Genomic DNA, 88,586 nt, shown 5'->3' with positions numbered 1-88,586 from the left:
TTGAGTTCTCAAGGAACGGACGCTTCCTTCGAGCCGCCTTCCAGCGGGCCCTCCGGGCGCTTCGTTCTTTCGTGTTTCCAGCTTACCAGATGTTTGCCGTGCCGTTTCCGGCGCTTTTCGCATCTGAAATCTGCTGTTAACCGCCGACTTGCGGCGACTCGACCAACCATAGCGGGTCGTCCGCCGGAGCGCGAATCGGGGCGCGCCGGGTGTCACCCGGTCGGAGGCATGATTTGTTGCTCTCGCGAGCATATACAGCAATGGTCCCGATTCGCCAAGATGCCTGTAGAGTGCGGCGCATCGACCAAGAGGACTAGACCACTAGCAGGTCGGTGTGCTGCCGGCCGGCAGAGCGGGCGGGGCGTGAGTCTCCGCCCGGGAATGTCAGCGGATGTCCGAAGTTGACATGATTTAGGCTTCAGTTGATCGTCGCGCCGCTGCCCGCGGCCCTTCGCTGTACTGCGCACTTGGGAGGCACAAACCATGACCACTGTGACGTCGCCGCTGACCGGCCGGGTCGTCGGGCTCGCCAACGTCCCCGACCCGGTGTTCTCCGGTGCGATGGTCGGTCCCGGTACCGCGGTGGACCCGGTGCGCGAGCCGACCGAGGCGGTCGCTCCGGTGGATGGTGTCGTCGTCTCCATGCACCCGCACGCGTTCGTCGTCGTGGACGCGGACGGACACGGTGTGCTGACGCACCTCGGGATCGACACCGTGCAGCTGAACGGCGAGGGCTTCGAACTGCTCGTCAACAAGGGCGACACGGTGACCCGCGGTCAGGCCGTCATCAAGTGGAACCCGGCCGACGTCGAGGCCGCGGGCAAGTCGCCGATCTCGCCGATCGTGGCGCTGGAGGCCGCCCCCGACTCGCTGGGCAACGTGCGCGAGGACGGCGAGACCCAGGCCGGCGACGAGCTGTTCAGCTGGAGCTGACCTCTCCTCTCTATCTTTCCCCACACCCGCCCCGGACGAGATGACGGGGCGGCCCCCACACAGCGGTTCCCGGCGGGGCCGCTCATCTCAGCGGAGACAGGTGACATGACGAAGACGCTGCGCGGCGTGGGTGTGAGCCACGGGGTCGCGATCGGCCAGGTGCGGCACATGGGGACGGCGGTGCTGGAGCCGCAGACCACGCAGATCCCGACCGAGGACGCCCCCCGTGAGCAGGCTCGCGCCCAGGCGGCCGTCGAGGCGGTGGCCGCGGACCTGAACGCCCGCGGCAACCTGGCCGGCGGCGAGGCCCAGGCGGTGCTGGAGGCCCAGGCGCTGATGGCGCAGGACCCGGAGCTGATGGCGGACGTGGCGCGGCGGATCGCCGTGGGCAGCAGCGCCGAGCGCGGCGTCTACGACGCCTTCGCCGCCTACCGCGCGCTGCTCGCGTCGGCCGGGGAGTACCTGGCCGGGCGCGTCGCCGACCTGGACGACGTGCGCAACCGCATCGTCGCCCGGCTGATGGGCGTGCCGATGCCGGGCGTGCCGGACAGCGACGAGCCGTACGTGCTGTTCGCGCGGGACCTGGCTCCGGCCGACACCGCGCTGCTGGACCCGACCCTGGTGCTCGGCTTCGTGACCGAGGAGGGCGGGCCGACCAGCCACAGCGCCATCCTCGCGCGGGCGATGGGCGTGCCGGCCGTGGTCGCGCTGCCGGGGGCGACCGACGTCGCCGAGGGCACCGTGGTGGCCGTGGACGGCAGTTCGGGCGACGTGCTGCTGGAGCCGACGCAGGAGAAGCAGGACGAGCTGCGGGCCGCCGCCGCCGAGCGCAAGGCCGCGCTGGCCGCGTCCACCGGTCCGGGCCGGACCTCGGACGGGCACCGGGTGCCGCTGCTGGCCAACGTCGGCGGTCCGGCGGACGTGCCGGCCGCGCTGGAGAACGGCGCCGAGGGCGTCGGTCTGTTCCGCACCGAGTTCCTGTTCCTCGACGACTCGGCGCAGGCCCCGAGCGAGGAGAAGCAGGTCGAGGCGTACCGCAAGGTGCTGGAGGCGTTCCCGGAGGGCCGGGTCGTCGTCCGGGCGCTGGACGCGGGCGCGGACAAGCCGCTGGACTTCCTCACCCCGGCCGACGAGCCGAACCCGGCGCTCGGCGTGCGCGGTCTGCGCACCCTGCTGGAGCACCCCGAGGTCATGCGGACGCAGCTGCGCGCGCTGGCCAAGGCCGCCGACGGGCTGCCGGTCCACCTTGAGGTCATGGCCCCGATGGTGGCCGACCGCAAGGACGCCAAGGACTTCGCCGACGCCTGCCGCGAGGCCGGTCTGAACGCCAAGTTCGGCGCGATGGTGGAGATCCCGTCGGCCGCTCTGCGGGCGCGGGCGATCCTCCAGGAGGTCGAGTTCCTGTCGCTCGGCACCAACGACCTCGCGCAGTACACCTTCGCCGCCGACCGTCAGGTGGGCGCGCTGGCCCGGCTGCAGGACCCGTGGCAGCCGGCGCTGCTCGACCTGATCGCCTCGGCCGCCGACGCGGCGCAGGCGGAGGGCAAGAGCTGCGGCGTGTGCGGCGAGGCCGCCGCCGACCCGCTGCTGGCCGTCGTGCTGACCGGCCTGGGCGTCACCAGCCTGTCCATGGGCGCGGCGTCGATCCCGTACGTGCGGTCGACGCTGGCCAAGTACACGCTGGCGCAGTGCCGCCGGGCCGCCGAGGCGGCGCGGGCCACGGACAGCGCCGACGAGGCGCGCGCCGCGGCGCAGCAGGTGCTCTCCGGCGAGTAAGTGGGACGAGCGGTACGAGAGAAGGGGCGCTCCCGGTCGGGGGCGCCCCTTCGGCGTTCGTCAGGACTGGCGGTCGCGGCGCAGCTGCTCGAAGAAGCGCAGGTGGTCGATGTTGTCGACGGAGCCCGGGTTGACGGCCTGCTCCAGCGGGGTGCCGGAGAGGATGCGCTTCACCGGGACCTCGATGCGCTTGCCGGTGAGGGTGTGCGGCAGGCCCCGGACGGTGATGACCTCGTCGGGGACGTGGCGCGGGGAGAGTTCGGTGCGCAGCGAGGTGCGGATGCGGCCGATGAGGTCGTCGTCGAGTTCGGCGCCGGGGGCGAGGACGACGAACAGCGGCATCCAGTAGCCGCCGTCGGGCTCCTCCAGGCCGATGACGAGGGACTCGGCGATCTCGGGGAGGCGCTCGACGACCTCGTAGATGTCGGAGGAGCCCATCCGGACGCCCTGGCGGTTGAGGGTGGAGTCGGAGCGGCCGTGGATGACGACGGTGCCGCGGGAGGTGACGGTGATCCAGTCGCCGTGGCGCCAGGTGCCGGGGTACACGTCGAAGTAGCTGTCGTGGTACCGGGTGCCCTCGGGGTCGTTCCAGAAGCCGGTGGGCATGGACGGGAGGGGCTTGGTGACGACGAGTTCGCCGACGGCGTCGGTGAGCGGGTGACCCTGGACGTCCCAGGACTCGACGGCGGCGCCGAGGCAGGGGGCCTGGATCTCGCCGAGGTACACGGGCAGGGTGGGGACGCCGCCGACGAAGCAGGAGCAGACGTCGGTGCCGCCGCTGACGGAGGCGAGCCAGACGTCCTCCTTGACCTCGTCGTAGATCCAGCGGAAGCCGTCGGGCGGGAGCGGGGAGCCGGTGGTGCCGATGCAGCGGACGGCGGAGAGGTCGAGGTCGCGGCCGGGGTGCAGGCCGGCCTTGCGGCTGGCGATGACGTAGGCGGCGGAGGTGCCGAGGACGGTGGCGCCGGTGCGGGCGGCCACCGACCACAGGGCGCCGGTGTCGGGGTGGCCCGGGCTGCCGTCGTAGGTGACGATCGTGGCGCCGACGAGGAGGCCGCCGAGCAGGAAGTTCCACATCATCCAGCCGGTGGAGGTGTACCAGAGGAAGCGGTCCTGCGGGGTGAGGTCGAGGTGGAGGCCGACCTGCTTGAGGTGTTCGAGCAGGATGCCGCCCTGGCTCTGGACGATGGCCTTGGGCAGGCCGGTGGTGCCGGAGGAGTAGAGCACCCAGAGCGGGTGGTCGAAGGGGACCGGCTCGAAGACCGGGGCGGTGTCGTCGGCGATCAGGTCCTCCCACTGGAGGGCGCCCTCGGGGGCGGGGGCGCCGAGCAGGGGGACGTGCACGACGGTGTGCAGGCTGGGGAGTTCCCGGCGCAGCTCCGCGACGACGTCGGTGCGGTCGTGGTCCTTGCCGCCGTAGTGGTAGCCGTCGACGGCGAACAGGACGGTGGGCTCGATCTGCTGGAGCCGGTCGAGGACGCTGCGGGCGCCGAAGTCGGGGGCGCAGCTGGTCCAGATCGCGCCGACGGCGGCGGTGGCGAGGAGGGCGACGGCGGCCTGCGGGACGTTGGGCAGGTAGGCGCTGACGCGGTCGCCGGGGCGGACGCCGCGGGCGCGCAGGGCGGCGGCGAGGGAGCCGACCTGGCGGCGCAGTTCGGACCAGGTGAGGACGGCCGGCTGCTCGGTGGTCTCGTCGAGGTGGAGGATCGCGGGGCGGTCGGCGTTCGCCGGGTCGTCGGCGGCGCGCAGGGCCTGCTCGGCGTAGTTGAGGCGGGCGCCGGGGAACCAGCGGGCGCCGGGCATGGCCGGGTCGGCGAGGACGGTCTCGGGGGCCTCGGTGAAGCGGACGTCGAACCACTGCGTCACCGCGGTCCAGAACCGGCCGAGGTCCTCGGTGGACCAGGCGTGCAGGGCGGCGTAGCGCTCGGCGGCCTGCTGGTCGTCGTCGGCCGGGGCGAGCGGGGCGGCCGGGGCGCCGTGGTGTTCGGCGGCCCAGGCCTGGAACGCCACGAGGCTGGTCGCGGCGGCGCGAGCGGGGTTGGGGCGCCAGAGCGGCTGGTCCTGGAGGGGGGTGCTCACGGTGGTGGTCTCCCGGCCGGTGGTGGGGACGGGAGTGCTCGTGGCGGGCCCGTCCGGTTGGGCTGTCGGTGCAGACCATGCCATGTGAGCGGCCGCTGCGCCAGGGTCTGCCGCGGGAGTGGCGGGCTGGTCAGCGGCGGTCGAGTTCGCCGTTGAACCAGGCGCGGGAGACGTTGGTGTGGAAGTCCCAGACGAGCCGGGTGTCGGGGTGGGCGAGCAGCCAGCCGTCGGTCTCGTCGGTGGGGCGCGAGGGCGGGAGGTCGGCGAGGGGGCGGGCCGGGAGCAGGCCGCAGAGGAAGACGAAGCGGCCGTGGGGGTCGGAGGAGGTGGAGACGAGGGTGACGTCGGCGGCGTCGGCGTGGATGCCGGTCTCCTCGCGCAGTTCGCGCACGCAGGCCTGCTGCCAGGTCTCGCCGAAGTCGATGTAGCCGCCGGGGAAGGCGAGTTCGCCGTACCCGGGCTCGATGGTGCGGCGGATGACGACGAGGGCGGGGTCGGCGTCGGGCCGGGTGACGGGCAGGACGGCGACGGCGACGGGCAGCGGGTTGCGGTAGCTGATCTCGGCGCAGCCGGGGCAGGTGCGGGGCCAGTCGCGGGTGCCGGGCGGGTAGGGCGTTCCGCAGAAGTGGCAGTGGGAGAAGGGGCGGTTGACCGTGCTCGTCACGTCGTCGGTGGTCATGTGCGGATGGTAGTCCGACGCCCGCCGCGGGCGGTCAGCGGATCTCGTCCTCGCGGGCGGGGCGCAGCAGGGCGGGGTGGAGGAGGCGGGCGTCGCCGGCGCGGTAGGTGCGGGCGCGGGGGCCGCCGCGGGCTCCGCCGCGTTCGGTGGTGGTGCCGGTGCTCTCGACGAAGCCGGGGACGGAGAGGACCTTGCGGTGGAAGTTGCCGGGGTGGAGCTTCTCGTCCCAGACGGCCTCGTAGACGGCGCGCAGCTCGGGGATGGTGAAGTCGGGGGGCAGGAAGGCGGTGGCGAGCGGGCTGTACTCGATCTTGGCGCGGGCGCGGTCGAGTCCGTCGGCGAGGATGCGGGCGTGGTCGAAGGCGAGCGCGGTGGGGCCGCTGGGCCCGCCGACGCCACCCCCGTGGGTGTCGGCGGGCTCAGCGGCGGTCTCCGGGGGGCCGGCGGGCCCGTGGGCGAGGCCGGCGACCGGGTACCAGGCGGCGGCAGCGGCGTCGGTGCCGGCCTGGGGGTCGGGGAGGTCGGGGGCGAAGGCGAGGTAGGCGACGGAGACGACGTGCATGCGCGGGTCGCGGTGGGGGGCGCCGTAGGTGCCGAGCTGTTCGAGGTGGATGCGGCTGAGCGCGGACTCCAGGTCGGAGCTGCCCACCAGGCCCGTCTCCTCGGCGAGTTCGCGGGCGGCCGCTTCGTCGAGGCCCTCCTCGCCGGCGCGCAGGAAGCCGCCGGGCAGCGCCCAGGAGCCCTGGTAGGGCGGGGCGGCGCGCTCGACGAGCAGGACGTGGAGGCGGCCTTCGCGCAGGGTGAGGGCGACGACGTCGACCGTGACGGCCACCGGGGTGTAGGCGCGCGGGTCGTAGGCGGCGAGCCATTCGCGCTCGGCCTCCGAGCCGGTGTGGTGCGGGCCGGTGTGGTGCGGGCGGGGCTCGTCGGCGGCCATCGTCGGCGTCTCCGTGCTGTCGTCTCGTGCCGGGTGTGCTGTCGTGCCCCGACCTGGCGCCCGCGCTTCGTACCGCGCCAGGGCGTCTTGGGTGCGGCCGCGCTGGGCCGCACGGTCGTTCTGTCGTTCTGTCGTTCTCGGGATGAGCACAACGTAGCGAGTCCGTTCCGGCCCGGCAAACGGTTTTCCGCGCGGGCGAGGGCGCCCGGCTCCTAGGCTGTGACCAGCCATGACCGTTCCCGAGGAGGCCCCCATGCCCGCCACTCCCCCGTCGGACTTCGCCGCCGCGCTGGCGGCCGGCCCCTTGGTCCTGGACGGCGGGATGTCGAACCAGCTGGTGGCGCAGGGACACGACCTGTCGGACGAGCTGTGGTCGGCTCGGCTGCTGGCGGACGCGCCGGAGGCCGTGGTCGAGGCGCACCGGGCGTACTTCGCGGCCGGGGCGGAGGTCGCCATCACCGCGAGCTACCAGGCGAGTTTCGACGGTTTCGGGCGGCACGGGCTCGGCCGGTCGGAGTCGGCGCGGCTGATGGCGCGCAGCGTGGACCTGGCCCGGGAGGCGGCGCGCAGCGAGCCGGGCGGGCGGCGGCGGCGCTGGGTGGCGGCCTCGGTGGGGCCGTACGGCGCGGTGCTCGCGGACGGTTCGGAGTACCGCGGGCGGTACGGGCTGAGCGTCGCGGAGCTGGTGGCGTTCCACCGGCCGCGGCTGGAGGTGCTCGCGACGGCGGGCCCGGACGTGCTGGCGCTGGAGACGGTGCCGGACGCGGACGAGGCGGAGGCGATGCTGGAGGTCGTCCGGGGGCTCGGGGTGCCGGCCTGGCTGTCGTACAGCATCGCGGGCGACCGGACGCGGGCCGGGCAGCCGCTGGCCGAGGCGTTCGCGCTCGCGCGGGACGTCGACGAGGTGGTGGCGGTGGGCGTGAACTGCTGCACGCCGCGGGACGCCGACCTGGCGGTGGCCCTGGCGGCGGAGGTGACGGGGAAGCCGGTGGTGGTGTACCCGAACAGCGGGGAGCACTGGGACCCTGAGATACGGGGCTGGCGCGGGGAGCCGACGTTCCGCTCGGCGCGCGTGCGCGGCTGGCTCGCGGACGGGGCCCGGCTGGTCGGCGGGTGCTGCCGGGTGGGGCCGGACGGGATCGCGGCGCTGGCCGCGGAGGTGGCCGTCCGGCGGGACTGAGGCCGGGACGGGAACGGACCGGGACGGAACCCGGGGCCGGACCCGGAACGGACCCGGGGCCGCGGAGGTTAACAGGCGGCCGAGCGCGGGTTACCGAGGGGGAAGGTGCACGGAGCACCGAACGCCTGGCAAACTCGTCCCGTTATCACTGCGGTCGACAATGTCGACCGCCTGTCAGCGCGGAGGTACCCATGCCCGGCCCGATCCAGTCGCTTTCCCGGGCCGCCGCGATCATGCGCCTGTTGGCCGGCGGCGAGCGCCGCCTGGGCCTGTCCGAGGTCGCGACGGCGCTCGACCTCGCCAAGGGCACCGCGCACGGCATCCTGCGCACGCTGCAGCAGGAGGGGTTCGTCGAACAGGACCCGGAGAGCGGCAAGTATCAGCTGGGCGCCGAACTGCTGCGCCTCGGCCAGAGCTACCTGGACGTGCACGAGCTGCGCGCGCGGGCGCTGGTGTGGGCCGACGACCTGGCCCGGGCGGCCGGCGAGACCGTCTACCTCGGGGTGCTGCACCAGCAGGGCGTGCTGATCGTGCACCACGTGTTCCGGCCGGACGACACCAGGCAGGTGCTGGAGGTCGGGTCGATGCAGCCGCTGCACAGCACCGCGCTCGGCAAGGTGCTGGTGGCCTACGACCCGGTCGCGCGCGGGGAGTTGGGCGACGGACCGTACGAGTCGTACACGCTGCGGACGCTGACCGAGGCGAGCGATCTGGACGCGGAGTGCGCGCTGATCCGCGAGCGCGGCTGGGCGGACTCGATCGAGGAGACCTGGGAGGGCGTGGCCTCGATCGGCGCGCTGATCCAGGACCGGCGGCGCAATCCGGTGGGCGCGGTGTGCATCAGCGGGCCGGTGGAGCGGGTGTGCGAGGACGGCTTCGTGCGGCCCTCGCTGGTGGCCTCGGTGCGCAGCGCGGCGCGGGCGATCTCGCGCGATCTGGGCGCCGGCCGGTTCTGAGCACGGGAGTCGAATCGTCACGCTGAGGCGCGGACGGGCGGTGAGCCTGTCCGCGCCTTGGCGTTTTGCCCTGATTCGGGGCACTCCGCTGGGTAACTTCGGGGGACGGGCCGAGGCGAGGGTCACAGCTGCGTAACCCCGCCTTGACGCGGGGCCGACCTGGGGAGGAAGCTTCCGCATGACGGTCGACATTGTCGAACGATGGCCGGGAAGATCACTCCCACGGCGCGCTCACCCGCACAGCGATCACCCGGCCGCCCGCCCCCACCCGCACCTCCGGGCCTCATGGACAAGGGAGTCTTTGTGTCCGCGTTCTCCAACGGCGACGTCTTCGTCGGCGAAACCCTCGGCACCGCCGCCCTGATACTTCTCGGTGGCGGCGTCTGCGCCGCCGTGACCCTCAAGAAGTCGAAGGCCCTCAACGCCGGCTGGCTGGCGATCACCTTCGGCTGGGGCTTTGCGGTCCTCATCGCCGCCTACATGACCGGCCCCAAGTCCGGCGCGCACCTCAACCCGGCCGTCACCATCGCGCTCGCGGTCAAGAGCGGCGACTGGAGCCAGGTGCCGCTCTACCTCGGCTCCCAGCTGCTCGGCGCGATGATCGGCGCCACGCTCGTCTGGCTCACCTACCTCGGCCAGTTCCAGGCCAACGAGGAGCCCACCCTCGGCATCTTCTCGACCGGTCCCGAGATCCGGAACCCCGTCCAGAACCTGATGACCGAGATCATCGGCACCTTCGTGCTCTGCATGGCGATCCTCACCCTCGGCGCCAACGACCTCAAGGGCATGGGCACCCTCATCGTCGCCCTGACCGTCGTCGGCATCGGCCTCTCCCTCGGCGGCCCGACCGGCTACGCGATCAACCCCGCCCGCGACCTCGGCCCGCGCATCATGCACTCCATCCTGCCGATCCCGAACAAGGGCGGCTCGGACTGGTCGTACGCCTGGATCCCGGTCGTCGGCCCGCTCGCCGGCGGCGCGCTGGCCGGCGTGCTCTACAACGCCCTGTTCTAAGCGACGGGTTCGAACCCGCCGAGCACGGGGACTGACCGGACGACCGACCGCGTCAGGCCCACCCACCCCGTCACCCCCCGACCCGAGCCGAGGACCCTCCCCATGACCTCCACTGGCAACTACATCGCCGCGATCGACCAGGGCACCACCTCCAGCCGCTGCATCATCTTCGGCGCCGACGGCCGCATCGTCTCCGTCGACCAGCAGGAGCACCGCCAGATCTTCCCCCAGCCCGGCTACGTCGAGCACGACGCCGCCGAGATCTGGACCCGGGTGCAGTCCGTCGTGCGCGGCGCGCTGGAGAAGGCCGGCCTCACCAAGGACGACATCCGCGCGATCGGCATCACCAACCAGCGCGAGACCACCGTCCTGTGGGACAAGAACACCGGCGAGCCCGTGCACAACGCGCTGGTGTGGCAGGACACCCGCACCGAGGCGCTCTGCCGCGAGCTCGGCCGCAACGTCGGCCAGGACCGCTTCCGCCGCGAGACCGGCCTCCCGCTGGCCAGCTACTTCGCCGGCCCGAAGATCCGCTGGCTGCTGGACAACGTCGAGGGCCTGCGCGAGCGCGCCGAGGCCGGCGACATCCTGTTCGGGACCATGGACACCTGGGTGATCTGGAACCTCACCGGTGGTGTCGACGGCGGCAAGCACGTCACCGACGTCACCAACGCCAGCCGCACCATGCTGATGAACCTCAAGACCCTCGCCTGGGACGAGGCCATCGCCGAGTCCATGGGCGTGCCGATGGCCGTCCTGCCGGAGATCCGCTCCTCCGCCGAGGTCTACGGCGAGGCCGTCGGCGACCTGGCCGGCGTCCCGGTCGCGGCCGCGCTCGGCGACCAGCAGGCCGCGCTGTTCGGCCAGACCTGCTTCAACGAGGGCGAGGCCAAGTCCACCTACGGCACCGGCACCTTCCTGCTGCTCAACACCGGCGAGAAGATCGTCAACTCGTACCACGGCCTGCTGACCACCGTCGGCTACCGGATCGGCGACCAGGCCCCGGTGTACGCCCTGGAAGGCTCGATCGCCGTCACCGGCTCGCTCGTCCAGTGGCTGCGCGACCAGCTCGGCATCATCTCCACCGCCGCCGAGATCGAGACCCTCGCCAACACGGTCGAGGACAACGGCGGCGCCTACTTCGTCCCGGCCTTCTCCGGCCTGTTCGCCCCGTACTGGCGCTCCGACGCCCGCGGTGTGATCGCCGGCCTGACCCGGTACGTCACCAAGGGCCACCTGGCCCGGGCCGTCCTGGAGGCCACCGCCTGGCAGACCCGCGAGGTCGTCGACGCCATGCAGAAGGACTCCGGGGTCGAGCTCACCGCCCTCAAGGTCGACGGCGGCATGACCAGCAACAACCTGCTCATGCAGAACATCGCCGACGTCCTGGACGCCCCGGTCGAGCGCCCGTACGTGGCCGAGACCACCGCCCTCGGCGCGGCCTACGCGGCCGGACTCGCCGTCGGCTTCTGGAACGACCTCGACACCCTGCGGGCCAACTGGCACCGCGCCGCCGAGTGGACCCCGCGCATGGACGAGGCCACCCGGGAGCGCGAGTACAAGAAGTGGCTCAAGGCCGTGGAGCGCACCATGGGCTGGGTGGAGGAGGAAGAGGACAACTGACAGACCCGCCGGTCGGGGCCCCGTGCCCCGGCCGGCCGCCCGCTGTTCACGGCAACGGGCGCACCCGTGTTTCACCGGCCCGCCGCACCGGGCCGACCGGCCTCTCCAGCAGGGGCCGCACCGCACCCGAGAGGAGTAACGGCGCAGCCCGACCAGCGCGCCGTACACAACCACCATGGCAACCATCCCGACCCTGGGCGCCGAGCGCACCGCCGGCCGCACCGCCTCCCGCGCCGAGACCCGCGAGCTGCTCGGCAAGGCCACCTACGACCTGCTGGTGATCGGGGGCGGCATCCTCGGCACCGCCGTCGCCTGGACCGCGTCCCAGGCCGGCCTGAAGGTCGCCATGGTCGACGCCGGCGACTTCGCCGGCGCCACCTCCAGTGCCTCCTCCAAGCTCGTCCACGGCGGTCTGCGCTACCTGCAGACCGGCGCGGTCAAGCTGGTCGCGGAGAACCACAAGGAGCGCCGCGCGCTCTCCACCGACGTGGCCCCGCACCTCGTCAACCCGCTGACCTTCTTCGTCCCGGTCTACAAGGGCGGCCCGCACGGCGCGGCCAAGCTCGGCGCCGGCGTGTTCCTGTACTCGGCGCTGTCCGCCTTCCGCGACGGCATGGGCCGCGTCTCCACCGCCGCCCACGCCGCCCAGCAGGTGCCGGCGCTGCGCACCGAGGGCCTGCGCTCGGTGGCCGTCTACGGCGACCACCAGATGAACGACTCGCGCGTCGCCGTGATGACCGTCCGCGCCGCGGTGGACGCCGGCGCCGTCGTGCTCAACCACGCCGAGGTCACCGGCCTGCGCTTCACCGCCGGCCGGGTCACCGGCGCCGAGCTGCGCGACCGCCTCGACGGCAGCGAGTTCGGCGTCAACGCCCGCCTGGTGCTCAACGCCACCGGCCCGTGGGTCGACCACCTGCGCACCATGGAGGACGCCGGCGCCGCGCCGTCGATCCGCCTCTCCAAGGGCGCGCACGTCGTCGTCAAGCGCCGCTCGCCGTGGCGCGCCGCGCTGACCATCCCGATCGACAAGTACCGCGTCTCCTTCGCCATCCCGTGGGAGGACCACGTCCTGCTCGGGACCACCGACGAGGAGTACACGGGCGACCCGAAGGACGTCCGCGCCACCCAGGCCGACATCGACCAGATCATGGGCGAGGCCGCGCACGCCATCCGCGACGAGCACCTCGACCGCGACCTGATCACCTACTCCTTCGCGGGCCTGCGCGTCCTGCCCGGCGGCCCCGGCGACACCGCCGCCGCCAAGCGCGAGACCGTCGTCACCGAGGGCCGCGGCGGCATGCTGTCGGTCTCCGGCGGCAAGTGGACCACCTACCGGCACATCGGCCGCGCCGTGCTGGAGAAGCTGGCCCACGTGCCCGGCACCGGCCTCGCCGAGGACATGTCCCCGATCGCCCCGACCGTCCCGCTGCCGGGCGTCGGCGCGCCGAACGCCGTCGCGCACCGCCTGCTGATCGACCGCGAGCCCGGCTCCCGCATGGAGCCGCTGGTGGCCAAGCACCTCGCCAGCCACTACGGCACCCTGTCCTTCGAGATCGCCCGCATGATCGACGAGAACCCGGAGCTCGGCCGGCCGATCCACGAGGACGGCCCGGACGTGTGGGCCCAGGTCGCCTACGCCGCCGAGAACGAGTGGGCTTACACGGCGGACGACGTGCTGCGCCGCCGCACGACCATGACGGTGCGCGGGCTGGACACGCCGGAGATCCGCGACGAGGTCGAGGCCTTCCTGGCGAAGCGTGGGAGCAAGTAAGCACGGCCTGGCGAAGCGCGCGGGCAAGTAACTGCCCGCTGTCGGCTGGCAGTTCACCGCAGTAGCGATTCCGTCCGAGGGGCGGGCACCCGGATCACCCGGTGTGTCCGCCCCTCGGGCGTTCGGGTCACGACTGGACGGCAACGGCGGCGCGGACGACTGGCGCGTACTGATGCGCGGCCGACGTGCTGGCGCGGGCGCTTCCCGAACTCGTGCCCCCGGGCGCCAGGGCCGGGCAGGCCGCGACGGTGATGCTCGCCGCGCGGGAGGGACTGCCGGCACGGACGGCGGCGGGCGGCGCCGTCGCGGAGGACCTGCTCGACGCGACGGCGGCGGTGCTGTCGGGGGTGCTGGGCTGGACAAAGCCCTGGAACGCGCACAGGGGCGGCACCCGTTCGATACGGGTGCCGCCCCTGCGGGGAATCGCGGGTGGCCGCTAGACGATGAGGCTCAGCGGCATGATCAGGGCGATCGCGACGACCGAGATCACCGTCTCCATCACCGACCAGGACTTCAGCGTCTGGCCGACGCTCATCCCGAAGTACTCCTTCACCAGCCAGAAGCCGGCGTCGTTGACGTGCGAGAGGAACAGCGAGCCGGCGCCGATCGCGAGGACCAGCAGCGCCGCGTGGGTCGAGGACATGTTCGCCGCGAGCGGGGAGACGATGCCGGCCGCGGTGATGGTGGCGACCGTCGCCGAGCCGGTGGCCAGACGGATCAGCACGGCGATCAGCCAGCCCAGCAGCAGCGCCGAGACGTGCCACTTACCGGACCACTCGCTGACCGCGTTGCCGACGCCGACGTCGATCAGGGTCTGCTTGAAGCCGCCGCCGGCACCGACGATGAACACGATGCCGGCGATCGGGCCCAGCGACTTCCCGACGGTGTCGGAGATCCGGGCCCGGTCGAAGCCCGCCGCCCGGCCGAGGGTCAGCATCCCGAGCAGGGTCGCGGCCAGCAGCGCGATCAGCGGCGAGCCGACGAAGTCGAACACCCGCTGGCCGAGCGCCTTCGGGTCGTCGATCACGACGTCCGCGAGCGCCTTGCCGAGCATCAGCGCGACCGGCAGCAGGATGGTCGCCAGGACCGCGCCGAACGACGGCGTGCGCTCGGGCTTCGCGGTCTCCTCCGGGGCGGTGGCGGCCGGGATCTCCAGCGGGCCCACCCAGCGCTCCGCCACCCGGGCGAACAGCGGGCCGGCGATGATCAGGGTCGGGATCGCGATCACCAGGCCGAGCGCCAGGGTGATGCCGAGGTCCGCCTTCAGCGCGTCGACGGCCACCAGGGGACCCGGGTGCGGGGGCACCAGACCGTGCAGCACCGACAGGCCGGCGAGGGCGGGGATGCCGATCCGCATCAGCGGCACGTTGCCGCGGCGCGCCACCAGCAGCACGATCGGGATCAGCAGCACGACGCCGACCTCGAAGAACAGCGGCAGCCCGAGCACCGCCGCGATCAGCGCCATCGCCCAGGGCAGCGCCTTGCGGCCGGACCTGGCCAGCACGGTGTCCGCGATGATGTTGGCGCCGCCCGAGTCGGCGAGCAGCTTGCCGAGCATCGCGCCGAGGCCGATCAGCAGGCCGACGCTCGCCACGGTCGAGCCGAAGCCCGTCGAGAAGCTGGTCAGCAGCTTGTCGAACGGCACCCCAGCGACCGCGGCCAGCAGGCCGGACCCGAGCGTGAGGGCGAGGAACGGGTGCAGCTTGAGCTTGGTGATCAGCAGGACGATCGCACCGATGCTCAGCAGCACCGCGACCAGCAGCTGGGAGTCGCTGCCGGTGTGCGGCAGGGCCGGTGGGGCGGCCGCCGCCAGCAGAGTGGGGGACATACTCACGCGAGGTCTCCATTGACGGGCCGCAGCAGCGCCACGGCCATCTCGACGAGTTCTTCGGGGGACGGGCCGACGTCCAGGACGGCGCCGCGCTCGTCCGCGCCCAGGGGTTCGAGCGCGGCGTACTGGGAGTCGAGCAGCGACGGCGGCATGAAGTGGCCGGTGCGGTGGGCGAGCCGGTCCTCGACCAGCTCGTGACCGCCGCTCAGGTGCAGGAAGAAGGCGCCCGGGCAGGCCGCGCGCAGGGTGTCGCGGTAGCGCCGCTTCAGCGCCGAACAGGTGACCACACCGCCGTCGCCGGACTCGGCGCGCTCCCCGAGCCAGCCGCCGAGGGCCCGCAGCCAAGGGGCGCGGTCCTCGTCGTCCAGCGGGATGCCCGCCGACATCTTGGCGATGTTGGCCGCCGGGTGGAAGTCGTCCGCCTCGGCGAAGGGGAGGCCGAGGCGGTCGGCCAGGAGGCGGGCCAGGGTGGTCTTGCCGACTCCGGAGACGCCCATCACCACGATCGTGGGAGGGGTCTGCGGGAGGTCGTGGTTCTCGACGCTGAGAGCCATGGGTGGTGCTCCTTCGTTGCCTGGCCGCCACTATCGCTCCAAAGATATGACGTATTCAAGTGGCGGAAACCAAATCGTCATACTTTTGGCGTGTGGGGTGGGTCGCAAGGGGCGGGGGGTGCTCGACGGGGGCTGGTGGGGCGTGGCGAAGGGAGAAGCTGGGAGCGGGGGCGGGTCGTAGGGGACAGCCCCGAGGCGTGGGGTCGCAGGAGGTGGGGCGGGGTCGACGTCTAGGCTGGGCGGATGGAGATCCAGGGGCTGCCAGGGCGGCTGCTTGACGAGCTCGGTCCGGCGATCGCCGGGGGAGAGATCCCCGTGGGCGCGGTGCTGCGCAGCGAGGAGCTGGAGGAGCGGTTCGGGGTGTCCCGGACGGTCGTGCGGGAGGCGGTGCGGATCCTGGAGGGGATGCGCATGGTGGCCTCGCGGCGGCGGGTCGGGATCACGGTCCAGCCGAAGTCCGGCTGGGACGTCTTCGACCCGCTGGTGATCCGCTGGCGGCTGGCCGGCGCCGACCGTCCGGCGCAGCTGCGCTCGCTCGGCTCGCTGCGGGTGGCCGTCGAACCGGCCGCCGCCGCGCTCGCCGCCGTCCACGCGAGCGACGACCACCGCCGTGAACTCAGCTCCCTGGCGGTCGAGTTGACGATGTCGGCGCGGGCCGCCGACCTCACCACCTTCCTCCGCCACGACATCGCCTTCCACGCCACCGTCCTGAAAGCCTCCGGCAACGAGATGTTCGCCCACCTCGGGGACACCGTGGGTGCGGTGCTCACCGGGCGGACCGAGTACCATCTGATGCCCCATCAGCCGGAGCCGTACGCGATCCGGCTGCACCGCGAGGTGGCGGAGGCGATCTGCGCGGGGGACGGCGAGCACGCCGAGCGGGCGATGCGGACGATCGTGACGGGCGCCCTGGAGGAGCTCAACCAGCAGCTGGGCTGAGGTCCGCCACGGGGCCGGCCGCGGACGAATCGGGCCGGATCACACGATTTGACGGCAGTTCGGTGGATTCGGACGCATAGTCCGGCTTGCGCGGGGCAGAGTTCGTACCGGGGGCGCTCGACGCGAGCGCCCGTTCCGTGCCCGCCGCCGAATTCGCGCCTGGGGTCGCCCGATGTCCGTGCCACGCCGCCGTCGCCGCCTGCCCGACGAGGTGCGCGCCGCCGCCGTCCGCGCGGTGCTCTCGTTCTCCTTCACGCTGGTGGGCGTGGTCGTCGCGACGCTCGCCTCGTACGCGGGCAGCTGGCTGATGACGCCCGCGCTGATGGCGATGGGGCTCGGGGTGTTCGGCACGATGTGGTGCCTGCTGGAGATCCTGGTCTCACGCCAGGTCGCCGCCCAGCGGATGCGCGCACCCAACTCGGCGACGCCGATGGCCGGGAGCCGGGCCGCGGTCCGGGAACCGCTCGCGGCCCGGCCCTTCCCGCGGCCGGGCCAGTCACGGGGGCCGTCGCAGGGGCCGTCGCACGGCCCACCGCACGGCCCACCGCACGGCCCGCCACAGGGACCGTCGCGGGGTCAGTTCTCGGGCACCACGCGGTAGTGCGTGGTGAGCCGACGGTCGCCGTCCAGGACGTGGAAGGCGAGCATCGGCGGGTGGGTGAAGGAGACGCCCTCGCCGCCCTCGCAGGGCAGGGTGACGGTGGAGACCACACCGGGGGCGACGAGCAGCGGCAGTCCGGCGAAGGTCGTCGCGGCGGGCGTGTGGGAGTGGCCGCAGAGCAGGCCGACGACGCGGGGGTGGCGGCCCAGGACGCGGGCGAGGCCGGCCTCGCCGAACTGGCGGATGCCGTCGACGGTCGGTACGGCCAGCTCGACGGGCGGGTGGTGGAAGGCCACCAGGGCGGGCAACTCGGTGCGCCCGGCGCCGAGTTCGGCGTCCAGCCAGGTGAGCGTCTCCTCGTCCAGCAGGCCGTCCGGCCGACCCGGGATGGACGAGTCGAGCATCAGCACGTCCGCGCCCGGGAGTTGGTGCAGTCGGTTGATCGGACCGTCCGCCTGCTCGTCCTGCGCCACCCCGCCGAGCAGCACCTCGCGGTACGGCGCGCGGCTGTCGTGGTTGCCCGGGCAGATGAGGACGCGGTGGCGGGACTTGAGCACCTCGACGACCTGCTCGTACTCGGCGGCCAGGCCGTGGTCGGCGAGGTCCCCCGTCACCAGCACCGCGTCCAGCGGGCCGGGCAGGGCGTCGAGGTGGGCCATCACCCGCTCGGCCCGCCGCCGGGCCCGCTCGCCGCGGTCCCGGCGGTGGTCCTGGCCGAGGTGGATGTCACTGAGGTGCGCGATCGTCAGCATGCCGATCACGCTAACCAGTTCAGGGCCGGTCGGGAACCTCCGCGGGCCGCTTGAACATCCGGGTGGCGGTGATCTCGCCGTGGATGGCCGGGCCGTCCGGGTCCTGCGGGGCGGGCAGGCCGGGACGCAGGTGCTCCTCCACCGAGATGTACTTGAGGCCGGCCCGCAGGTCGGCGTCGTTGCGCAGCCGGATCACCAGCGGGAACTCGGCGAGCGCCGTGGTGTCGAACAGGCCGGTGGTGTAGATGAGCTGGACGCCGAGCGCGTCGGCCACGGCGCGCTGGAGCTCCAGCAGGTAGGTGGCGTTGGCGCGGCCGATCGGGTTGTCGAGGAACAGCGTGCCGGCGTGCCGCAGCTGGGACTGGCCGCGGTCGTTGGCGCGCAGCGCGGCCATCGTGCAGTAGAGCGCGATGGCGGCGGTGAGCAGCTGGCCGCCCGAGAAGACGTCGGACATCTGGCCGACGCCGACCCGCTCGGCGCGCAGCACCGCGTCCGGCTTGAGGATCTCGACGCTGACGCCCTTCGGGCCGATCGCTGCGGCGACCCCGCGCAGCAGCAGCGACATGCCGTCGCGGCGCAGGTCGCTGTTCTTCCGGACGGCGGCGCGGGTGGCCTCGTCGATGACCTCGCCGAGGCGCTCGACGAGGGTCGCGTGGTCCGGGTCCTCGAAGCGGATCCGCAGGAACTCCTGGCCCGACCACTCCCCCAGGCCCTCGGGCAGCCGGGACAGCCGCTGGGCGGCGCGCAGCGTGGTGAGCGAGGACTCGACCAGGCCGCGCAGGCGGTCGACGATCGAGCCGCGGTTGCGCTCCAGCTGGGTGAGTTCGTCGGTGAGCACGCGCAGCCGGGGGGCGAACGCGGCGGCCCACGCGGCGGCGTGCTCGGGCAGCGCGGAGGCGGGCAGTTCGCGGATCTGCTGGCGGGCGGGGGTGCGCACGGCCTCGTAGCGGGCGGCGTTGGCGTGCCGGACGAGCGCGTCCGAGGCGTCGCGGACGGCGAGTTCGGCGGAGGACAGCTCGCCGACGGCGGTGCGCAGGGCCCGGCGGGCCTCGGCGACGGCGGTGCGCGCCTCGGGGAGGGCGCCGAGGTACGGCTCGGCCGGGTGGTCCGCGTCGTCCTGGTTGTCGCGCAGGCCGTCGCGGAGCTGGCCGGCGAGCTCGTCGAACGCGCTGGCCGCCGACTGGGCGGCGTCGAAGGTCCGCTGGAGGTCGGCGTGCGCGGTGCGGGCGGCGTCCAGGGCCTCGCGGCGCTCGGCCAGCCGGTTGGTGGCGGTGCGCAGGAGGGTCTGGGCGTGCTCGGGGTCGGTGGGGACGAGGTCCTCGGGCAGCTCGGTGTGCGCCTCGCCGTCCACGGGGGCGGAGCGCTCGGCGTCGCCGCGCAGGCGGCCGAGCTGCTCGCTCGCGGCGGCGGAGCGGGCCTCGATGGTGGCGACCAGCTCCTCGGCGCGCGCGGCGGCGGCCTGGCGGGCGGGGCCGTCCGCGCCGTCGGGGCTGCCGAGCAGCTCCTCGGCGCGGGTGCGGACCTTGTTGGTGAGGCGGTCGAGCTCGACCGCGGCGGCGGCCTCGTCGCCCTCGGCGCGGGCCTGCTCGGCGCGCAGGTCGGCGCCGACGCCGACCTTCTCGTACAGCTGGGAGGCGGCGCGGTAGGCCTCGCGCAGGGCGGGCAGCGCGGCGGGCGCGGTGTCGGCGGGCTCGTCGGCCTGCTCGGCGGCGGGGATCTCGGCGCGCTCGGCGCGCAGGGCGCGGGCCGTGCGGCGAGCGTCGTCGGCGGCGCGCTGGGCGGCGCGGCGGTCCTCGTCGCAGGTGCGGGCGCGCTCGGCGCACTGGGTCTGGCGGCGGTCGCACTCGGCGGCGTCGTCGGCGAGTTCGCGCTGGCGGCGGGACCAGTTGGCGCGCTCGCGCAGGCGGAAGGCGAGGCCGGAGAGGGCGTCGGCGCGGCGGCGGGCGCGCTGGGCGGCCTCGCGGTGCTCCTCGTGGGCGGATGCGGCGGCCGCGTGGTCGGCCTCGGCCTCGTCGTGGTCGGCGCGCAGGGTGGCGAGCGCGGCGGCGGACTGCTCGGCGTGCTCGCGGGCGGCCTCGGCGGCGGCGGCGAGCTCGGCGAGCGTGCCGGGCGGGCAGCTCGCGTGCCAGGAGGCGAGGCGGGCGGCGAGGGCGCGGTCGGCGCCGAGGCGGGCGGCGAGTTCGCGGATGTGCTCCTCGCGGGCGCTCGCGCGGGCGCGCAGCTCGCGGCGCTCGCCGTCGGCGGCGGACTCGTCGTGCATGGCCGGGTTCGGCGGCACGAGGAAGAACGCCGGCTCGTCGGTGATCGGGGCGATCAGCGAGGCGGCGGCGCCCACGGCGACCGTCGAACGGGGCAGCAGTGCGGCGGACTGCAGGGCCTCGCGGGCCCGGTCCAGCGAGTTGGGGTCGGTGACGACCACGCCGTCGACGAGCTCGGGGCGGGCGGCCAGGATCGCCTCGTGGTCGGCCGGGTCGACGGACTGGGCCAGGTAGCGCCAGCCGGGCAGGGCCGGGATGCCGTGCTCGGCGAGGTACTCGACGGTGGCGAGCACGTCCGGGCCGGGCGGCAGCAGGCCGCCGTCGCCGAGGGCGGCGAGGATGCGGGAGTCGTCGGCGGCGGCCGTGCGCAGGTCGAACAGGGTGCGCTCGGCGGTGGCGATGGCCTCGTCGAGGAGCTCGCGCAGGTACTCGGCGTTGCGGTCGAGGACGGCGGGGGTGAGGTAGCCGGCCTCCTCGTCGGCACCCTCCTGATAGGCGGTGAGGGACAGCAGGTCGGCCAGGCGCGGCTCGGTGGCGAGCAGGGCCGCCGTGCGCTGCTCGGCGGCCAGCGAGCGGGCGGCGTCCTTGCGGGCGTCGCCGGCGCGCTCGGCGGCGAGCTCGGCCCGGCCGGTGGCGGCGGCGGCCTCGCGCAGGCGGGCGGCGGCGGCCTCGGCGACCGTCCGCGCCTGGCCCAGCGCGGCGCTCGCGGCCTTCTCGACGTCGGCGGCGTGCAGCGCGGCCCGGGCCGGGTCGACGTCGCCGTCCGCGTCGATGAATCCGGCCTCGACCGCGGCGGCCGTCTCCTGCTCGACCTCGACCAGGCGCTGGCGCAGGTGCTCGACCTCGCTGCGGGCCTTCTGGGCCGCGGTGGCGGCCTCGGTGGCGTCGGACTGCGCCTTGGCACCGTCCTCCTGGAGCTCGCTCGCGCGCTGCTCCTCGGTGTCCGCGCGGGACTCGGCCGCCGCGGCGGCGGTCTCCAGGGCGCGGGCGAGCGCGGTGGCGGCGCGCGCACGGGCGGCGAGCGCCGGGGCGGCGTCCAGCTCGGCCTCGCGGATCGCGGCGGCGACCCGGGCCACCCGGTCGGCGGCGGCGCGCTGGCGCAGCACCGCCTCGGCAGCCTGCCACGCGGAGTGCAGGGTGCGGGCGTCGATCAGCTCGCGGCGCAGCGCGGCGGCCTCGGCGGTGGCCGCGGCGAGGCTCAGCGTGGCGTGCCGGTAGGTGAGCTCCTCGGCGATCAGGTTGTGCCGGGTGCGGTCGGCCTCGGCGGCGGTGACGGCGCTCGCGGCCGCGGCGACCTCGATGGCGAGGTCCTGGGCGCGGTCGCGCTCGGCGGTGGCGCGGGAGGCGAGCGCGTGGGCGAGGCGCCGGGTGCGGCGCTCGGCGGTGCGGTGGGCCTCGCGGACGGCCTCGCGCGCGGTGGTGGACTCGGCGATGCGCTCCAGCAGGTCGAGCGACCCGGCGGTGAAGTCGCGCTCGGCGGTGAGCTCGGAGCGCAGGCCGAGCTTGGCGGCGAAGCCGTGGACGAGGTCGGCCAGGCCGTCGGTGTCGCGGGTGTCGGTGACGGCGCGCAGCAGGAGGTCGGTGAAGTCGCTGTCGTGCTTGACCGCGAAGAGGCCGGCCGCCTCGCCCTCGTCGGCGTTCATCTCGCGCTGGTAGCGGAAGAGTTCGGGGTCGAGGCCGAGCTCGCCGAGGTGTTCGGTCCAGCGGTCGTGACCGTCCTCGAAGACCAGGTCGAGGTGCGGGTGGGCCTTGCCGGCCTCGGTGAGGGCGTCGCGGAAGCCCTTCATGGTGCGGCGCCGGCCACGGGCCCTCTGGTCGCCGGCCAGGCTGACCCGCTCGGCCACGGGCAGCGAGTCCAGCGTCAGGCCGGGGCCGGGGCGGAAGGAGTACCAGGTCTCGGCGAACTTGCGCGGGTCGGAGGAGACCTGGCGGCCGCGCCACTCGCTGACTTTGCCGACGACGATCAGCTCACCGGTCACGGTGTGCTGCCACTCCAGCGCCACGTGGCCGCAGTCGTCGGCGAGCAGGAACTTGCGCAGCACGCCGGAGCTGGCGCCGCCCAGGGTGTTGCGGTGGCCCGGGAGCATCACCGAGAAGATCAGCTTCAGCAGGACGGACTTGCCGCCGCCGTTCTCCAGGAACAGCACGCCGGCCGGGGCCGGGCGGCGCACCGGGCCGTCGCCGTCCTCGCCGAACAGGCCGATCTGCTGCGGGGCCGGGTCGGCGACCGGCTCGCCGACGCCGCGCAGGTCGAGCACCGTGTCGGCGTAGCGGGCGCCGGCCGGTCCGATCGAATAGAGGCGGACCCGGTTGAGCTCGTACATGTGCGGCGGTTCTCCGTGGCTTACGTGGCTTGAGGGTGGGCGGGGCTCGGAGGGACGGGGTTCGGGGCGGGGGCTCGTGCTGCTCGGCTGATGCCGTCAGGGCTCGTGTTGCCGGGCTCGTGCTGCCGGGCTCGTGCTGCCGGGCTCGTGTTCAGAGGGAGTGGAACGGGAGGCCGGCGTCCGCCACCAGTTCGTCGGCGGTGTCCGGCGGCAGCAGGCTCGCGGTACCGTCCGAGACCGGGACGACGCCGAGGTCGAGCAGCTCGGCCATCGCGGCCGTGCCCGCCAGGTCCCGGACCTGCAGCTGGTAGCGGGCGGTGGTGCGGTAGGTGCCGCCGGCGTCGTCCGAGACCTTCTGCAGGAAGCCCGAGTCGACCAGGAACACCACGGCCTTGGCGACGATGCCGATGGTGGAGCCGGAGAGCCGGCGGGCGTCCTTGGTGGCGCCGGTGGCGGTGCGCCGGGCCCACACCCGCCAGGCGGCCTCCAGGCCCGGGGCGTCGCTCTGCGGGTCGGTGTTCGCGCCCTCGGCGTCGGCCTGCTCCTCCAGGCGGCGGCAGGCCTGGCGCACGAAGGAGTCGACGCCGTTGACGGTGATCCGGCCGAGGTAGCCGTCGTCGGCGAGGTCCTCGGGGCGGGGGAAGGCCATCGCGGCGACGGCCAGGTGCGCGAGGCCGTGCAGGAAGCGGTCCGTCGACTCGGACGCGGCGCGGCGCGAGTAGTCGCCCATGCGGACGGCGAAGACCGAGTCCTCGGCGGCGGCCACGGCCATGCCCGCGCGCGGCGAGACCTCCAGCACCACCAGGCCCATGCCGGTGGCGATCGCGTCGGCGAGGCGCGCGAACGGCGGGTCCTCGCGGTGGCGGCGCACGAGCTCGGCGTACTCGGCGTCGCGGGCGGGGAGCAGCTTGGCCTGGAGGCCGAAGGAGACCAGCCGGGCGGCGTCGGCCACGTCGGCCGGGGTGATCGGCGCGGGGGCCGCGGGCTCGGTCTCGGGCGCCCAGGACGTGTCGTGGTGGGTCGTCACGGGCGGTACTCCTCGGGGCTGTTGCTGCTGGCGGTTCGGGTGGTCGGGCGGGCGATCGGGCGGGTGGTGCGGTGCGGGGTCCGGCGGTGCATCGGCGGGCCGGTCAGCCGGCGTCCTTGCGGTCGGCGGCCATGCCGACCGCGTCCAGGAGGGCGCTGCCGACGATCAGGTCGGCGCCGCCGAACTCCCGGTCCCGCAGCGGGGTGCCGTCGTCCACCGCGAACAACAGCCGCTCCTCGCCCTGCCGGTAGGCCGTACCGACCGGCGGGCTCGCCGCGTGCACCGCGAGCAGGGCCACCAGGTACGGGAGTTCGGGATCCTGCTCGCGCGCCTCGGCGAGCAGGCCGGAGAGCCGGCGGGGCGCGTCGGCCGGCAGGTCCAGCAGCTCCAGCGCCGCCTCCAGCTGCGCCTCGGAGAAGCGGCTGTCGTCCGGGGTGGCGACGAGGTCCGGGTCGGGCAGCTCGGCGCCGAGGTGCTCGCGCTCGACCGGCGGGGTGAGCAGCAGGTCGACCAGGTCGGCGACGCGCACGGAGCTCGGGACGCGCAGCCCGGCGCCCCGGGCGAAGAACGCGCCGGTGGGGCGGACGGCCTGCTCCACCGGCAGCCGCAGCACGGGGGCGAGCAGTTGCCCGTACAGGTCGATGCCGCTGCGGACGCCGGGGGTGGCGAAGGCCTGCCGGTCCTGCTCGGCGCGGAACAGCGGGCCGGCCTCCAGCAGGCGGGTCTGCAGCTGGGTGTGGCGGCGGATGCAGTCCTTGACGATGTCGACGAGCTCGGCGGCGCGGCGCTTGTGCTCGGGCTCCTCGGCCTCGTCGCGGGCCTTGCGGATGTTGGTGAGAATCGCGTTCTCGTGCCGGTAGCGGTCGGCGATGTGGTCCAGCGCCTCGTCGATGAGGTCGGGGATGGTGCGCATCCAGTCGACGGCGCGGACGTTGCGCCGGGTCGCCTCCAGGGCGCGGCGCAGCGTCTCGGCGTACTGGACGGTGCGGTAGCGGGCCTGCTCGGCGGCGAGCTGGGCGTCGGCCAGGCGGCCGCGGCGGATCAGCACCTCCAGCTTGACCTCGGCGGCGATCTGGGCCGAGGTGACGTCCGTGTCCAGCGCGCCGACCAGGACGTTGACCGCCTCGTCGGTGGTGCGCAGGTAGACGCCGCCGTCGGGGCCCGGGACCTCCTCGATCAGCTTGAAGTCGTAGTCGCGGCGGACGTACTCGCCGTCCGCGCCGAAGGTGCCGTAGACGGCGCGGAAGCCGCGGTCGACGCTGCCGACGTTGATCAGCGACTCCAGCACCCAGCGGGCGACCCGCTCGTGCTCGGCGCCGGGACGGCCGGCGGCCTGCGCGGCGACCCGGGGCAGCAGCCGGGCGAGCACTATGTCGCGGTCGGCGCCGGTGTCGAAGTCCATGTGGAGGGTGACCAGGTCGATCGCCGCCAGGCCGACCTCGGCCATCGCGTAGCCGCCGTACTCGCCGGCCAGGTTGACCTTGCGGTTGTCCAGGTCGTGCAGCGGGGCGGTGCAGGCCAGCGCCTTGAGCCGGCGGGCGAGGCCCTCGTCGGCGGCGGGGCCGGGCGCGGGGCGCGGCGCGGGCACGCCGGTGCCGGCGGCGGGCCGGAGGCCGGGCTCGGTGGGCGGGTCTGCGATGGCGGTCACGGTGGACAAGATTAGAGGTTCGCACCGACATCGACCGAAACGGGCCTTGCGGGCGGGCTGCGGCACGGCTGCGCGACCGGTGCGCAACGGGTGCGGGTGCGTGTCGGGGGTGAATTCAGAACTCGGTTTCGACGGGATCACGCCAATTCCGAACAGGAATTCGGAAAAGCCGTGAAGGCAGTGCGCCGCTTCCGTGATGATCGGCACATGATCACTCGACTGGCCAAAGCGGGCCTCGCCGCCGCGCTGTCCGTGACCACCCTCGCAGCCGCCGCCACCGGCGCCGCGGCCTCCACCGCCTCGCCCGCCGACGCCCCCGCCGTCCAGGGTCCGCACGTGACCGTGTCCGCGTACGGCACCCTGCCGAGCACGAACCCGCCCGGGCCGGGCGCGTTCTCGGTCAGCTGGGTCTCCGCCGGCACGGAGGCCGTCACCGGCCCCACCCACCTCACCCTCGACCTGCCTCCGGGGCTCGCCACCCCCGACATCGCGATGATGTACTCCACGCCGTACGACTACACCTTCACCGAGACCCTCTCGCCCGACGGCCGGCACCTGGAGGCCGTCTTCACCGGCAACCGGCAGCCCGGACGGTCCGACTTCATGAAGCTGAAGATCTACCGCACCGGCACCGAGCAGCCGACCGGCCCGATCGTCGCGACGGTCTCCAACCCCAACGACACCGATCCGACCGGCCACGTCTCGGTCGTGACGCTGGACGGGAGCACCCCGGCGCCGATCGTCCAGCCGGCCCCCGCCGTCACCGGCCTGGACACCACCACCGGCCCCGGCGCCGGCGGCACGGCCATCACGGTCAGCGGCAGCAACCTGGCCCACGGAATGGTGCTGATCGGCGGCACCCCCGCGGCCGGCACCTGCACCGACACCGCCTGCACGGTGACCACCCCTGGCGGCTCGGGCAGCGCGCCCGTGTCCGTGGTCACGCCGGGCGGGACGACGACGGCCGCCGGCACGTTCGACTTCACCGGCGACCCGCCGCCGGCCCCGCCCGCGCCCGTCGTGTCCCTGGTGACGACCACCAGCGGGCCGGTGGCGGGCGGTACGAGCACGTACATCGTCGGCGAGAACCTGACGTACGGGACGGTGGCCTTCGGCGGGGTGCCCGGGACACACGCCTCGTGCGGGCCGAAGTTCTGTTCGGTGACCACCCCGCCGGCCGCCGGGCCGGGCCCGGTGGACGTCACGGTGACCACGGCGGGCGGCACCAGTGCGGCGGTGGCGTTCACGTACACCGCGTAGGTCTCCGCGCCGATGCCCCGGGCGCCGCCGTCGCGGCACCCGGGGCACCGGCGCGTTCCAGCCGCCGGCCCCGCCGCCCCGGTGTCCGACCACTTCCCCGCCGCCATGGCCTGGCTCGAACGCGTCCGCGACGGTGTCGCCGAGACCAACGACCGCTTCCCCTTCCTCGCCTACGGCACCGACTGGCTCGCCTTCGCCCACCTGGTGATCGCCGCCGCGTTCTGGGGCCCGCTCAAGGACCCGGTCCGCAACATCTGGGTCATCCGCTGGGCCGTGCTCGCCTGCGGGGCCGTGATCCCCCTCGCGCTCATCTGCGGCCCGCTGCGCGGGATCCCCGTCGCGTGGCGATTCGTCGACATGTCGTTCGGAATCTTCGGGGTCGTTCCGCTGCTGATCGTGTTGCGGGCCCTGCGTCCGCTGGAACGTTCCTTCAGCGCGCCGGCTGCCGCGAACTGAACACACTGCCCGGGGTCGTGCGCCCCAGGGCGCGAATCCACGGGGCGAGCGCCGGTGCCGGCGCTCGCCGCCCGGGTCACGGTCCGCGGCCTTCACGCGCAGGCCCTACCATCTCGCTCAACAGCTGCTGGGAGGCGGACGGGCGTGGCCGATGCGGTGATCGATCTCAATGCGGACCTCGGCGAGGGGTTCGGGCGCTGGACGCTGACCGACGACGAGGCCCTGCTGTCCGTGGTGACCAGTGCCAACGTCGCCTGCGGCTTCCACGCCGGGGATCCGTCGACGATGCGCCGGGTCTGCTCGCTGGCCGCCGAGCGCGGCGTCCGGATCGGCGCCCAGGTCTCCTACCGCGACCTCGCCGGCTTCGGCCGCCGCGCGATGGACGTCCCGCCGGAGGAACTGGCCGACGAGATCGCCTACCAGATCGGCGCGCTCCAGGTGTTCGCCCGCGCCGCGGGCTCCCGCGTCTCGTACGTCAAGCCGCACGGCGCCCTCTACAACCGGGTGGTCTCCGACTCCGAGCAGGCCGAGGCCGTCGTCGCCGGCGTCCTGCGCGCCGGGGCGGTCTGCGACGGGCCGCTGCCCGTCCTCGGTCTGCCCGGTTCGCGGCTGCTCGCCGTCGCCGAGGGGGTCGGACTGCCCGTCGTCGCCGAGGCCTTCGCGGACCGCGCGTACACGCGGTCCGGCACGCTCGTGCCCCGCCGCGAGCCCGACGCGGTCGTGCACGACCCCGAGTCGGTGATCACCCGGGCCGTCGGCATCGCCCGGGACGGCACGGTGGAGGCCGTCGGCGGCGAGCACATCGGCGTCGAGGCCCGTTCCCTGTGCGTGCACGGCGACACCCCCGGCGCGGCCCAGCTCGCCTGGCGGGTGCGGGGCGCGCTCGCCTCGGCCGGGGTCCGGGTGGAGGCCTTCGCGTGACGGCCGCCGCCGTCCGGCCGGTCGGCGGGGACGCGCTGCTCGTGGAGGTGGCCGGACCGGCCGAGGTGACCGCGCTGTACGGGTGGCTGCGCGAGCGGCAGGCCGAGGGCGCGCTCGGCGCCGTCGAGGAGATCGTGCCCGCGGCCCGGACCGTCCTGCTGGACGGCGTCGCCGACGTCGACGCGCTCACCGCGCTGCTCGCCACCGCGCGTCCGGCGGCCGCGGACACGGCGCACGGCCCGCTCCTCGAAGTACCGACCGTGTACGACGGCGCCGACCTGGGCGAGGTCGCCGCGCTGTGGGGCGTCTCCGAGGAGGCCGCCGTCCGGATCCACACCGGGCCCGAGTACGTCGTCGCCTTCTGCGGGTTCTCCCCCGGCTTCGGCTACCTGACCGGGCTGCCCGCCGAGTACGGGGTGCCGCGCCGGGCCACTCCGCGCAGCGCCGTCCCGGCCGGTTCGGTCGCCCTCGCGGGCCCGTACACCGGCGTCTACCCGAGCCCGTCCCCGGGCGGCTGGCAGCTCCTGGGCCGAACGGCGCTCGCACTGTGGGACGCGGAACGCGAACCGGCGGCCCTGCTCGCGCCGGGCGTCCGGGTGAAGTTCACGGCCGTACGGGGGCAGTGAGACTCCAGCGGCCCTTCACCGCCCCAACAGCTCCTCCGCGATGGCCCGTTGGGCCCGGTCGAGCGCCACCTCCCCTTCCTCCGCCGCCCATACGGCGTTCTGCAGCACCCTTGCGAGCGTCCACCCCGCCGCCTCCGCCCGATCCAACTCCAGGACGTCCACGAGGAGATCGAACCTCCGGCGCACCGCCCGCCGCACGTCTCCGGTGGCCACGACGTCGTCCCAGCGGTTGCGCAGCGCGGGGAGCAGCTCGAAGCCGGGGTGTCCGGCGAGCGGCTTCGGGTCGATGGCGAGCCACGGGCCGCGCCGCGCGCGGTCGAGCGGGGCGAGGACGTTGCCGAAGTGCAGGTCCCAGTGCAGGAGTTGCCCGCCGGGATCGGCCCTGACCTCGCGCAGTGCCGCCGCGCAGTCGGCGAGCAGCCGCTGTTCGTCCGGGTCGGCGAGGACGGCCGCGGCCCCGGCCGCCTCCGCGAGCATGGTGTCCGCGAGATCGGCCAAGCCGCGCATTCCCGGCACGGCCTGATGTGACGTCAGCGACCGCAGCAGCTCGGCCAGCACGAGCAGAGCCACCCGGTCGTCCTCGACGGTGAGCAACGAGCGCCCCGCGTCGAGCCGTTCGAGCAGCATCGAGCCCGAGGCCGGATCGTGGTCGAGCAGCCGCACCGCGCCGCGTCCGCCCCAGGCCCGCAGGGCCGCGGGCTCGCCCGCCGTCTCCTCGTCCACCGGCTGGAGCTTGAGGACGCAGGCCTCACCGTCCGCACGCCGCACGGGCAGCACCAGTGCGACGGCCCCGTGCGCGGGCGGACCGTCCAGGCGCAGCCCCCATCGCCGCAGCAACTCCCCTGCCAGTGCGGGCAGTCCGGCGACCCAGGTGCTCCCCTCCGGGCCGAAGAACTCGTCGAGCGACGCGGCCAGCGCGTCCGGAACCTCCACGGACGCTTGTCTTTCGAGCACGCCTCCACCCTAGGCCCTGCCGTCTGACCCCCGTCTACCCTGCGAGCGCCTCCGCCGCGGCCGCCGCGAAGCCGTCCGGGTTGTCGAGCATCACGTTGTGCCCGCACTCCGGCACCGCCACCACCCGGACCCCGGCCGCCCGCAGCCCCGGCGCCCCGTGGGGTTCGCCGTCGGGTGCCGGGTACAGGAAGGTGCGCGGCACGTCCAGGCCCAGCAGCATCTCCCGCATGGTCGGCACCGTCGCGCGGGCGAGGTGGACGGCACTGCGGTGGAGCGCCTCCGGGCCCGCCAGCCGCATCGTCGCCCACCAGGACGGGCCGACCCGCTCGGCGACTTCGTCCCGTCCCCCGGCCAGGAAGTCCTCCTCGGTGTAGCCGGCGAGCCCGCTGCTGCCGGGCCGCTGCGCCGCCGGGGCGATGGGGTCGAGGTTGGCGTCGACGAGGAGGAGCTTCGCGACGAGCTCGGGGTGCCGGTGGGCCAGCACGATCGCGACCGCACCGCCCATGCTGTGCCCGACGACCTCCGCTCCCGCGACGCCGGCGGCGCGCAGCGCGGCCGCGACGGCGTCGGCGTGGTCCTCCAGCGCGTACCGGAAGTCCGCGGGCCGGTCGCTGATGCCGAAGCCGAGGAGGTCGAGCAGCAGACTGCGGCGCCCGGCGAGCAGCGGGTGCACGGCGGCCGCGGCGAAGTAGACGGGCGAGCTGGCACCGAGGCCGTGCAGGTAGACGCGGGCCGGCTCGGCGCCGGGCAGCTCGACCCAGCGGATCCGGTGACCGTCGGGCGTGACGGGGGCGTGGCGCATCGAAGGCTCCTATTGCGGCGGGCGACGAGGTGGCGAGGGTCGGACGTGCGGCGAACAGATGACAGCAGACAGATAACAGATAACAGATGTTGAAATCTGTCATCTGTTCGCCGTCACCTGCCCGCCGATCGACATGGACCATACCTCGGCGCCGAGGTATCGCGCCATCGATATACCAACGCCCCGAGGGACCCTTCTGGCAGAGTGGCCCCATGCTGAAGCTCGCCATCCTCGGGTTCCTGTACGACCGCCCCCTGCACGGCTACGAGCTGCGCCGCCACCTCGCCGCGCTCACCGGCCACGTCCGCCCCATCAGCGACGGCACCCTCTACCCGGCGATCAAGCGCCTGGAGTCCGACGGCCTGCTCGTCCGCGAGACCGAGCCCGGCACCGCCGCCGCACCCCGCCACACCCTCCACCTCACCGCCGCCGGCCGCACCGCCCTGCTCGACCGGTTGCGCGAGCCCGAGCGGCTCGACATCAGCGACGAGAATCGCTGGTTCACCCTCCTCGCGTTCCTCCGCCACCTCGACCGCCCCGCCGACCAGGCCGCCGTGCTCCGCCGCCGCCTCGCCTTCCTCGCCGAACCGGCGAGCTTCTTCTACGAGGGCGAGCGCCCGGTCGGAGCCGAGGAGTTCGCCGACCCCTTCCGCCGCGGCCTGCTGCTGATCGCCCGCGCCACCACGGAGGCCGAACTCGCCTGGCTGAACGCCACGTTGGCCAACCTGACGGGCGCGGATCCGCAGCACCCGGCGGCGAATTGACCGAAACCCGTACGGGCTCCCGGGAACTCCTTCCCTCCTGCCGCACCCGTGTTCCGATGATCGGCATGAGCGACGAACTCCCCACCCCACAGGGCCCCACCGTGCGCCGCGAGGGCTACGACGGCACCGGTCCGGGCGCGATCACCCCGGACGGCTGCGCTGTCGAGCTCTGGTCCCGCCTCCCGGTGGGCGACATCCCGGACCTGATCGAGGGCGCCGTGCCGGCCGGCGTCCGCATCCTCGAACTGGGCTGCGGCGTGGGCCGGATGACCCACCCGCTGACCGACCGCGGGTTCACCGTGACGGCCGTCGACGAGTCCGCCGAGATGCTGGCCCGGGTCCGCGAGGACGTCCGGACCGTTCGCAGCCCGATCGAACACCTGCACCTCGGCGAGCGTTTCGACGTCGTCATGCTCGCTTCCTTCCTCGTGCACGCGGGCAACGTGGCCGTCCGTCAAGGGCTCCTGGAAACCTGCCGCCGCCACGTCACCGACGACGGCTGCGTACTGATGCAGCGCGAGGGCGAGGACTGGCACCGCAACGTGCCCCGCGAGAGCAGGCTGGCGGGCACGGACGGAGTCGCCCGGATGGTCTCGTCGACGCCGAACGGGGACGGCTCGAACACCGTCCTCGCCGAGTACGAGTTCCCGGACGGCCGCTGGACCCACACCTTCCGCTCCCGGCCGCTGAGCACCGAGGAGTTCGAAGGAGCCCTGGCGGAGGCCGGTCTGGCGGTGGAGCGCTACCTGACGGAGGACCGCACCTGGGTCCGGGCCCGACCCGCCGGCTGACCACGAAAGGACCCGGTGCGCAAAGCCCGATTAAAGGGTGAACAAAGAATCGTCACTTTCACCCCGTACCATCGGCCGCGCGCCGGGCCGCGCACGGCCCGAGGGCCGGGCGGGTCGCGGCGGCACGCATGCCCGCACGCCCGTTCCGACCCGCGAGGACACCCACATGCAGCAGGACCGACGGATACCCGGGGCGGGTGTCCGGTGACGATCGACTGGCTCCACGGCGCCGTGCTCGGCCTGATCCAGGGCCTCACCGAGTTCCTGCCGATCTCCTCCAGCGCCCACCTGCGGGTCTTCTCCGCCCTGCTCGGCTGGGACGACCCGGGCACGGCCTTCACCGCCGTCACCCAGCTCGGCACCGAGGCGGCGGTGCTGATCTACTTCCGCCGCGACATCGCCTCGATCATCCGGACCTGGGCGCTGTCCCTCGTCCGCCCGGCACTGCGCTCGCACCACGACGCCCGGATGGGCTGGTTCGTGATCATCGGCACCCTGCCGATCGGCATCCTGGGCAAGCTCTTCCAGGACACCATCGAGACCCACCTGCGCGACCTGCGGATCATCGGCACCACGCTGATCGTCTTCGGCCTGGTCCTGGCCTTCGCCGACCGCACCCGGGCGATCCGCCACGCCCGTCCGATCACCGACCTGACCCTCCCGCACGCCGGCGCGTACGGCCTCGCCCAGGCGCTGGCGCTGATCCCGGGCGTCTCGCGCTCCGGCGGCACGATCAGCGCGGGCCTGCTGCTCGGCTACAGCCGGGAGGCGGCGGCCCGGTACTCGTTCCTGCTGGCGATCCCGGCGGTGCTCGCCTCGGGGACGCTGGAGCTGTTCAAGATCGGCGAGGGCCCGGCCCCGGCCTGGGGGCCGACGGTCCTGGCGACCGTCATCGCCTTCGCGGTCGGCTACGCGGCGATCGCCTGGTTCCTCAAGTACATCTCGCACCACAGCTTCCTGCCGTTCGTGGTCTACCGGGTGCTGCTCGGCATCCTGATCATCGGACTGGTCGCGGGTGGCGTCCTCGCCCCGGACGCGGGCGTCGTGAAGTAGAACGGGCTTTCAACTCCGGGCCCTGAACGCCCACTCGGAAGGCAGCGGGAAGCAGCGGGGAGCAGCAAGAAGCAGAGGGAAACAGGGGAAAGCTGGGGAAAGCAGTCGGGCCGGGACACCCCGACAGGGTGCCCCGGCCCGACGCGGCCGAAAAGGTATCTAGCGCCCGAACTCCCGGGCGGCGGTCAGCCGGCCGCGGACGGCGGCGTGGACCTCGGCCTCCTCGGCCGGGTCGGCGGCGAGTCGCCGCAATCGCTCCAGCACACGCGCGTCGCCGGTGGTGGCGACGTGCCGCGCGGCGAGCTCACGGGTGGTCTCCTCGCAGTCCCACAGGCACTCGACGGCCGGGCCCTCGGGGAAGTGCACGTCGGTCGTGGCGAGCGCCCGGGCGGCGCGTCCGCGCAGTTCGGAGGAGGCGGCCTCGCCGTAGATGTGGCGCAGGACCGGGACGGCGTCGGCGGCGGCCAGCCGCCCCGCACCGTCGACCAGCGACCCGAGCCCGGCGCCGGCGACCCCGCGCACGGAGACCCAGCGGCGCAGTCCGGCGACCACGAGGGGTGCGTCGTCCGGCCCCCCGGCGTCGGCGAGCAGCTGGACGGCGGCTTCGCCGAGGGCGCTGTCGGCGCCGCCGGTGGCCGGGTCGGCCCAGCGGCGGGCGTGCGCGAGGGCCTCGGGGCCGCGCATCCGGCCGAGCAGTTCCAGGGCGGAGCGCACCATCCGGTCGTCGACGTCGGCCGCGGCGGCCTCGATCAGCTCGGCGGCGGCGGGATCCCGCTGGTCGACGAGGTAGCGCAGGGCCGCTCTGCGGGCGCCGGGCAGGCCGTCGCGGGCGGCCTCGATGAGCGCGGGCCGGTCCTCGGGACGGACGACGGCGGTCAGGCAGCGGGCGGCCGCGGCGGCGCGGCGGTCGACGGCGTCGGGCCCGGCGGTGTCACCGCGCCCCACCTGGGCGGACGGCTCCGGACGGCCGAGGAAGGCGCCGGCGCCGAGGCCGCCGAGCTCCCCCTGGTCGGCCCAGGCGAGCACGTCGGCGGTGGACCAGCCGGGGGTGACGCCGCTGCGGTTGAGCTGGCGCTGCCACACGTCGAAGGGCGACTGCTCGCTGGCCGCCGCGACCCTCGGGTGGTAGGCGGCCCACAGCCGCCAGGGCCGGGGCTCGTAGGCGTTGCGGATGAACTCGCGCAGCTCGGCGTCGCCCTCGGGGCCCGGCGGGAAGCGGTCCAGCACGGCGGTGCCGAGGAGGAGCAGGCCGCGGTCGTCGTCGCGCAGCGCGAGCTCGTCCAGGGCCCAGGCCCAGTTGGCGCCGGTGGCGGCGTACTCGCGCAGCATCAGCAGCGCGTCGCGCCGGCCGTACGCGGCGAGGTGGCCGAGGACGGACAGGGCGAGGCCCGTGCGGTTCTCGTCGTCGCTGACCAGGTCCTCCGCGGAGTGGAGGTGGTCCTCGATGCCGTCGAGGGGGGCTTCCAGCTCCATGTAGAGGCGCGCGTAGTACAGCGAGCGGCTCTCGACCTGCCAGTCGGCTCGTGGGTCCCTGGTGACACACTCCTCCAGCGCGGCGATGGCCTCGGTACGGTCGGCGGCCAGCGCGTGGAGCTGCCCGTCACCGCGGCCCCGCTGCAGGAGGCCGAGGAGGCTGGCACTAGGTGCTATCACTGGCTCGAACATGAGGTCAGCATCCGTTGCGGCGGTCGTAGTGGCAACGGGATTTCCGTCGCCGGGGTCTCTGGTGGGTACTGCGGTGGGCGCCCGGGCGCCGGAATCACCGAAGGTTACCGCCTCGGGCCCCGGTCCGCACACAGGGCGACGAACGCTTCGGCCACAGTGGCATATGCCAGAGGAATTTTGCCCACGTTCTGTCCAAAACCCCACGGAGAGGACGCGGCTGTGCGACAGTCGTTTCACCAACCGCCACGGCCCGCTCACACCGAGCGAGCGCCCCAGATCGATGGACCGGTCATGAACATGTCCTCGGCCCCGGCGCGCCCGCCGGGCACCGCCCTCGCGGACGGCACCCCGACGGGCGGCACGGGCGCGGGCGCGGCCACCACCACGGCCGCCCCGAGCGCCGGACCGGCCCCGGGCGCGGCGGAAGCGGGCACGCCGGAGTCCGGCGCGTCCGACGGCGGAACGGACGGCGGCAGAGTGGACGGCACGGCGCAGGAGCCGTCCGGCCCCACGGTCTGCTCCGCCGAATGGGACCTCCTCACCGACGGGGTCCGCTGGGACGCCGGGACCTTCCGGCTCCTCGGCTGCGACCCCGGACACGGCCCGCTCAGCCTCGACCGGCTGCCCGACCGCCTTCCGGAGGCCGACCGGCCGTTGCTGCGGCGGATGATGACCGACACCCTCGTGCACGGGCGCACCACGTGCGGCACCCTGCGAGTCCGCCGGTTCGACGGCACGCACGACAGCGTCGAGTGCGCGGGCGAGCCCGTACTCGGCCCGGACGGCACCGTCACCGCGCTGCGCATGCTTCTGCGGCCGGCCGCACGCGCCGGAGCCGGCGAGCACCGCTGACCGCGCCGCGGCGGACACACCCGCCGGTCCGGCCCCGCGTCCGCCCCACCCGCGCTTCGATCCGAACGGACGTCCCGTTCCCGGACGTCCGTCCCCTCAGGTCGCCCGCGGCCGGTTCTTCGCGTCCGCCACCCGCAGCTCCTGCCCCAGCTGGACCCGGAGCTCGTCGACCGCCGGCAGCCCGCGGTACTGCGCCGTCAGCCGGTACATCTCCCGCAGCCGGTCCCACGTGCGGTGCGAGGAGTTCTGCCCGATCAGGTTCATCACCATCTTGGCCTGGAGCTCCGCCGCGTCCGGCTCCCCGGTGATCCAGTGCACCGAGGCCAGCGTGATCCGGTCGAACAGCGCCGAGCGCAGCTGCCCGGTGCCCTCCCGCAGGGCGATCACCCGCTCCGCGTGCCGCCGCGCCTGCGGCGCCGCCGACAGGTCGTGCTCCGCGAGCGTGCGCAGCACCAGCGCCTGCATGCCGCGCAGTTCGGCCTCGTCGAACACCTGCATCCAGGACGGCGGCGGCTCCGGCGCGCCCTGGGCGAACAGGTCCTCGGCCTCGCCGAGCAGCCGGTAGGTGTCCTGCGTGTGCCCGATCGAGGCGTGCGCCCACGCCTCGACGGTGTTCAGCATCGCCTGCGTCCTCGGCAGCAGCCGGCCGCCCGCCGCCTTCGCCGCCGCCATCAGGTCGATCGCGTCGTCCGCCCGGCCCAGGTGCACCATCTGCCGGGCCGCGCGCGAGATCGCCTCGCCCGCCCGCGGCCGGTCGCCCGCCTCCTTGGCCGCCTCCGCGGCGATCATGAAGTACCGCTGGGCGGTGGGCTCCAGGCCCACGTCGTGCGACATCCAGCCGGCCAGCACCGCGAGGTTCGCCGCGACCAGCCACAGCCGCCGCTCCACGGAGGGCGGGTGCCGGTGCGTCAGCAGCCCGCCCACCTCGTTCAGCTGACCGACCACCGCCTTGCGCTGCAGCCCGCCGCCGCGCGCCGCGTCCCACGCCCGGAACACCTGCACCGAGCGCTCCAGCGCCTCCACCTCGTCGAGCCCGACCGGGCCCGCGTCGTACACGTCCACCACCGGGCGCGCGCCCGCCCCGGTGATCACCTGGCGCGGCCCGGGCGCCGAGGCCGCGTACGCGACCGCGTCCCCGCCCAGCCAGCCCTTCAGGGAGTCGGCGATGACCGCCCCGGCCGTGAGCGCGGCGCCCGCGCCCACCAATCCACGTCGGTTCAGCATGAGGTCCATTCCCGTGAACTCGGTGAGGACCGCGGCCGTTCGATCCGGCGACCATGGCTCCGCTGCGGACTGCGCCGCCCCGCTCCTGGTGGGCCGGTGTCGTTCCAGACCGAGGTCCTCAGTGGTGACGACACGTCCGAGCCGCTCCGTGAACACGGTCGCCAGCACCCGCGGCACCGGATCGCGGGGAATCTCCCCCTGCTCGATCCAGCGCCGTACCCTCGAGGTGTCGGTGGACAGCTGCTGCTGACCCAGCGCGGCGCCCCTACGGTTGACCAGCCGCGCCAGCTCGCCCTTCGACCATCCGGTCAGGACGAACAGATCGGCGAGTCGGGTGTTGGGTCCCCTGCTCACGTGAAGCCCCCAGGTTCCTCGGCTGGTTCGAGGCTAGAGGCTCCGGCAAGTGCCAGGCGAGCATTCGCCACCGTTCGCCAGGGCCCGCCAGACTACTAAGCCAGTGCGGCGCGGGTGTGTTGTAGGGGTGCGCCACCTCGCCCCCGGGGCGGGAGGCGCTCCGGACCGGCGTCGGGGCATCCCCCGACCGTGGCGAGGGGCGCGCCCGGTCCTCACCCGAGGGGGTGGCGCGGCCGGGTGGCGCGGGAGCGCCGGGCACGGCCACGGCGGCTCCGGCCGACCGCATTCCCCAGGGTGCGGACGGCCGGGACACCGCCGGACCAGGGGACCCCTCCCCGCGTCCGCGTCCGTGCCCGGCGCCCGCGCACCACCCGGCCGTCGGACACCACCCGAACACCCCTCGCAGCACCCCCCGCACCACCGCAGCACCACCCCCCGAAGCAGGGCCCCCGGCACACCAGGAAGCACGGGGCACCGGCCCTCCCCCGCCCCCGCGGGGCGCACCCGCCGACGGACAGGAAGGGACCACCCTCACCCCATGTACTCCTCAGCGACGACCCCCACGCCGAGCCCGACCCGCACCGCGCTGCGCCCCCCCACCGCGGCCGCGGGCCGTCCCGGCCCCAAGCAGGCGCCCCCGCCGAGCCGCCCGGCGGCCCCGCGCGGCGCCGAGGGCCGGTCCGCGGACGCCCGGGTTCCGGCCGGCCGCAGCGCGCTGGGTCTGCGCGGCCCCGAGGCCGCCCCCCCGGCCGGCGGCCGGGTCCCCCTCGCCCGCCAGGTCGACGGCCGCCTGCTGCGCGGCCCGCACCGGCCGGGCACCCCGATCGGCCCCGAGCGGATCGACCCCTCGGCGCTCCAGACCCCGGCGGTACGGGCCGCCCTGGCGAGCGTCGCGCGGATATGTCCCGCGTTCACCCCGCGCCAGGTGCTGCGCGAGGGCAGCCGCCACATCCTGGTGGCGGGCACCATCGGGCGGGCCCCGGTGGTCGCCAAGTGCCTCGCGCCGCAGGCCGTGCGGAGTGAGTACTTCGAGCAGCTGGTGGCCGACTTCCACCACGAGGTCGCGGTCTACCGGGCGTTCGTGCGCCACCGTCCGCCGGTGCGCCTGCCCCGGCTGGTCGCCGCCGACCACGACCGGTGCGTGCTCGTCCTGGAGCGCGTTCCCGGGCGGCCGGCCGCCCGGGAACGCCACCCCGTCAACGCGCCCACCCCGGGCGAGGTCCGGGCCCTGCTCACCGCCGTCCGGACGCTCAACCTGTGGCGCCCGCCGGGCGACGTGTTCCAGCCCCGGCTGGACTACCAGATGGAGATCGCCCGCTACCACTCGGTCGGCCAGCTGACCGACCGGGACGCCGGCGACCTGCGCGGCCTGCTGCACGGCCTCGGCCACACCCCGCTCCAGCTCTGCCACGGCGACGCCCTGCTCAGCAACATGCTGCTGGCGCCGTCCGGTCCGGTGCTGGTGGACTGGGAGCAGGCCGGCTGGTACCTGCCCGGCTACGACCTCGCGGTCCTGTGGAGCGTCCTGTCCGGCGACACCGCGGCGCGCCGTCAGATCAGCCAACTCGCCCAGAGCGGCGGCACGATGGCCAGGGACGCGTTCCTGATCAACCTGGTGCTCGTGCTGATGCGCGAGATCCGGCTCTACGACGTCCCGGGCGCGGGCGAGGAGCAGCGGATCATGATCCGCCGCCTCTACGACGACGCCGCCCTGGCCCGCCGGGCCGTCCGGGCCGCCGTGGGCACCCGCTGACCGACCGGTCCCGGGCCGCCCTGGAGCGCGGCACCCGTGCCGCTGCGGCCCCGTGACCAGGCCGGACGGCAGCCGCCCTACGGCCGGGCGCCGCGCTCCAGGGCGGCCCGGCCGGCGGACTCCAGGACGGCCTCCTCGGGTGCCAGGTGCACCCGGCTGCTGAGCACGTCCCGCAGGTAGCGCTCCAGCGGGTGACGCCGGCTCAGTCCCGGGTTGCCGGTCAGCGCGACGGCCTGCTGGACGGCGGCGGTCGCGGCCCTGGTCGCCAGCAGGTGGGCCGGTCCGGTCCGCACGACGGCCGCCCGCTCGCCCCGGTCCACCCGCGCGGCCAGCCCCTCGACCAGTTCCTCGGCGCCGATCAGCTGGGCCTCGATCTCGCCGAGCGCGCAGCGGTAGCGCGGCAGGACGCCGAGCGGCTCGGTCAGATTGGCCGGAGTCCGCTGGTTCAGGAACCGGACGAGCCAGGCCTGGGCCGCCCTCGCCACCCCGACCGCGACCGCGGAGAGGGCCAGATCGTGCCAGGCGCGGGCGAGTTCGGCCTCCGCGACGCGGTCCCCCGCCGTCCGCTCCGGCGCGTCCTGCCCGCCCTCGGCGCGGCGCGCGACCGTGAGCCCGAGCGCGAGCTCGGCGGGCACCCGGACCGCGTCCAGCACCACGTCGTGGCTGGCACTGGCCCGCAGGCCCAGCTGGTCCCAGGTGGGATCGATCTCCACGCCCTCGCTCTCGCCGCGGACCAGGAACGTACCGACCCGCGGCTCCGGTTCGTCCGTCCGCGCCGTCACCGCCATCCAGGCCAGCGCCTCGGCCCCGGTGCAGTACGTCTTGCGCCCGGTGAGCCGCCAGCCGTCCCCGTCCCGCCGGGCCACCGTCCCCGGCAGCGCCCCCGGCCGGCCGCCGGGCTCCGCGCGCAGCGTGTTGACCAGGGCGGGCCCGCGCCGGGACTCCGTCAGCAGCCTCCGGTAGCCCGCCGCCGGCCACGGCGCCCGGCGGGCCTGCTCGGCGTGCTGGAGCAGCGTGAACGCGGTCACGACGGCCACCGAGGCGTCCCCGCGGCCGAGTTGGGACAGCACCCGGACGGTGTCGGCGAGCGTGCCGCCCGGGCCGCCGTACCGCTGCGCCACGGTGAGGGTGAGCAGCCCGGCCTCGTGCACCGCCTCGATGCCCTGGTAGGGGAAGGTCGCGTCCCGGTCGTGCTCCTCGGCGCGGGCGGCGAGCAGGTCGACCACCCGGGGCAGCCCCGCGAGGGCGGCGGCGACGGGCGACGGGTCGGCGGCGGTCGTGGTCATGGTGCGGGTGCCTCCGGACGGCAGCAGGGGCTCGGCAACTGCGGGCGGCCCGCCGGGCGGGCTCGCACCGTCGGTCGGCGGCGCGCAGGTCCGGACCCGGTTCGGCACGGGGTCCGACCCCGGATCGGTTCCGGCCGCTCGGCCGGACGCGCTTCCGCCGTTCAGTGGCCCGGACACGCCGCGCTGGCGGTGCGCCGCAGGTCCAGATAGCTGCGGCGGGTCAGCAGCGGGAGACGGCACGACATGTCCGCGACTGTACGAACCGGTGATCGAAACCGTCAAGCAGCGGCCCGGGGACCGGACGGCGGACGGCCGCCGGACGAGCACCGGGTGGACGGCGGACGAACGAGGGGCGGACGGCGGTTTTCAGCCCTGCTGGAACATGTCCGCGGGGAGCGGCTTCAGGAGCTGATACAGGTCGTCCGAAATCGGTCGGTCCCAGGACGCGATCGTGACCTGGACGCCGTCGCTGCGGCCGAACTGGGCGCAGAACACGCGCTCCTCGCTGACCTTGACCTTCTTCACGATCAGCAGGTCGTCCCCGAGCATGACCGGGAAGTCCTCGGCCGAGACGAAGTCGACCGGCTCGTCGTTCTCCAGGGCCGCGAGCAGCTGGCGCACCTCGAAGGGGACGTCGTCACCGGTCTCCCGGGCCGGCGAGCCCTCGGGGAGGTTGCCGATGAACATCGCCGGGCCTCTGCCGCCGAACAGGTCGTAGCGCAGGAAAATCCCCTGGCAGGAGCCGTCCGGGCCGGTCATCATGGCCGCACCGAAGTCGCCGGGCCAGTCGCCCGGGTCCATCGCGAGCACGTCGAAGTCCGGGCCGGCGGGCTGTCCGGAGCGACGGCGGAGAAAAGACATGGGAACATCGTACGTGTCCGGCACACCACGCTCGCGGGGTGGGTGGGGCACCGGCGGGAGATCCACGCTCAGAGACCAATGTTGACTCTGAGCAACCGTCCGGGCTACGTTCGGTTCAGCACGACAGCCGTTCTGGGTTTCACCCTCCGGGGGGACGGCATGTCGCATACGCGGCCCTACACGCGTATCCCTCACTGTGCACATCGTCGTGCCGATCCGCCGAGCACCCAGCTTCGTCGTCGCACACAGCACAGCCACAAGCCAACAGTTCCGTGCAGTTCCTGCAGTTCCGTGCAGTTCACGCAACAAGAGACCAGATCCGCGGGGCCCCGGCCCGTCGCTCCCGTGGATCTGCTCGGGACGCCGCCGCGTGGGGGCGTGCGGGTCCCGAGCACATGGTGCCGCGGTCCGAGTCGCTCTCGGATTCGGCGCCGACCTCCCGGCGACTGCCGGCCCCTCGTGGGCCGGGACCGGCCGACGCACCCCGGTGCGCAGGGGACTACTGGGAGGATGGCCCGGCAACGCTGCCGGGCCGCACAGCAGGCGCCGTGTCTGGCCGCGTGGGGGCGGTGGGCACGGCGTCTGCCTGTGCTCATACTCTGAGCTGCGTTTGTCTAACAGTCAACAGAAATTCTGACGAGGCACGCTCAATAGATCATCTGTTGTGATGATCGTTACCCGAAACCGGCCGTGAGCCGACTGCGAGTCGGCCCTGCGGCGACCCTCCGACGACCCGTCAGCGGCCTTTCCGTGCCGTCAGCGGCCCTTCCGTATCGGATCCGCGGCGGCCCGTGGCGAACCCCCGTGCCGCTCCTCGGAGGGACTCCTGGAACGCCCGTGGGGCGAACCCCGTCCCCGGGGCCGCCCCACGACCGCACTCCTCGCCCTCCCGGGCCCGTGCGACGACTCAGGTGAGGTCGAACTCGCCGTCCCGCGCGCCGAGCACGAAGGCCCGCCACTCGCCCGGCGTGAACACCAGCACCGGCCCGTCCTCCTGACGGCCGTCCCGCATCCCGATATACCCGTCCACGAACGCGATCTGGACGTCCCCGACCCCCTGGCTGCTGCACAGCCACGTCGCGCCGGTGAAGTCCACCCTGGGCTTCCCGCTGGGCGCGAGCTCGGGCCCCGCCCCGGCTCCCCGGGCGCCGGCCGTCTCCACGTCAGTCCCGCTGTTCGATGCCACTGCTCGGTCTCCTCCCGACGGCTTTCCCGGCCAGCCTAGCCACACCCGCCCGCCCCGGTCAGCGGGTTGACGAGGTCTCCACCCGGCCGGGCACCGGCGGCGCCCGGCGGGCGGCGGGCGGGCGGCGGGCGGGCGGCGGGCGTGTCCGCCCGGCGGGGCCGCGGGCAGCTGCCAGAGTGAGGAGGACCTCGACCCGACGTCCGGTCCGCGGCCCGGCGCCCCGCCCGGCACACCGCCCGGACCGGTCCCGACCCGAGACCCCCGCAGGGAGCAGCCGATGAACCGCCGGGACGGCGCCCGCGCCGATGTCATCCCCATCTCGGACGCCCCCTCGGCCCACCCCCCGGCGCCCCGCACGCCGCCCTCCGGCGCCCCGCTGCCCCGGCCGACCCGCGGCCGGCCGCCCGCGCACGGCCGGGTCGGCATCGTCCTGGTGTCCCACAGCCAGGAACTGGCCACCGCCGTCCGCACCCTGGCGCTCGCGCTGACCGGATCCGACTCCCCCGCCCCGGTCGCCGCCACCGGTGGCGACCCGGCCGCCGGACCCGGCATCAGCGCCGTCCTGGTGGCCGCCGCCACCCGCCGGGTCGACCAGGGCCACGGCGTCGTCGTGCTGGCCGACCTGGGCAGCGCGGTCACGACCGTACGGGCCCTGCTCACCGAGGCCGACGAGCACGGCCTGCCGTTCCCGGTCCGCTTCGCCGACGCCCCCTTCGTCGAGGGCACGGTCGCCGCCGTCGCCACCGCGACCGCGGGCGGCGACCTCGCCGCGGTCCTGGACGCGGCCGAGGAGGCCTACCGCCAGCACAAGGGCTGAGGTTTTGGCGCAAACCGATCGGTGGGCGAACCGGCCGGCCGGTCACCCGGGACTCGTCGGGTGATCATCGCCCGGGTGACCGGTCCGGCGCCCGGCACCGTCAGGGGCGCTCCTTGCCCTCCCACGAGAACACCGCCGGCCCCTCGCACTCCAGCGCGTGCCGCAGCCGCTCGTGTTCGAGGTCGATCATCGGCGGCAGCGCGTCCAGCGCGAACCAGCCGACCTCCAGCGACTCGTCGTCGTTCACCCGCGCCTCGCCGCCGATCGCCCGGCAGCGGAAGGTCAGCACCAGGTACTGCGTCACGTCGCCGTTCGGGTACGTCACCGGCTCCGTGACGGAGACCGAGGCGAGCAGCTCGGGCACCGCCACCACGCCCGTCTCCTCCAGCACCTCGCGCACCACGCCGTCGGCCGGCTGCTCCCCGGGGTCGAGGATGCCGCCCACCACCGCCCACCGCCCGTCGTCGGACCGCCTGGCGAGCAGCACCCGGTCGCGGTCGTCCAGCACGACGCCCGCGACGGCGCTCAGCCAGAGCGGGCGGTTGCCCACCACGGAACGGAGCTCGGCGAGAAACTGAGGAATGGCCATGAACCGCAGCCTACCCAGGCCGACCGGTTCGGCGGCCGGGCCGTACGCGGTCGCCCACCGCGCCGTCGTCCGGGCACAGCAACGCCTTGACCGTCAGACCGAGGATCCGCAGGTCGAGCCCGAACGAGCGGTGCTCGACGTACCAGAGGTCCAGCTCCGCCCACTGCGGGCGGCTCAGCCCGGCGGACGGCCCACGGGCCTGGAGCTGCGCCCAGCCGGTGAGGCCGGGCCGCACGGCCAGCCGGGCGCGCTCGCGGCGGTCGTAGTGGACCACCTGCGCCGGGTGATCGGGCCGGGGCCCGATCACCCCCATCTCGCCGCGGGCGACGTTCCACAGCCGGGGCAGTTCGTCCAGGCCCGTGCGGCGCAGCAGTTCCCCGATCCGTCCGCGCCGGTCGGTCCGGAAGCGCAGGACGTGGAACACGCGGCCGTGCCGGCCCGCCCTGGGCAGGCGCAGGAGCACCGGCCCGTCGGCCGCCCAGCGCAGCAGCACGGCGATCGCCAGCGCCAGCGGCACCGCGACGATCCCGGCCAGGGCCGCGACCGCGAGGTCGCCGCCGCGCTTCATGATCCCGGCGCATGTCTGGCGGGTTCCGACCCACCGGTCCCGGCGCTGCCGCTCATCGCAACCCCTCCAAGAGAACGCATTCACGGTAAGGGGAGGTTTGAAGGCGTCGCCCGGGAATGGTGGAAGAAGTGGGGAACGCTTTACCGAACCAGCCGAAATCCGGCCGCTTCGGCTGCTTTTGTCGAGTTCGCCGAGTTCGCCGACTTCACCGTGCGTACGCACTTCCGCGAGTTCGGTGCGTCTCGCGGTGTTCGGTTCCGGTGTTCACCCACCGTGTTCGGGGGCGGCGCTCAGACCGGTATCAGCACGGTATCGGGCCGCCGTCCGGCCGCTATCGGGACCGGTATTCAGAGTGCGGCGCCGCGGCGGTCGCGCAGCAGGCCGAACGCGATCCGCCCGAGCAGCAGGACCCCGGCCGCCAGGCAGCCGGCCACGGCCATCGCCCACGCGGGCCCGCCGCTGTCCGGCACGATCACCGCGACGACGATCCCCAGCGCCAGGCAGGCCAGACCCACCACGGCCAGCGGAATCTGGTGGGTCACCAGGGCACCGCCGCTCCATGCGCGCGCCATCCGGGTCGCGCCGTGCAGGTGGAAGGGATCACGGTCCGCATCTGCCATGAGCCCAAGGTACCCCGGCCGGACGCCGGAAGCAGCCCGCGGGCGGTGATGCCCCCGGCACTCAGCGCAACCCTTCACACCTGCCGTGAGCATGCAATTCACCTCCACATTCGGTCCACGAAAAATCCTCGTCCACCCAGCACAACCATCCGCCGGGGGTGGGGGTCTCCCACTACATTGAGCGATCCAGGAGCCGTCCGCGGTGCGGGTGTTCGTCCCCCCGCCGAGGACCGGAATACCCAGGGGGCGGAGCCGCCGCCCACTGGAGTCGGAGGCCGGGCTCCGTCTTCCGACGGTACCGCCACGCCGCTCGGCGACCGAGGGGGAACCGTGCCGCATTCCCAGCCCACCACGTCGATGTCCGCCATGCCGATGTCCGTCGTGCCGATGTCCGTATCACCGTTGTCCGTTTCATCCGTGTCGTCCGCCTCGTCCATGTCGTCCGTGTCGTCCGTGTCGTCCGCCTCGTCCATCTCGTCGGTCTCGTCGGTCTCGTCGAGGTCCGCTTCGCCGCTTTCCTTCTCGTCCGGGTCCGTCTCGCCCAGGTCCGTCTCGACCGGGTCCGTCTCGACCGGGTCCGTGCCGGTGAGGTCCGGGCCGTCCAGGTCCGGGTCGTCCAGGTCCGGGTCGTCGATGTCCACCGCGGCGTTCACCACCGCCCCCGGCGTGCGCGCGCTGGCGCCGTTCGCCGGCTGCCTGGGCGAGCCGCACGGGGGGTGGACGGCGGGCGCGACCGCCGGGACCCGGCGCCGCAACGAGCCCGTCGACTGGCTGCGGTTCGCCCCCGTCCAGCCGGTCTTCCGGGCCCGCGCCGCCCAGCGGCTCGCCGTCCTCGCCTACCACGGCGTCACCGACCCCGGCTCGTTCGGCGCCCAGCTCGACCGGCTGCGAAGACTCGCCACCCCCGTCTCCCTCGCCGCCGTCCTGCAGGCCGTCACCGAGCAGCGGCCGCTGCCGCCGCGCAGCGTGCTGGTGACCTTCGACGACGCCGACCGCAGCGTGCTCACCCACGCGCTGCCGGCCCTCGATGCCCGCGGCATCCCGGCCGCCGCGTTCGTCATCTCCGAGCTCATCGGCACCGAGCGGCCGTTCTGGTGGCACGAGGCCGACTTCCTCGCCCGGCACGGCGGCCGGGCCCGCTCACTCGATTCCGGCCACCCCGCGCAGCTGCTCCCCCGGCTCAAGGCCATGCCGGACCCCGACCGCCGGCGCAGCCTGCACGAACTGCGGGTCAGCGCCGACCGCCGACCGCCGAGCCAGGAGCAGCTCACCCCCGCCGACCTGCGGGACCTGCGGGACGGCGGCATCGCGATCGGCAACCACACCCAGGGGCACCCGTGCTTCGGGCGCTGCGACGACGACACCGTCCGCGCCGAGATCGCGGGCGCCCACGATGCCCTCACGCAGTGGCTCGGCGAGCCCCCCATCGCCTTCGCCTACCCCGACGGCGGCCACGACCCCCGCGCCGAGACCGTCCTGCAGGAACTCGGCTACCGCCTGGGCTTCCTCTCCGACCACCGCCTCGGGCCGCGGATCCCCTCCCACCCGCTCCAGATCAGCCGGCTCCAGGTCGACTCCACGACCAGCACCCGCCGGTTCGACACGATCCTGTCCGGCCTGGAGCCCGCCTACCGCCGCTGGCGCCGCCGGCCGGTCGGATAGGGGGCGGACTCCTCTTCCTCGCGTACGGGGCCGGGAAAAGACCGGGACGCCGATGGGCGCCGCGTGGAAAGTCGACCCGATCGACTTCCCGCGCGGCGCCCATCGGCGTCCCGGGCCCTGGCGGGCCCGCGTGCGGAGCTACACCGCGAGGGTCGGGGCCACCAGCGCGCGCGACTCGGCGTAGAGGGCGGCGGTCGGCGGGAGGACGGTGGGGACGCCCGCGTGGAGGACCGTCGTCGTGCCCGTCCCGATGCGGCTCGGGTCCGCGACACGGCGCAGCGCCTGGGCCGCGACCGCGTCGGCGGAGCCGTAGAAGGTGAAGCCCGGGGCCACCGTGGCGGCGACGGCCGCGCGGATGCGGTCCTCGACCAGCTCGTAGTGGGTGCAGCCGAGGACGATCGCCGACGTGCCGGCGGGCGTCCGGGCGGCGGCGTCCGCGATCGCCGCGGTGATCGCGTCGTCGTCGCCGTGCTCGACCGCGTCCGCCAGCCCCGGGCAGGCGACCTCCGTCACGTCCGCCGTGCCCCCGAAGTCGCGGATCAGGCCGCGCTGGTAGGCGCTGCCCGTGGTGGCCGGAGTCGCCCAGATGGCGACCGGCCCGCCGAGCGCCGCCGCGGGCTTGATGGCCGGGACGGTGCCGATGACGGGCAGCTCCGGTTCGAGCTCGGCCCGCAGGGTGGCGAGCGCGTGGACGGAGGCGGTGTTGCAGGCGATCACGAGCGCGTCCGGCCCGAGCGCAGCCGCGGCCCGGGCGCAGCCGAGCGCGAGCTCGGTGATCTCTTCGGGCGTGTGCGGGCCCCACGGCATCGACGCGGGGTTCGACGACAGCACGAGGTCGACGTCCGGGCGCAGCTTCCGCAACGCGGCGGCGGCGGCCAGCAGGCCGATTCCGGAGTCCATCAGTGCGATCTTCACGGGACGAGACTTTAGTCGATCCCCCCTTCCGGGCCCGTTCTGCGGCAGACTGCCGGAGTGACCGTCCTGCTGTGGATCGCCGCGTCCTCCCTGCTGGTCTGGCTCTGGCTGGCGTGCTGCCACGGGTCCTTCTGGCGCACCGACGTGCGGCTCCCGCCGCGCCGGCCCCCGGCGCGCTGGCCGCAGGCGGCCGTCGTGGTGCCGGCCCGGGACGAGGCGCGGGTGCTGCCGGTCAGCCTGCCGACGCTGCTGGCGCAGAAGTACCCGGGGCGCGCGCGGGTGATCCTGGTGGACGACCACAGCTCCGACGGCACCGGCGCCCTCGCCGCGGAGCTGCGGACGATGGACGGCCTGGAACTGACCGTCACCACCCCTCCCCCGCTGCCGCCCGGCTGGACGGGCAAGCTGTGGGCGCTGCGGCACGGCGTCGAACTGGCCGGCCCGGACGTGGAGTACCTCCTCCTGACGGACGCGGACATCGCGCACGGCCCGGACTCGCTCGCCGAGCTGGTGGCCGCGGCCGAGAGCAACGGGCTGGACCTCGTGTCCCAGATGGCCCGGCTGCGGGTCCAGACCGGCTGGGAACGGCTCATCGTGCCCGCGTTCGTGTACTTCTTCGCACAGCTGTACCCGTTCCGCCGGAGCAACCGCCCCGGCGGACGGACGGCGGCCGCGGCGGGCGGCTGCTCGCTGGTGCGGCGGGAGGCACTGGAACGGGCGGGCGGCGTGGCCGCGATCCGGGGCGCGGTGATCGACGACGTGTCGCTGGCCCGCGCGGTGAAGGCGACGGGCGGGCGGACCTGGCTCGGCCTCGCCGGGGAGGTCGACAGCGTCCGGCCGTACCCACGACTGGAGCAGCTGTGGCGGATGGTCTCGCGCAGCGCGTACGCCCAGCTGCGGCACTCGCCGCTGCTCCTGCTCGGGACGGTGCTCGGGCTGGCGCTGGTGTACCTGGTCCCGCCGGTGGCGACGGTGACCGGCCTGCTCGCGGGGGCTCCGGCGGTCGCCGTGGCGGGCGGGGCGGCGTGGGCGCTGATGGCCGGCACGTACCTGCCGATGGTCCGGTACTACGGGCAGCCGGCTCCGGCCGTGCTGCTGCTCCCGTTCACGGCGGCGATGTACCTGCTGATGACGGTGGACTCGGCCGTCCAGCACTGGCGCGGGCGGGGAGCGGCCTGGAAGGGCCGGACATACTCGCAGCAGGTCTGACACCCGGGCTCCGGGTTGGCGGGTGTCCGGGTGTCCGGGTGGCGGGTTGGCGGGTGTCCGGGTTGGCGGGTGTCCGGCTCTGGGACCGGCGCGGGCTGACGTGGTTCGGCGCGGGAGCCGGGGCAGGAATCCGGGGTGGGGATCCGGGGTGGGGATCCGGGGCGGGATTCCGAGGCGGGGATCCGGCTGGGATTCCGCGCGTGATTCCGCGCGCGACCGACTGTCGCGGATCCATACTGCTCGAATGGACCGTCAACGGCTCTCCCGTCTCGCCCATGCCCGCCACCCGGTCGCCGCGCCGCTCGCGGACGAGTCGGTGGCCCGACTGCTGGAGCGCGCCACCGGGCACGCCGAGGCCGGCCGGATGCTGGACCTCGGCTGCGGGGAGGGCGCCTGGCTGGTCCGAGCGCTGGCCGCGCGCCCGCGGTGGCGGGCGGTCGGGGTCGACCTCGACGCGGACGCGCTGACCCGGGCCCGGGAGACGGCGACCGCGCTGGGCGTGGTGCGACGGATCGGCCTCCACCACGTCGACGCACGGGAGTTCGACTCGGCGGAACCGTTCGACCTGGTCCTGAACGTCGGTGCGACGCACGCTTTCGGCGGGCTGCTGCCGACGTTGGCCGCTGTCCGCGATCAACTCGCGCCGGGCGGGCGGGTACTGGTCGGCGAGGCGTTCTGGGAGCGCGAGCCGTCCCGGGCCGCGCTGGAAGGGCTGGGCGCGGACCGGGACGACTACGCGGACCTGGCGACCACCACCGACCGCCTGATCGCCGAGGGCTGGACACCGGTGGACGGGCACGTCAGCAGCCAACAGGAGTGGGACGCCTACGAGTTCTCGTGGACGGGCACGCTCGCCGAGTGGGCGCTCGACCACCCGGACGACCCCGGCGCGGCCTCCGCCCGCGAGGCCGCCGACCGGCACCGCGCCGCATGGCTGCACGGCTACCGGGGCGTGCTCGGGTTCGTCACCTACCTGCTGCGGCGTGACTGAACCCTCCTACCACGCAGGTCACTTCTGGGTGCGCGCGAGGAAGTCGTCGATCAGCGGGGCGATTTCGGGCAGCTTCTCCTCCAGCGCGAAGTGCCCGGTGTCGAGGACGTGCAGCTCGGCGCCGGGGAGATCGCGCAGGTAGGCGCGGGCGCCGGCCTCCGTGAAGAACAGGTCGTTGCGGCCCCAGACGATCAGCGCCGGCGGCTGGTCGGCGCGCAGCCACTCCTGCCAGACCGGGTAGAGCTCGACGTTGGAGTGGTAGTCCAGGGCGAGTTCGACCTGGATGTCCTTGCGGCCGGGCCGGTCGAGGAAGTGCTGGTCGAGCGTCCAACCGTCGGGGGCGACGAGGGTCGGGTCGCCGGTGCCGCCCTCGTACTGGCCGCGGGTGATCTCCAGGGTGAGGATCGCGCGGGCCCGTTCGCCGGCACCCTCGACGCCGTGCCGGTTGGCGATGAACTCCCGCGCCTGGTCGGAGAGTCCCTCCTCGTAGGCGTTGCCGTTCTGGACCACCAGACCGGTGATCCACTCGGGCCGGCGGGTGGCCAGGCGGAACCCGACGGGGGCGCCGAAGTCGAAGACGTACAGCGCGAAGCGGTCGAGGCCGAGCGCGAGGCAGAACCGCTCGACGACGTCGGCGAGGGTGTCGAAGCGGTAGTGGAAGGCGTCCGGCGCGGGGCTGTCACTGTGGCCGAAGCCGGGGTAGTCGGGGGCTATCAGGCGGTAGCGGGTGCCGAGCGCGTCGAACAGACGGGCGTACTGGTGCGACGCGGACGGGAAGCCGTGCAGCAGGAGGAGAACGGGGGCGTCGGCCGGGCCGGTCTCGCGGTAGAAGACGCGCAGGCCGTCGAGATCGACGTGGCGGTGGTGGACGTGCGGGATCGTCAGCTCGCTCATGCTAACCATTAAACAGCATTGAGATGGTTAGTTGGCAAGGATGAGCTCACTGATTCCATGTCACTGACTCCACGTCACCGGCCCGACCGGGCCCGGGCATCAGTGCTTGCGCTGCTGCTCCTGCTGGACCAGGTAGTCCAGCACCTCGGGCATCGCGTCGACGCTGCCGGCCTTGCTCGGCGAGGTGCGGTACTCGCCCTGGACGACCACCGTGGGCAGCTCGTTGACGCCGTAGCGGACGAACTGCGCGGCCGCGTCGTCGACCGACCGCGCCACCTCGGCGGACCGGTAGGCCTCGCGGAACCGCTGCGGGTCGACGCCGTGGCGCGCGGCCCAGTCGGTGGCAGCGACCTCCGTGGTGAGGTCGGCCTTGTCGTTGTGCACCGAGCGGAACGCGCTCACCTGCAGTCTCTCGACCAGGCCGAGGCGCTCCAGCGTGTAGTACAGGCGCGCGTGGCCGCGCTGCACGGCCTCCTCCGGGCCGCCCTGCCAGATCGCGGGGATCCGCCGCAGGGCGACGTCCGAGCGGTGCTTGTCCGACCAGGCCTGGAGCGGCTGTTCGAGCTCCTGCGAGTGGCCGCAGTCGTACCAGAAGAACTCGACCGCCTCGGTGCGGGCGGACTCGCGCACCGGCTGCGGGTGGTCGAGCTTCACGTACTGGACGCCCTCGGCGGGCTGGCGGTGGACGGCCGCGCCGGCCTGGACGGGCGACGCGGCGATCCCGGCGGCGACCGCGAGCAGGACGGTGGACCTCAGCAGCGCCTTCGACTTCGCGGGCTTCGCGGGCTTCACGGGCTTGAGGGGCTTCGCCGGCGCCTCGGGCTTCTCGGACTTCGCAGGATTCACATCGGGCAGTCTGGCCGTGACGGTTCGTTACCGGCGAGTCGTCGCAGGGCGGGCAGGGCCCGATTCGCCCGATCGGCGTACCGGGGCGTACGGGCGGTGACGTGCGGCAGTGGACCGGCGACAGTGGACCGGCGATGGGTGACGGGCGGCGGTGGACCGGCGACGGGCGACGGGCGACGGGCGACGGCGGACAACTAACAGATGACAGATAACAGATGTTGAAATCTGTCATCTGTTATCTGTTCGCCGTCACCCGTCTCGCCCGCCCCCGGCTCTCCGCCCACACCTCGGCGACCAGCCGCTGCCAGGCGTCCACGACCGCGCCGAGCTCGAAGTGCGCGAGCGCGTGCTCCCGGGCCGCCGCGCCGAGGCCCGCTCGGTTGCAGGCCAGCACCTTGGCCAGCGCCTCCGCGAGGGCGAGCGGATCCCCCGGGGCGACCAGCGCGCCGGTCGCCCCGTCCCGGACCACCTCCCGCACCCAGCCCACGTCCGTCGCCACCGCCGGCACCCCGGCCAGCGCCGCCTCGATGAGCGCGCCGGGCACGCCCTCGCTGTCACTCGTCAGCAGCACCGCGTCGGCGGCCCGGTAGAGCGGAACGGGGTCGGGCAGCGCACCGAGGAAGTGGGCCCGGGCCGCGGCCGGGTGCCGGGCCAGGACCTCCCGCAGCGGGCCGTCCCCGGCGACGGCGAGGCGGACGTCCGGCAGCCGGTCGAGCACGTCGAGCGCGAGGTCCAGCCGCTTCTCGGGCGCGATCGCGCCGATCCACGCCACCAGCAGGACGTCCACGGGCAGCCCGAGCGCGTGCCGGGCGGCCCGCCGCTCGTCCTTCCCCTCCGCGGGCGGATAACTCTCGGCTGCACGGGAGTTGGGGATCACCCGCACCTTTCCGTCGGGCAGCCGGAAGTGCTCCTCCAGGACGGTCCTGGCCTCGTCGGTGAGCGTGGTGACGGCCGCCGCCCGGTGCAGGAGGGTGCTGCCGCGGACCCGGCGCAGCGCCGTCCCCGTCCAGTAGCGGGGGTGGCCGACGGACACGTAGACGAACGGCGTGCGGGTCCCGGCCAGGGCGAGGGCGCAGGCGGCGAGGGTGTCGGAGCCGTGGGCGAGGACGACGTCGGCGGCGCGGGCGGCGGAGCGCAGGGCCAGCAGCGTGGAGGGACGCAGCCGGCCGGGGCCGAGGACGGTCGCGGTGCGCGCGCCGGGGGCGTCAGGCGCGAAGGGCGAGTGCTGCGGGTACTGCCGGTACTGCGAGGGGAGCGACACGGGCGAGGACGTGGACGAGGACGTGGACGTGGACGTTGCGCCCGGTTGGTCCGGCGCCAGGGGCTCGTGGGCCGCCGGCGACGTCTGCGGACGCGCCCCGGGCGGTATCGCCCGCGCCGCGGGGCCGTGGTCCGGCCCGCCGTCGGGCTGCTGCTCGATACGCTGCCCCGACCGCGAGCCCGAGGAGGAGCGTGAGCCGGGGTTCGGCGCGAGAGCCATCAGGGCGGAGGACTGGCCCCGCCGGCGCATCTCGTGGTGGAGGTCCCGGGCGAAGTTCTGGGCGCCGCTGCGGCGCGAATCGCTGATCAGGTGCAGGATGCGGGGACGGGTTTCGGCCGGGTCGGCCGACGTATCGCACGTGTCGTCGGGCATGGCAACGACCTTGGCACAGCGTCACGCGCGCGACAGCCCCTTCGCACCACCCGGTGGTGGTCCGTGCGCCCGCGCTGATACCCCCGGCGTGCGCTGGCAGCCCGCCGTCGTGCGCCGGATGCGACCGCTGTGCGCCCCGGTTCGCCCCACCGTTCGGCCCTGTTCCACCCCGGTCCGGCCCGTTCCCCGCCACACGGCGCCGGTCGGCACCGTGTGGCGTTCCCCTCGCGCGTAATCCCTGGCGGGCCGCGCGGGCCACCTGCGATGCTGATCGGCAGTCAGGGCGCGTCCGGCACGGGAGAACGGACGCACCCGGTGAAGGGCGGGGGTGGCCTGTGCACGTGCTTCAGGTGATCGACGACGTCAGCCGGCTCGGTGCGGCCGGGCGGGCCCTGCTCGCGATGACGCCCCAACTGGTGCGCGCGGGCGTCGGTTTGGACGTCGCTTACCTCCACGACGTGCCCGGCGGCTGTCAGGCCGAGCTCACCGAGGCGGGCGCCGCCGTGTTCGCCGTCGGCCGCCCGGGCCGGGCCGCCACCGCGGCCGCGCTGCACCGGCTGATCCGCGAGCGCCGCCCCGACCTCGTCCACACCACCCGCCACGCCGGGGCCCGGCGCTCCGACCTGCTCGCCCGCGCCGCCGCGCTGGCCGCCCGGACGCCGGTGGTCACCAGCCTGGCCGATCCGCCGTCCGGCGCGGCGGGGGCGGCCGGGCTCGGCCCGTCCCAGGCGCTGGACGCCGCGACCGCCCGGGGCACCCGCCGCTTCCACGCCCTCACCCGGTACGTCGCCGCAGCGACGGCGCAACGCCTCCGGGTGCCCCGCCGGCGGATAGACGTCGTCCCGCGCGGACGGGACCCGGAGTTGCTCGGCACCGCGACCCCTGAGCGCCGGGCCGCCGTGCGCGGGGCGCTGGCCCTGCCCGGGGACGTGCCCGTCGTACTCGTCGCCGCCGGCCAGTACCACCGCAAGGGCCTGGACGTGCTGCTCGACGCCTGGCCGGTGATCCGGTGCGCGGAGCCGACGGCCGTCCTGTTGCTCGCGGGTGCCGAGGGCCCCGAGACGGCGCGGCTGCGCGCACTCGCCGACGCCGCCGGGAACGTCCGTTTCCTCGGGCCGCGCGAGGACGTCGCCGATCTGATGGCCGCCGCCGACGCGGTCGCGGTGCCCGCGCGGCGGGACGGCCAGGGCGGTGCGGCGATCGAGGCGATGGGCATCGGCACGCCCCTGGTCTGCACGGACCTGCCCGGTCTGCGCGAGACCGTCGGGTCCGGGGACTACGCCCGGCTCGTCCCGCCGGAGCGGCCGGCCGACCTCGCGGCGGCCATCGCCGACACGCTCACGGACCGGTCGGCGGCCCGCGCGCGGGCGACGGCGGCCCGGGCGCGCTTCCTCACCTCGTTCACACTGCACCAAGTGTCCGCCCAGATGGTCGAGTTCTACGAACGCTCACTGCGCGTGCGACCGGTGTGAGGGAGGGCGGAGCCCGGACCACGAGGTCACGCAGCCGCCCCCCGGTCAGCCGCGAACGGCACCGGACCGGACCCACCGAACCGCACCGCACCACACCGAACAACACCGGCCGACACCGACCCCGCCGGATCGCCCCGTACGCGGAGCGCCCGGGCGCCGACTGCGTACGGCCTGCTCCCCTCCGAGGCCCGTTACGCGAATCGGGTGAACGCGGTTGGACCTCAGCCCCGACCGGTCGGCAGGATGTCCGGCCGGGGCGCCTCCGTGTACCCCATCTCCCCCTCCCCCGTACGGATTTGGAGTACTCGGTGTTCAAGGGATTCCGCAGCTTCCTGCTGCGCGGAAACGTGGTGGACCTCGCGGTCGGCATCGTGATCGGCGCGGCCTTCACCGCCGTCGTCACCGGGTTCGTCACCGCCTTCCTCACTCCGCTCATCGGGGTCGCGACCGGCGCCGTCGGCGACTTCACCCAGAAGACCTTCGACGTCGCGGGCACCCGCTTCCCCTACGGCGTGTTCGTCAACGCGCTGATCGGCTTCGTCCTGGTCGCCGCCGTCATCTACTTCGTCGTGGTGGTGCCGGTCGGCAAGCTGCAGGCCCGGTTCGAGGAGGGCGAGCCGGCGCCGGCCGCCAAGGTCGACTGCCCGGAGTGCCTGAGCGCGATCCCGGCCGCGGCGCGGCGCTGCTCGTTCTGCACCTCCGAGGTCACCGGCCACCCCGGCCTCCCGGCCCAGGCCCAGGCCCTGCAGTCGCACTGACGAGGCACACCAGCTGGGCGCCCCCGGCGGGCGCGCCGACCGGGCCCACTGCCCGGCCCGGCCTCGCACAAGTCGGGCCGCACGGGCGAGAAGTCGGCCCGCGCACACGCTGACGGGGACTTTATCCCCGAAACATTCACGAGCCCCCGCCGCACCCTCGGCGGGGGCTCGAACGCGCCCGCGCACGCCCCGTCCGTAAAAGTTTCTCCGCCAGGTACCCGGGCCGTCACCGGCCAGTCACCACAAGGCCCCGCAGGTCGTGCGTCCGGGCGCTGTTCGATCACTGACGGGGTGTCGAGGTTGTCCGGATCTGAACGCCGGTATGTCCGTTCTTCCTACTTTCGAAACCTTTGTGCGAGCGAAGACTGTGTAAACACTCGAACTGCTCCCCCTCCCGCTCTCCTCAGCAGGCGCATTGTGGGCTTACCGTATGCCCCATGACCTCGCCCCGCTCCTACGACGGAGTCGGCTACCCCTCTCCGTCCTTCTCCTCCGGCACGCCGATTTACGACAGCCTTGTCGCCGAACGCGGTGTCCCGCAGATCGCCCCCATCAATGTGCCGGCCGCCCTGCCGCCGGCCATGTCGTCCGGGTACGGATCAAGCCTCGGCCCGTCCTACGACAACCGCTACGGCGCCGGCTACGAGAGCGCCGCCTCCAACCTCCCCGCCCTGCCGCCGGCCCGCCTCGCCCTCGGTCCCGGCCCGAGCAGCGCCCCCTCCGCCGGCCCCGCCACGGCGTACATCCCGGCGCAGTCCGCGCCGGCGTACGCCTCCGCGCCCCAGCCGCCCGTTCCCGGCTACGGCGGCCAGCAGGCGTACCAGCGTCCGCAGCCGTCGGCACCCGGCTTCGCCCAGACCGCGAGCGGCGGTTACCAGCCGTCCGGCGGCCAGAGCTTCGGCGGCCAGAACACCTTCGTCGGCGGCCAGGGCGGCCAGCAGTCGTTCGGTGCGCAGCCGATCGGCGGCCCGGGCGCGTTCGGGCCCGGCCAGCCGGGCCAGCAGCACGGCGGCCCGCAGAGCTTCGGCGGCCAGCAGTCGTTCAACGGCGCGGGCCAGGCCGGCCCCGGCTTCCCCGGCCAGGGCGACCAGTCCTTCGGCGGCGGCCAGCTGCGCCCGGCCATGGCCCCGGTCGCGCCGGTGCGCCCGATGCAGCCGCAGCGTCCGGGCCCGTACGGCGAGCCCGGTCAGTTCCAGCAGAACGGCTACCAGCCGCAGGGCCAGGGCTACTGAGCCACTGACCTCCCAGGGCCGAACCCCCACACGGCCCGCACCCGCACCACCTGAGTACCACCCGGCGCCCCCTGAACGCCGGGCGAACGGAGAAACGGGTCATCCACGGACCGCCCGGAACGCCCCCCACGGCGTCCGGGCGGTCCGTGCGCGTTCAGGGGTCCGTGCGCCATCAGAGGTCCGTGCGCGTTCAGGGGGCACACACAAGGGGCGCGAAGGGGCGCACGCTTTGGCGGGTACGCGGACCGCCCGGCGCGCCCGCGGAAGTGCGCGCACGCACGGGGGGCGATCCGACCGGCGCGATCGCGGCTGGCAGGATGGAGGGATGCAGCTCTCCGGACTCCACGTCTACCCCGTCAAGTCCATGTACCGCGTGAGCCCCGACAGCGCCCCCGTCGAACCCTGGGGCCTCGCCGGAGACCGCCGCTGGATGCTCGCCGACCCCACCGGGCGCTTCGTCAGCCAGCGGGAGAACCCCGCCCTCGGCCAGATCCGCACCGGCCTCGGCCCGGACGGGACGCTCACCCTCACCGCCCCGGGCGGCGACCGGATCGAGATCGCCGCCCCCACCGTCGCGGCCGGCGACCCGCTCGCCGAGGTCGAGGTCTGGGGCACCCGCTTCCGCGCCGCCGAGGCGCCCAAGGAGGCGCACGAGTGGATCGCCGAGCACCTCGGCGAGTACCGCCTGGTGCACCTGGACGACCCGCACGCCCGGCCCGTCGACCCGGAGTACGGCGAGCCCGGCGACACCGTCTCGATGGCCGACGGGTTCCCGCTGCTGCTCGCCACCACCGCCTCGCTCGCCCGCCTCAACGAACTCGTCGCCGCCGCGCACCCCGACGGCCACGAGACGCTGCCGATGGAACGTTTCCGCCCCAACGTCGTGGTCGACGGCAGCGAACCGTGGGCCGAGGACGGCTGGCGCCGGATCCGGATCGGCGAGCTGACCTTCCGGGTCGTCAAGCCCTGCGGCCGCTGCGTCGTCACCACCACCGACCAGGAGAGCGGCGAGCGGCGCGGGCCCGAACCGCTGCGCACCCTCGCCAAGCACCACCGGCTGCGCAAGCAGGCCGCGTTCGGCATGAACCTCATCCCCGAGCGGCCGGCTTCCACCGGTCTCCCGGGACAGGGCGGCGACGTCCTCGGCACGCTGCGGCTCGGCGACGAGGTCGAGGTCCTGGAGGACGGCCGGCAGTGGCCGGTCGACTCCCGCGCCTGAGCTGAGCACCGCCGCACGCGCTCCCGCGCGCACCACCCGACCCACCGCCCCCACCGCGCAACTCCCACTCCGGAACCAGGAGTGTGTGCGCTCGTTGAAACCGGTGGGCGGAACATGTGGCGAAGACGGGATCCGCCGGTGCCCGCACGATCGCGGGCACCGGCCGGGCACCGGCCGTAGCACCCCCGCGAGCGCGCTACGGTGGGCGGACGGCCCGCGCACCGCAGCGCGCACGGCCCGATGATCGCCGGCTCGACGAAGGTGGGGACGACAGACCGTCATGGCTGAGCACAGGGTCCGGGTCACCCAGGACAGCGCATCCCGCTGGCGACGCCGCGCCGGCGAGTACGACACGCTCGCGGAGGCCCTCGCCGCCGCCGAACCGGGCGACACCGTGACCGTCCGCCCCGGCACCTTCCGCGAGAACGTGCTGCTCGACAAGCCCGTGACGATCGTCCCGGCGCAGGGCCCCGGCACCGTCCGCATCGACCCGCCCTCCGGCGTGCCGCTGACCGTCACCGCCTCGGCCACCGTCCGCGACCTCGTCGTCGAGGGCGGCGACACCTCCGTCCCCGCCGTCCTCGTCACCGGCCCCGAGGCCGCCCCCTCCTTCAGCGGCTGCCGCGTGGAGAGCCGCTCCGCCAGCGGGTTCGAGATCACCGGCGGCGCCCGCCCCACCCTGCGCGGCTGCGTCGTCGCCAACCCCGGCGGCCTCGGCCTGCGGCTGCGCGGCGAAGGCACCGCCGCCGCGTTCGAGGACTGCGAGGTCGCCGCCGCCGCCCAGGCCGGACTCGCCGTCCTCGGCGGCGCCACCGCCGCCCTCGAACGCTGCCGCGTCCACCACACCGCCGGCGCCGGCGTCCTGCTCTCCGACCCCGGCAGCGCCGCCGAACTGACCGGCTGCGAGATCTACGAGATCCGCGGCAGCGGCGTCCAGGCCGAGGCCCACGCCGGCGGCCGGCTCGTCGACTGCGAGATCCACCGCGTCACCGGCAACGGCCTGACCCTCGACGGCGAGGCCGAACTCACCCTCACCGGCTGCCGCGTCCACGACCTGCCCGAGAACGGCGCCGACCTGCGCGGCCGCGCCCGGCTCACCCTCTCCCACAGCACCGTCCGCGACTTCGGGCGCGGCGCGCTCTCCGTCTGGGACCAGGGCACCGAGGCCGTCGCCGAGTCCAGCCAGATCCACGGCTCCACCGGCGAGTACCCGGCGCTGTGGGTCAGCGACGGCGCCCGGCTCACCCTCACCGACTGCGCCCTGCACGACCTGCCCGACGCGCTGTTCGTCCTCGACCGCGACTCCGCCGCCACCGCCGACCGCTGCTCGTTCAGCCGGATCCGCAGCTCGGCGGTCTCCGTCAGCGGCGGCGCCGAGGTGACGCTGACCGCCTGCCGGGTCCAGGAGGCCGGCACCGGACTGTGGTTCCGCGACCACGGCAGCGGCGGCATCCTCACCGACTGCGAGATCTCCGACGTCGCCACCGGCGTCATCGTCACCAAGGGCGCCGACCCGGTGCTGCGCGACTGCACCGTCCGCGCCAGCACCGACGCCGGGGTGTACGTCTCGGCCCAGGGACGCGGCACCTTCGAGGACTGCCGGGTCTCGCACGGCAAGGGCTTCGGCTTCCACATCATCGACGGCTGCCGGAGCCAACTCCTGCGCTGCCGGGCCGAACAGAACGAGCGGGCCGGCTTCGAGTTCTCCGAACCGGGGCCGGTCGCCGAGGGCTGCACCTCCGACGACGTCGGGCCGGCCGCGGGCGCGGCGCCGGGGGCCGCCTTCGGGACGGCCTCCGGTTCCGCCTTCGGACCGGCCGCCGGCGCAACGGACCTACCCGCACCGCGCTCCGCCCAACTGACCACCACCGTAGCGGCGTTGGCCCCGCCCACCGCCATGCCCGGGATCGCGCCGATCCCCGACTGCCGGCCCGCCGACGAAGCCCTCGCCGAACTCGACGCGCTCGTCGGCCTCGCCACCGTGAAGGAGGAGGTGCGCACCCTCATCGACCTGATCTCGGTCGGCCGGCGCCGCCGCCAGGCCGGGCTCAAGGCCCCCTCGCTGCGCCGGCACCTCGTCTTCACCGGCGCCCCCGGCACCGGCAAGACCACCGTCGCCCGCCTCTACGGCGAGATCCTCGCCTCCCTCGGCGTGCTCCAGCGCGGACACCTCGTCGAGGTCGCCCGCGTCGACCTCGTCGGCGAACACATCGGCTCCACCGCGATCCGCACCGCCGCCGCCTTCGACCGCGCGCGCGGCGGCGTCCTCTTCATCGACGAGGCGTACGCGCTCGCCCCCGAGGACGGCGCCCGCGACTTCGGCCGGGAGGCGATCGACACCCTGGTCAAGCTCATGGAGGACCACCGGGACGAGGTCGTCGTCATCGTCGCCGGCTACACCGCCGAGATGGAACGCTTCCTCTCCGCCAACCCCGGTGTCTCGTCCCGCTTCTCACGCACCATCAGCTTCGCCGACTACTCGGCGGACGAACTCCTCGACATCGCCCGCGCCCAGTGCGCCGAGCACGAGTACGCCCTCACCGAGGCCACCGAGGACGCGCTGCTGCACCACTTCGCCACAATCGAGCGCGGCCCCAACTTCGGCAACGGGCGTACGGCCCGGCAAGTCTTCGAGACGATGGTCGAACGGCACGCGATGCGCGTCGCCCAGCTGGCCGACCCGTCGACCGAGGAGCTCCAGATCCTCGTCCCGGCCGATCTTCCGGCAGCCCGCGCATCCTGACATTTCGTCACGTTTCTTGCCCCATGTACGTCATACTGCCGGACGGCACGACAGTCGGCGACGGGGGAAACACGATGACACACGGCAGGCGAATAGCCGCCTCGATCCTGTTGGTACTGGCCGGAGTTGCGGGCTGCTCGTCCGGGAACAACCCGGCCCTGGGCACCCAGGGCGGGAACGGCCGGCCGGCCCCGCCCGCCGCGACCAGTGCGGGAGCCGCGGGCGGAGCGGGTGACACGGGCAACTCGGGTGCGGGAAGCGGCGACTTCTCGAAGAAGACGAACATGGTGGTGACCGCCGTCTGCACCAAGAACTCCAGCGGTGGCGCGGTCCAGGTCACCGGCTGGGACACGCGGGACTGGCATCCGCTGGCCGAGGCCCTCTTCGTCCTGCCGGCCCCCACCGTGATGACCAACGTGACGCACGAACTGTGCGAGCAGCACTCGCCGTACCAGGTCGCCGGCGAAGCCTCCGGCATCCGGGCGCTGTTCGACCGGGACTACACGCGGATGGCCGTCGCGATCAACGCGGGAGGTGAATCGCGGCACGTCGGCTACGTCGACCGGTCACGGAAGTTCACCGACCTGACGGGCGACGGGGGCTTCGGGATGACGCCGCGGGAGACGGACGCCGCGTTCTCCGCCGACGGTTCGACGATGTGGTTCACCTACGAGGCGACCAGCAGCGACGGGAGCGCGAGCGAGACGCACCTGGGCAGCCGTTCGGTGAGCGGGGACCACGCACTGGTGGACCACTGGCACGGCGAGTCCGGCACCGAGCCCTTCGTGATCCCGCCGCCGTCCGGCAAGGGGCCCGTGGCACTGGGCCGCAGCCGGTTCGACTCCCCCGACGGCCGCCGGATGACCGTCGGTGCCACGCTCTTCGACTCCGCGTCGGTGGGGCCCGCGGTCAACGGCATGAGCGAGGAGAAGAAGGGGAAGCCCGCGGTCTGCGACCCGGTCGGCTGGACCGGACCCGACACGCTGCTCTGCGACAGCCAGGACGCCCGCAACCTCTACACCGCCGCTCCGGACGCGACGACGCCGGGCCAGAACCTGCTGCCCGCCAACGACCACGAGAACCACGGGCTGTTGATCTCGCCCGACAGCCACCGCTTCCTCTTCGCCTCCAGCGAACCGGGATCCCCACAGGTGTCCGTCTACCTCGCGAACACCGCGCAGGCCACACCTCCGGCCGCACCGACCAAGGTGCCGGCGCCGGACAGCCTCACCTCGGCCGGCTGGAACGCCCACTTCCTTGAGTGGCGGTAGAAGCGGGGAGGAACTCGCGGAAGCGCGACAGCTGACAGATAACAGCTGACAGATAACAGATTTCGAAATCTGTTATCTGTCAGCTGTTCGTCCTACCCCGTCACCCCTCCCAGGCCCCGCCCGCCAGGAACGACTCCAGGGCCGCCCGGTACGGCGCGATGTCGATCCGCTCGCCGGCCAGCCAGTCGTCGGAGTAGTACTTGTCCAGGTAGCGGTCGCCCGGGTCGCAGATCAGGCTGACGACGCTGCCGTGCCGACCGGCCGCCCGCATCTCGGCGACGATCTTCAGCGCGCTCCACAGCCCCGTCCCGGTGGAGGCGCCCGCCTTCTTCCCGAGCATCTGCTCCAGCACCCGCACCGCCGCGATCGAGGCCGCGTCCGGCACCTTCATCATCCGGTCGATCGCGCCGGGCACGAAGCTCGGCTCCATCCGGGGCCGCCCGATGCCCTCGATCCGCGAACCGCTCGCGCACACCGCGTCCGGGTCGTGATCCACCCAGCCGTCGAAGAAGCAGGAGTTCTCCGGGTCCGCGACGCAGATCCGGGTGTCGTACTGCATGTAGTGGACGTAGCGGGCGATGGTCGCCGAGGTGCCGCCCGTCCCCGCGGTCGCGACGACCCAGGCCGGCTCCGGGTGCGGCTCCAGCTGCAGCTGGGCGAAGACCGACTCGGCGATGTTGTTGTTGCCGCGCCAGTCGGTGGCGCGCTCGGCGTAGGTGAACTGGTCCATGTAGTGGCCGCCGGTCTCCTCCGCGAGCCTCGCGGACGCCGCGTACACCTCGTCCGAGCGCTCCACCAGGTGGCACTCGCCGCCGTGGAACTCGATCAGGTCGATCTTGGCCTGACTGGTGCTCTTGGCCATCACCGCGATGAACGGCACCCCGACGAGCTGCGCGAAGTACGCCTCGGAGACGGCCGTGGAACCGCTGGACGCCTCGATCACCGGCTTGCCCGGGCGGATCCAGCCGTTGCAGAGCCCGTAGAGGAAGAGCGAGCGGGCGAGGCGGTGCTTCAGCGAGCCGGTCGGGTGGGTGGACTCGTCCTTGAGGTACAGGTCGATCCCCCACTCGGTCGGCAGCGGGAAGCGCAGCAGGTGGGTGTCGGCGGAGCGGTTGGCATCGGCCTGGACCTTGCGCACCGCCTCCTTGAGCCAGGCCCGGTAGTCCGCGTCGGAGCGGTCGACGTCGACGGTCGGCTCGATGCCGCGTCCGCCGCCCGGCGCGCTGCCCAGTTCGGCGCCCAGCTCGGTGCTCATGGTCACTCTCCTCGCCTTGACCCCCCTCTGCTCACTACGAGTGTATGACAGTCACAATAAGTAACGTTTTTCGGATCGCCAGCTTCCGCTTATCTCTGCCCGGCTCTCCCTGCCTCGGCCCCCATGCCCCGACCAGCCACCCGAGCCGCCGGCCCGTGGGACCGCTGTCAGCCCACCTGCACCGACTGCGGGTCCGCCAGGTACGGCCGCCACGCCAGTTCCGCCGCACCGGCGAGTGCGCTGTCCGCCAGCTCGGCGCCGACGATCGGCACCCGTCCGCTGCGCCCCCACAGACAGCGTTCGGCGACGACCGCGCGCAGCCGCTCGGGCGCCGCCTCCAGCAGGTCGAGGTGGAGACCGCTGAGCACGACGCGGTCCGGGTTGAGAATGTTGGCGACACCGGCCAGCCCGAGCCCGAGCCGGTCGATGACGTGCTCGACCGCGGCCCGCGCGCGCTCGTCGGTCGCCGCGGCCCGGCACAGGTCACGCGCCTGGTCGAGCACCGCGCGCCCCGGTTCGGGGGTGAGCCCGGCGGCGGCGAGCAGCGCGTCGGGGTCCGTCTCCGCGTTGAGGCAGCCGCGGTTGCCACACACGCAGGGCCGGCCCTGTGGATCCACCGTGAGGTGACCGACCTCCAGCGCGAGCCCGGCGCTGCCGGTGTGCAGCCGCCCGTCGATGACCAGCGCACCACCGACGCCGCTGTGCCCGGACGTGACCAGGAGCAGGTGACGGGCACCCCGCCCGGCGCCGTGGCGGTACTCGGCGAGCGCGGCGAGGTTGGCGTCGTTGGCGATGGCGGTGGGCAGCGGGTCGAGCGCGTGCGGGCCGTGGTCGGCGCGGCCGACCTCGACGTCGTACAGGTCCGCCACGGGCGTGCCGCTCGGCCAGGCGAAGTGCAGGGCGGCAAGCGCGGTGCCGTCCGGCTCGGTGACCGGGTTGGGCAGCGCGAGCGCCGCGCCGAGGCAGCGGCGGCCGGTGGAGCGGGCGAGCTCGGCGCCCGCCTGGGCGACGGCGCGCAGCATCCGGACCGGGTCGGTCGCGGCGGGCAGCGGCAGGTGGACCGGCGGGTCCAGCAGCCCGCCGAGCCCGGCCAGCGTGACGCTCAGCCCGTCCGTGTGGATCTGCCCCGCGATCACCACCGGGCCCTGCGGGTCGATCGCGAGCCGGTGCGACGGGCGTCCGCGCCCGCCACCCGCAGGACGGGAGTCGACCGTGATCAGGCCCAGCGCCTCCAGCTCGGCCGTGACGGCGCCGGCGGTCGCGCGCGTGACGTCCAGCGCCCGGGTGAGCGCGGAACGGGTCGGCGTCTGACCGGTGTGGATGAGCGAGAGCGCGGGGCCGAGCAGCGTCCGACCGCGATCGGGGGCGGCACGGCGGTGGGCGTCGCGCTGCGCCTCGGAGTCGGTCCCTGGGCCCGCTTTCGGACTTGATGATGAGAGCTGCACGACCCTATTGTGACTTTGTGCCGCTTCGAAACAAAATCCGTGCCTCTGTCCCCACCGACCGGAACTCCCACCAGTCTCGCAGCACACCCCCGCGAACGGACAGCCCCTGGAGTCCGGCGCGCCTCGCACTGACCGCGTTCTTCGCCGTCGACGGCTTCCTCTTCGCCACCTGGGTGGTCCGGATCCCGGACGTCCGCAGCCAGGTCAACGCCTCGCACAGCGCCCTCGGACTCGCCCTGCTCTGCCTGTCGATCGGCGCCGTCCTCACCATGCCGGTGGTCGGCCGGCTCTGCCTGCGGTACGGCTCGCGGCCGGTCACCGTCGGCTCGCTCGCCCTGCTCAGCCTCGCCGTGCCGCTGCCCGCACACGCGCACTCGGTGGCCGCGCTCGGCGGTGTCCTGCTGCTGTTCGGCGCGGGATACGGCGGCGCGAACGTCGCCATGAACAGCGCCGCCGTCGACCTGGTCGCACAGCTCCGGCGGCCCGTCATGCCCAGCTTCCACGCCGGGTACAGCCTCGGCGGCCTGGTCGGCGCGGGCGTCGGCGGACTCCTCGCCGGCACCCTCAGCGCCTCCTGGACGCTCGCCCTCGGCGGGCTGCTCGGCCTCGTGATCACGGCGGCGGCGGGCGTCGTCCTGCTGCGCAGCCCGGACGCGCCGCAGGTCGCGGGCGGGAGCAACGCGGACGAGACCGGTGGCGCCGGCCCGCGCGCCGGGCTGATCGTCGTCCTGCTCGGCCTCACCGCCCTGTGCACCGCGTACGGGGAGGGCGCGATCGCCGACTGGACGACGCTCCACCTCACCGACGACGTGCACGCGAGCGCCGGAACGGCCGCCGCGGGCTACGCGGCGTACGCGTTCGCGATGACCAGCGGGCGGGTCGGCGGCACCTGGCTGTCCATCAGGCTCGGGCAGACCCGGCTGATGCTTCTGGGCGGCCTGACCGCGGCGGCCGGCATGCTGGTCGCGGCGCTCGCGCCGTCGGTGCCGCTCGCCATCGGCGGGTTCGTCCTGGTCGGCCTCGGCCTGGCCAATCTGTTCCCGCTCGCCATCGCCCGGGCGGGTTCGGCCGGCGGGCCGCAGGGCGTCGCGCTCGCGTCGACGCTCGGGTACGGCGGGATGCTGATCGGGCCGGTGGTCATCGGGTTTCTCGCCGACGCGGCCGGCCTCCCGCTCGCACTCACCACCGTGGCGGTCGCGGCGGCGGCAGGGGCGCTCCTGCCGCTGACGGTGCGGCGGCGCTGACGGCGGACGGTGGACGGCGGACGGTGGACGGCGGACGGCGGACAGATAACAGCTGACAGATTTCAACATCTGTTTTCTGTTATCTGTTTTCTGTCATCTGTTCGCCGTCGCCCGTCCGCCGTTACCCGCCCCCACCCGCAGTGGCATGATGCCGCCCATGACGACCACCGGGCGGATCCAGACACTCCGGGCGAGCGAGCGCCCGGCCACGGCATGGCTCAACGGGGGCGGGGTGACCCGGGAGGTCGCCGGTTTCCCCGCCGGGGCCGCGCTGGACGGCTTCGAGTGGCGGGTCAGCCTGGCGGACGTCGCCGCCGCCGGTCCGTTCTCCCCGTTCCCCGGCATCGACCGGGTGATCACCCTGGTCGAGGGCCCCGGCATGGTGCTCACGGTCGACGGAGCCGAGCACCGGATCGACGCGCCCTACCGGCCCTTCGCCTTCCCCGGCGACGCCAGCACGGACTGCCGCCTGCTCGCCGGCCCGGTGGTCGACTTCAACGTGATGACCCGTCGCGGAAGGGTCACCGCCGAGGTCGCCCTCGTGACCGCGCCCGCATCCGCCGACGTGCCGCCGGGCGGCTCCGTCCTCGTGGTCTGCCTCGCCGGCTCCACCACCATCGACGCCTCGACCGATGCCTCAGTCGACACCGCGACCGACACAACCACCGCCACCGCCACCGCTGACGCCACCGACCTCGCCCGGTACGACGCCGCCCTGCTCCGGCACCCCGGCCCGCTCCGGCTCCGGCCCGACGGCGTCACCGCCGTCATCACCTTCCGTCCCGCCGCCTGACGGCGCCGGACGTCAGGCGCCCGGCCCCACCCTCAGGCCGACTCACCCGGCAGGCGCAGGTCCCACCCCACCAGGGCGCGCAGCTGTTCCGCCGTCACACCGTCCGGCACCGGCTGCGGCGGCTCGTGGCGCAGCGGCGGCTGCCAGCCGTCCTCGGGCGTCCAGCGCCGCACGACCTTGGCCGGCGCGCCCGCGACGACGCTGTGGTCGGGCACCTCGCCGCGCACCACCGCGCCTGCGGCCACGACCACGTTCCGGCCGATCCGGGCGCCCGGCAGGATCACCGCGCCGGTGCCGATCCAGCTGCCCGAGCCGATCTCGACGGGTTCGTTGCGCGGCCACTGCTTGCCGATCGGCAGGTCGGTGGCGCGGTACTCGTGCGCCTGGTCGGAGATGTAGACGCCGGGCCCGGTCCACACGTCGTCGCCGAGGACGATCGACTGGTGCCCGACGATGTGGCTGTCGCGGCCTATCACGCAGCCGCCGCCGATCCGCACGATCGGATCGGGCCCGAGGTCGAGGCCGGGCAGGAAGCCGGCGCTGATGGTGACCCGTTCGCCGATGATCGAGAACGGTCCGATCGTGATCCACTGCTCGTTGAACACCGCCCCGAGCGGGAACGCGAGCGTCGTCCCGTCCCCCAACTCGCCGAAGCGGTAGGGGCCCGGGTTCTGGTTGCTGACCGCGCCGGTCCGCTGCACCCAGCGCCAGCCCCGGTGCACGAGGCGTCCGGCTGCACGCCGGCCGCCGGCCCGGACGGCGGAGACGAGGGAACGGGTTTTCGGCATGCGCTCACGTTACCGGCCCGTAGGGTCCGTCCGGCCGCCGGGCGGCCAACATCACACCCGGCCCACACGCCACCCCCGCACCCCGGCCCACACCCGCCGCACGCACGCCCCGCACCCACACCCACACCCGCACTCGCACTCGCCACCGCACGCACGCCCCACACCCGCGCCGACCCTCAACCCCCGCAGCCCGCAGACACATCCGCCCCCCGATAACCCAGACCCGATGTCCGCCCGCCGTGGAACACTCCGGACCATGGACATCTCCGAGCACATCGACGCCCTGCGCCTCGAAGGCGCCCTGCTGGCCGACGCCGCCGCCCGCGCCGGCCTCACCGCCCCCGTCCCGACCTGCCCGGACTGGCAGGTCGCCGACCTCCTGCGGCACGTCGGCACGGTCCACCGCTGGGCCGCCGCCCACCCCGCCCGGGGCCTGCGGGAACCGCTCGACCTGGACGGCGGGAGCGAGCCGGTCGGCCCGGTGCCGTCCGACGCGGCGCTGCTCGACTGGTACCGCGAGGGCCACGCCGCCCTGGTGGACACGCTGGTGGCCGCGCCCGCCGACGTCGACTGCTGGTTCTTCCTCCCCGCGCCCAGCCCACTGGCGTTCTGGGCCCGCCGCCAGGCGCACGAGACGGCCATCCACCGCCTCGACGCCGACGCGGCGGCCGGCACCGAGGGCCCGCGGGCGGACACCGCGCTCGCCCTGGACGGCGTCGACGAGCTGCTGCGCGGGTTCCTCGTCCGCCCGCGCTCGAAGCTGCGCAGCGAGGAGCCCCGCACCGTCCTGGTCCGGGCCACCGACGGCCCCGGCGCCTGGCGGGTGACGATCAGCCAGGAGCCGGTGGTGACCGCCACCGCGGACGCGCCGAACGGCCCGGGCGAACCGGGAGCCCCGGCCGAGCCCGCGGACCTGACCATCGCCGGCCCGGCCCACGAGCTCTACCCGCTGCTCTGGAACCGTCTCCCGGCCGACCACGCCGGCGCCACCACGTACACCGGGGACGAGGACCTGCTGCGCCTGTGGCGCGAGACGGCCGGCATCGGCTGAGAACCGGTCCGGCCGCACAAAAGAACCGGATAACGGGAGATCGGGAGAACGGGGGGACGGCCCGCCGCGTCAGCGCACCCAGCGCGCGGGCCGCTTCTCCAGGAACGCCCGCATCCCCTCCTGCGCCTCCGCCGAGCCGAACAGCCGCGCCGACAGCTCCACCAGCTCGTCCGCGTCACGCTCGAAGGAGCGCACGACCTCGGCGTTCGCCAGCCGCTTGGACTCCGCGAGCCCCTGCGGCGAGCCCTGGCGCAGCGCGTCCAGCAGCTCCTTCAGCGCGGTGCCGGTGTCCTCGGCGGACGCCGTGGCGCGGGTGATCAGCCCGATCCGCGCGGCCTCGGCGGCGTCGAAGACCTCGCCGGTGAGGTAGTAGCGGGAGGCGGCGCGCGGGTCGAGCTTGGGGCGCAGCGGCAGGGAGATGACGGCGGGCGCGAGGCCGAGCCGGACCTCGGTGAACGCGAAGGTGGCGGCCGGTCCGGCGACGGCGAGGTCGGCCGCGCCGACCAGGCCGAGGCCGCCGGCCCGCACGTGCCCGTCGATCACGGCGATCACCGGCTTCGCGCAGTCCACGATCGCCCGCTGGAGCTCGACCAGGCCGCGCGGGCCGACCGTCGGGTCGGCGCCGGTGGCCTCGGACAGGTCCGCGCCCGCGCAGAACACCTTGCCGGTGTGCCCGAGCACCACCGCCCGGACGTCCGGGTCGGCCGCGGCGAGCGCCAGGCCGGCGTGCAGCTCGGCCATCAGGCGGGTGGAGAGCGCGTTGCGGTTGTGCGGCGAGTCGAGGGTCAAGGTGGTGACGGCGTCGGCGGTGGTGACGTGGACGAACGGCGCTTCGCTGGTCATCGGCGGGGCCTGCTTTCCGGCTGAGGGTGGGTCGGACCGCGGGCGCCGTCCGGGGGTGCCCGGACGGCGCCCGCACGACTCTGGCACGCCCACCGGCCCCTCGGCCAGAGCCACCGGGGACGCAATGGGCGGAAAACCGGTGGTGGGCGCCACACCGCCGGCGGCACCATCGACGCCATGAGCACCATGAACGCCCCCGCACCCACGCCGCCCCGAGCCATGCCCGGGACCGGGGCCGCCGGCGCCGTCCTGCTCCTCGCGCCACGGATCAACGAGACCGGCCTCCAGCTGCGCACCGCCGCCGGCCGCCGCGGCCTGCGCGCGTTCACGGCGACGTCCTGGCAGGCGCCGGGGGAACTGCTCGGTTCGACGGCACCCGTGCACGTGTACGGCGGGCCGCTGTTCGGCGACGCCGTCGGACGGGCGCTCGGGCTCGCGCTCCTGGAGCCGTCCGCCACCTGGCTCGGCGACCTGCCGCGCGAGCTGACCGGGCGCCGGGTGTCCTGCACGACGCTGGCCGAGGCGCGGGAGCTGCGCGGTCCCGCGTTCGTCAAGCCGCCGGCGGACAAGGTGTTCGCCGCCCGCGTCTACGAGGACGGTGCCGCGCTGCCCGGGCCCGAGGTGCTGGACGGCGACACGCCGGTGCAGGTGAGCGAGGTGGTGCGGTTCCGGCGCGAGTACCGGCTGTTCGTCCTGGACGGCACCGTCCGGGCCGCCTCCCGGTACGCGGTGGACGGGGAACTGAGCGTCGCACCGCTCGGCGCGGACGCGGGCGAGGTCCTCGCGTTCGCCGCCGACGTCCTCGCCGACGGGCCCGGTCTGCCCAGCGCCGCCGTGGTGGACGTCGGCCCGACGGACGGAGGTTGGGCCGTGGTCGAGGCCAACGCGGCCTGGGCCAGCGGTGGTTACGCCGCCGACCCGGAGGGCGTCCTGGACGTCGTGCTGCGCGCCGCCGGACCACTCGCGCAACTCCCCGCCGCCGACCGCCCGTTCCTGCGCGACCTGCCCGAGATCGTGCGCTGATCCCTGGCGGGTCACGCGCCCCACAGCCACCCCGCCCGCCCGTACGTCACGCTCCTCCGAGGAAAGGCGAAAGGCGGGTGCGGCAGCGTCCCGCCATGCGCCACGATGGCCCGCATGACCACCAACCAGCACCTCACCCACATCACCGAGCCGCCCGGCGTCGCCCCCGGCACCGGCTACACCCAGGTCGTCACCGGCACCGGCCGCCTGGTCCAGGTCTCCGGCCAGGTGGCCTTCGACGAGCACCGCAACCTCGTCGGCGTGGGCGACCCGAAGGCGCAGGCACGCCAGGTGTTCGAGAACCTGCGCCGCTGCCTGGCCGCGGCCGGCGCCGGCTTCGACGACGTCGTGAAGTTCACCATCTTCGTCACCGACATCGCCTTCCTGCCCGCCATCCGCGAGGCCCGCGACGAGCACGTGAACACCGCCAACCCGCCGGCCAGCTCCGCGGTGCAGGTCGCGGCGCTGTTCCTGCCCGAGGTGCTGATCGAGATCGAGGCGTTCGCCCTCGTCCAGGAGTAGGCCGCCACCAAGCCCCCGACACACCCCTGGGTTCCCGCCCACCAAGCCCCCGACACACCCCTGGTTCCCGCCGCCCGCGCCCACCGGACGGCGGGAACCATGGCGAGGTCCACCCCCACCCGCCCGCCCCCACCCGCGGCGCCGTCCACCAACCAACTCCCCAGTGGTTCAGACCTGTTGACGCATTGGTCCAGTCCTCCTACAGTGCCCATGCCCCGCCCCCACGGCGCGGGCACCGATCGCACACGGATCACCAGCACCGGTTCTACTCCACCCTGTCCAACCCCCACAGACACAGGGAGAACCATGTCCGCTCGATCCCGGGCGGGGCGCCCACGCGTGCGCAGCAGGCTGCTCGCGCTGCTCTCCGTCCTGCTCCTCCCCCTGGCCGCGCTCACCGCGCTGGCCACCCCGGCCCAGGCCACGGGCAGGCTGACCGCCGTCTTCACCACCGCCGACAACGGCTCGTGGTGGCAGGGCACGTACGTCGTCCACAACGACAACGCGGCCGCCGTCACCGGCTGGACGCTGGAGTTCGACCTCCCGGCCGGTGTCACCATCGGCAACACCTACAACGGCACGGCCACCGTGAACGGCCGGCACGTCACGGCCACCAACGCGTTCTACAACGCGACCGTCCCCGCGCACGGCACCACCGAGCCGTACAGCTTCTGGTTCGTGGGCAGCGGCCCTGTCGCCACGCCCCTCAACTGTCGTGTCAACGGCGACAAGTGCGACGGCAGCGCCGATGTCCCGCCGTCCGCGCCCGGTACGCCGTCGGTCACCGAGTCGACGGCGCACACGCTCACGCTCGGCTGGCCGGCCGCGACCGCCGGGGACTTCCCGGTCGCCTCGTACGACGTGCTGAACGGCGCCACCGTCGTCGGCTCCGGCACCGCCACCAGTGCCGTGGTCACGGGCCTCACCCCGGCCACCACGTACACGCTCACCGTCCGCGCCAAGGACACCCGCGGCAACACGAGCGGGCCGAGCGCGCCCGTCACCGCCGCCACCTTCGACCCGTCGACCGACCCGAATCCGCCCACGACACCTGCCAACCTCCGCGCCACCGCGGTGAGTTCGTCCGACGTCACGCTCGCCTGGAACGCCTCGACCGACAGCGTCCGCGTCGCCGCGTACGACGTCTACCAGGGGGGCACCCTCGCGGTGACGGTCGGCGGGAGCACGCTCACGGCCACCGTCGGCGGCCTCTCCCCGTCCACCACCTACACGTTCACCGTCAAGGCCCGCAATCCGGGCGACGTCTCCTCGCCCGCGTCCGCACCGCTCGCCGTCACCACCTCCGACCTGGTCGGTGCCGGAAAGTACGCCCGCGTCGGCTACTTCGTCCAGTGGGGCATCTACGGTCGCCAGTACTTCGTCAAGAACCTCGACACCTCCGGCAGCGCAGCCAAGCTCGACGTCGTCAACTACGCCTTCGAGAACATCGATCCGACCAACCTGACCTGCCTGGCCGGCGTCACCAAGGGCACCACGTCCAACCCGCAGGACCCCGGCCAGGGGACGGGCGCGGGCGACGCCGACGCCGACTACGCCCGCCCGATGAGCGCCGACCAGTCGGTGGACGGCGTCGCCGACGACGGCTGGGGCAAACTCCGCGGCAACTTCAACCAGTTGAAGAAGCTCAAGGCCAAGTACCCGAACCTGAAGGTGGTCGTCTCGCTCGGCGGCTGGACGTACTCCACGTTCTTCTCGGACGTCGCCGCGAGCGACGCCTCCCGGCAGAAGTTCGTCCGGTCCTGCATCGACGTGTGGATCAAGGGCAACCTGCCCGCCTACAACGGCGCGGGCGGCCCCGGCACGGCGGCCGGGATCTTCGACGGCATCGACCTCGACTGGGAGTGGCCCGGCTCCGGCGACGGCCACGCGGGCAACCACTGGAGCGCCGACGACAAGACGAACCTGACCCTGCTGCTGGCCGAGTTCCGCAAGCAGCTCGACGCGCTGGGCGGCCCGCACCGGCTGCTCACCGCCTTCACCCCGGCCGACCCCGCGAAGATCGGCGCGGGCTGGGACCTCACGAAGATCTTCGACTCCCTCGACATCGCCAACGTCCAGGGCTACGACTTCCACGGCTCCGGCAGCGACAACTCGTGGGAGCCCAACCGCACCGGCCACCAGGCCAACCTCAACGCCGACCCCAAGGACCCGTACCCGTTCCACTTCAGCGTGGACGCGGCGGTCCAGGCCTACCTCGGGGCCGGCGTCAACCCGCGCAAGCTCACCATCGGCTTCCCGTTCTACGGCCGCGGCTGGCAGGGCGTGGCCGACGGCGGCGCGTCCGGCGCCTGGCAGTCCGCGACCGGGGCGGCGCCGGGCCAGTTCGCGGAGGAGGCCGGCACCCGCGGGTACGGCAACCTCATCACCAGCGTCCCGGACCTGACCGTCCACCACGACCCGCAGGCCGTCGCGACCTACGGCTACACGGGCGCCGGCGGCCAGTGGTGGACGTTCGACGACGCCTGGTCGATCGCCGGGAAGACGGCCTACCTCAAGTCCAAGAACCTCCTGGGCGGCATGATCTGGGAGATGTCCGGCGACACCCCGACCGGCACCCTGATGTCCGCGATCGACACCGGCCTCCAGTAGCCGGGCCGGCACCTGCCGGGGCCGCGAGGGAACCGCCTCGCCAGGCCCCGGCACTTCCATGTCCGGCACAAATCAAACGAGTTGAGTCACCATCAGATGACGCACGTCTCACGACACCCGAGAGACAAGACGGGCGCGGCACGCTACGCTGGGACGGCGTCACCCCTCCCCACCCTGACCGGGCCCGGCACAGGGTCGGGCTCGCGGCCCCGGGTTTCCCGGAGCCGAACCTCCCGGGGAGGGACCATGGGAAAGCGCTCGTCGCCGCCCGGCGACCTGCGTGGCAAGGCCCGCACGGCGGGGATGCACCTGCGTCGGGCGTACGAGGCCACGGGAACGTGGCTGCAGTCGCCCGCCGGAAGGTTCACGGTCCGGATCGCGGTCGATCTCCTGAAGCTGTACGTGCGCGTCAAGGGGATCGACACCGAACTGCCGTCCGGCACCGACCCCCTCGAGCGGTGAGATGACCACGGCCCCGCCCTGCAGATTGGACCCTCGGGGCGGGTTCGTGTTGCTCAACCAGCCACGATACGCGGTCCGCCATCGGCGCACCACGCCCAGCGCATTGTCGCTCGACCATCACGAGACAATGCGAGACGGCGAGACACCGCGAGACACTGCGAGACAGGACGGCGAACGGATCGGGGGAACGGCGGGCCATGGCCGAGGAAACGCAGGACGTCACACGGCGCGGCCGCCCGTGGGGCCCGATCCGGGGCGAGTCGCCCGAAGTCAGGGCGCTGGCAATGGAGCTGCGGTCATGGGTCGACAAGGCCGGCCTCTCGATCAGCGAACTCGCGCAGCGCCTGCCGCACGGCCGGGCGACGATCGCCCGCCGGCTCGCTGGTACCAATCTGGCGAGTGACTGGGACTTCGTCGTCGACCTCCTCAGGGCGACGACCGTGCCCGAGTCCGAGCTCCGCGCACGCCGGCGCGCAGGCGCGCGACAGCTCTGGGAGCGGGCTGCGCACAGCGCTACCCTCACCCGCCTCCCGGCCGAACAGGATCCGCCCATCGCCATCGCGACGCGCCTTCCTGCCGAGCAGGATCCGCCCTCCGAGGGCCAGTTCAGCAGTGGTGGCGGCGTTGTCATCTCCGGCACGGTCCACGGCGGCATCAACATCACGGCGCCCGAACCGGGCGAGGCCCTCGCGACCGTCCAACAGCAGCTGATCGCGGCCCAGGAACGCGTGATCGCCCTGATGGACGAGCTCATCGCCGCGCAGCAGCGGAACCGCGAACTCACCGACCAACTGAGCCGGTCCCATGCCGTGCTCGAGTCCTTTCTCCGCTCCGTGAACGAGCAAGGAGAGGAGGAACCGTCCGCCGAGCGGCTGCGCGCCGGTATCGCCCGGACGCTCGACGCGCTCCCCTCCCCACGGGAACAGAGCTGAGGGCCGGCGCTCCCCTCCGAGGAACGCCGGCCCTCCCGCCCTACAGGAGCAACGCCCTGCGGGACTACCGCGAGGCCAGCGCCGACAGCCTGCGCGCCGCGCGGTACTGGCGCAGCACCTGGGCGAAGGTCGTGTGCCCCTGGGTCGTGCGGGCGAAGGCGCGCCAGGCGGCCGGCACCAGGCAGACCGCGGCGTGGAACAGGTACGGCCGGCGCTCGAAGGCCGCCAGCAGCTGCTTGCCCGCCCGCATCTCCACCCCCAGGCCCGCCTTGATGGCGAACGCGTAGTTGAGCGCCTCGCGCCGCACCCCGGCCGCGTCGCCCGCCTCGGCGACCTTCACCGCCCACTCGCCGGCCAGCCGGCCCGAGCGCAGCGCGTACGAGATGCCCTCGCGGGTCCACGGCTCCAGCAGGCCGGCCGCGTCCCCGGCGACCAGCACCCGGCCGCGCGAGAGCGGCGAGTCCTCGGCCCGGCAGCGGGTCAGGTGGCCGGACTCGACGCTCGGCGTGAAGCCGGACAGGCCCAGCCGTCGGACGTAGTCGGCGAGGTACTGCTTCGTCCCCTCCCCGTCGCCGCGCGCCGAGATGACGCCGACGGTCAGGCTGCTCGACTCGGTCTTCGGGAAGACCCAGCCGTAACTGCCGGGCAGCGGGCCCCAGTCGAGGTGGATCCGGCCCGCCCAGTCGGCGGCGACCTGCGGCGGCACCGGGATCTCCGCCTCCAGGCCCAGGTCGATCTGGTCGAAGGTGACGCCCACGTGCCGGCCGATCCGGCTGGCGCTGCCGTCCGCGCCGACCACCGCGCGCGCCTCGAACCGGCGCCCGTCGGCGGCCGTCACCAGCGCCGTGCGGTGGTCCCCGCCGCGCTGTTCGACGCCGGTGACGGTCACACCGGTGACCAGCACGGCGCCCGCCTGCTTGGCCGCCTGCACCAGGCGCAGGTCGAACTCGTCGCGGTTGACCAGGCCGAACAGCATCCGCTTCGAACGCTGCGTCCGGGTGTACTGCCCCCGGTAGGCGAAGGTGACGGCGTGCACGCGGTCCTGGAGCGGCAGCCGGAAGTCCGGCGGCAGGCTGTCCCGGGAGGGGCCGATGATCCCGCCGCCGCAGGTCTTGTAGCGGGGGTGCTCGGCCTTGTCGAGCAGCAGCACCCGGCGGCCCTGGACGGCGGCGGCGTGCGCGGCCGAGGCCCCGGCCGGTCCGGCGCCGACCACCACGACGTCCCAGACGCCGTCGACCACGTCGAGCGCGTCGGCTGCGTCACGCGAGTCGACCACGTCGGCTGCGTCACCCGAGTCGAGCGTGTCGGGCCCCGGATCCGACGGACCGTCGGAAGGCCGGACGAGTCTCTCGGGCGCCTCGGACGCTTCCGACGCCTCGGACGCCGTCGGCAGTTCGGACGCCTCGGCGTCGAGCGGGCTGCGGGAATCGGAGCTTCCGGAGTCAGTCACGTCGAGCAATCCTATGCGTCCGCACCGGTCCCTGCCGAGCCGCACCACACCACGGCGACCACCCCGCACCACACCGGCGCACCACACCGCCGCACCCGCACCGCACCCTCACCCGCCCACCCCCGCCCGCTGCTCCGCCTATGATCGGCGGTACCCCAACCGCCCGTACCCGCCCGGACCATCCCTCGGGCGGCCCCGTCCCCGGAGCAGCCCCGATGTCACAGCCCCTGGCCGACGCCGTCCGGTCCCTGATGGACCGCGCCCGCACCGACCTCGCCGAGCTGGTCGCCTTCCCGTCGGTCGCCGACCCGCGCCAGTTCCCGGTCGAGGAGTGCGAGAAGGCCGCGCGCTGGACCGCCGAGGCGTTCGCCGCCGAGGGCCTGACCAACGTGCAGCTGATCGACACCCCGGACGGCACCCAATCCGTCTACGCCGAGCTCCCCGGCCCCGAGGGCGCGCCGACGGTCCTGCTGTACTCGCACTACGACGTCCAGCCGCCGCTCGACGAGGACGCCTGGCTGAGCCCCGCCTTCGAACTGACCGAGCGTGACGGCCGCTGGTACGGCCGCGGCGCGGCCGACTGCAAGGGCAACATCCTGATGCACCTGACCGCCCTGCGCGCCCTGCGCCAGGTGTACGGAGACGCGTACCCGGTCGGCCTGAAGATCATCGTCGAGGGCTCGGAGGAGCAGGGCACCGGCGGCCTCCAGCAGTACGCCGAGGCGCACCCGGAGCTCCTCACCGCCGACGTCATCGTCATCGGCGACACCGGCAACTTCGCCCCCGGCCTGCCCACCGTCACCGCGTCGCTGCGCGGCATGACGGTCGTCGAGGTCTCCCTCACCACCCTCGCCGGCAACCTGCACTCCGGCGCCTTCGGCGGCGCCGCCCCGGACGCGCTGCAGTCCCTCGTGAAGGTGCTCGCCTCGCTGCACGACGAGAACGGCGACGTCGCCGTCGCCGGGCTGGCCACCGGCCAGACCTGGGAGGGCGTCCAGTACCCGGAGGAGCAGTTCCGCGCCGACGCCAAGGTGCTGGACGGCGTCGCCCTCACCGGCACCGGCTCCGTCGCCGACCGGCTCTGGGCCCGCCCGTCCGTCACCGTCCTCGGCATCGACGCCCCGCCGGTGATCGGCGCGACCTCGTCCGTGCAGGCCGCCGCCAAGGCGCTCGTGAGCCTGCGGGTGCCGCCGGGCACCGACTCGGCCGCCGCCCAGGACCTGCTGGTCGCCCACCTGGAGGCGCACGTGCCGCTCGGCGCGCACCTGACGGTCGAGCGCCAGGGCAACGGCGCGGCGTTCAGCGCCGACACCACCGGCCCGGCCTACGAGGCGATGGGCAAGGCCATGGCCGAGGCCTTCGGCACCCCGATGGTCGTCTCCGGCGAGGGCGGTTCGATCCCGCTCTGCGACACGCTGCGCACGCTGTACCCGCAGGCCGAGATCGTGCTGATCGGCGTGGAGGAGCCGACCACCCAGATCCACGCGGTCAACGAGAGCGTGGACCCGAAGGAGCTGGAGCTGATGGCCCTCAGCGAGGCCCTGTTCCTGCGTCACTACGCCGAACTGCGCTCCGCCTGACGGAGGTTGTGCCCGCCCCCGCGGCGGGCACGCGCCGCCCCGAGGACACACCGGACGACCCACCGGCCGACCCACCGGACGATGCGCCGCCCGGTACGCCGCCCGGTGCCCCCGGGGACGCACCGGGCACCGCGCCCGCCGCCCGGCCGGCGGCTGCTCCCAGTCGCCGGCCCCTGGCCACCACCACGGCCGCGACGGCCGCCGCGTAACCGGCCGCACCCACCGCGAGCCCGGCCCCGGCGCCGAAGCAGAACTCCGGGATCAGCCCGCGGCGCAACGGGCTGATCCGGTGCGCCACCCCGGCCGCCGTCGCCAGGCCCAGCGCCACGACGGCGGCCCTCCGGCCCGTCGGCGAGAGCGCGACGGCGGGCCGCACCGGCTCGACGGCCCGCGCCGCGCGCACCGCCCAGCCGCCCACGGCCGCGAGCGCGAGGGCCGAACTCCCGTACTGCAGAGCCGAGTAGAGCGGCACACCGGCCACCTCCCGGTCGAGCACCGGCAGCAGCCGCACCCCCAACCGCCCCTCGTGGGTGAAGGCGTCCCACCCCACGTGCGTGGCCGCGCCGACCGCCGCCGACACCGCGAACCACCCCGCTCGTGCCGCCGCCTCCGGGCCGCCACGGCGCGCCACCGCCATCACGCCACCGCGCGGAACCGTCAGCGCCTCCGCCGCTCCCGCCCACCGCTCGGGCAGCAGCGCCACCAGCGGCCCACGCAGAAGCCCGTGCCAGCCCGCCACCAGCGCGCCCGCGACCGCCACGTCCAGCGTCGGCACCGCCCACCACCGGTGCGTCAACCCGCCGTGCCCGTACACCCCGGGCAGCAGGGACTCGGCGAAGAACGGCACGTCGGGCGCCATCGACCCGGCGACCAGCGCCGACGCCACGAGCGGCCCGCGCTCCCCGGCGGCGCGCAGCAGGGGCAGGACGGCGGCGGGGTGGCTGAACGTGAACGGCATGCGCCCATCCTGCCCGCTCCCACCCCGGCCCGCCGACCGCCCACGCCCTACCGTTTGGAGCCGCTCCGCCGTTCCGGGGCACTCCGCCGCCCCGCGCCCCACTGCTCCGCCACCCCTCGCCCCTCACCCCTCGCGCCGGGCCCTCGCACCGGGCCCCGCGCACCGCCTACGCCGCGTCCGCCGCCCTGGCCAGCCCCGCCGCGACCCGCCGCCCCGCCTCCAGGTACCGCAGCTCCCCGCTGCGCCGGGCGTCCAGCGTCGCGGCCAGCCGCCGGTACCGGCTCGGCGGCAGCAGGTCGGCGGCCTCGTCCAGCGTGACGAAGCGGCAGTTCCGCAGTTCCTCCCGCTGGAGCAGGAGCCCCTGCCGGGCGGTGGCGTCCAGCAGCCCGCCGTCGTACATGAGCCGCAGGCCGCCGCGGCGGGGCCCGGTGCGCGGCTCCCAGTCGACGGCGAGCAGCCGCAGGGCGGCCGGGTCGAGCCGCAGGCCGAGTTCCTCGGCGGTCTCGCGCAGGGCGGCGTCGGTGGGGGCCTCGCCGCGTTCGACGACGCCGCCCGGGAAGTCCCAGTCGGGCTTGTAGACCGGATCGACGAGGAGCACGCGGTCCTGCTCGTCGAAGAACAGGACGGCGGAGGCGACGGTGTCCTCGGTCGGGTCGGGCGTCTGGACGATCGGGCAGCGGGCGGCGCCGTCGCGGACGAGGTCGGCGATCCGTTCGGCGGTCTCGCGCGGCGTGAGCCCGCCGGTGTCGAGCGCGCGGGCGTCGCGCAGCAGCCAGCGCCGGGCGGCGCGGTAGCGCGGCAGGTGCTCCAGGCCCCACCGGCGGACCCGGTCGCTGGCCTCGGGGTCGCCCGGGCACGCGTCGCGCTGCTCGATGCGCTCGCGCAGGATCGTTTCTTCGGGATCCAGGACGACGTGGTGCACCGCGATGCCGTGCGAGGCCAGGTCGCCGAAGATCTCGTCCCGGTAGTCCTCTCTGAGCAGAGTCATCGGGACCACCAGGGGGCCCGGCACCTCGCCGAGCAGCGCGGCCGCCACCTCGGGGACGAGCCGGCGCCAGGCCGGCAGGTCCTGGAAGTCCGACACCGCCGACAGCCGGTCGGCCGGGAGCATCCCCCGCAGCCCGGCCCCCACCAGCTCGGGGTCGAACAGCGTGCTCCCGGGAAGCAGTTCCACCAACTCGCGGCAGGCGCTGGTCTTGCCCGCCCCGAACGTGCCATTGACCCAGACGATCACAACGTCCCCTGCCCCTCGACTTCCCCCGATGCCGTTCGCACCGGGCGGCGCCCCCGTCGTCGAACCAGCGCCACCCGTGGTGGTACCCCCGCCGCGCGGCTCCCCATACCTTCCCGCGCCCTCCACTGCGCCGCCCCGGCCTGCCCTGTGACAGCGGCATGTGCCCAGGCCAGGAGCCCGGGCGGCGGACGGCGCCGACCGTTCGCGCAGGCCTCCGTGCGCGCTTCGCACGCCTACGGCCCGCCCCCGCCGCGCCCCATCAAGCCGGCTCGCGCGCCGATACAACGGCGCTCACACAACGGCACACGCCCCACGCGCACCACCCCCGCGCACGACCGTACGCCCTCCACGTCCCCGCCCTCGCACCGGATCCCCCGACACCCGCCGCCGACCCGCACCGCCACCGAGCCGAGCCGAGCCGTCACCGTGGTCGACACCACCGGCGCCCGCGGGGCCCTCCCCCGCCCGACGGACCTCTGACCCGTCACCTCCCGAGGTCAATGTCCTTACACGGAAAGGGCGTTCGGGCCCGAACAGGTCCGAACGCCCTCCGCTCACACGGCTACGGACGCCCCATGTAGGCCGGGTAGTAGCCGCTGCTGATGCCCGAGATCCGGATGTTGGTCCCCGGCCGGGCCGCCTCGACGTACTGGTTGTTGCCCAGGTAGATCGCCACGTGCTGGATGCCCCGCCTCGTGCCGTCGGGCGACCAGAACAGCAGGTCGCCGCGGCGCAGCTGGCCCGCGTTGATCGGCGTGGTCGCCTCGTACTGGTCGTTGGCCACCCGCGGCAGGTCGATGCCGCCGCGCCGGAACGCCTGCTGCACCAGGCCGGAGCAGTCGTAGCCGTCCGGCCCGTTGCCCGCGATCTCGAAGGGCTTGCCGAGCTGCGCGAGCGCGAACTGGATCGCCGTCTCGACGTTCCGGTCCGCCGCGGGCGGCGCCGCGCTGGAGGAGGACGACGAGGACGAGCCCCCTCCTCCCGTGCGGTTGAGGTAGATGTCGTAGTGGGTGGTCCAGCGCCACTCGCCCTTGCTGTTCTTGAACCAGTACCGCGACCCGTCCCAGCCCTGCTTGATCCCCCCGTTGGACTTCGCGCCGGAAGTCGAGGACGACGTCTTGGCCGTCGAGCCGCCCCCGGTGCGCGCCTTGTAGACGCTGTAGTGCGTCGTCCAGCGCCACTCGCCCTTGCTGTTCTTGAACCAGTACCGCGACCCGTCCCAGCCGGCGTGGGCCGGCGCCGACTCGGCGGACGCGGGGGTCACGCCGGTGCCGAGGCCGATCACACCCGCGCCGGCGACGATCACGGCCACCATGCCTATCCCGCGGCGCACCCGCCCGGCCCGGGAGGGACGGGCCGCGGCCCTGCGGTCGGCGGTGGGGGTGGTGGCGTGCTGCCGGGTCGGCTCGTCGGAGGCATCCGGTGCGCCGGTGTTGACGGTGGTCATCCTGCTGACTTCCTTCACTGCTGCGGAAACGCGGAGTGATCCGAGCCGTCGAACCGGCCCCAAAGGGGACGGACCGGACGATTCGGTCCTGTCGCGTGTCACGTTAGGCACGCGTCCGCACCCGGCGCGCAGTGGAGTGAGCCAAAGGAAGGGTCACGAAGGGTAAGCGCCGAACGGGGCATCAGGGTGAGCCCCCGTCACCGGAGCGGTTCCCGACGCCCCCTCATCACCGCTCGCCGGACTCCGCCAGCAGCTGCTTCTTGAGCACCTTTCCCATGGCGTTCCTTGGGAGTTCGGGCACCAGGACGACCCGCCGCGGGCGCTTGTGCACGGACAGCCGCTCGGCCACGAACGCCGTCAGCTGGTCCCCCGTCACCGGACCGTCCGCGATGACGTACGCGACGACGGCCTGCCCGAGGTCCTCGTCCGGCGCGCCGACCACCGCCGCGTCGGCGACGGCCGGGTGGTCGCGCAGCGCGGCCTCCACCTCGCCGGCGCCGATCCGGTAGCCGCCGCTCTTGATCAGGTCCACCGAGGCGCGGCCGACGATCCGGTGGAAGCCGTCCGGGCCGATCACCGCGACGTCGCCGGTGCGGAACCAGCCGTCCGCGGTCCACGCCTCGGCATCGGCGTCCGGCCGGTTGAGGTAGCCGGAGAAGAGGGTCGGTCCGACGACCTGCAGCTCGCCGACGGTCTCCCCGTCGGACGGCACGGGCGCGCCGTCCTCGCCGACCAGCCGGGTGCGGACGCCGTCCAGCGGCAGACCGACGCTGCCGGGCCGACGCTCGCCGTCGGCCCGGGTGCTGACGGTGATCAGCGACTCCGTCATCCCGTAGCGCTCGATGGGCGCGTGGCCGGTCAGCTCCGCGAGCCTCTCGAACACCGGGACGGGCAGCGGCGCGCTGCCCGAGACCAGCAGCCGGGCGCCGGCGAGGGCGGACGCGGCCTCCGGGTCCGCCGCCAGCCGGGACCAGACGGTCGGCACGCCGAAGTACAGGCTGCCACCGGCGGCCGCGTACCCGGCGGGAGTGGGCCGGCCGGTGTGGACGAGGCGGCTGCCGGTGCGCAGGGCGCCGAGCACGCCGAGCACCAGGCCGTGGACGTGGAAGAGCGGCAGGCCGTGGACGAGCGTGTCCCCGGCGGTCCACTGCCAGGCGGCGGCGAGCGCGTCCAGGTCGGCGGCGACGGCCTCGCGGCGGATCACCGCGCCCTTCGGCGCGCCCGTGGTACCGGAGGTGTAGAGGACGAACCCGGCGGCATCCCCGGCCGGCTCGGCGTAGGTCGTCGCGGAACGCGCCGCCGGATCGACCGGCAGCGCCTCGACGCCGCCCACCGCGCCCGCCGCCGCGGCGCCCACCACGATGTCCTCGACCGCGCTGTCCCCGATGGCGTGCGCCAGCAGCGCGGCCCCCGAGTCGCGCAGGATGTGCTCGCGCTCCTTCGGCCCGGAGTCGGGCGGCAGCGGCACCACGGGCACGCCCGCCAACAGGCCGCCGACCACGGCGGTGACGGTCTCGACGCTCGGCCGCGCCAGCACCGCGAGCGCGGGGGCACCGGCGACCCGGTCGGCCACGGCGGTCGCCGCGCCCAGCAGGTCCTCCCGCGAGAACGCGCGCCCGTCGATCCGCAGCGCGTCGGCGGAGTCCCCGAAGCCGCCCTGAAGTGCCGTCAGCAGTGCCATGCGTCCGTCCTCGCCTCTCCACAGGTGTCGCGCCGACTCTACGGGCCCGCCGCGAACGCCCGGGAACAACGGGACGGGAACAGCGGCCCGGGACCAGCAGGACGGGACCAGCGGCCCGTGAACAGCGGGGCGGCCCGGGAACGCCGGAGGGCGCGGCACCGAGCACCCGGCACCACGCCCTCCGTCCCCGCGGGGCGGATCAGCCCTTGCGGGCCTTCACCTCGGCGGTGAGCTGCGGCAGGACGGCGAACAGGTCGCCGACGACGCCGTAGTCGACCAGCTCGAAGATCGGGGCCTCGGGGTCCTTGTTGACGGCCACGATGGTCTTCGAGGTCTGCATGCCGGCCCGGTGCTGGATCGCGCCGGAGATGCCCGCCGCGATGTACAGCTGCGGCGAGACCTGCTTGCCGGTCTGGCCGACCTGGTTGGTGTGCGGGTACCAGCCGGCGTCGACGGCGGCGCGGGAGGCGCCGACGGCCGCGCCGAGCGAGTCGGCGAGCTCCTCGACGACGCCGAAGCCCTCGGCAGCACCGACGCCGCGGCCGCCGGAGACCACGATGGCGGCCTCGGTCAGCTCCGGGCGGCCGGTGGACACGCGCGGGGTGCGCGAGACGACCTTGGCGGCGTTGCCGGTGAACTCCACCGACACGTTCTCGACGGCACCGGCGGCCGGGGCGGCCTCCGGGGCGACGGCGTTCGGCTTGACGGTGATGACCGGCGCGCCCTTGGTGACCGTGGACTTCACCTGGAAGGACGCGGCGAACACCGACTGGGTGGCGACCGGAGCGCCGTCGCCGGCCTCCAGGTCGACGGCGTCGGTGATGATGCCGGAGCCGATCCGCAGGGCGACGCGGGCGGCGATCTCCTTGCCCTCGCCGGAGGACGTGACCAGCACCGCGGCGGGCGACACGGTCTTGGCGATCTGGGCCAGGGCGTCCACCTTGGGGACGACCAGCTGGTCGGCGAACTCGGCGCCGTCGGCGACGTACACCTTCGCGGCGCCGAACTCGGCGGCCTTGGCGGCGATGTCGGCCGCGGCACCACCGGCACCGAGGACGACCGCCGACGGCTCGCCGATGCGGCGGGCCAGGGTCAGCAGCTCCAGGGCCGGCTTGCGGACCACACCGTCGGCGTGGTCCACCAGAACCAGGATCTCAGCCATGATTCGTTGCTCCTGATCGATCGTTGGATGCGCGAGCGGGTGGGATTAGATGAACTTCTGGTCGGCGAGGAAGGCGGCGAGCTGCTTGCCGCCCTCGCCCTCGTCCTTGACGACCGTGCCCACGGTGCGCGCCGGACGCGCCACCACCGAGTCGACCGCCGTCCACGCGCCCGCCAGACCGACCTCGTCCGCCTCGATGCCCAGGTCGTCCAGGTCCAGCGACTGCACCGGCTTCTTCTTCGCCGCCATGATGCCCTTGAACGACGGGTACCGGGCCTCGCCCGACTGGTCCGTCACCGACACGACCGCCGGCAGCGACGCCTCGACCAGCTCCGTCGCCGCGTCACCGTCACGACGGCCCCGCACCACGCCGCCCTCGACCGACACCTCCGACAGCAACGTCACCTGCGGCACACCCAGACGCTCCGCCAGCAGCGCCGGCAGCACACCCATCGAACCGTCCGTCGACGCCATGCCACCGATCACCAGGTCGAACCCGGTCTTCTCCAGCGCCTTCGCCAGGACCGCCGACGTCCCGATCACGTCCGAACCGTGGATGTCGTCGTCGTTCACGTGCACGGCCTTGTCCGCACCCATCGACAGCGCCTTGCGCAGCGCGTCCTTCGCGTCGTCCGGCCCCACCGTCAGCACGGTCACCTCGGCGCCCTCGTTCGCCTCCGCGATCCGCAGCGCCTGCTCCACGCCGTACTCGTCCAGCTCCGACAGGAGGCCGTCCACGCCCTCCCGGTCGGTGGTGTGGTCGTCCGCGAAACGACGGTCACCCGTCGCGTCCGGCACGTGCTTCACACAGACAACGATCCTCAAGCTCACGGCCTGTCTCCTGTACTGGTCTCGTCCGGCGGCTGCGGCTGTGCAAGCCGGTGCGAACATGGTTCGCACCTGCTCCGGGCAGCGGATTTCCCGTGCCGGTCCGGAACTTCCTGGCAGCATACTCGCCGGTAGCCCAGTGGTCACTACTGGCCAGTAGCTTACGCCGGGAGGGCTGCACCACCGCCTGCGCCCATCCTGCCCCAGCCCACCCCCGACACCACCCGACGGGGCGGCACATCCGCGGCGGGATTCCCGGCGCCGACGACGAACCGACGACGGCAAACAGATGACAGATAACAGATTTCGTCATCTGTCATCTGTTCGCCGTCACGTGCTCAGACCGCCCGCCCGAGCGCCGCGATCACGTCAGCCTTGCGCGGCATCCCGGCTGCCCGTCGCACCACGCGCCCACCGGCGTCCAGGACGAGCACGGTCGGCGTCCGCAGGATCTCCAGCCGGCGCACCAGCTCCAGCCGTTCCTCCGCGTCCACCTCGACGTGCGCGACGCCGTCGACCATGCCGGCCACCTCCGCGAGCACCCGCCGGGTCGCCCGGCAGGGCTGGCAGAACGCCGTCGAGAACTGGACGAGCGTTGCCCGCTCCCCCAGCGCCCCGCCCAGCTCCGCCTCCGACAGCCGGACCGTCCCGTTCTCGGTAGACACCTTCGACCTCCCGTCGCACCTTCACCAGCAGCAGCTCGCGCCCCACCGCCGCCACCGGCAACCCGGTGACGCACAGCCAAAGGACCCGCCCGCCCCCAGTCTGCGGCAGTCTCATGCTCATCCCAAAAGCGGATTGTCATAGACAGGTCGCCCGCCGACGCTCGGCCCGCGTAGCATCGGCGAGTGGATTCCGACCGCCCTTCGCAGCCGCCGATACCGACCTCCCGCCGCCACGTCGCCCTGGGCCGGGCCACCGCCTCCCGCTGTCACCGTCGCTGACGCGCCGCCCGCACGCGCCCCCCGCCGCCGCCCGTCGCGACCCTCCCGGAGCCCCTGTGCAGATAGACCCCCGCGGCCCCCGCTTCTCCGCCGCGCTCAGCGCGATCGTCCTCGCCGCCGTGCTGATCACCGGCAGCGGCTCGCTCCTCGCCCTCCAGGCCGCCGTCTTCGCACTCCCCGCGTTCGGCGGCCTGCGTCTCTCCCCCTACGGCTGGCTCTACCGCACCTTCGTCCGCCCCCACCTGGCGCCGCCCACCGCGACCGAGGACGAGCGCCCGCCGCGCTTCGCCCAGGGCGTGGGCCTGGTCTTCGCCGCCGTCGGCAGCCTCGGCTTCCTCAGCGCCGTCCCCTGGCTCGGCCTGCTCACCACCGCGTTCGCCCTGGCCGCGACCTTCCTCAACGCCGCGTTCGGCTACTGCCTCGGCTGCGAGATGTACCTGCTGATCCGCCGTGCCCAGGGCCGCCCCGACGTCGTGGCCTGACCCGACCGGGAAAAGTTCCCACCTTGATTCATCACCGATATCACACGGTGAATATCCGCTTGACGGCACGCCTCAGGTGACAGCAGGCACTCGTTCGGGGGATCATCTCCGTGTATCACCCGTGACCGCCGCGGCGTGCCGTGCTCCGGTCGGCCCCCGCGCAACGGCGCGGGTCCCCGCCGTACCGGGCCCCGGCCCGTGGAAGTCAGGACTGACCGTGGCAGAGTTCGTCTACCCGCCGGTGATCGGCGCCGCACTCACCGCCTTCCGCGCGCTCGACGTGCGCATCAAGATCGTGGGTGCCGAGCACATCCCCGCCAAGGGCGGAGCCGTGCTGGTCAGCAACCACATCAGCTACCTCGACTTCCTCTTCGCCGGCCTCGGCGCCTACCGCGGCGGCAAGCGCAAGACCCGCTTCATGGCCAAGGACGACGTCTTCAAGCACGGCGTCTCCGGCCCGCTGATGCGCGGCATGAAGCACATCCCGGTCGACCGGACCGACGGCCAGCCCGCGTACGAGGCCGCGGTGCGCGCCCTCAAGGCCGGTGAGGTCGTCGGGGTGTTCCCCGAGGCGACCATCAGCCGCTCGTTCATGCTGAAGAAGTTCAAGACCGGCGCCGCCCGCATGGCCGCCGACTCCGGCACCCCGCTGCTGCCCGTCGTCCTGTGGGGCACCCAGCAGCTCTGGACCAAGGGCCGCCCGAAGACCCTGACCAAGCGGCACGTCCCCGTCACCATCATGATCGGCGAGCCGATCCACCTCACCGCCGGCGACAAGCCGGTCATGGTCACCCGGAGACTGCGCGCCGCGATGAGCGAGATGCTCGACCGCGCCCAGCGCGAGTACCCCGGCAAGCCCTCCGGCCCGAACGACACCTGGTGGCTGCCGGCCCAGCTGGGCGGCACCGCGCCCACCCTGGAGGTCGCCGAGGCCGAGGACGAGGCGGAGGCCCTCGCCAAGGCCGAGCGCCGCGCCGCCAAGGGCTGAGCCCGCCGACCGGTCCCGGCCCTTCACCGCCCGGGTCCGTCGCCTCCCCTGCCTGCCGCCCCCACTCCGCCATTACTCCGTGTGGCCGAGCGAACGCGCTCCGACGCGTGTCGCCCGGCCGCCGACACCTCCCGTCTGACACAGTGACAGACCCGTTCGGGGGCCTTCGTCCTGAATCGGCGACGGAGCGAGAGTCGGAGCGGCCGCGAGGCCGGAGACGGAGATGACGCGGATGACCGGCACAGGGCAGTCAGCCACGACCAGGGCCCGCACCCGCGCAAGCGCCGGTGCGGGCCTTCTGCTGCTGGGCACCCTGCTCGCCGGCTGCGGAGCCGAGCCCGGCGAGATCCCGCTCTCCGAGATCCGGCCCGAGAGCCCCACCGCCACGCCCGAGCCGACGACCGCCTCCCCCACCCCCGGCGTCGTCGGCGCCGCGGCCGGTGCCACCGGCGCCGCCGCGGTGGCGGCGCACAACGGCCTGATCGCCGGCCGGGCGTTCGTCGACCCCGGCCGCACCACCAGCGCCATCGTCACCGTCGGCCCCGACGGGAGCGGCGAACACCAGGTCACCCAGCCGCCCGCCCGCGCCCGCGACGACCGTCCCGACTGGTCCCCCGACGGCAGCACCATCACCTTCGACCGCACCGACCCGCAGACGGGCACCGCCCGGCTCTGGACGGTCGCCGCGAGCGGCGACGGCGAGCACCAGATCGGCCAGCTCTGCGAGAACGGCACCGCCGACTGCAGCAACGAGGACGAACGCGCCCCCGCCTACTCCCCCGACGGCACGCAGCTCGCGTTCAGCCGCTCCTGGGGCGCCGTCAACCCGGCCGGCAACAACACCACCCAGATCCAGTACTCCGACCTCTACCTGATGGCCCCGGACGGCACCAACGTCCAGCGCCTCACCTTCCTCACCAACGACAAGCCGTACTCCGGCGAGGTCGGGAACCCCAGCTGGTCCCCCGACGGCAAGCGCCTCGCCTTCGAGTACCGCACCGGCGCGAGCGGACAGCCCGCCAACTCCCGGGCCGTGTACGTCGTCAACACCGACGGGACGGGCCTGCGTCAGCTCACCCCCTGGGAGCTCCGCGCCGGCGACCGCGCGAGCTGGTCCCCGGACGGCAGCCAGATCCTCTTCACCACCTACCCGGCCGGCCCCGAGAACGCGCCCGGCGGCGGCATCTACACCGTCCACCCCGACGGGAGCGCCATCGCCGCCCTCACTCCCGCCCCTTCCGACGCCTACTACGGCGCCGCCTCCTACGCACCCGACGGCCGGTCGATCGTCTTCGCCCAGGCCCCCGCAGGCGCGACCGCCGACCTCTACAGCATGCAGCCGGACGGTACCGGGGTCGCCCGGCTCACCAACAGCGCCGGCAAGTGGCTCAGCCGGCCTAAGTGGGGTACGGCCGCGCCGTCCGCGCCCGCGGCGCCCACCCAGGCCCCGGCCCAGGCACAAGCGCCGGCCCAAGCTCAGGCCCCGGCTCAGGCACCAACCCAGGCGCCGGCACAAGCCCAACCGTCGGCGAACGCCCAGGTGAACCCGCAGGCCCCGGACGGCCAGGACAGCGAGGACGACAACTGAGCCTCTCCGGAAAATCACCGGAAACGCAAAAAGACCCACTCCCGATCGGGAGTGGGTCTTTTTGGAATGATTGTTCGGCGGCGTCCTACTCTCCCACAGGGTCCCCCCTGCAGTACCATCGGCGCTGTGAGGCTTAGCTTCCGGGTT

The 88,586-nt window shown here is 74.2% G+C and carries 77 protein-coding genes and 1 rRNA gene; 41 read left to right on the top strand and 37 right to left on the bottom strand.

Going from position 1 to position 88,586, the window contains the following annotated elements:
• The first annotated feature begins 483 nt into the window (after positions 1 to 483).
• Both ACFVSN_RS39150 and ptsP read left to right on the top strand, forming a co-directional pair.
• Entirely contained in the window at positions 484 to 933 is a 450-nt protein-coding gene (locus ACFVSN_RS39150) for a PTS glucose transporter subunit IIA (protein ID WP_380445684.1), read from the top strand.
• Positions 934 to 1,038: 105 nt separating this feature from the next.
• On the top strand, positions 1,039 to 2,709 hold the full coding sequence (ptsP, locus tag ACFVSN_RS39145; RefSeq protein WP_380498683.1) for a phosphoenolpyruvate--protein phosphotransferase: 1,671 nt from the start codon (positions 1,039 to 1,041) through the stop codon (positions 2,707 to 2,709).
• 60 nt (positions 2,710 to 2,769) lie between these two features.
• On the opposite strand, the gene ACFVSN_RS39140 is transcribed toward ptsP, so the two are convergent.
• The 3 genes from ACFVSN_RS39140 to ACFVSN_RS39130 are packed head-to-tail and all read right to left on the bottom strand — an operon-like array spanning position 2,770 to position 6,404.
• Entirely contained in the window at positions 2,770 to 4,872 is a 2,103-nt protein-coding gene (locus tag ACFVSN_RS39140) for an acetoacetate--CoA ligase (RefSeq protein WP_387958103.1), read from the bottom strand.
• A gap of 46 nt (positions 4,873 to 4,918) precedes the next feature.
• The gene (locus ACFVSN_RS39135) at positions 4,919 to 5,467 is read right to left on the bottom strand and encodes an NUDIX domain-containing protein (RefSeq protein WP_380445687.1); all 549 of its coding nucleotides are present in this window, start codon (positions 5,465 to 5,467) and stop codon (positions 4,919 to 4,921) included.
• A 34-nt stretch (positions 5,468 to 5,501) separates the two neighbouring features.
• Complete coding sequence (locus tag ACFVSN_RS39130) at positions 5,502 to 6,404, bottom strand: NUDIX domain-containing protein (RefSeq protein ID WP_380498681.1); 903 nt, start codon at positions 6,402 to 6,404, stop codon at positions 5,502 to 5,504.
• Between the two features lie 253 nt (positions 6,405 to 6,657).
• On the opposite strand from ACFVSN_RS39130, the gene mmuM reads away from it, so the two are divergent.
• The 6 genes from mmuM to ACFVSN_RS39100 all read left to right on the top strand — a co-directional run bounded on the left by mmuM (position 6,658) and on the right by ACFVSN_RS39100 (position 13,388).
• Complete coding sequence (gene mmuM / locus ACFVSN_RS39125) at positions 6,658 to 7,584, top strand: homocysteine S-methyltransferase (RefSeq protein WP_380445689.1); 927 nt, start codon at positions 6,658 to 6,660, stop codon at positions 7,582 to 7,584.
• A gap of 191 nt (positions 7,585 to 7,775) precedes the next feature.
• Entirely contained in the window at positions 7,776 to 8,540 is a 765-nt protein-coding gene (locus ACFVSN_RS39120; RefSeq protein WP_380445690.1) for an IclR family transcriptional regulator, read from the top strand.
• Positions 8,541 to 8,741: 201 nt separating this feature from the next.
• Positions 8,742 to 9,554 carry an MIP/aquaporin family protein gene (locus ACFVSN_RS39115; protein ID WP_380498679.1) on the top strand — a complete coding sequence of 271 codons (813 nt, stop codon included), beginning with the start codon at positions 8,742 to 8,744 and terminating at the stop codon, positions 9,552 to 9,554.
• Positions 9,555 to 9,656: 102 nt separating this feature from the next.
• The gene (glpK, locus tag ACFVSN_RS39110; protein ID WP_380445692.1) at positions 9,657 to 11,177 is read left to right on the top strand and encodes a glycerol kinase GlpK; all 1,521 of its coding nucleotides are present in this window, start codon (positions 9,657 to 9,659) and stop codon (positions 11,175 to 11,177) included.
• A gap of 175 nt (positions 11,178 to 11,352) precedes the next feature.
• Positions 11,353 to 12,948: an FAD-dependent oxidoreductase gene (locus ACFVSN_RS39105; protein ID WP_380445693.1), complete on the top strand. Its 1,596-nt coding sequence runs from the start codon at positions 11,353 to 11,355 to the stop codon at positions 12,946 to 12,948.
• Positions 12,949 to 13,133: 185 nt separating this feature from the next.
• Positions 13,134 to 13,388 (top strand): hypothetical protein, encoded by a 255-nt coding sequence (locus ACFVSN_RS39100; RefSeq protein ID WP_387958100.1) that lies wholly within the window; start codon positions 13,134 to 13,136, stop codon positions 13,386 to 13,388.
• Here the strand turns inward: ACFVSN_RS39100 and ACFVSN_RS39095 are convergent.
• Positions 13,385 to 14,776 carry a gluconate:H+ symporter gene (locus ACFVSN_RS39095; protein WP_387958110.1) on the bottom strand — a complete coding sequence of 464 codons (1,392 nt, stop codon included), beginning with the start codon at positions 14,774 to 14,776 and terminating at the stop codon, positions 13,385 to 13,387. The two genes, ACFVSN_RS39100 and ACFVSN_RS39095, sit on opposite strands and share 4 nt — an antisense overlap.
• A gap of 2 nt (positions 14,777 to 14,778) precedes the next feature.
• A complete protein-coding gene (locus tag ACFVSN_RS39090; RefSeq protein ID WP_380498677.1) occupies positions 14,779 to 15,333 on the bottom strand; it encodes a gluconokinase in 555 nt (184 codons plus the stop codon).
• Between the two features lie 243 nt (positions 15,334 to 15,576).
• On the opposite strand from ACFVSN_RS39090, the gene ACFVSN_RS39085 reads away from it, so the two are divergent.
• Together ACFVSN_RS39085 and ACFVSN_RS39080 are read left to right on the top strand one after the other, a co-directional pair.
• Positions 15,577 to 16,272 (top strand): FadR/GntR family transcriptional regulator, encoded by a 696-nt coding sequence (locus ACFVSN_RS39085; RefSeq protein WP_380445695.1) that lies wholly within the window; start codon positions 15,577 to 15,579, stop codon positions 16,270 to 16,272.
• 172 nt (positions 16,273 to 16,444) lie between these two features.
• Positions 16,445 to 16,873 carry a hypothetical protein gene (locus ACFVSN_RS39080; protein ID WP_387958098.1) on the top strand — a complete coding sequence of 143 codons (429 nt, stop codon included), beginning with the start codon at positions 16,445 to 16,447 and terminating at the stop codon, positions 16,871 to 16,873.
• Here the strand turns inward: ACFVSN_RS39080 and ACFVSN_RS39075 are convergent.
• From ACFVSN_RS39075 to ACFVSN_RS39060, 4 genes are all read right to left on the bottom strand, one after another.
• Positions 16,849 to 17,625, bottom strand: coding sequence for a metallophosphoesterase (locus ACFVSN_RS39075; protein ID WP_380503532.1), 777 nt, complete (start codon positions 17,623 to 17,625; stop codon positions 16,849 to 16,851). The two genes, ACFVSN_RS39080 and ACFVSN_RS39075, sit on opposite strands and share 25 nt — an antisense overlap.
• Before the next feature lie 19 nt (positions 17,626 to 17,644).
• The gene (locus ACFVSN_RS39070) at positions 17,645 to 22,207 is read right to left on the bottom strand and encodes a hypothetical protein (RefSeq protein WP_387958096.1); all 4,563 of its coding nucleotides are present in this window, start codon (positions 22,205 to 22,207) and stop codon (positions 17,645 to 17,647) included.
• A 151-nt stretch (positions 22,208 to 22,358) separates the two neighbouring features.
• Entirely contained in the window at positions 22,359 to 23,234 is an 876-nt protein-coding gene (locus ACFVSN_RS39065; RefSeq protein WP_363656620.1) for a hypothetical protein, read from the bottom strand.
• A gap of 103 nt (positions 23,235 to 23,337) precedes the next feature.
• Entirely contained in the window at positions 23,338 to 24,873 is a 1,536-nt protein-coding gene (locus tag ACFVSN_RS39060) for a hypothetical protein (protein ID WP_380445712.1), read from the bottom strand.
• 216 nt (positions 24,874 to 25,089) lie between these two features.
• Here ACFVSN_RS39060 and ACFVSN_RS39055 point away from each other — a divergent pair, with 216 nt between their 5' ends.
• The 4 genes from ACFVSN_RS39055 to ACFVSN_RS39040 all read left to right on the top strand — a co-directional run bounded on the left by ACFVSN_RS39055 (position 25,090) and on the right by ACFVSN_RS39040 (position 28,145).
• Entirely contained in the window at positions 25,090 to 26,142 is a 1,053-nt protein-coding gene (locus ACFVSN_RS39055) for an IPT/TIG domain-containing protein (RefSeq protein ID WP_387958094.1), read from the top strand.
• A gap of 81 nt (positions 26,143 to 26,223) precedes the next feature.
• The gene (locus ACFVSN_RS39050) at positions 26,224 to 26,598 is read left to right on the top strand and encodes a hypothetical protein (protein ID WP_387958092.1); all 375 of its coding nucleotides are present in this window, start codon (positions 26,224 to 26,226) and stop codon (positions 26,596 to 26,598) included.
• Between the two features lie 144 nt (positions 26,599 to 26,742).
• On the top strand, positions 26,743 to 27,519 hold the full coding sequence (locus ACFVSN_RS39045; protein WP_380498670.1) for a LamB/YcsF family protein: 777 nt from the start codon (positions 26,743 to 26,745) through the stop codon (positions 27,517 to 27,519).
• Positions 27,516 to 28,145, top strand: a complete 630-nt coding sequence (locus ACFVSN_RS39040) for an allophanate hydrolase subunit 1 (RefSeq protein ID WP_387958090.1) — start codon at positions 27,516 to 27,518, stop codon at positions 28,143 to 28,145. Before ACFVSN_RS39045 ends, ACFVSN_RS39040 begins: the two co-directional genes overlap by 4 nt.
• Before the next feature lie 15 nt (positions 28,146 to 28,160).
• Here the strand turns inward: ACFVSN_RS39040 and ACFVSN_RS39035 are convergent, their stop codons facing one another.
• Entirely contained in the window at positions 28,161 to 29,078 is a 918-nt protein-coding gene (locus tag ACFVSN_RS39035; RefSeq protein WP_387958108.1) for an aminoglycoside phosphotransferase family protein, read from the bottom strand.
• Positions 29,079 to 29,133: 55 nt separating this feature from the next.
• Positions 29,134 to 29,901 (bottom strand): alpha/beta fold hydrolase, encoded by a 768-nt coding sequence (locus ACFVSN_RS39030; protein ID WP_387958088.1) that lies wholly within the window; start codon positions 29,899 to 29,901, stop codon positions 29,134 to 29,136.
• 212 nt (positions 29,902 to 30,113) lie between these two features.
• Here ACFVSN_RS39030 and ACFVSN_RS39025 point away from each other — a divergent pair, with 212 nt between their 5' ends.
• The 3 genes from ACFVSN_RS39025 (at position 30,114) to ACFVSN_RS39015 (ending at position 32,509) form a co-directional block, all read left to right on the top strand.
• Entirely contained in the window at positions 30,114 to 30,665 is a 552-nt protein-coding gene (locus tag ACFVSN_RS39025) for a PadR family transcriptional regulator (RefSeq protein ID WP_387958086.1), read from the top strand.
• A 65-nt stretch (positions 30,666 to 30,730) separates the two neighbouring features.
• Positions 30,731 to 31,456 carry a class I SAM-dependent methyltransferase gene (locus ACFVSN_RS39020; protein WP_387958084.1) on the top strand — a complete coding sequence of 242 codons (726 nt, stop codon included), beginning with the start codon at positions 30,731 to 30,733 and terminating at the stop codon, positions 31,454 to 31,456.
• A 210-nt stretch (positions 31,457 to 31,666) separates the two neighbouring features.
• Positions 31,667 to 32,509, top strand: coding sequence for an undecaprenyl-diphosphate phosphatase (locus ACFVSN_RS39015; RefSeq protein WP_387958106.1), 843 nt, complete (start codon positions 31,667 to 31,669; stop codon positions 32,507 to 32,509).
• Between the two features lie 159 nt (positions 32,510 to 32,668).
• Here the strand turns inward: ACFVSN_RS39015 and ACFVSN_RS39010 are convergent, their stop codons facing one another.
• Complete coding sequence (locus ACFVSN_RS39010; RefSeq protein WP_387594245.1) at positions 32,669 to 34,174, bottom strand: HEAT repeat domain-containing protein; 1,506 nt, start codon at positions 34,172 to 34,174, stop codon at positions 32,669 to 32,671.
• A 291-nt stretch (positions 34,175 to 34,465) separates the two neighbouring features.
• On the opposite strand from ACFVSN_RS39010, the gene ACFVSN_RS39005 reads away from it, so the two are divergent.
• A complete protein-coding gene (locus tag ACFVSN_RS39005; RefSeq protein ID WP_387958082.1) occupies positions 34,466 to 35,026 on the top strand; it encodes a hypothetical protein in 561 nt (186 codons plus the stop codon).
• 96 nt (positions 35,027 to 35,122) lie between these two features.
• Here the strand turns inward: ACFVSN_RS39005 and ACFVSN_RS39000 are convergent, their stop codons facing one another.
• The gene (locus tag ACFVSN_RS39000; RefSeq protein WP_387958080.1) at positions 35,123 to 36,604 is read right to left on the bottom strand and encodes a hypothetical protein; all 1,482 of its coding nucleotides are present in this window, start codon (positions 36,602 to 36,604) and stop codon (positions 35,123 to 35,125) included.
• Positions 36,605 to 37,142: 538 nt separating this feature from the next.
• Between ACFVSN_RS39000 and ACFVSN_RS38995 the strand changes: the two genes are divergently transcribed.
• On the top strand, positions 37,143 to 38,357 hold the full coding sequence (locus tag ACFVSN_RS38995; RefSeq protein WP_387594249.1) for an aminoglycoside phosphotransferase family protein: 1,215 nt from the start codon (positions 37,143 to 37,145) through the stop codon (positions 38,355 to 38,357).
• Positions 38,358 to 38,434: 77 nt separating this feature from the next.
• Here the strand turns inward: ACFVSN_RS38995 and ACFVSN_RS38990 are convergent, their stop codons facing one another.
• From ACFVSN_RS38990 to ACFVSN_RS38980, 3 genes are all read right to left on the bottom strand, one after another.
• A complete protein-coding gene (locus ACFVSN_RS38990; RefSeq protein ID WP_387594251.1) occupies positions 38,435 to 39,643 on the bottom strand; it encodes an acyl-CoA dehydrogenase family protein in 1,209 nt (402 codons plus the stop codon).
• Between the two features lie 366 nt (positions 39,644 to 40,009).
• Positions 40,010 to 40,504, bottom strand: a complete 495-nt coding sequence (locus tag ACFVSN_RS38985; protein WP_329926780.1) for a hypothetical protein — start codon at positions 40,502 to 40,504, stop codon at positions 40,010 to 40,012.
• Positions 40,505 to 41,411: 907 nt separating this feature from the next.
• Positions 41,412 to 41,666: a DUF397 domain-containing protein gene (locus ACFVSN_RS38980; protein WP_380448617.1), complete on the bottom strand. Its 255-nt coding sequence runs from the start codon at positions 41,664 to 41,666 to the stop codon at positions 41,412 to 41,414.
• A 301-nt stretch (positions 41,667 to 41,967) separates the two neighbouring features.
• Here ACFVSN_RS38980 and ACFVSN_RS38975 point away from each other — a divergent pair, with 301 nt between their 5' ends.
• Positions 41,968 to 42,507 carry a PTS-dependent dihydroxyacetone kinase phosphotransferase subunit DhaM gene (locus ACFVSN_RS38975; protein ID WP_380448602.1) on the top strand — a complete coding sequence of 180 codons (540 nt, stop codon included), beginning with the start codon at positions 41,968 to 41,970 and terminating at the stop codon, positions 42,505 to 42,507.
• Positions 42,508 to 42,607: 100 nt separating this feature from the next.
• Here the strand turns inward: ACFVSN_RS38975 and ACFVSN_RS38970 are convergent, their stop codons facing one another.
• The 4 genes from ACFVSN_RS38970 to ACFVSN_RS38955 all read right to left on the bottom strand — a co-directional run bounded on the left by ACFVSN_RS38970 (position 42,608) and on the right by ACFVSN_RS38955 (position 44,925).
• On the bottom strand, positions 42,608 to 43,096 hold the full coding sequence (locus ACFVSN_RS38970) for an NUDIX domain-containing protein (RefSeq protein ID WP_359970746.1): 489 nt from the start codon (positions 43,094 to 43,096) through the stop codon (positions 42,608 to 42,610).
• Between the two features lie 10 nt (positions 43,097 to 43,106).
• The gene (locus ACFVSN_RS38965; protein ID WP_387958077.1) at positions 43,107 to 43,664 is read right to left on the bottom strand and encodes a sugar transferase; all 558 of its coding nucleotides are present in this window, start codon (positions 43,662 to 43,664) and stop codon (positions 43,107 to 43,109) included.
• Between the two features lie 347 nt (positions 43,665 to 44,011).
• Positions 44,012 to 44,284 carry a hypothetical protein gene (locus tag ACFVSN_RS38960; protein WP_380448608.1) on the bottom strand — a complete coding sequence of 91 codons (273 nt, stop codon included), beginning with the start codon at positions 44,282 to 44,284 and terminating at the stop codon, positions 44,012 to 44,014.
• A gap of 98 nt (positions 44,285 to 44,382) precedes the next feature.
• On the bottom strand, positions 44,383 to 44,925 hold the full coding sequence (locus tag ACFVSN_RS38955) for a hypothetical protein (RefSeq protein ID WP_387958075.1): 543 nt from the start codon (positions 44,923 to 44,925) through the stop codon (positions 44,383 to 44,385).
• Here ACFVSN_RS38955 and ACFVSN_RS38950 point away from each other — a divergent pair.
• Positions 44,918 to 45,946 carry a polysaccharide deacetylase family protein gene (locus ACFVSN_RS38950; protein ID WP_387958073.1) on the top strand — a complete coding sequence of 343 codons (1,029 nt, stop codon included), beginning with the start codon at positions 44,918 to 44,920 and terminating at the stop codon, positions 45,944 to 45,946. The genes ACFVSN_RS38955 and ACFVSN_RS38950 overlap by 8 nt on opposite strands.
• Before the next feature lie 138 nt (positions 45,947 to 46,084).
• Here the strand turns inward: ACFVSN_RS38950 and ACFVSN_RS38945 are convergent, their stop codons facing one another.
• Positions 46,085 to 46,861, bottom strand: a complete 777-nt coding sequence (locus ACFVSN_RS38945; RefSeq protein WP_387958071.1) for a glutamate racemase — start codon at positions 46,859 to 46,861, stop codon at positions 46,085 to 46,087.
• Between the two features lie 57 nt (positions 46,862 to 46,918).
• Here ACFVSN_RS38945 and ACFVSN_RS38940 point away from each other — a divergent pair, with 57 nt between their 5' ends.
• Both ACFVSN_RS38940 and ACFVSN_RS38935 read left to right on the top strand, forming a co-directional pair.
• Positions 46,919 to 48,070 carry a glycosyltransferase gene (locus ACFVSN_RS38940; protein ID WP_387958070.1) on the top strand — a complete coding sequence of 384 codons (1,152 nt, stop codon included), beginning with the start codon at positions 46,919 to 46,921 and terminating at the stop codon, positions 48,068 to 48,070.
• A 244-nt stretch (positions 48,071 to 48,314) separates the two neighbouring features.
• Positions 48,315 to 49,061, top strand: a complete 747-nt coding sequence (locus ACFVSN_RS38935) for an SAM-dependent methyltransferase (protein WP_387958068.1) — start codon at positions 48,315 to 48,317, stop codon at positions 49,059 to 49,061.
• Positions 49,062 to 49,079: 18 nt separating this feature from the next.
• Here the strand turns inward: ACFVSN_RS38935 and ACFVSN_RS38930 are convergent, their stop codons facing one another.
• The 3 genes from ACFVSN_RS38930 to ACFVSN_RS38920 all read right to left on the bottom strand — a co-directional run bounded on the left by ACFVSN_RS38930 (position 49,080) and on the right by ACFVSN_RS38920 (position 52,434).
• Positions 49,080 to 49,955 (bottom strand): alpha/beta fold hydrolase, encoded by an 876-nt coding sequence (locus ACFVSN_RS38930; protein WP_380445616.1) that lies wholly within the window; start codon positions 49,953 to 49,955, stop codon positions 49,080 to 49,082.
• 99 nt (positions 49,956 to 50,054) lie between these two features.
• Entirely contained in the window at positions 50,055 to 50,801 is a 747-nt protein-coding gene (locus ACFVSN_RS38925) for a thiol:disulfide interchange protein DsbA/DsbL (RefSeq protein WP_387958066.1), read from the bottom strand.
• 235 nt (positions 50,802 to 51,036) lie between these two features.
• Positions 51,037 to 52,434, bottom strand: coding sequence for a glycosyltransferase family 4 protein (locus ACFVSN_RS38920; protein WP_387958064.1), 1,398 nt, complete (start codon positions 52,432 to 52,434; stop codon positions 51,037 to 51,039).
• Between the two features lie 341 nt (positions 52,435 to 52,775).
• Between ACFVSN_RS38920 and ACFVSN_RS38915 the strand changes: the two genes are divergently transcribed.
• The 6 genes from ACFVSN_RS38915 (at position 52,776) to ACFVSN_RS38890 (ending at position 61,129) form a co-directional block, all read left to right on the top strand.
• Entirely contained in the window at positions 52,776 to 53,906 is a 1,131-nt protein-coding gene (locus ACFVSN_RS38915) for a glycosyltransferase family 4 protein (protein WP_387958062.1), read from the top strand.
• Between the two features lie 308 nt (positions 53,907 to 54,214).
• Positions 54,215 to 54,664: a large conductance mechanosensitive channel protein MscL gene (mscL, locus tag ACFVSN_RS38910; protein ID WP_380445622.1), complete on the top strand. Its 450-nt coding sequence runs from the start codon at positions 54,215 to 54,217 to the stop codon at positions 54,662 to 54,664.
• Between the two features lie 437 nt (positions 54,665 to 55,101).
• Positions 55,102 to 55,896 carry a DUF6643 family protein gene (locus ACFVSN_RS38905; RefSeq protein WP_380445623.1) on the top strand — a complete coding sequence of 265 codons (795 nt, stop codon included), beginning with the start codon at positions 55,102 to 55,104 and terminating at the stop codon, positions 55,894 to 55,896.
• A gap of 325 nt (positions 55,897 to 56,221) precedes the next feature.
• Entirely contained in the window at positions 56,222 to 57,115 is an 894-nt protein-coding gene (locus ACFVSN_RS38900) for an MOSC domain-containing protein (RefSeq protein ID WP_380445624.1), read from the top strand.
• A 280-nt stretch (positions 57,116 to 57,395) separates the two neighbouring features.
• Positions 57,396 to 59,858, top strand: coding sequence for a right-handed parallel beta-helix repeat-containing protein (locus tag ACFVSN_RS38895; RefSeq protein ID WP_387958059.1), 2,463 nt, complete (start codon positions 57,396 to 57,398; stop codon positions 59,856 to 59,858).
• A 74-nt stretch (positions 59,859 to 59,932) separates the two neighbouring features.
• A complete protein-coding gene (locus ACFVSN_RS38890) occupies positions 59,933 to 61,129 on the top strand; it encodes a hypothetical protein (RefSeq protein WP_387594268.1) in 1,197 nt (398 codons plus the stop codon).
• A gap of 100 nt (positions 61,130 to 61,229) precedes the next feature.
• On the opposite strand, the gene ACFVSN_RS38885 is transcribed toward ACFVSN_RS38890, so the two are convergent.
• The gene (locus tag ACFVSN_RS38885) at positions 61,230 to 62,384 is read right to left on the bottom strand and encodes a PLP-dependent cysteine synthase family protein (RefSeq protein WP_387958057.1); all 1,155 of its coding nucleotides are present in this window, start codon (positions 62,382 to 62,384) and stop codon (positions 61,230 to 61,232) included.
• 167 nt (positions 62,385 to 62,551) lie between these two features.
• Positions 62,552 to 63,829, bottom strand: coding sequence for an ROK family protein (locus ACFVSN_RS38880; RefSeq protein WP_380445629.1), 1,278 nt, complete (start codon positions 63,827 to 63,829; stop codon positions 62,552 to 62,554).
• Between the two features lie 17 nt (positions 63,830 to 63,846).
• Between ACFVSN_RS38880 and ACFVSN_RS38875 the strand changes: the two genes are divergently transcribed.
• Both ACFVSN_RS38875 and ACFVSN_RS38870 read left to right on the top strand, forming a co-directional pair.
• On the top strand, positions 63,847 to 65,073 hold the full coding sequence (locus ACFVSN_RS38875; RefSeq protein ID WP_387958055.1) for an MFS transporter: 1,227 nt from the start codon (positions 63,847 to 63,849) through the stop codon (positions 65,071 to 65,073).
• 157 nt (positions 65,074 to 65,230) lie between these two features.
• Complete coding sequence (locus tag ACFVSN_RS38870) at positions 65,231 to 65,866, top strand: HutD family protein (RefSeq protein ID WP_387958053.1); 636 nt, start codon at positions 65,231 to 65,233, stop codon at positions 65,864 to 65,866.
• Between the two features lie 32 nt (positions 65,867 to 65,898).
• Here the strand turns inward: ACFVSN_RS38870 and ACFVSN_RS38865 are convergent, their stop codons facing one another.
• Positions 65,899 to 66,654 (bottom strand): acyltransferase, encoded by a 756-nt coding sequence (locus ACFVSN_RS38865; RefSeq protein WP_380445632.1) that lies wholly within the window; start codon positions 66,652 to 66,654, stop codon positions 65,899 to 65,901.
• A gap of 256 nt (positions 66,655 to 66,910) precedes the next feature.
• Between ACFVSN_RS38865 and ACFVSN_RS38860 the strand changes: the two genes are divergently transcribed.
• Complete coding sequence (locus tag ACFVSN_RS38860; RefSeq protein WP_387594275.1) at positions 66,911 to 67,705, top strand: maleylpyruvate isomerase family mycothiol-dependent enzyme; 795 nt, start codon at positions 66,911 to 66,913, stop codon at positions 67,703 to 67,705.
• Positions 67,706 to 67,774: 69 nt separating this feature from the next.
• On the opposite strand, the gene ACFVSN_RS38855 is transcribed toward ACFVSN_RS38860, so the two are convergent.
• Positions 67,775 to 68,548 (bottom strand): enoyl-CoA hydratase family protein, encoded by a 774-nt coding sequence (locus tag ACFVSN_RS38855; protein ID WP_380445634.1) that lies wholly within the window; start codon positions 68,546 to 68,548, stop codon positions 67,775 to 67,777.
• A gap of 177 nt (positions 68,549 to 68,725) precedes the next feature.
• Here ACFVSN_RS38855 and ACFVSN_RS38850 point away from each other — a divergent pair, with 177 nt between their 5' ends.
• The 5 genes from ACFVSN_RS38850 to ACFVSN_RS38830 all read left to right on the top strand — a co-directional run bounded on the left by ACFVSN_RS38850 (position 68,726) and on the right by ACFVSN_RS38830 (position 74,097).
• Complete coding sequence (locus tag ACFVSN_RS38850; RefSeq protein ID WP_387958051.1) at positions 68,726 to 69,571, top strand: ATP-grasp domain-containing protein; 846 nt, start codon at positions 68,726 to 68,728, stop codon at positions 69,569 to 69,571.
• A 114-nt stretch (positions 69,572 to 69,685) separates the two neighbouring features.
• On the top strand, positions 69,686 to 70,093 hold the full coding sequence (locus tag ACFVSN_RS38845; RefSeq protein WP_387958049.1) for a RidA family protein: 408 nt from the start codon (positions 69,686 to 69,688) through the stop codon (positions 70,091 to 70,093).
• 306 nt (positions 70,094 to 70,399) lie between these two features.
• Positions 70,400 to 72,703 (top strand): glycosyl hydrolase family 18 protein, encoded by a 2,304-nt coding sequence (locus ACFVSN_RS38840; protein WP_387958047.1) that lies wholly within the window; start codon positions 70,400 to 70,402, stop codon positions 72,701 to 72,703.
• A gap of 246 nt (positions 72,704 to 72,949) precedes the next feature.
• Positions 72,950 to 73,165: a hypothetical protein gene (locus ACFVSN_RS38835; RefSeq protein ID WP_380445638.1), complete on the top strand. Its 216-nt coding sequence runs from the start codon at positions 72,950 to 72,952 to the stop codon at positions 73,163 to 73,165.
• Between the two features lie 197 nt (positions 73,166 to 73,362).
• Entirely contained in the window at positions 73,363 to 74,097 is a 735-nt protein-coding gene (locus ACFVSN_RS38830) for a hypothetical protein (RefSeq protein ID WP_380445640.1), read from the top strand.
• 64 nt (positions 74,098 to 74,161) lie between these two features.
• Here ACFVSN_RS38830 and ACFVSN_RS38825 read toward each other — a convergent pair whose 3' ends face one another.
• Positions 74,162 to 75,373, bottom strand: coding sequence for a geranylgeranyl reductase family protein (locus ACFVSN_RS38825; protein ID WP_387594302.1), 1,212 nt, complete (start codon positions 75,371 to 75,373; stop codon positions 74,162 to 74,164).
• A 389-nt stretch (positions 75,374 to 75,762) separates the two neighbouring features.
• On the opposite strand from ACFVSN_RS38825, the gene ACFVSN_RS38820 reads away from it, so the two are divergent.
• Positions 75,763 to 77,127 (top strand): dipeptidase, encoded by a 1,365-nt coding sequence (locus tag ACFVSN_RS38820; protein WP_380503624.1) that lies wholly within the window; start codon positions 75,763 to 75,765, stop codon positions 77,125 to 77,127.
• Here ACFVSN_RS38820 and ACFVSN_RS38815 read toward each other — a convergent pair.
• The 7 genes from ACFVSN_RS38815 to ACFVSN_RS38785 all read right to left on the bottom strand — a co-directional run bounded on the left by ACFVSN_RS38815 (position 77,078) and on the right by ACFVSN_RS38785 (position 85,102).
• The gene (locus tag ACFVSN_RS38815) at positions 77,078 to 78,085 is read right to left on the bottom strand and encodes a DUF4184 family protein (protein WP_387958044.1); all 1,008 of its coding nucleotides are present in this window, start codon (positions 78,083 to 78,085) and stop codon (positions 77,078 to 77,080) included. The genes ACFVSN_RS38820 and ACFVSN_RS38815 overlap by 50 nt on opposite strands.
• 166 nt (positions 78,086 to 78,251) lie before the next feature.
• Positions 78,252 to 79,319, bottom strand: coding sequence for an NUDIX domain-containing protein (locus ACFVSN_RS38810; RefSeq protein ID WP_380445643.1), 1,068 nt, complete (start codon positions 79,317 to 79,319; stop codon positions 78,252 to 78,254).
• 562 nt (positions 79,320 to 79,881) lie between these two features.
• Positions 79,882 to 80,766 (bottom strand): C40 family peptidase, encoded by an 885-nt coding sequence (locus ACFVSN_RS38805; protein WP_380445644.1) that lies wholly within the window; start codon positions 80,764 to 80,766, stop codon positions 79,882 to 79,884.
• A 226-nt stretch (positions 80,767 to 80,992) separates the two neighbouring features.
• Positions 80,993 to 82,447, bottom strand: a complete 1,455-nt coding sequence (locus tag ACFVSN_RS38800; protein WP_387958041.1) for an acyl-CoA synthetase — start codon at positions 82,445 to 82,447, stop codon at positions 80,993 to 80,995.
• A 199-nt stretch (positions 82,448 to 82,646) separates the two neighbouring features.
• Complete coding sequence (locus ACFVSN_RS38795; protein ID WP_380498554.1) at positions 82,647 to 83,609, bottom strand: electron transfer flavoprotein subunit alpha/FixB family protein; 963 nt, start codon at positions 83,607 to 83,609, stop codon at positions 82,647 to 82,649.
• Between the two features lie 45 nt (positions 83,610 to 83,654).
• Positions 83,655 to 84,440, bottom strand: coding sequence for an electron transfer flavoprotein subunit beta/FixA family protein (locus tag ACFVSN_RS38790; protein ID WP_387958039.1), 786 nt, complete (start codon positions 84,438 to 84,440; stop codon positions 83,655 to 83,657).
• 335 nt (positions 84,441 to 84,775) lie between these two features.
• Positions 84,776 to 85,102, bottom strand: a complete 327-nt coding sequence (locus tag ACFVSN_RS38785; RefSeq protein ID WP_380449061.1) for a thioredoxin family protein — start codon at positions 85,100 to 85,102, stop codon at positions 84,776 to 84,778.
• Between the two features lie 335 nt (positions 85,103 to 85,437).
• On the opposite strand from ACFVSN_RS38785, the gene ACFVSN_RS38780 reads away from it, so the two are divergent.
• The 3 genes from ACFVSN_RS38780 to ACFVSN_RS38770 all read left to right on the top strand — a co-directional run bounded on the left by ACFVSN_RS38780 (position 85,438) and on the right by ACFVSN_RS38770 (position 88,439).
• Complete coding sequence (locus tag ACFVSN_RS38780; RefSeq protein WP_380449059.1) at positions 85,438 to 85,863, top strand: DUF4395 domain-containing protein; 426 nt, start codon at positions 85,438 to 85,440, stop codon at positions 85,861 to 85,863.
• 217 nt (positions 85,864 to 86,080) lie between these two features.
• The gene (locus ACFVSN_RS38775) at positions 86,081 to 86,851 is read left to right on the top strand and encodes a lysophospholipid acyltransferase family protein (protein WP_380449058.1); all 771 of its coding nucleotides are present in this window, start codon (positions 86,081 to 86,083) and stop codon (positions 86,849 to 86,851) included.
• Between the two features lie 232 nt (positions 86,852 to 87,083).
• Entirely contained in the window at positions 87,084 to 88,439 is a 1,356-nt protein-coding gene (locus ACFVSN_RS38770; RefSeq protein ID WP_387958036.1) for a TolB family protein, read from the top strand.
• Positions 88,440 to 88,511: 72 nt separating this feature from the next.
• Here the strand turns inward: ACFVSN_RS38770 and rrf are convergent.
• Positions 88,512 to 88,586: ribosomal RNA gene (rrf, locus tag ACFVSN_RS38765) — 5S ribosomal RNA — on the bottom strand; the annotation flags it as partial.

This window comes from Kitasatospora sp. NPDC057904 (assembly GCF_042887925.1).
Taxonomy (GTDB): domain Bacteria; phylum Actinomycetota; class Actinomycetes; order Streptomycetales; family Streptomycetaceae; genus Kitasatospora.
The sequence above is the reverse complement of the archived record's forward strand: the minus strand, read 5'-3'. Positions and strand labels throughout refer to the sequence as shown.

Coding starts and splice junctions, on each gene's coding strand:
- ACFVSN_RS39150 (WP_380445684.1), top strand. CDS start 484: ATGACCACTGTGACGTCGCCGCTGACCGGCCGGGTCGTCGGGCTCGCC.
- ptsP (WP_380498683.1), top strand. CDS start 1,039: ATGACGAAGACGCTGCGCGGCGTGGGTGTGAGCCACGGGGTCGCGATC.
- ACFVSN_RS39140 (WP_387958103.1), bottom strand. CDS start 4,872: ATGGCATGGTCTGCACCGACAGCCCAACCGGACGGGCCCGCCACGAGC.
- ACFVSN_RS39135 (WP_380445687.1), bottom strand. CDS start 5,467: ATGACCACCGACGACGTGACGAGCACGGTCAACCGCCCCTTCTCCCAC.
- ACFVSN_RS39130 (WP_380498681.1), bottom strand. CDS start 6,404: ATGGCCGCCGACGAGCCCCGCCCGCACCACACCGGCCCGCACCACACC.
- mmuM (WP_380445689.1), top strand. CDS start 6,658: ATGCCCGCCACTCCCCCGTCGGACTTCGCCGCCGCGCTGGCGGCCGGC.
- ACFVSN_RS39120 (WP_380445690.1), top strand. CDS start 7,776: ATGCCCGGCCCGATCCAGTCGCTTTCCCGGGCCGCCGCGATCATGCGC.
- ACFVSN_RS39115 (WP_380498679.1), top strand. CDS start 8,742: ATGGCCGGGAAGATCACTCCCACGGCGCGCTCACCCGCACAGCGATCA.
- glpK (WP_380445692.1), top strand. CDS start 9,657: ATGACCTCCACTGGCAACTACATCGCCGCGATCGACCAGGGCACCACC.
- ACFVSN_RS39105 (WP_380445693.1), top strand. CDS start 11,353: ATGGCAACCATCCCGACCCTGGGCGCCGAGCGCACCGCCGGCCGCACC.
- ACFVSN_RS39095 (WP_387958110.1), bottom strand. CDS start 14,776: ATGTCCCCCACTCTGCTGGCGGCGGCCGCCCCACCGGCCCTGCCGCAC.
- ACFVSN_RS39090 (WP_380498677.1), bottom strand. CDS start 15,333: ATGGCTCTCAGCGTCGAGAACCACGACCTCCCGCAGACCCCTCCCACG.
- ACFVSN_RS39085 (WP_380445695.1), top strand. CDS start 15,577: ATGGAGATCCAGGGGCTGCCAGGGCGGCTGCTTGACGAGCTCGGTCCG.
- ACFVSN_RS39080 (WP_387958098.1), top strand. CDS start 16,445: ATGTCCGTGCCACGCCGCCGTCGCCGCCTGCCCGACGAGGTGCGCGCC.
- ACFVSN_RS39075 (WP_380503532.1), bottom strand. CDS start 17,625: ATGCTGACGATCGCGCACCTCAGTGACATCCACCTCGGCCAGGACCAC.
- ACFVSN_RS39070 (WP_387958096.1), bottom strand. CDS start 22,207: ATGTACGAGCTCAACCGGGTCCGCCTCTATTCGATCGGACCGGCCGGC.
- ACFVSN_RS39055 (WP_387958094.1), top strand. CDS start 25,090: ATGATCACTCGACTGGCCAAAGCGGGCCTCGCCGCCGCGCTGTCCGTG.
- ACFVSN_RS39030 (WP_387958088.1), bottom strand. CDS start 29,901: ATGCGCCACGCCCCCGTCACGCCCGACGGTCACCGGATCCGCTGGGTC.
- ACFVSN_RS39025 (WP_387958086.1), top strand. CDS start 30,114: ATGCTGAAGCTCGCCATCCTCGGGTTCCTGTACGACCGCCCCCTGCAC.
- ACFVSN_RS39020 (WP_387958084.1), top strand. CDS start 30,731: ATGAGCGACGAACTCCCCACCCCACAGGGCCCCACCGTGCGCCGCGAG.
- ACFVSN_RS39010 (WP_387594245.1), bottom strand. CDS start 34,174: ATGTTCGAGCCAGTGATAGCACCTAGTGCCAGCCTCCTCGGCCTCCTG.
- ACFVSN_RS39005 (WP_387958082.1), top strand. CDS start 34,466: ATGAACATGTCCTCGGCCCCGGCGCGCCCGCCGGGCACCGCCCTCGCG.
- ACFVSN_RS38995 (WP_387594249.1), top strand. CDS start 37,143: ATGTACTCCTCAGCGACGACCCCCACGCCGAGCCCGACCCGCACCGCG.
- ACFVSN_RS38990 (WP_387594251.1), bottom strand. CDS start 39,643: ATGACCACGACCGCCGCCGACCCGTCGCCCGTCGCCGCCGCCCTCGCG.
- ACFVSN_RS38985 (WP_329926780.1), bottom strand. CDS start 40,504: ATGTCTTTTCTCCGCCGTCGCTCCGGACAGCCCGCCGGCCCGGACTTC.
- ACFVSN_RS38975 (WP_380448602.1), top strand. CDS start 41,968: ATGAACCGCCGGGACGGCGCCCGCGCCGATGTCATCCCCATCTCGGAC.
- ACFVSN_RS38970 (WP_359970746.1), bottom strand. CDS start 43,096: ATGGCCATTCCTCAGTTTCTCGCCGAGCTCCGTTCCGTGGTGGGCAAC.
- ACFVSN_RS38965 (WP_387958077.1), bottom strand. CDS start 43,664: ATGAAGCGCGGCGGCGACCTCGCGGTCGCGGCCCTGGCCGGGATCGTC.
- ACFVSN_RS38960 (WP_380448608.1), bottom strand. CDS start 44,284: ATGGCAGATGCGGACCGTGATCCCTTCCACCTGCACGGCGCGACCCGG.
- ACFVSN_RS38950 (WP_387958073.1), top strand. CDS start 44,918: ATGTCCACCGCGGCGTTCACCACCGCCCCCGGCGTGCGCGCGCTGGCG.
- ACFVSN_RS38935 (WP_387958068.1), top strand. CDS start 48,315: ATGGACCGTCAACGGCTCTCCCGTCTCGCCCATGCCCGCCACCCGGTC.
- ACFVSN_RS38930 (WP_380445616.1), bottom strand. CDS start 49,955: ATGAGCGAGCTGACGATCCCGCACGTCCACCACCGCCACGTCGATCTC.
- ACFVSN_RS38920 (WP_387958064.1), bottom strand. CDS start 52,434: ATGCCCGACGACACGTGCGATACGTCGGCCGACCCGGCCGAAACCCGT.
- ACFVSN_RS38905 (WP_380445623.1), top strand. CDS start 55,102: ATGACCTCGCCCCGCTCCTACGACGGAGTCGGCTACCCCTCTCCGTCC.
- ACFVSN_RS38900 (WP_380445624.1), top strand. CDS start 56,222: ATGCAGCTCTCCGGACTCCACGTCTACCCCGTCAAGTCCATGTACCGC.
- ACFVSN_RS38895 (WP_387958059.1), top strand. CDS start 57,396: ATGGCTGAGCACAGGGTCCGGGTCACCCAGGACAGCGCATCCCGCTGG.
- ACFVSN_RS38890 (WP_387594268.1), top strand. CDS start 59,933: ATGACACACGGCAGGCGAATAGCCGCCTCGATCCTGTTGGTACTGGCC.
- ACFVSN_RS38885 (WP_387958057.1), bottom strand. CDS start 62,384: ATGAGCACCGAGCTGGGCGCCGAACTGGGCAGCGCGCCGGGCGGCGGA.
- ACFVSN_RS38870 (WP_387958053.1), top strand. CDS start 65,231: ATGACGACCACCGGGCGGATCCAGACACTCCGGGCGAGCGAGCGCCCG.
- ACFVSN_RS38865 (WP_380445632.1), bottom strand. CDS start 66,654: ATGCCGAAAACCCGTTCCCTCGTCTCCGCCGTCCGGGCCGGCGGCCGG.
- ACFVSN_RS38860 (WP_387594275.1), top strand. CDS start 66,911: ATGGACATCTCCGAGCACATCGACGCCCTGCGCCTCGAAGGCGCCCTG.
- ACFVSN_RS38855 (WP_380445634.1), bottom strand. CDS start 68,548: ATGACCAGCGAAGCGCCGTTCGTCCACGTCACCACCGCCGACGCCGTC.
- ACFVSN_RS38850 (WP_387958051.1), top strand. CDS start 68,726: ATGAGCACCATGAACGCCCCCGCACCCACGCCGCCCCGAGCCATGCCC.
- ACFVSN_RS38845 (WP_387958049.1), top strand. CDS start 69,686: ATGACCACCAACCAGCACCTCACCCACATCACCGAGCCGCCCGGCGTC.
- ACFVSN_RS38840 (WP_387958047.1), top strand. CDS start 70,400: ATGTCCGCTCGATCCCGGGCGGGGCGCCCACGCGTGCGCAGCAGGCTG.
- ACFVSN_RS38835 (WP_380445638.1), top strand. CDS start 72,950: ATGGGAAAGCGCTCGTCGCCGCCCGGCGACCTGCGTGGCAAGGCCCGC.
- ACFVSN_RS38830 (WP_380445640.1), top strand. CDS start 73,363: ATGGCCGAGGAAACGCAGGACGTCACACGGCGCGGCCGCCCGTGGGGC.
- ACFVSN_RS38820 (WP_380503624.1), top strand. CDS start 75,763: ATGTCACAGCCCCTGGCCGACGCCGTCCGGTCCCTGATGGACCGCGCC.
- ACFVSN_RS38815 (WP_387958044.1), bottom strand. CDS start 78,085: ATGCCGTTCACGTTCAGCCACCCCGCCGCCGTCCTGCCCCTGCTGCGC.
- ACFVSN_RS38805 (WP_380445644.1), bottom strand. CDS start 80,766: ATGACCACCGTCAACACCGGCGCACCGGATGCCTCCGACGAGCCGACC.
- ACFVSN_RS38800 (WP_387958041.1), bottom strand. CDS start 82,447: ATGGCACTGCTGACGGCACTTCAGGGCGGCTTCGGGGACTCCGCCGAC.
- ACFVSN_RS38795 (WP_380498554.1), bottom strand. CDS start 83,609: ATGGCTGAGATCCTGGTTCTGGTGGACCACGCCGACGGTGTGGTCCGC.
- ACFVSN_RS38770 (WP_387958036.1), top strand. CDS start 87,084: ATGACCGGCACAGGGCAGTCAGCCACGACCAGGGCCCGCACCCGCGCA.